This window comes from Zobellia uliginosa (assembly GCF_018860745.1).
Classification (GTDB): domain Bacteria; phylum Bacteroidota; class Bacteroidia; order Flavobacteriales; family Flavobacteriaceae; genus Zobellia; species Zobellia uliginosa_B.
This window is the reverse complement of sequence record NZ_JAHKPY010000014.1, coordinates 173,014-288,356: the sequence shown is the minus strand read 5'-3', so window position 1 is coordinate 288,356 and position 115,343 is coordinate 173,014. Positions and strand designations below refer to the sequence as shown.

General features: G+C 36.9%; 109 protein-coding genes (2 of these 109 only partly in view). 84 read left to right on the top strand and 25 right to left on the bottom strand.

The window, feature by feature from the left end:
* From KO521_RS16235 to purD, 23 genes are all read left to right on the top strand, one after another.
* Nucleotides 1–717: the 3' portion of a hypothetical protein gene (locus KO521_RS16235; RefSeq protein ID WP_215940963.1), read on the top strand. 291 nt of this gene lie to the left of the window's left edge; 717 of the gene's 1,008 nt are visible here — the last part of the coding sequence; its start codon lies beyond the left edge, outside the window; its stop codon occupies nt 715–717.
* Between the two features lie 10 nt (nt 718–727).
* Nucleotides 728–1,750: a dTDP-glucose 4,6-dehydratase gene (gene rfbB / locus KO521_RS16230; protein ID WP_215940962.1), complete on the top strand. Its 1,023-nt coding sequence runs from the start codon at nt 728–730 to the stop codon at nt 1,748–1,750.
* A 4-nt stretch (nt 1,751–1,754) separates the two neighbouring features.
* Entirely contained in the window at nt 1,755–2,609 is an 855-nt protein-coding gene (rfbA, locus tag KO521_RS16225) for a glucose-1-phosphate thymidylyltransferase RfbA (RefSeq protein ID WP_215940961.1), read from the top strand.
* A gap of 19 nt (nt 2,610–2,628) precedes the next feature.
* Complete coding sequence (gene rfbC / locus KO521_RS16220; protein WP_215940960.1) at nt 2,629–3,174, top strand: dTDP-4-dehydrorhamnose 3,5-epimerase; 546 nt, start codon at nt 2,629–2,631, stop codon at nt 3,172–3,174.
* Nucleotides 3,171–3,947, top strand: a complete 777-nt coding sequence (gene rfbD, locus KO521_RS16215) for a dTDP-4-dehydrorhamnose reductase (RefSeq protein ID WP_215940959.1) — start codon at nt 3,171–3,173, stop codon at nt 3,945–3,947. The genes rfbC and rfbD overlap by 4 nt, the downstream gene beginning before the upstream one ends.
* 18 nt (nt 3,948–3,965) lie before the next feature.
* Nucleotides 3,966–4,547 (top strand): acyltransferase, encoded by a 582-nt coding sequence (locus tag KO521_RS16210; protein WP_215940958.1) that lies wholly within the window; start codon nt 3,966–3,968, stop codon nt 4,545–4,547.
* 16 nt (nt 4,548–4,563) lie between these two features.
* Nucleotides 4,564–5,658 carry a DegT/DnrJ/EryC1/StrS family aminotransferase gene (locus KO521_RS16205; protein ID WP_215940957.1) on the top strand — a complete coding sequence of 365 codons (1,095 nt, stop codon included), beginning with the start codon at nt 4,564–4,566 and terminating at the stop codon, nt 5,656–5,658.
* Nucleotides 5,659–6,600, top strand: coding sequence for a Gfo/Idh/MocA family protein (locus KO521_RS16200; protein ID WP_215940956.1), 942 nt, complete (start codon nt 5,659–5,661; stop codon nt 6,598–6,600). It abuts the gene before it with no gap.
* A gap of 255 nt (nt 6,601–6,855) precedes the next feature.
* Complete coding sequence (locus tag KO521_RS16195) at nt 6,856–8,043, top strand: UDP-N-acetylglucosamine 4,6-dehydratase (RefSeq protein WP_215940955.1); 1,188 nt, start codon at nt 6,856–6,858, stop codon at nt 8,041–8,043.
* A gap of 6 nt (nt 8,044–8,049) precedes the next feature.
* The gene (locus KO521_RS16190; protein ID WP_215940954.1) at nt 8,050–9,189 is read left to right on the top strand and encodes a LegC family aminotransferase; all 1,140 of its coding nucleotides are present in this window, start codon (nt 8,050–8,052) and stop codon (nt 9,187–9,189) included.
* The gene (locus KO521_RS16185; RefSeq protein WP_215940953.1) at nt 9,176–9,805 is read left to right on the top strand and encodes an acetyltransferase; all 630 of its coding nucleotides are present in this window, start codon (nt 9,176–9,178) and stop codon (nt 9,803–9,805) included. Before KO521_RS16190 ends, KO521_RS16185 begins: the two co-directional genes overlap by 14 nt.
* Nucleotide 9,806: 1 nt before the next feature.
* Nucleotides 9,807–10,811: an N-acetylneuraminate synthase gene (neuB, locus tag KO521_RS16180; protein ID WP_215940952.1), complete on the top strand. Its 1,005-nt coding sequence runs from the start codon at nt 9,807–9,809 to the stop codon at nt 10,809–10,811.
* Nucleotides 10,808–11,983 (top strand): UDP-N-acetylglucosamine 2-epimerase, encoded by a 1,176-nt coding sequence (gene neuC / locus KO521_RS16175; RefSeq protein ID WP_215940951.1) that lies wholly within the window; start codon nt 10,808–10,810, stop codon nt 11,981–11,983. The genes neuB and neuC overlap by 4 nt, the downstream gene beginning before the upstream one ends.
* Nucleotides 11,970–13,016 (top strand): nucleotidyltransferase family protein, encoded by a 1,047-nt coding sequence (locus tag KO521_RS16170; protein ID WP_215940950.1) that lies wholly within the window; start codon nt 11,970–11,972, stop codon nt 13,014–13,016. Before neuC ends, KO521_RS16170 begins: the two co-directional genes overlap by 14 nt.
* The gene (locus KO521_RS16165) at nt 13,016–13,723 is read left to right on the top strand and encodes a cytidylyltransferase domain-containing protein (RefSeq protein WP_215940949.1); all 708 of its coding nucleotides are present in this window, start codon (nt 13,016–13,018) and stop codon (nt 13,721–13,723) included. The genes KO521_RS16170 and KO521_RS16165 overlap by 1 nt, the downstream gene beginning before the upstream one ends.
* 20 nt (nt 13,724–13,743) lie before the next feature.
* A complete protein-coding gene (locus KO521_RS16160) occupies nt 13,744–15,108 on the top strand; it encodes a hypothetical protein (RefSeq protein ID WP_215940948.1) in 1,365 nt (454 codons plus the stop codon).
* Between the two features lie 523 nt (nt 15,109–15,631).
* On the top strand, nt 15,632–16,177 hold the full coding sequence (locus KO521_RS16155; protein WP_215940947.1) for a hypothetical protein: 546 nt from the start codon (nt 15,632–15,634) through the stop codon (nt 16,175–16,177).
* 51 nt (nt 16,178–16,228) lie between these two features.
* Nucleotides 16,229–17,434, top strand: coding sequence for a hypothetical protein (locus tag KO521_RS16150; protein WP_215940946.1), 1,206 nt, complete (start codon nt 16,229–16,231; stop codon nt 17,432–17,434).
* Nucleotides 17,421–18,716 (top strand): O-antigen ligase family protein, encoded by a 1,296-nt coding sequence (locus KO521_RS20645; RefSeq protein WP_354668229.1) that lies wholly within the window; start codon nt 17,421–17,423, stop codon nt 18,714–18,716. The genes KO521_RS16150 and KO521_RS20645 overlap by 14 nt, the downstream gene beginning before the upstream one ends.
* Before the next feature lie 186 nt (nt 18,717–18,902).
* A complete protein-coding gene (locus KO521_RS16140) occupies nt 18,903–20,168 on the top strand; it encodes a lipopolysaccharide biosynthesis protein (RefSeq protein WP_215940944.1) in 1,266 nt (421 codons plus the stop codon).
* 179 nt (nt 20,169–20,347) lie between these two features.
* Nucleotides 20,348–21,586, top strand: a complete 1,239-nt coding sequence (locus KO521_RS16135) for a glycosyltransferase family 4 protein (protein ID WP_215940943.1) — start codon at nt 20,348–20,350, stop codon at nt 21,584–21,586.
* A gap of 99 nt (nt 21,587–21,685) precedes the next feature.
* Nucleotides 21,686–22,876 carry a glycosyltransferase family 4 protein gene (locus KO521_RS16130; RefSeq protein WP_215940942.1) on the top strand — a complete coding sequence of 397 codons (1,191 nt, stop codon included), beginning with the start codon at nt 21,686–21,688 and terminating at the stop codon, nt 22,874–22,876.
* A gap of 145 nt (nt 22,877–23,021) precedes the next feature.
* On the top strand, nt 23,022–24,293 hold the full coding sequence (purD, locus tag KO521_RS16125) for a phosphoribosylamine--glycine ligase (RefSeq protein WP_215940941.1): 1,272 nt from the start codon (nt 23,022–23,024) through the stop codon (nt 24,291–24,293).
* A gap of 46 nt (nt 24,294–24,339) precedes the next feature.
* On the opposite strand, the gene KO521_RS16120 is transcribed toward purD, so the two are convergent.
* Nucleotides 24,340–24,561, bottom strand: coding sequence for a DUF6341 family protein (locus KO521_RS16120; RefSeq protein ID WP_215940940.1), 222 nt, complete (start codon nt 24,559–24,561; stop codon nt 24,340–24,342).
* 389 nt (nt 24,562–24,950) lie between these two features.
* On the opposite strand from KO521_RS16120, the gene KO521_RS16115 reads away from it, so the two are divergent.
* From KO521_RS16115 to KO521_RS16105, 3 genes are read left to right on the top strand one after another with little or no spacing between them, the layout of a single operon-like run.
* Complete coding sequence (locus tag KO521_RS16115) at nt 24,951–25,703, top strand: hypothetical protein (RefSeq protein ID WP_354668217.1); 753 nt, start codon at nt 24,951–24,953, stop codon at nt 25,701–25,703.
* A 33-nt stretch (nt 25,704–25,736) separates the two neighbouring features.
* Entirely contained in the window at nt 25,737–26,339 is a 603-nt protein-coding gene (locus KO521_RS16110; RefSeq protein WP_215940938.1) for a DUF4254 domain-containing protein, read from the top strand.
* A 34-nt stretch (nt 26,340–26,373) separates the two neighbouring features.
* On the top strand, nt 26,374–27,375 hold the full coding sequence (locus KO521_RS16105; protein ID WP_215941562.1) for a glycosyltransferase family 9 protein: 1,002 nt from the start codon (nt 26,374–26,376) through the stop codon (nt 27,373–27,375).
* A gap of 7 nt (nt 27,376–27,382) precedes the next feature.
* Here KO521_RS16105 and KO521_RS16100 read toward each other — a convergent pair whose 3' ends face one another.
* Nucleotides 27,383–28,000 carry a TetR/AcrR family transcriptional regulator gene (locus KO521_RS16100; RefSeq protein WP_215940937.1) on the bottom strand — a complete coding sequence of 206 codons (618 nt, stop codon included), beginning with the start codon at nt 27,998–28,000 and terminating at the stop codon, nt 27,383–27,385.
* 364 nt (nt 28,001–28,364) lie between these two features.
* Here KO521_RS16100 and KO521_RS16095 point away from each other — a divergent pair, with 364 nt between their 5' ends.
* The 9 genes from KO521_RS16095 (at nt 28,365) to KO521_RS16055 (ending at nt 39,254) form a co-directional block, all read left to right on the top strand.
* Complete coding sequence (locus tag KO521_RS16095) at nt 28,365–29,075, top strand: TIGR04282 family arsenosugar biosynthesis glycosyltransferase (protein ID WP_215940936.1); 711 nt, start codon at nt 28,365–28,367, stop codon at nt 29,073–29,075.
* Between the two features lie 84 nt (nt 29,076–29,159).
* Nucleotides 29,160–32,378: a SusC/RagA family TonB-linked outer membrane protein gene (locus KO521_RS16090; protein ID WP_215940935.1), complete on the top strand. Its 3,219-nt coding sequence runs from the start codon at nt 29,160–29,162 to the stop codon at nt 32,376–32,378.
* 38 nt (nt 32,379–32,416) lie between these two features.
* A complete protein-coding gene (locus KO521_RS16085; protein ID WP_215940934.1) occupies nt 32,417–33,859 on the top strand; it encodes a SusD/RagB family nutrient-binding outer membrane lipoprotein in 1,443 nt (480 codons plus the stop codon).
* 81 nt (nt 33,860–33,940) lie between these two features.
* Nucleotides 33,941–35,164 carry an ABC transporter substrate-binding protein gene (locus KO521_RS16080; RefSeq protein ID WP_215940933.1) on the top strand — a complete coding sequence of 408 codons (1,224 nt, stop codon included), beginning with the start codon at nt 33,941–33,943 and terminating at the stop codon, nt 35,162–35,164.
* Nucleotides 35,154–36,008: an ABC transporter permease gene (locus KO521_RS16075; protein ID WP_215940932.1), complete on the top strand. Its 855-nt coding sequence runs from the start codon at nt 35,154–35,156 to the stop codon at nt 36,006–36,008. The genes KO521_RS16080 and KO521_RS16075 overlap by 11 nt, the downstream gene beginning before the upstream one ends.
* Entirely contained in the window at nt 35,998–36,771 is a 774-nt protein-coding gene (locus tag KO521_RS16070) for an ABC transporter permease (RefSeq protein ID WP_215940931.1), read from the top strand. Before KO521_RS16075 ends, KO521_RS16070 begins: the two co-directional genes overlap by 11 nt.
* On the top strand, nt 36,771–37,490 hold the full coding sequence (locus tag KO521_RS16065; protein ID WP_215940930.1) for an ABC transporter ATP-binding protein: 720 nt from the start codon (nt 36,771–36,773) through the stop codon (nt 37,488–37,490). Before KO521_RS16070 ends, KO521_RS16065 begins: the two co-directional genes overlap by 1 nt.
* Nucleotides 37,491–37,514: 24 nt before the next feature.
* Nucleotides 37,515–38,435, top strand: a complete 921-nt coding sequence (locus KO521_RS16060) for a nucleoside hydrolase (RefSeq protein WP_215940929.1) — start codon at nt 37,515–37,517, stop codon at nt 38,433–38,435.
* A gap of 33 nt (nt 38,436–38,468) precedes the next feature.
* Complete coding sequence (locus KO521_RS16055; RefSeq protein ID WP_215940928.1) at nt 38,469–39,254, top strand: patatin-like phospholipase family protein; 786 nt, start codon at nt 38,469–38,471, stop codon at nt 39,252–39,254.
* Nucleotides 39,255–39,292: 38 nt separating this feature from the next.
* Here KO521_RS16055 and KO521_RS16050 read toward each other — a convergent pair whose 3' ends face one another.
* The gene (locus tag KO521_RS16050; RefSeq protein WP_215940927.1) at nt 39,293–40,342 is read right to left on the bottom strand and encodes a ferredoxin--NADP reductase; all 1,050 of its coding nucleotides are present in this window, start codon (nt 40,340–40,342) and stop codon (nt 39,293–39,295) included.
* A 269-nt stretch (nt 40,343–40,611) separates the two neighbouring features.
* Between KO521_RS16050 and KO521_RS16045 the strand changes: the two genes are divergently transcribed.
* The 20 genes from KO521_RS16045 to KO521_RS15950 all read left to right on the top strand — a co-directional run bounded on the left by KO521_RS16045 (nt 40,612) and on the right by KO521_RS15950 (nt 60,678).
* Nucleotides 40,612–42,081, top strand: a complete 1,470-nt coding sequence (locus tag KO521_RS16045) for a DUF5687 family protein (protein WP_215940926.1) — start codon at nt 40,612–40,614, stop codon at nt 42,079–42,081.
* 36 nt (nt 42,082–42,117) lie between these two features.
* On the top strand, nt 42,118–42,846 hold the full coding sequence (locus tag KO521_RS16040; protein ID WP_215940925.1) for an ABC transporter ATP-binding protein: 729 nt from the start codon (nt 42,118–42,120) through the stop codon (nt 42,844–42,846).
* Between the two features lie 410 nt (nt 42,847–43,256).
* Complete coding sequence (locus KO521_RS16035) at nt 43,257–45,812, top strand: tetratricopeptide repeat protein (protein ID WP_215940924.1); 2,556 nt, start codon at nt 43,257–43,259, stop codon at nt 45,810–45,812.
* 3 nt (nt 45,813–45,815) lie between these two features.
* Nucleotides 45,816–46,265: a bactofilin family protein gene (locus KO521_RS16030; protein WP_215940923.1), complete on the top strand. Its 450-nt coding sequence runs from the start codon at nt 45,816–45,818 to the stop codon at nt 46,263–46,265.
* Nucleotides 46,243–46,467 carry an AtpZ/AtpI family protein gene (locus KO521_RS16025; RefSeq protein ID WP_215940922.1) on the top strand — a complete coding sequence of 75 codons (225 nt, stop codon included), beginning with the start codon at nt 46,243–46,245 and terminating at the stop codon, nt 46,465–46,467. The genes KO521_RS16030 and KO521_RS16025 overlap by 23 nt, the downstream gene beginning before the upstream one ends.
* Before the next feature lie 2 nt (nt 46,468–46,469).
* The gene (locus KO521_RS16020; protein ID WP_215940921.1) at nt 46,470–46,856 is read left to right on the top strand and encodes a DUF6168 family protein; all 387 of its coding nucleotides are present in this window, start codon (nt 46,470–46,472) and stop codon (nt 46,854–46,856) included.
* A gap of 95 nt (nt 46,857–46,951) precedes the next feature.
* Nucleotides 46,952–48,130 (top strand): F0F1 ATP synthase subunit A, encoded by a 1,179-nt coding sequence (atpB, locus tag KO521_RS16015; RefSeq protein ID WP_215940920.1) that lies wholly within the window; start codon nt 46,952–46,954, stop codon nt 48,128–48,130.
* A gap of 38 nt (nt 48,131–48,168) precedes the next feature.
* Complete coding sequence (atpE, locus tag KO521_RS16010) at nt 48,169–48,360, top strand: ATP synthase F0 subunit C (RefSeq protein WP_076453121.1); 192 nt, start codon at nt 48,169–48,171, stop codon at nt 48,358–48,360.
* 88 nt (nt 48,361–48,448) lie between these two features.
* Nucleotides 48,449–48,949 carry a F0F1 ATP synthase subunit B gene (locus KO521_RS16005; RefSeq protein ID WP_215940919.1) on the top strand — a complete coding sequence of 167 codons (501 nt, stop codon included), beginning with the start codon at nt 48,449–48,451 and terminating at the stop codon, nt 48,947–48,949.
* 66 nt (nt 48,950–49,015) lie between these two features.
* Entirely contained in the window at nt 49,016–49,555 is a 540-nt protein-coding gene (gene atpH / locus KO521_RS16000; RefSeq protein ID WP_215940918.1) for an ATP synthase F1 subunit delta, read from the top strand.
* Nucleotides 49,556–49,610: 55 nt separating this feature from the next.
* Nucleotides 49,611–51,191, top strand: coding sequence for a F0F1 ATP synthase subunit alpha (gene atpA / locus KO521_RS15995; RefSeq protein ID WP_215940917.1), 1,581 nt, complete (start codon nt 49,611–49,613; stop codon nt 51,189–51,191).
* A gap of 93 nt (nt 51,192–51,284) precedes the next feature.
* Nucleotides 51,285–52,145 (top strand): ATP synthase F1 subunit gamma, encoded by an 861-nt coding sequence (gene atpG, locus KO521_RS15990; RefSeq protein WP_215940916.1) that lies wholly within the window; start codon nt 51,285–51,287, stop codon nt 52,143–52,145.
* A 133-nt stretch (nt 52,146–52,278) separates the two neighbouring features.
* A complete protein-coding gene (locus KO521_RS15985) occupies nt 52,279–54,180 on the top strand; it encodes a hypothetical protein (RefSeq protein ID WP_215940915.1) in 1,902 nt (633 codons plus the stop codon).
* A 137-nt stretch (nt 54,181–54,317) separates the two neighbouring features.
* A complete protein-coding gene (locus KO521_RS15980) occupies nt 54,318–54,764 on the top strand; it encodes a hypothetical protein (RefSeq protein ID WP_215940914.1) in 447 nt (148 codons plus the stop codon).
* A gap of 80 nt (nt 54,765–54,844) precedes the next feature.
* Entirely contained in the window at nt 54,845–56,311 is a 1,467-nt protein-coding gene (locus KO521_RS15975; protein ID WP_215941561.1) for a lipopolysaccharide biosynthesis protein, read from the top strand.
* A 77-nt stretch (nt 56,312–56,388) separates the two neighbouring features.
* A complete protein-coding gene (gene dut, locus KO521_RS15970; protein ID WP_215940913.1) occupies nt 56,389–56,823 on the top strand; it encodes a dUTP diphosphatase in 435 nt (144 codons plus the stop codon).
* Nucleotides 56,824–56,858: 35 nt separating this feature from the next.
* Nucleotides 56,859–57,800: a tetratricopeptide repeat protein gene (locus KO521_RS15965; RefSeq protein ID WP_215940912.1), complete on the top strand. Its 942-nt coding sequence runs from the start codon at nt 56,859–56,861 to the stop codon at nt 57,798–57,800.
* A 14-nt stretch (nt 57,801–57,814) separates the two neighbouring features.
* Nucleotides 57,815–58,609, top strand: a complete 795-nt coding sequence (locus KO521_RS15960) for a DUF4292 domain-containing protein (protein WP_215940911.1) — start codon at nt 57,815–57,817, stop codon at nt 58,607–58,609.
* A complete protein-coding gene (locus KO521_RS15955; RefSeq protein ID WP_215940910.1) occupies nt 58,599–59,828 on the top strand; it encodes a murein hydrolase activator EnvC family protein in 1,230 nt (409 codons plus the stop codon). The genes KO521_RS15960 and KO521_RS15955 overlap by 11 nt, the downstream gene beginning before the upstream one ends.
* A 7-nt stretch (nt 59,829–59,835) precedes the next feature.
* Nucleotides 59,836–60,678 carry an aldo/keto reductase gene (locus KO521_RS15950; protein ID WP_215940909.1) on the top strand — a complete coding sequence of 281 codons (843 nt, stop codon included), beginning with the start codon at nt 59,836–59,838 and terminating at the stop codon, nt 60,676–60,678.
* 7 nt (nt 60,679–60,685) lie between these two features.
* Here KO521_RS15950 and KO521_RS15945 read toward each other — a convergent pair whose 3' ends face one another.
* Together KO521_RS15945 and KO521_RS15940 are read right to left on the bottom strand one after the other, a co-directional pair.
* Nucleotides 60,686–61,198 carry an acyl-CoA thioesterase gene (locus KO521_RS15945; protein ID WP_215940908.1) on the bottom strand — a complete coding sequence of 171 codons (513 nt, stop codon included), beginning with the start codon at nt 61,196–61,198 and terminating at the stop codon, nt 60,686–60,688.
* Between the two features lie 129 nt (nt 61,199–61,327).
* A complete protein-coding gene (locus tag KO521_RS15940; RefSeq protein WP_215940907.1) occupies nt 61,328–62,287 on the bottom strand; it encodes an SPOR domain-containing protein in 960 nt (319 codons plus the stop codon).
* A 105-nt stretch (nt 62,288–62,392) separates the two neighbouring features.
* On the opposite strand from KO521_RS15940, the gene dprA reads away from it, so the two are divergent.
* Nucleotides 62,393–63,496: a DNA-processing protein DprA gene (gene dprA / locus KO521_RS15935; protein WP_215940906.1), complete on the top strand. Its 1,104-nt coding sequence runs from the start codon at nt 62,393–62,395 to the stop codon at nt 63,494–63,496.
* 182 nt (nt 63,497–63,678) lie between these two features.
* Here dprA and trpS read toward each other — a convergent pair whose 3' ends face one another.
* On the bottom strand, nt 63,679–64,647 hold the full coding sequence (gene trpS, locus KO521_RS15930; RefSeq protein ID WP_215940905.1) for a tryptophan--tRNA ligase: 969 nt from the start codon (nt 64,645–64,647) through the stop codon (nt 63,679–63,681).
* A 72-nt stretch (nt 64,648–64,719) separates the two neighbouring features.
* On the opposite strand from trpS, the gene KO521_RS15925 reads away from it, so the two are divergent.
* On the top strand, nt 64,720–65,460 hold the full coding sequence (locus tag KO521_RS15925) for a lysophospholipid acyltransferase family protein (RefSeq protein ID WP_215940904.1): 741 nt from the start codon (nt 64,720–64,722) through the stop codon (nt 65,458–65,460).
* On the opposite strand, the gene KO521_RS15920 is transcribed toward KO521_RS15925, so the two are convergent.
* From KO521_RS15920 to recA, 6 genes are all read right to left on the bottom strand, one after another.
* A complete protein-coding gene (locus tag KO521_RS15920; RefSeq protein WP_215940903.1) occupies nt 65,457–66,377 on the bottom strand; it encodes a YeiH family protein in 921 nt (306 codons plus the stop codon). The two genes, KO521_RS15925 and KO521_RS15920, sit on opposite strands and share 4 nt — an antisense overlap.
* Before the next feature lie 75 nt (nt 66,378–66,452).
* A complete protein-coding gene (locus tag KO521_RS15915) occupies nt 66,453–67,337 on the bottom strand; it encodes a LysR family transcriptional regulator (protein WP_215940902.1) in 885 nt (294 codons plus the stop codon).
* Nucleotides 67,338–67,450: 113 nt separating this feature from the next.
* Nucleotides 67,451–69,055, bottom strand: a complete 1,605-nt coding sequence (locus KO521_RS15910; protein WP_215940901.1) for an outer membrane beta-barrel protein — start codon at nt 69,053–69,055, stop codon at nt 67,451–67,453.
* Between the two features lie 55 nt (nt 69,056–69,110).
* Complete coding sequence (locus KO521_RS15905; protein ID WP_215940900.1) at nt 69,111–69,683, bottom strand: RNA polymerase sigma factor; 573 nt, start codon at nt 69,681–69,683, stop codon at nt 69,111–69,113.
* An 85-nt stretch (nt 69,684–69,768) separates the two neighbouring features.
* Nucleotides 69,769–70,197, bottom strand: coding sequence for a hypothetical protein (locus KO521_RS15900; protein ID WP_215940899.1), 429 nt, complete (start codon nt 70,195–70,197; stop codon nt 69,769–69,771).
* A 144-nt stretch (nt 70,198–70,341) separates the two neighbouring features.
* Nucleotides 70,342–71,349 (bottom strand): recombinase RecA, encoded by a 1,008-nt coding sequence (recA, locus tag KO521_RS15895; RefSeq protein ID WP_215940898.1) that lies wholly within the window; start codon nt 71,347–71,349, stop codon nt 70,342–70,344.
* A gap of 522 nt (nt 71,350–71,871) precedes the next feature.
* Here recA and trhO point away from each other — a divergent pair.
* Nucleotides 71,872–72,903 (top strand): oxygen-dependent tRNA uridine(34) hydroxylase TrhO, encoded by a 1,032-nt coding sequence (trhO, locus tag KO521_RS15890; RefSeq protein WP_215940897.1) that lies wholly within the window; start codon nt 71,872–71,874, stop codon nt 72,901–72,903.
* A gap of 3 nt (nt 72,904–72,906) precedes the next feature.
* Here the strand turns inward: trhO and KO521_RS15885 are convergent, their stop codons facing one another.
* Complete coding sequence (locus tag KO521_RS15885; protein ID WP_215940896.1) at nt 72,907–74,076, bottom strand: MFS transporter; 1,170 nt, start codon at nt 74,074–74,076, stop codon at nt 72,907–72,909.
* 175 nt (nt 74,077–74,251) lie between these two features.
* Between KO521_RS15885 and KO521_RS15880 the strand changes: the two genes are divergently transcribed.
* The 5 genes from KO521_RS15880 (at nt 74,252) to KO521_RS15860 (ending at nt 79,862) form a co-directional block, all read left to right on the top strand.
* Nucleotides 74,252–75,514 carry a PSP1 domain-containing protein gene (locus KO521_RS15880; protein WP_215940895.1) on the top strand — a complete coding sequence of 421 codons (1,263 nt, stop codon included), beginning with the start codon at nt 74,252–74,254 and terminating at the stop codon, nt 75,512–75,514.
* A complete protein-coding gene (locus KO521_RS15875) occupies nt 75,507–75,992 on the top strand; it encodes a gliding motility lipoprotein GldH (protein ID WP_215940894.1) in 486 nt (161 codons plus the stop codon). The genes KO521_RS15880 and KO521_RS15875 overlap by 8 nt, the downstream gene beginning before the upstream one ends.
* A 3-nt stretch (nt 75,993–75,995) precedes the next feature.
* Nucleotides 75,996–78,338, top strand: a complete 2,343-nt coding sequence (locus tag KO521_RS15870) for a penicillin-binding protein 1A (RefSeq protein WP_215940893.1) — start codon at nt 75,996–75,998, stop codon at nt 78,336–78,338.
* Between the two features lie 117 nt (nt 78,339–78,455).
* Complete coding sequence (locus KO521_RS15865) at nt 78,456–79,160, top strand: CoA transferase subunit A (RefSeq protein WP_215940892.1); 705 nt, start codon at nt 78,456–78,458, stop codon at nt 79,158–79,160.
* A 48-nt stretch (nt 79,161–79,208) separates the two neighbouring features.
* Entirely contained in the window at nt 79,209–79,862 is a 654-nt protein-coding gene (locus tag KO521_RS15860) for a CoA transferase subunit B (RefSeq protein WP_215940891.1), read from the top strand.
* A gap of 366 nt (nt 79,863–80,228) precedes the next feature.
* Here the strand turns inward: KO521_RS15860 and KO521_RS15855 are convergent, their stop codons facing one another.
* Nucleotides 80,229–81,386, bottom strand: coding sequence for a methionine aminotransferase (locus KO521_RS15855; RefSeq protein WP_215940890.1), 1,158 nt, complete (start codon nt 81,384–81,386; stop codon nt 80,229–80,231).
* A 112-nt stretch (nt 81,387–81,498) separates the two neighbouring features.
* Between KO521_RS15855 and KO521_RS15850 the strand changes: the two genes are divergently transcribed.
* Both KO521_RS15850 and KO521_RS15845 read left to right on the top strand, forming a co-directional pair.
* Complete coding sequence (locus KO521_RS15850; RefSeq protein WP_215940889.1) at nt 81,499–82,473, top strand: ThuA domain-containing protein; 975 nt, start codon at nt 81,499–81,501, stop codon at nt 82,471–82,473.
* Nucleotides 82,474–82,475: 2 nt separating this feature from the next.
* Nucleotides 82,476–82,865: a DUF2721 domain-containing protein gene (locus KO521_RS15845; protein ID WP_215940888.1), complete on the top strand. Its 390-nt coding sequence runs from the start codon at nt 82,476–82,478 to the stop codon at nt 82,863–82,865.
* A 251-nt stretch (nt 82,866–83,116) separates the two neighbouring features.
* Here KO521_RS15845 and KO521_RS15840 read toward each other — a convergent pair whose 3' ends face one another.
* Both KO521_RS15840 and KO521_RS15835 read right to left on the bottom strand, forming a co-directional pair.
* Complete coding sequence (locus KO521_RS15840) at nt 83,117–84,106, bottom strand: succinylglutamate desuccinylase/aspartoacylase family protein (RefSeq protein ID WP_215940887.1); 990 nt, start codon at nt 84,104–84,106, stop codon at nt 83,117–83,119.
* Between the two features lie 37 nt (nt 84,107–84,143).
* Nucleotides 84,144–85,034: a RimK family alpha-L-glutamate ligase gene (locus KO521_RS15835; protein WP_215940886.1), complete on the bottom strand. Its 891-nt coding sequence runs from the start codon at nt 85,032–85,034 to the stop codon at nt 84,144–84,146.
* Between the two features lie 258 nt (nt 85,035–85,292).
* On the opposite strand from KO521_RS15835, the gene KO521_RS15830 reads away from it, so the two are divergent.
* The 5 genes from KO521_RS15830 (at nt 85,293) to KO521_RS15810 (ending at nt 89,923) form a co-directional block, all read left to right on the top strand.
* Complete coding sequence (locus tag KO521_RS15830; protein WP_215940885.1) at nt 85,293–85,961, top strand: succinate dehydrogenase cytochrome b subunit; 669 nt, start codon at nt 85,293–85,295, stop codon at nt 85,959–85,961.
* A gap of 2 nt (nt 85,962–85,963) precedes the next feature.
* Complete coding sequence (locus tag KO521_RS15825) at nt 85,964–87,967, top strand: fumarate reductase/succinate dehydrogenase flavoprotein subunit (RefSeq protein ID WP_215940884.1); 2,004 nt, start codon at nt 85,964–85,966, stop codon at nt 87,965–87,967.
* A gap of 6 nt (nt 87,968–87,973) precedes the next feature.
* A complete protein-coding gene (locus tag KO521_RS15820; RefSeq protein WP_215940883.1) occupies nt 87,974–88,720 on the top strand; it encodes a succinate dehydrogenase/fumarate reductase iron-sulfur subunit in 747 nt (248 codons plus the stop codon).
* An 89-nt stretch (nt 88,721–88,809) separates the two neighbouring features.
* The gene (locus tag KO521_RS15815) at nt 88,810–89,283 is read left to right on the top strand and encodes a very short patch repair endonuclease (RefSeq protein WP_215940882.1); all 474 of its coding nucleotides are present in this window, start codon (nt 88,810–88,812) and stop codon (nt 89,281–89,283) included.
* Nucleotides 89,284–89,377: 94 nt separating this feature from the next.
* A complete protein-coding gene (locus KO521_RS15810) occupies nt 89,378–89,923 on the top strand; it encodes a type 1 glutamine amidotransferase domain-containing protein (protein WP_215940881.1) in 546 nt (181 codons plus the stop codon).
* Between the two features lie 461 nt (nt 89,924–90,384).
* On the opposite strand, the gene KO521_RS15805 is transcribed toward KO521_RS15810, so the two are convergent.
* Both KO521_RS15805 and KO521_RS15800 read right to left on the bottom strand, forming a co-directional pair.
* Nucleotides 90,385–91,482, bottom strand: a complete 1,098-nt coding sequence (locus tag KO521_RS15805) for a hypothetical protein (RefSeq protein ID WP_215940880.1) — start codon at nt 91,480–91,482, stop codon at nt 90,385–90,387.
* A gap of 421 nt (nt 91,483–91,903) precedes the next feature.
* Entirely contained in the window at nt 91,904–94,792 is a 2,889-nt protein-coding gene (locus KO521_RS15800; RefSeq protein WP_215940879.1) for a VPS10 domain-containing protein, read from the bottom strand.
* A 384-nt stretch (nt 94,793–95,176) separates the two neighbouring features.
* Here KO521_RS15800 and KO521_RS15795 point away from each other — a divergent pair, with 384 nt between their 5' ends.
* Nucleotides 95,177–96,469: an aminopeptidase P family protein gene (locus KO521_RS15795; RefSeq protein ID WP_215941560.1), complete on the top strand. Its 1,293-nt coding sequence runs from the start codon at nt 95,177–95,179 to the stop codon at nt 96,467–96,469.
* Nucleotides 96,470–96,550: 81 nt separating this feature from the next.
* Nucleotides 96,551–97,240: an aquaporin Z gene (gene aqpZ / locus KO521_RS15790; protein ID WP_215940878.1), complete on the top strand. Its 690-nt coding sequence runs from the start codon at nt 96,551–96,553 to the stop codon at nt 97,238–97,240.
* Nucleotides 97,241–97,285: 45 nt separating this feature from the next.
* On the opposite strand, the gene brnQ is transcribed toward aqpZ, so the two are convergent.
* Nucleotides 97,286–98,572: a branched-chain amino acid transport system II carrier protein gene (gene brnQ, locus KO521_RS15785; protein WP_215940877.1), complete on the bottom strand. Its 1,287-nt coding sequence runs from the start codon at nt 98,570–98,572 to the stop codon at nt 97,286–97,288.
* A gap of 381 nt (nt 98,573–98,953) precedes the next feature.
* Here brnQ and KO521_RS15780 point away from each other — a divergent pair, with 381 nt between their 5' ends.
* The gene (locus tag KO521_RS15780) at nt 98,954–99,172 is read left to right on the top strand and encodes a hypothetical protein (protein ID WP_215940876.1); all 219 of its coding nucleotides are present in this window, start codon (nt 98,954–98,956) and stop codon (nt 99,170–99,172) included.
* A gap of 192 nt (nt 99,173–99,364) precedes the next feature.
* Here the strand turns inward: KO521_RS15780 and KO521_RS15775 are convergent, their stop codons facing one another.
* From KO521_RS15775 to KO521_RS15765, 3 genes are all read right to left on the bottom strand, one after another.
* On the bottom strand, nt 99,365–100,405 hold the full coding sequence (locus tag KO521_RS15775) for an alpha/beta fold hydrolase (RefSeq protein ID WP_215940875.1): 1,041 nt from the start codon (nt 100,403–100,405) through the stop codon (nt 99,365–99,367).
* A gap of 9 nt (nt 100,406–100,414) precedes the next feature.
* Entirely contained in the window at nt 100,415–101,464 is a 1,050-nt protein-coding gene (gene thiL / locus KO521_RS15770; protein ID WP_215940874.1) for a thiamine-phosphate kinase, read from the bottom strand.
* An 89-nt stretch (nt 101,465–101,553) separates the two neighbouring features.
* Complete coding sequence (locus tag KO521_RS15765; protein ID WP_215940873.1) at nt 101,554–102,432, bottom strand: glycosyltransferase family 2 protein; 879 nt, start codon at nt 102,430–102,432, stop codon at nt 101,554–101,556.
* Between the two features lie 298 nt (nt 102,433–102,730).
* On the opposite strand from KO521_RS15765, the gene KO521_RS15760 reads away from it, so the two are divergent.
* The 10 genes from KO521_RS15760 (at nt 102,731) to KO521_RS15715 (ending at nt 111,241) form a co-directional block, all read left to right on the top strand.
* Nucleotides 102,731–103,060: a HesB/IscA family protein gene (locus KO521_RS15760; protein ID WP_215940872.1), complete on the top strand. Its 330-nt coding sequence runs from the start codon at nt 102,731–102,733 to the stop codon at nt 103,058–103,060.
* 63 nt (nt 103,061–103,123) lie between these two features.
* A complete protein-coding gene (gene sufB / locus KO521_RS15755; RefSeq protein WP_215940871.1) occupies nt 103,124–104,569 on the top strand; it encodes a Fe-S cluster assembly protein SufB in 1,446 nt (481 codons plus the stop codon).
* 48 nt (nt 104,570–104,617) lie between these two features.
* On the top strand, nt 104,618–105,370 hold the full coding sequence (gene sufC / locus KO521_RS15750; protein ID WP_215940870.1) for a Fe-S cluster assembly ATPase SufC: 753 nt from the start codon (nt 104,618–104,620) through the stop codon (nt 105,368–105,370).
* A 72-nt stretch (nt 105,371–105,442) separates the two neighbouring features.
* Nucleotides 105,443–106,759 carry a Fe-S cluster assembly protein SufD gene (sufD, locus tag KO521_RS15745; RefSeq protein ID WP_215940869.1) on the top strand — a complete coding sequence of 439 codons (1,317 nt, stop codon included), beginning with the start codon at nt 105,443–105,445 and terminating at the stop codon, nt 106,757–106,759.
* A 142-nt stretch (nt 106,760–106,901) separates the two neighbouring features.
* On the top strand, nt 106,902–107,492 hold the full coding sequence (locus KO521_RS15740) for an outer membrane beta-barrel protein (protein ID WP_215940868.1): 591 nt from the start codon (nt 106,902–106,904) through the stop codon (nt 107,490–107,492).
* 141 nt (nt 107,493–107,633) lie between these two features.
* Nucleotides 107,634–108,848, top strand: coding sequence for an aminotransferase class V-fold PLP-dependent enzyme (locus tag KO521_RS15735; RefSeq protein WP_252730087.1), 1,215 nt, complete (start codon nt 107,634–107,636; stop codon nt 108,846–108,848).
* A 74-nt stretch (nt 108,849–108,922) separates the two neighbouring features.
* Nucleotides 108,923–109,345 carry a SufE family protein gene (locus tag KO521_RS15730; RefSeq protein WP_215940867.1) on the top strand — a complete coding sequence of 141 codons (423 nt, stop codon included), beginning with the start codon at nt 108,923–108,925 and terminating at the stop codon, nt 109,343–109,345.
* A gap of 51 nt (nt 109,346–109,396) precedes the next feature.
* Nucleotides 109,397–109,726 carry an SUF system Fe-S cluster assembly protein gene (locus tag KO521_RS15725; RefSeq protein WP_215940866.1) on the top strand — a complete coding sequence of 110 codons (330 nt, stop codon included), beginning with the start codon at nt 109,397–109,399 and terminating at the stop codon, nt 109,724–109,726.
* A 9-nt stretch (nt 109,727–109,735) separates the two neighbouring features.
* Nucleotides 109,736–110,242, top strand: coding sequence for a DUF2480 family protein (locus tag KO521_RS15720; RefSeq protein ID WP_215940865.1), 507 nt, complete (start codon nt 109,736–109,738; stop codon nt 110,240–110,242).
* A gap of 66 nt (nt 110,243–110,308) precedes the next feature.
* A complete protein-coding gene (locus KO521_RS15715; RefSeq protein WP_215940864.1) occupies nt 110,309–111,241 on the top strand; it encodes a DUF3078 domain-containing protein in 933 nt (310 codons plus the stop codon).
* Nucleotides 111,242–112,135: 894 nt separating this feature from the next.
* Here the strand turns inward: KO521_RS15715 and hflX are convergent.
* Complete coding sequence (gene hflX / locus KO521_RS15710) at nt 112,136–113,347, bottom strand: GTPase HflX (protein ID WP_215940863.1); 1,212 nt, start codon at nt 113,345–113,347, stop codon at nt 112,136–112,138.
* A gap of 76 nt (nt 113,348–113,423) precedes the next feature.
* On the opposite strand from hflX, the gene KO521_RS15705 reads away from it, so the two are divergent.
* A complete protein-coding gene (locus KO521_RS15705) occupies nt 113,424–114,398 on the top strand; it encodes an endonuclease (RefSeq protein ID WP_215940862.1) in 975 nt (324 codons plus the stop codon).
* Nucleotides 114,399–114,401: 3 nt separating this feature from the next.
* Here the strand turns inward: KO521_RS15705 and KO521_RS15700 are convergent, their stop codons facing one another.
* Together KO521_RS15700 and KO521_RS15695 are read right to left on the bottom strand one after the other, a co-directional pair.
* Nucleotides 114,402–115,115, bottom strand: a complete 714-nt coding sequence (locus KO521_RS15700) for a 3'-5' exonuclease (protein WP_215940861.1) — start codon at nt 115,113–115,115, stop codon at nt 114,402–114,404.
* Nucleotides 115,116–115,268: 153 nt separating this feature from the next.
* Nucleotides 115,269–115,343, bottom strand: partial view of a hypothetical protein gene (locus tag KO521_RS15695; RefSeq protein ID WP_215940860.1) — the 3' portion only. The gene runs 111 nt beyond the window's last position; the window shows 75 of its 186 coding nt (coding positions 112–186); the start codon falls outside the window, past its right edge — the gene reads right to left on this strand; it ends in the stop codon at nt 115,269–115,271.

Below are 115,343 nucleotides of genomic sequence, written 5' to 3'. Positions count from 1 at the left end.
ATCTCTAGTAAGGATACCAGTTTTTTTAAGCGCGTTGGTATTTCAATAGAAGACTTAAAAGGTTTTCGAATTGAAATTCAACCAATTACAGATTCAGAGGAAACAGAAGAAGAGACAGAGCAGGAATTACAATATTTAAAATTGTTGGAAAATTTTAAAGAGGAAAGCTTTGTTGTGGATATTGTGAGATCGGAACTTACCAAGAAAAGCATAATAGCGCACCGAATAACATTTACATATATTGATGCCAATAAGGGGAATATTATAGCTAAAAAACTACTCAACTACATTAACAACAATGAGTATTTTGATAGGATTATTAAGACCACAAGGGAAAACGCCCAAATGCGAATAGATAAAAATACCTTGCTTATATCTCAAATAGACAAACTTATTGATAATTATACAAAAACTCTTGCAAACCACACCGCAGAGAGAGCTCCGGGTTCAGTTTATATGGAGAATGAAAGCGCTCTTAATATCGGAAGTTTATTATCACTAAAGAACAGATTTCTGAAAGAAATCGAAGAAAAGAAATCAGAACTTACAGACCAAACTGAAATTCTTAGTGTGATTAATATGGGAAAAACCCAAGTGTACAAGAAGCCATTTTTCAATAATAAGTTTTTCTTGATACCCATGTCTCTAGTGGTCTTGTTCTTTATAGTGTCGTTTATACGCTATCTAAATAGAAAAGCTAAAGAATTACAATTATAGCTCAATAATAATGCCCAAGAGAAATATTTTAATTACTGGTGGAGCTGGTTTCATAGGGAGTAATTTTATACCCTTTTTCTTGGAGCAACATCAAGATATTTTTATTATAAACCTTGACAAACTCACGTATGCCGGTAATCTCCAGCATTTAGAAGATGTTAAAAATAATGAACGGTATAAATTTGTGCAAGGAGATATTTGCGACGTAGATTTAGTAAAATCTATTTTTATTGAATATCAGATTTCAGATGTAATACACTTCGCCGCCGAATCTCATGTAGATAATTCAATCGAAGGCCCAGAGGCATTTATAAAAACCAATATTAACGGAACGTTTACGTTAATTGAAGCAGCAAGAAAACATTGGCTTATTGAAGCAAATAGTCCAAAACAAGGATTTGAGATGTCTCGTTTCCATCATATTTCAACTGATGAGGTTTATGGTAGTCTTGGTGAATCGGGTTTTTTTGATGAAAATACGCCATACGCACCTAATAGTCCTTACAGTGCTTCAAAAGCTTCATCTGATTTTTTGGTGAGAAGTTATTTTCACACCTATGGATTGAATGTAGTTACTAGCAATTGCTCCAATAATTACGGTCCTAAGCAACATGATGAGAAGCTTATTCCCACTATTATTAGGAAGGCACTCGCAGGTGAAGATATTCCTATTTATGGTGATGGAAAGAATGTTAGGGATTGGTTATATGTCCTGGACCATTGCATGGGCATTGATGTTGCTTTTACCAAGGGTAAAGCCGGTGAAACCTATGTTATAGGTGGGGACAACGAGCATAACAATATTTCAATTGCTAAAACAATTTGTACCATTCTGGATCAGGTCCACCCTAAAGAAAATGGTAGTTATACTGAACAAATTACGTTTGTTAAAGATCGTTTAGGACATGATTTTAGATATGCCATAGATGCACATAAGATAAAAACTGAATTGGGGTGGAAACCACAGTTCAATTTTGATGCGGGATTGAAAAAAACAGTTTCATGGTATCTTAGTAAATATCAGAAGAGTTAAAAAAATGAAAGGAATCATCTTAGCTGGAGGGTCGGGAACTCGCTTACATCCACTTACTTTAGCTGTGAGCAAGCAGCTAATGCCTATTTATGATAAACCGATGATTTACTACCCGTTGGCTACGCTTCTATCCGCTGGTATCCAAGAAATACTGATTATTACCACACCGCAAGATATCCCTCTTTTTCAAAAATTATTAGGCAATGGCATTCAATTAGGTTGTAATTTTCAATATGCTGTACAAGAGAACCCGAATGGGTTAGCAGAAGCCTTTATTATTGGAGAAGATTTTATAGGAAAAGATAAAGTTGCTTTAGTTTTAGGTGATAACATATTTTACGGTTCTGGTCTAGCAAAATTACTTCAAGCGAATAATGACCCTGACGGTGGAATCATTTATGGCTATCATGTGCAGGACCCAAAACGTTATGGCGTAGTGGAGTTTGATGAAGTAGGAAAAGCTATTTCTATAGAGGAAAAACCAGAGAATCCGAAGTCTAATTATGCCGTTCCTGGAATTTATTTTTATGATAACCAAGTTGTAGAAATTGCCAAAGGTATTAAGCCCAGTCCACGAGGAGAACTTGAAATAACAGATGTGAACAAGGTATATCTAGAGAATAATAAATTAACGGTAAGTATTCTAGACCGTGGAACTGCCTGGTTGGATACGGGTACATTCAGTTCCTTAATGCAAGCATCACAATTTGTTGAGGTTATTGAAGAGCGGCAAGGTCTGAAAGTGGGTGCCATTGAAGAGGTTGCGTATACCATGGGATACATTTCTCGCGGACAATTACATAACCTTGCCAAGCCACTGGTAAAAAGTGGTTATGGCAACTATTTATTAGAGCTGTAAAATAGCTGAAAACAATAGCATGAAAATAACGGAAACCGGTTTAAAAGGTTGTTTTATAATACAACCGAGACTATTTGAAGATGATAGGGGAGTTTTCTTTGAATCATATCAGCAGGAAAAATTTGAAGAAGCCATAGGTGTACAGGTAAATTTTGTTCAAGATAACATCTCGGTATCCAAAAAAGGAGTACTTAGGGGGCTTCACCTTCAAACTGGCATTCATGCTCAAGCTAAATTGGTGCAAGTTGTTCATGGTGAGGTTTTGGATGTAATAGTAGATTTAAGAAAAGAAAGCACCACTTTTGGTAAACATTACAAGCTTAAACTCTCTAGCGCAAATAGAACCGCTATTTTCATACCAAAAGGTATGGCTCACGGTTTTGTTACTTTGAGTGATGAGGCTACGTTTATGTACAAATGTGATGCATTTTATAATTCGGCTTCGGAAAGCGGTGTAATCTATAACGATTTGGATTTAAATATTGATTGGCAATGCCCAATTACTACCCCAATTATTTCCGAAAAGGATTATCAACTTCCTACTTTTAAAGAATTTTTCAAATGAAATCTGTACTCGTAACCGGAGCTAACGGTCAGTTGGGGCAAAGCATTCAGAAATTGACTTCTGATTATCCTCAACTGAATTTTGTTTTTTTGAGTTCAATAGATTTAGATATCACAGATATTAACTCAATTGAAAAAAGGCTTTCAAACAGAGCGTTTAATTACTGCATTAATTGCGCAGCCTATACAAATGTAGAAAACTCGGAAAAAGAACCTGAAAAGGCCTTTAAAGTTAATTCGGAAGGCGTCAATAATTTGGCGTTAGTTTGTAAGGAGCAACAAACAGTCCTGATTCATATTTCTACAGATTACGTTTTTGATGGAGAAAAAGAAACTCCGTATGTAGTTAGTGACCCCACTAATCCAATTAACGTTTACGGAGCATCTAAGTTGATGGGAGAGAAGCATATTCAAGAATCGATGGATGCATATTTCATTATAAGAACTTCTTGGTTGTATTCGGAATTTGGAAAAAACTTTTATAAAACCATTCTTCAAAAGGCCAGAGAAGGTGCCAACCTTAATGTGACGGATGATCAGATTGGTTGTCCGACTTATGCAGGAAATTTAGCTAAATATGTGTTGGATTTAGTAGCAAGAGAAAGTAAGGGCTATGGAATCCGTCATTTTACCGATGAAGAAAGTCTAAGCTGGTATGGTTTTGCTGAAAAAATACTTCGGGAAAATAACCTGTCGGATAAGGTGCGACTTGAGAAAGCGAAGAATTATTGTACTTTTGCTAGAAGGCCTAAATATAGTGTCTTAAAAAGCTAATAACTCATATAACTCAATATGTCTTCTAATACTTTTTTTGCACATGAAACTGCCGTTATTGATGATGGTTGTGATATAAGGGAGGGAACTAAAATATGGCATTTTTCACATATTATGTCCGATTGTAAAATTGGTGAAAGATGTAATATTGGTCAGAACGTAGTTGTCTCTCCGCAAGTGGTTTTGGGCAACAATGTAAAGGTTCAGAATAATGTCTCAATATATACTGGTGTTGTTTGTGAAGACGATGTTTTTCTGGGCCCTTCAATGGTATTTACTAATATTATGAATCCAAGAAGTGCCATTATTCGTCGTGACAGCTATCAAGAGACGCTTGTTAAACAGGGTGCTTCAGTAGGCGCTAATGCAACCATTGTTTGTGGCAATGCCCTAGGTAAATTCTGCTTAATCGGTGCAGGGTCTGTGATAATCAAAGAAGTTCCTAATTATGCGCTTGTTGTAGGTAATCCTGGTAGGCAAATAGGTTGGGTTGGTGAATACGGACATCGTCTTGAATTTAATAAAAATAATCTTGCCATATGTCCTGAAAGTGGTCAAGAATATAAATTGGAGGACCATGAGGTTATCCGTGTGAAATAAAAAACATCCACAATTAATGAGAATCGATTTTGCAAACTTGACCAAGGCGTATCAAGAACATAGTTCTGAATTTGAAAAAGTAGCTTTGGACGTTATGTCTTCTGCTCGCTACATTTTGGGTAAAGAAACGGATGAATTTGAGGCTTCTTTGCAAAATTATGTCAAAAGCAATTATGCTCTAGGGGTATCTTCAGGTACTGATGCCCTACTGTTGGCCTTGATGGCTTTAGGTATTCGCGCAGGAGATGAAATTATAACGACACCTTTCACCTTTATAGCAACAGCAGAAACAATAGCCTGTTTAGGAGCTAAGCCTGTTTTTGTTGATATTGAAGAGGAAACTTTCAATATTGATGCGTCTCGTATTGAAAATGCAATAACCGAGAAAACGAAGGCTATAATGCCGGTTTCATTGTATGGACAAATGCCGGATATGGATGCGATTAACACTATTGCGGCCAAACATAATTTAGTGGTAATAGAGGATGCAGCTCAAAGCTTTGGAGCCTTATATAAGGGAAAACGGAGCTGTTCGGTATCAACCATTGGTTGTACTAGTTTCTTTCCTGCAAAACCAATGGGTTGTTTTGGCGATGGAGGAGCTGTCTTTACTCAAGACGCAGAACTTTATGATAAAATGAAGGCTATGCGTGTCCACGGGCAGGTAGAACGTTACACGCATAAATATATTGGAATGGGAGGTAGACTTGACAACCTTCAAGCTGCCATCCTAAACATTAAACTTCGGCATTATGAAAGAGATATTGAGCGAAGACAGAATGTAGCAATAAAGTACACCCAATTGTTAAAAAATCATGTTCCTACACCTCTTACGAAAGAAGATAGAACATCGGTCTGGGCACAATATACCATCAGGATTAAAAATAGGCAGCAGGTTCAATCACATCTAAAAGAAGCTGGTGTTCCTACGGCAGTTCATTATCCTATACCTATGCACTTACAGGAGTGTTTTGCTTATTTGGGACATAAAAAAGGTGATTTTCCAGTGAGTGAAACTTGTGCCGCAGAGGTAATGAGCCTTCCCATGAATCCATATTTAACGAACGACGAAATAGAATATATAACTTCAAATTTGATAAAACACTTATAGATGAAAAATTTCGCATTAATTGGTGCAGCAGGCTATATAGCGCCTAGGCATATGAAGGCCATTAAAGATACAGGAAACAATTTATTGACCGCTTTTGATAAAGGTGATAGCGTAGGTGTGATTGATTCCTATTTTCCGGATGCAGATTTTTTTGTTGAATTTGAACGTTTTGATCGTCATATAGAAAAACTGAAATACGAGACAGATACGTATCTAGATTTTGTAAGTATCTGTTCGCCAAATTACTTGCACGATGCACATATTAGATTTGCGTTGCGGAGTGGAGCTGATGCTATTTGCGAAAAACCTTTGGTTCTTAACCCATGGAACGTTGATAAATTGCAACATGTTGAGGAAAAGACAGGTAAGAAAATATATAATATTTTACAACTAAGGGTACACCCAAGTATTATTGCGCTTAGGGAAAAGGTAAAGAACGCTAAGAAAGATACGAAGTTTGAAGTAGATCTTACTTATCTAACCTCAAGAGGGCATTGGTACCATACTTCATGGAAAGGAGATAAAACAAAGTCTGGAGGGATTGCCACTAATATAGGAGTGCATTTCTACGATATGTTGTCCTGGATTTTTGGCGATGTACAAGAAAATATAGTTCACCTTCACGAAGACGATCGTGCAGCGGGCTACTTAGAGTTCGAGAATGCAAGAGTTAGATGGTTTCTTTCTATTAGTTCTAAATACCTGCCACAAGAGATTAGAGACAAAGGTCAGACTACTTTTAGGTCTATAACTATTGACGGAGAGGAGTTGGAATTTAGTGGAGGTTTTAAAGATTTACACACGATGGTTTATAAAGATATTCTGGATGGAAAAGGTTATGGAGTTGATGCTGCAAGAACAGCAATTCAAATCGTTCATGATATCCGTAATTCGAAGCCTGTTGGGTTAAAAGGGGATTATCATCAATTTTTGAATGGTTGAGTTTAGTTTTTAAAACAACTAATGCGATAAGGAGAATATTCCTTCGACTATTCAAGACAATCTTATGAAAACAGCAGCTGGTGGAACACAAAATATTTTGCGAAAGTAGCTCAGGTTATATGCTTTTCATAACAGAATATTTATACTAGAATTTTAGATTGGCCAATGGTCGTAGGTAATTTTATTGTAGTTTTGTTTAAGTCCGAAAAAACCTTCTAAATTAATAAGGATTGAGTTCATGGAATATATTTCATTATGGATATACTTAGCCTAATAGGTAGGAATAAAGAGTTGTTTTTAGAAGATGTACGTAATTATAAAACGGAGCTAAAGGAAATTGTTTCCAATTCTTCTTTTTTAGTTATTGGCGGAGCTGGTTCAATAGGCCAGGCCGTTACTAAAGAAATTTTTAAAAGAGAACCGTTAAAACTTCATGTTGTTGACATAAGTGAAAACAATTTGGTTGAGCTTGTTAGGGATGTTAGAAGTTCTTTTGGGTATATAACTGGTGATTTCAGAACTTTTGCATTAGATATAGGATCGGTAGAATATGACGCATTTATCGAAAGTGATGGGCAATATGATTATATACTTAACCTGTCTGCTTTAAAACATGTTAGAAGCGAGAAAGACCCTTTCACCCTAATGCGGATGATTCAAGTGAATATTTTGAATACAAACAAAACCTTAGGGCATGCTATAAAAAAGGGTACAAAGAAATATTTCTGCGTATCTACCGATAAGGCCGCTAATCCTGTGAATATGATGGGGGCTTCTAAGCGTATTATGGAAATGTTTTTGATGCGTTATAGTTCTCAAATAAAGATTTCTACAGCACGATTTGCTAATGTGGCTTTCTCTGATGGCTCCCTGCTTCATGGGTTTGATAAAAGAATTCAAAAGATGCAGCCCATAGTAGCCCCAAACGATATAAAACGCTACTTTGTCATTCCAAAGGAATCTGGGCAACTTTGCCTCATGTCATGTATTTTTGGTGAGAACAGAGATATTTTTTTCCCTAAACTTAGTGAGGATTTACATCTTATCTCTTTTGCTGATATAGCAACGCAGTATTTGAATAATCTAGGCTATGAGCCCTACCTCTGTAAAACTGAGGATGAAGCGCGGGAACTCACTAAAACTTTGCCTAAAGAAAAAAAATGGCCATGTCTATTTACCCCAAGCGACACTACGGGAGAAAAGGATTTTGAGGAATTCTTTATGGAAGATGAAAAATTGGACATGCAGAAGTTCAAAAACTTGGGGATTATTAAGAATGATCCCGTTTATGATAATGATAAGCTTCTAATGTTTGAAACATTAATACGTGAACTACTAGAAAGAGGGCAATGGTCCAAAGACGAAATTCTGCATCTATTTTTTAAAATGATTCCGGATTTCGGACATAAAGAGACCGGAAAATATTTGGATGCAAAGATGTAAATAGCAATGATTAATGAATCCATTGAATTTATTAGGAATCACTTTCAAACAGAGGATTTTATTCCTTTGCACGAACCTTGTTTTACAGGAAACGAAAAAAAATATCTTAATCAATGTATAGATACAACTTTCGTATCCAGCGTTGGTAAGTTTGTGGACAGCTTTGAGGTAGCGGTTGCCAAATTTACGGGTGCTAAGCATGCCGTGGCTACCGTTAACGGGACATCCGCATTACATATTGCTTTGCTACTTGCAGGAGTTGAACCAGATACAGAAGTTATAACCCAGGCCTTGACTTTCGTTGCCACATGTAATGCGATAAGCTATATTGGGGCAAATCCCGTCTTTGTTGATGTCGATAAGGAAAACATGGGGCTTTCTCCGGAAAAACTGGAATCTTTTTTGTCCAAGGAAACAAAGATGGTTAATGGGGAGTGCATTAATAAACGTAGCAATAGAAAGATCAAGGCTGTAGTTCCTATGCATACCTTTGGATTACCAATTAAAATGGATGAAATTTACAATGTATGTAATAAGTTCAATATAACAGTTGTTGAGGATTCCGCTGAATCTTTGGGCAGCTATTATAATGGCAAACATACAGGAACATTTGGAAGTTTAGGGGTTTTAAGTTTTAACGGGAACAAGACAATTACTACCGGTGGTGGAGGTATGATAATTACTAACAATGATTTGATAGCCCAAAAAGCGAAACATCTCACCACTACTGCAAAGCTTGCGCACAGATGGAATTTTGAGCATGATGAAATTGCCTATAATTATAGGATGCCAAATATTAATGCGGCGTTAGGGTGTGCCCAAATGGAAGTTTTGCACAAAATTCTTTCTTCAAAAAAAATATTAGCAAAAAAATATGAAGATTTTTTTAGGAATAAGGAGCTAAAATTTGTGACTGAACCCAAGAATTCTAGAGCCAATTATTGGCTAAATGCCATTATTTTAAAAGATTTAGAAAGCAGGAATAAGTTTTTAAAGGAAACTAATGATAATGGAATAATGACAAGGCCAATTTGGACCTTAATGAGTAATCTTGATATATATAAGAATGCACAGAAGGCTAATCTCGAAAATTCTCTTTGGCTGGAGGAAAGGGTCGTAAATATACCAAGCAGTGCAAAAATTTAAAAGCCTCTATATATTAGGTTACTCAGGTCATGCCTATGTGGTTTTAGATATTGCTTTAGGCAATGGGTTTGTTCCAAAAGGTTATTTTGATTTTCAGAAAGCACAAAGTAATCCATATCAAATTTCTTATCTAGGAGATGAAAACAAGCTTGATCTCACCTCAATTGTAGGTAATGGTGTTGCATTTCCAGCTATAGGATCAAACCAAATTCGAAAAAGAGTGTATCAGTTGCTTACAGAACAGGCCATTGAGCAGACTGTTCTCATTGACAAAAGTGCCTCCGTATCTATAATGGCTTCTATTGGTAATTCGTCATTGGTGGCTCCCAAAGCTGTAGTTAATAGTAAATCGATAATAGGTGATGCCTGTATTATCAATACTGGGGCCATTATTGAGCATGAATGTACAATTGGTGATTTTTCGCACATTGCTCCTGGTAGTGTGCTAACCGGCAATGTGTCCATAGGAAAGAATGTTTTGGTAGGTGCCGGATCTGTTGTGAGACCCGGTATTACGGTTTGTGACGATGTTATAATTGGCGTAGGCTCTGTTGTTGTCCGCGATATTTTGGAAGAAGGAATTTATGTAGGAAACCCAGCAAAAAGATTGAGATAGAATGGAAAACAAAGTTATAATTATTGCGGAAGCGGGAGTAAACCACAATGGGAATATGACCTTGGCCAAAAAACTGATTGATGTGGCGGCAGATGCAAAAGTTGATTATGTAAAGTTCCAAACTTTTAAGGCCAAGAAATTAGTGGTAAAATCAGCACAAAAGGCAGATTACCAAAAAGAAAATACAAAAAACAATACGGATTCTCAATTTCAAATGCTCCAAAAATTGGAACTTTCCAAAAAAATGCATCTTGAATTATTGGAGTATTGTAAGGATATGGGTGTCAAGTTTTTGTCTACAGGTTTTGACCTGGACAGTCTGGATTTTTTAAATGAGCTAGGAATAGAGTGTTTTAAAGTCCCTTCCGGAGAATTAACCAACCTCCCATATTTAAGAAAAATAGCTTCATTCCAAAAACCTATTATAATTTCTACCGGCATGGCCGATATGAAGGAGGTAGATGATGCCTTAAACGTATTAAATATGGAAGGAGTGACCCAAAATAATATTACGGTGTTACATTGCAATACAGAGTATCCAACACCCATAGAGGATGTTAATCTTAACGCGATGAATACTATGGGCGAAAGGTTTTCGGTAAACTATGGATATTCGGACCACACTTTAGGAATAGAGGTCTCTATTGCCGCTGTGGCGAAGGGTGCCAACGTAATTGAGAAACATTTTACACTGGACAATAATATGGAAGGCCCGGACCATAAGGCCTCTTTAGAACCCAAGGAATTAAAAGACATGGTTACTGCTATTCGCAATATAGAAAAGGCCTTGGGACATGGCCGAAAGGAACCTAGTCCTAGCGAAATCAAGAACAAAGCGATAGCAAGAAAAAGCATAGTTGCTAAAACGCGAATAGAAAAGGGTTGCTTATTTACTGAAAGCAACCTAACGGTTAAACGTCCAGGAACGGGTATATCACCTATGAAATGGGATGCGATAGTGGGTACAAAAGCCACTAAAATGTACGAGGAAGACGACCTAATATGAGAAAAATAGCCATAGTAACGGGAACAAGGGCAGAATATGGCTTGTTAAAACCATTGATTCAGGCCATTAATGAGGATAAGGAACTGAAATTACAGTTGTTGGTCACTGGAACCCACCTAATGCCCGAATTTGGTAACACCTTCGAAGAAATTGAAGCAGATGGTTTCGTGATTCATGCAAAGGTGGAAGACTTTCTAACAAATGATACCCCTAAGGCAATTACGGAAGCCATGGGAAATACAATTAAGGGTTTTGGTAACGTTTTTGTAAATCTACAACCAGATATAGTAGTTGTTCTTGGGGATCGTAGTGAGATTTTAGCCGTGGTTACAGCTGCTATAATTGCAACTATACCGGTAGCCCATATTCATGGAGGTGAGACCACAGAAGGGGCCTATGATGAATATATTAGGCATGCCATTACCAAAATGAGCAGATTGCACTTTGCTTCTACCGAAGCCTATAGAAGACGAATCATTCAAATGGGAGAGCATCCAAACAAAGTGTTCAATGTGGGTGCACTGGGTATAGATAGTATCCGCCAACTGCAGCTTTTGGGTAAAACGAAGTTTGAGGAATCCATTTCAAAAAAGTTGGATCAATATTCGGTTTTGATTACCTTTCATCCAGTTACCTTGGAAAATGCTTCGGCCGAAAGACAATTTGAGCAACTGCTTATATCCTTGGATGCACTTGAGAACACAACCCTTATCTTTACAAGGCCCAATTCGGATAAGGATGGCCGTATTATTGTAAAAATGATTGATGAATATGTTGGCAGGAATACTGAAAGAGCGGTCGTGTTTTCCTCCTTGGGTCAATTACGTTATCTTTCTGCATTGCAATTTGTAGACTTTGTTATAGGAAACTCTTCCAGTGGTATATTGGAAGTACCTTATTTTAATATACCAACTATCAACATAGGAGACAGGCAAAAAGGACGGCTCATGCCTGAAAGTGTAATAAATTGCCCACCCAATTCCGAAGCCATTAGTTCCGCAATATGCAAAGCAAAAGAGAGTGAATTTAAAACTAAGATTCAGGAGCAGAAGCATATTTATGGTGATGGCCATGCTACGCAGAAAATAATTGGCCCATTAAAGAATTTTAATCTTACAAACAAGAAAAAACCATTTTACGACCTAACAAATTTTAATTTTGAGAAGCTATAAAGACCATATTATTTTATCTGGGAGCAGTGTCAAGCAGGCGCTCATACGATTGAACGAATTGGGGCAGGATGCCATATTGTTTGTTGCTGACAAAAACGACGTGCTTATAGGTTCATTGACCGATGGCGATATCAGAAGAGGCCTTATTCGGGGCATAACCGTAAATAGCTTAGTAGATGAGGTAATTCAGGAAGACCCCAAATACGTTAGAAAAGGAGGGCGCAATATTGAAAAAATTATAGAATATAGAGAGGGTCACTTTAGGATTCTACCAGTAATTGATCAGAGCGATAAAATTGTCAACATTATAAACTTCAGATCAATGAGGTCATATTTGCCTGTTGATGCGGTAATTATGGCCGGTGGCAAAGGATCTCGGCTAAGGCCTTTGACTGAAAAAACTCCCAAGCCATTACTCAAAGTAGGAGATAAACCTATTATGGAGCATAATTTGGACAGGCTCACTCTCTATGGAATAGACGATTTTTGGGTCTCCGTTAAATATCTTGGTAACCAGATTGAGGATTATTTTGGTAACGGAGATATAAAGAACGTACATATTTCCTATGTCTGGGAAGACGAACCGTTGGGCACTATAGGAGCGGTCTCTAAGATAAAGGACTTCCGGCATGACTATGTGCTTCTTACTAATTCTGACGTGCTCACAAATTTGGACTATGAACATTTTTTTCTGGATTTTATTAAACAAGAAGCAGATTTGTCCGTAGTTACTATCCCTTATAAGGTTGATATTCCCTACGCAGTTTTAGAGACCAACAATGGGCATGTTCTTAATTTACGGGAAAAGCCAACTTACACATATTATTCCAATGGAGGGATCTACCTTATAAAGCGATCAGCATTGAAATATCTGCCTGAAGAAGGCTTTTTCAATGCAACTGATTTTATGGAAAAGTTAATAACAGAAAAGAAAAAAGTAATTTCATATCCACTGTCCGGGTATTGGTTGGATGTGGGGAAACACGAAGATTACAATAAAGCACAACAAGACATCAAACAAATTAAGTTCTAATGAAACCAATGGTCGTAATTCCCGCAAGAGGGGGTTCTAAGGGAATCCCCGGTAAAAACATAAAGAAATTAGGGGGGAAACCGTTAATTGAATATACCATTAAGGCGGCTAGGGAAGTGTTTCAAGATAATGAGATTATAGTTTCTACCGATGACCCTAAAATCATAACGGTCGTAAATACTATTGGTCTTAATGTGCCGTTCATAAGGCCCTCCAACTTGGCGTCAGACTCTGCTGGCACCTATGAGGTCTTGCTACATGCGTTGGAACATGTAGAGAGTACTGGGTATAATCCAGATGTTCTTATCCTTTTACAACCTACATCTCCCTTTAGATCTTCCCAGCATATTAAAGAAGCTATGAAACTATACGAAACCAGTAGTGAACTGGAAATGGTGGTTTCGGTTTCCGAGAGTAAAGCGAACCCCTACTTTGTACTTTTTGAAGAGAACGAACAAGGGTATTTGCAGAACTCCAAAAAAGGAAGCTTTTCACGAAGGCAAGATTGCCCCCAAGTATGGGAGTTCAACGGAGCAATTTATATTATGAATGTAAGGGCGTTAAAAAGCAAAAGATTATCTGAATTTACAAAACGAGCCAAGTATGTAATGGATGAAATATCCTCGCATGATTTGGACACTCCTTTAGATTGGTTGGTTGCTAAAGCAATAATAGAGGAAAAACACGAAAAGGCTACAAAAAACTAGCATGTTGTACATTTGGCATTATGAATTTAAAAAAGATTGAAACCGAAGTTGCTGTAGATAAAATTGCGCATAAAGGTGTTTCCATTTGGCCCATATTAAAAAGCTATCTTGTAGGTATCGTAGGCGAAAATAATATTATAAAAGAAGCCAATTTACCCTATTTAAGACTTTTTCTAAAAACTCTTCCCAGCGATTTGCTATCCATCAGAAACATGGGTAAGTCTAAATATTGGGTGTTCTCATCCTCACAAACAAGATTTCATATAAATGAGGATTCTTTTGATAGAGTAAGTACTGGACTTTTAAAATATTTAAAAGGTTATGTGCTCTTGGAAAACCCAATACCAAAAGGGAAAACGGAGTCAAAAAAATTACAAAAGGGAGAATACTATGTTGGAATGTCTTGGATATACCTTATTCAGTTCATTATTTTGAAATTATCCAAGAGCCCTGAAATTGAAAATCTTGATTTGCTTGAGACTTATTTAAAAAAAGATTTATCTAAGATTAAATATATCTATCACAGAATTCACGCAGGAAAAAGACTTTATAACATGCTGTTCAAGTTATATAAGCCTAAAGCAATTTTCGTAGTGTGTTATTATTCTAATTTTGAACTTATTCTGGCTGCCAAAAAAAACAACATTCCTGTAATTGAATTACAGCATGGTTTGGTTACGGATAGTCATAGGGCATATCATTTTGAAGAAAAGCAACCTAACAACTTGATGCCAGATTATTTTCTAAGCTATGGAAAGTATGCTAGTGACACTGTAATAAAAGGAAATCTCTTTGAAAAGGGATGGGTACTTGACTATGGCTACACTTTCATTGAAGAAGTGCAGGAAAGACTTAGTGTTTCCTACGAATTGCAAGAAATAAAGAAGTCATTCAAGAAAACCGTATGTATTACAGGGCAGCTAAAAACAACAGATGAGCCCTTATTAGAGATTATTTCAAGTATTTCCTTAAAGTTCCCCGAAATCTGTTTTATATTTAAACCTAGGCACTATGTAGATAGGGAATCTTTTATTTCTTCAACCAACTTGGTACGACTGGGAGAGATAAATACATACGAACTTTTGAAATATTGTGATTATCACCTTACGGTATACTCAACATGTGCCCTAGAAGCATTGGCATTGGGCACTCCTACAATATCCTTGAATATAAAGGGATATTATAATCGATTTCTAAAAAGATTACTAGGAGAAAATCCGTACAATTTTGTAGCGGAAACGGAGGAACAACTAGTTGATGTACTCAATGAAATAGAAGGTAGGACATTCGTAAAGTCTAAAATTAAAGAATCTATTTCCCATGTTTTTTCCCCTCAAGTGGATACTGAAGGATTTAATGATTTTTTTAGTAAGATAGTGAATTAGAAATATCACCTTAATATGATAGGTATTTTATTCTTTTCTGCATTTTTAGAGTATATGAACTACGTACAACATTCTCATACAAACACAATTTTAAGAGCTCATATCAAAGTGTAATCGCGTTTTTACTGGATTTTGATTTAAACCAAACTTACTTTAAATTTTACGCGAGAATTACCAACAACAGTAGAAATTCTGTTTATCAAGCTAGGCCATGAATAGTATATTCTTTATACAAATTCTAGGTTTTAAATAAGTTTTTAACAGATTAAAATAAAGGTTTTAATGGTGTAAAAGTACCGCCAGTCCACCCAATACAGATATGAGCAAACCACCTGTATGATTTACGTTCCATACTTAAAAAAATGACCAAAAATACAGAGTTAGAGTATGAAAGAACTATTTTCGTTCCTGCAAGTAATGGAAACGAAAAAACTTTACTTAATTTCACTTAAATATCAATTACAGATTCTGACATTTAGCTATTGATCTTGGCAAAAAACAATTGTGTTGCAATTCATTTTCTATGTGGAAAAATAAATTTTTGGGTTTAATCGTTTTTGCATGTATTATAGGAGTTTCATGCAATAGGTCAAAACCTGTAAAAGAGGTTCAGGAAGTAAACAGGGTGGATTCAATTCAAATGGCGGGAAAGCAATTTGATATTCTTAAATATAAAATTAAAAAAGAGCAACATCAAAAAGATAGTTTAGAACTGCATTTTGAAAGAATTGTTCTTGAACCAATGCATGAATCAGAATACAAGCTTAGGATTGATTTGAAAACTAAGCCGGGTAAAATTCAATTTTATAAAGATTATTATGTTATTTTTTCAATTTATCCGAATGATGATGAACTTCAATTAGTATCCCCTGAAAGAAAAAAATATGGGTTTGAATCTTTTTCCGCAAAATTTGAATTGACTCAAAATAATGAATTAAGGGTAAAACGTGAAATAAGAACAAATATTGAGCAAGCTAGAGCAATAACAATTTCAATAATGGAATATAAGAATAATCAAAAAAGCTTAGTTCTTATTTTGCAAAATGTGCCTCTTTTACAAAGGGTATAATGGACAATAGGTATAAAATCTTTTTTTTATTTGCCTAAGATGTGGTTTTAGATGGAATCAAGTATTCGTATAGATAAAAGTAGATTGGTTGAGATGGTACACTTTACCATAATAACCATAGCGGGTATGAGTACAGTTCTAAGACCCTCCATGGAAAGTAAATTAACCTTATTCCGGGTTTTGCTTCCATTTATTTTCTTGTGGTTGTTTGTGGCCAACCGCAGAAGAGCCTTTAAATTACTTGGTATAGTTACGGTTTTGGTATGCTACTCGACCATAGTATCTTTTTTATCTCGGTTTCATAATTTTAGTATTGTTTTCAATCTTTATTATTTGGCGGTATTTGTTTATTATTTCTACTATAAGGAAATACTAAGAATCTGTGGGCCAGAGAGAATATACTCTTATCTCTCATTTCTCTTTAAGAGCCTATTAGTATTGGGGCTTATACAGTACTTTTTTGGGGGTGTATACTTTAATACCATAAGTAGATTGCCCGCCGTTCATATCTTTTTCTGGACTGAAAACGAGTACTCCTCCGTATTGGCCATTTTTGTTCCCTTGTTTTTCTTAAAGGAAAAAGGGTTTTTTAAATACCTATGGATTCTTGCTGCAGTTTACCTAATAGCATTTGATGATGCTAAATTGGCGGTTCTGTCCATAATCGTTTTTTTTGGTGGATATTTCTTAATAAAGTTTAAACTTTTTAAAATAAGGTATTTAGGTTTTCTTGTCTTGGGTACGTTGGGTGTGGCCACTTTGTTTTTTTTAAGAGAGTATAGTATTCAAGGAAAATATACTATTGGGTATTTTGTTTCTAGACTTGTTGGAAACACCATATTATTAGAGCCGCTGGAACATATTGGAACCTTCAATTCTAGGTCCAATGCGGTAATTCTTGGAGTAAAAGAGTTTTTACATTCATACATGTTAGGTATAGGCCCTGGAAACTCACTTATTATGATGGATGAAATTGTGGTCCCCGGTACAGAGGAGTATACGGCTTTGAGTATGCATAATTTTATTATGCAACTCATAACCGAAATGGGTATATTCGGTATTGGAATGTTGGCGATATTCTATATAAAAGTAAAACAAGCGGGAGTTAGAAGTGAATACCCAATGAATTTGGTGCTTGTGTTCTACATTAGTGCGGTTATTTCCATAACATTATTATCAGGTCCATGGTCCAACTACTTTTATCTTTTTATCTTAATCTATTCAATTGATTTTTTTGGAAAAAATGTTGGAAAGTAATTCGCAAATAAAAGTTCGCCTTTATCTTGAAAAAGTAAGGTTTGAAATTTTGCCATTTATTTTTTTGTCCTTACCCTTGGTGCCAAAGATATCCAGTATTCTTATTATAATTTATGCAGCCGCATCCCTATTGTTGCTAAACAGACAACACTTCAAAAATGTGTTTGCTAAAAAGGATTTCATTGCATATATGCTACTGCATGTTATGTTGGTTTTTGGACTTTTGTATTCTATTGATAGCGAATCTGGTTTATCTAAAATTCAGACTCAGATTTCACTTCTTATTTTGCCCCTATTTTTTGGAGGAAGTAACTTGATGTTTAAATATAGACAAAAGTGTTTGACCTATTTTTTAATAGGAGTGGTAATTGCAGTCCTTTTATGTTTGGGACATGGGCTTTATAGGGTCATTACTCAAGAAAGTGTTTATGTTATTGATCAATTTGACCAGAAAAACAATGTTTTTTTTTATCAACAGTTTTCATCAATATTAGATTTGCATCCCACGTATTTTTCACTCTATTTGGGAATTTGTCTATTTTGTCTAATGGAGCGGTCTTTTTTAAAAGTCAATAGGAACCTATTATTAAGAATTTGCGTAATATTTCTTCTTTTTACAGCATTATTTCTTACCTCCAGTAAGGCGGGAATATTTTCATTTATAGCTGTAACCGCAGGATTTTTTGTTTACAAAGCGCTGATAAAGAGGTCCAGAATTCATTTAGGTCTTCTGGTAATATTGGTGTCGGGTTTTTTAGTTATGTACACCGTTAACCCTGTATTTCAAAAGCGAAGTATACAAGGCATTACAGGTTTCAAGAAAGTTTTTTTTGAGAATGAATTTATAAATGAGTCTACTAGTATACGTTTTCACTTGTGGATTTTGTCATACAACATATCCAAGGAATCTCCATTTTTAGGGTATGGAACTGGGAGTACTAAAGAAGCGTTGAATCAAAAATGTCTTAAGTTTTATGCTTTCTCAACTTGTGAAAGGTTGCGGAATAAGAATAGCCATAATCAATTTTTAGAATTTTTGGTCGCCAACGGAAGCATTTTTGTTTTGGTGTTTATTTTCTCTTTAGTTTTGGGACTAGCAAGAGCATTTCGCAATAAGGACCAGTTGCTAGGACTATTTTTAGCATTTATGACTCTAAATTTTCTATTTGAAAGTATATTGCAAAGAGAGAGAGGAATAGTATTATTTATGCTATTTATTGTAATTCTATCGGTTTCCCAAGGGCCAAGTTTAAAGAAAGAAAATTTAACGCCACCTCAATAGGTGAAACCTTAGAGCAGACTTTTAGTATAAGGTCAGTGTAAAAATGCTATTTTATTCATAGCATTATAAATCTTTTTTGTACTAATGGTTTTAATTACGATAATAACAATAAAGCCTTACTTTTGCACTTAAATGAGTTTTCTGAGCAACCGAATGTTTTTGCAAGAGCAATCTTAGAAGGAGGAAATGAATAATAAAAGTCTTTTTAAGAATCTTTCTCTTTTTACATTCTTCAATGTGCTTAATTCGGTAATTCCATTTTTGTTGTTGCCTTTTCTTACGGTAAACTTAAGTCCGGAGGAGTATGGCATAGTTGATATTTTTTATAATATCACTTTAATAGCAACACCCATAATTGGTCTTAGTATTGTACAATCGATAGGTCGTTACTATTTTGAGGATGTAGACTTGCCTAAGTTTATAACTACTGTATTTGTGGTGTTATTACGAATTGGCGCACTTATAGTTTTGGTCTTCTTCTTGTTCTCTTTTTTGGCTTATGATTTTTTGTTGTCTTATGGCTTTCCGCCTTTTCTTCTCACTTTTGCACTAATTTATACTTTTTTCTCCCAGATAGCCGAGATTTTACTTTTGTTGTGGAGAGTTTCATATAATACGGTAAGATTTGGTGTTTTTAAAGTGATGAAAACGGTAATAGATCTTGGACTTTCTATTTTCCTCATAGCTATTTTGGAAATGGGTTGGGAGGGAAGAGTAATACCTCAGGTTTTAGTTGCGATAGTATTTGGTGCCTTAGCTATATATTTTCTTTATAGGAATGGAAATATTCAAAAACTTCAAGTAGATAAAGGGTATAAGAAATCGGCTCTTGCATTTAGCGTCCCACTCGTTTTTCACTCTTTGGGATCTAGCCTTTTAAGTTTTTCAGATAGATTTTTTATTCTTTTTATGTTAGGATTGGATAACGTTGGTGTCTATTCGGTGGGTTACCAAATAGGAATGGTAATAGCGCTGCTTCAAAATTCTTTTAACCAGGCTTGGGTTCCTTTCTTTTTTAAAAAGTTGAAAGAAAATGAATATAGGGTGAAATTAAAAATAGTGAAATTGTCTTATTTCTATTTCATCTTCCTTTTCTTGGTTGTACTGGTGTTTTATTTTGCTACTCCAATTATCTATAGGTATTTCGTAGGTAAGGATTTTGAAAGCGGATCTGACATTGTTTTGTGGGTGTTACTAGGATATGCTTTTTTAGGAATGTATAAAATGGTAGTAAACTATTTATTTTACTTGAAGAAAACCAAAATAATTGCTTATTGTACTTTTTTTACGGTATTGATTAATTTAGTTTTAAATTACGTTTTCATTAAATTAAATGGTATGGTGGGAGCGGCTCAAGCAACTTTAATATCCTTTGTTATTCTATTTATTGTTGTATTCGTGTATTCCAACAAAAACTTTCCTATGCCTTGGGGCCTTCGAAAAAACAATTGAAATGTATCGCGGCAAAATTATTAGTTGTTTCAAAAACTAGGTATGGAATAAAAGTAAAGCTGCTTTTGTAATACTTTAAATTATTTTACTAGTTTTTATGAATGCATAGCGGTTAAGGTAAAATAATTTGAACGGGGGAATTAAACTTTAGGATTCCGTTATATAGAGTTTCTTAAAAAATGAAAAAAAATATTTGGATAATTAATGAACACTTAAGCTCACCAGACCTTAGTGAAAATGGTCATAGTAGGCATTTTACCCTTGGTCAAGAGTTTGTTAAACAAGGGTATGATGTTACCCTCATTACCTCCTCTTATTCCCATAACCCAAAACGAGAAGTACCGCTTAAGGGATTAATGAAAATAGTAAAGGGAAATATTAGAACTTTAGTAATAAAAGGGTTTTCCCATGAATCCTCCAGCAGTCTTATAAGAATTGTCAATTGGGTGCTTTTCTCTATTTTTCTTTTTGTCGCCCCATTAATGAAACTGCCAAAACCAGATATAATTATTCTGTCTTCAACCCCCATGATTCCAGTCTACAATGTGCTTTTTTTTAAAATCTTTTCAAGAAAAACTAAATTTATTTTTGAAACAAGGGATTTATGGCCTCTTACGCCAAAGAGTATTGGAAACTATTCGGAAGAGAGTATTTTCATAAGGATACTTACACACCTAGAGTACAAGTGTTATTCGAAGGCAGACTATATCGTTTCGGTCCTTCGAAACTCCGATAAGCATATTAAATCTATTTTGGGCAGTAAGGAATTTAAATTTAAATGGATCTCCAATGGTATAGACCTAAAGGGTTTCGTAAGTAACCAAAAAGAGAAAGTATGGAGTTTTGATGGGGCTAGCCTAAAGGATAATGCCTTTGTTATTGGATATGCGGGTACTTTGGGAAAAGCCAACGCCATGGAATATGTTATTGAAACTTTCAATGAATTTTATAAAGACTCAAATTGTTATTTGGTCATGGTAGGTGATGGAGGAGAAAAACAGCATTTAATGGAGTTGGCCAAAAGTAATGCTAATATATTGTTCTTAGACTCGGTAAAACGGGAATACCTAATGTCATTCTACCAACAGTGTGATTTACTGTATTTAAGCTGGAGAGATTTGGAACTTTATAGGTATGGGGTATCAGCGAATAAACTATTTGAGTATATGTACTCGAAAACACCCATTTTAATGTCCTGTAACATTCCAGGAAACATTATAGAGGAAGCAAATTGCGGATTAATTTCAGAAGCTGAGGATGCTAGGGATATTAAGATAAAAATAGAAGAATTTAAAAGAATGCAAATCTCTGATAGATTGCAATTGGGCATTAATGGTCGGGAGTTCGTAGTTGAAAATCTTACCTACACCAAGTTAGCGAGAGATTATATTAGGGTTTTTGATGAGTTCTCTGGCTAGAGGTTGTGTTTTTTAAGAGTACGAGCCTTTGGTTAGATACTACGCCCTTAATGTAAATGAAGTGTTTACTTTTACTATTTTTGACTAAAATATAAACTCTTGTTTTTCTTAGAAACCGCCATATCATTATTTATAGGAGCATTTCTCCTTACCTATTTAACTATTCCAAAAATTATAAAGGTAGTAGAGCACAAGCGGCTGATGGATGATCCCAATCAACGAAGTTCCCATTCTTTAAGAACACCAACTTTGGGAGGCGTTTCTTTTTTTTATGTACTTATACTGGCTCTTTTCTTTATAAGAGACCGAGATTTATTTGACGAAGCCATGTATATGATACCGGCTTTAACAGTACTTTTTATAATTGGGTTGAAAGATGATTTGGTCGTAATCTCTCCTGGGGCCAAGCTTTTGGCACAGGTTTTCGCAATAATTTTCATTCTAATAAACCCAAGCTTTACCATCCATTCTCTAAATGGATTTTTGAATATAAACGAAATACCGTACTACCTGTATCTTATTATTGCTGGGTTTATGATGTTAACGATTATTAACTCATATAATCTAATAGATGGTATAGATGGACTGGCATCCGTAGTGGGTATAGTTATAATGGTAATATATACAACGATCTTCTACATGACGGGGGAGTATTTTTTCGCTTTAATAAGCATAACCATGAATGCAAGTCTCATGGCATTCTTGGGTTTCAATCTATCTTCCGATAAAAAGATTTTTATGGGAGATACTGGTTCCTTAATCGTTGGGTTGATTATCAGTATACTCACCCTAAAATTTTTGGCACTAAGACCAACCGCATATACAGAACTTCCGTTTCTTCTTGAAAACGCTCCGTTAATTGCTATTAGTATTTTAATAGTACCACTTTTTGATACGGCAAGAGTATTTACAATTCGTATCGCTAATAAGAAAGGACCATTTTCGCCTGACCGTAATCATACACATCATGTATTAATTGATTATTGGGGACTTACACATAAACAGGCAAGTTTTATTATTGGTTGTTTCAATTTACTTTTCGTAATGCTGTTCATTGTTCTAGGGAGTACGGCCAAAAACTTGGGAATGGTAATCATGTTAGTGTCAGTTGTCATCGCTTTGGGCTATATATTTTTCAAATACAACTATAGTTTTGCTACTCTAAAACAAAAAATACTGCTTAAAAGAAAAGTTGATCGAATAAAATCTAAGGTAGAAGAGTCCAATCTTGCTAAAAGGAAAAAAGAACGTATAAAATCCGAAGATAAGGAAGGTGTTACTAAAGAATAGGCTAGGACGGTTTATTATATATTATCCAACATTTTTATTTTCAGTTTCATTGGCTATTGGTTATAGATTAATTTTTCTCTTAATATTATATCCACAGGTGCCTTAAATTCCCCTCCAAAACGTATTTTTGCGCAAACCTTAGAACATGAATATTCTTATTTTAGGTGCTGGCGGTCGCGAGCATACTTTAGCCTGGAAGCTTAAACAAAGCTCAAAACTTACCAACCTATATGTAGCACCTGGAAATGCAGGTACTGCAATAATCGCAAAAAATATACCAATTGGTGTAAATGATTTTGAAAGCATAAAGAAAGCCGTTCTTGAGAATGAGGTTAATATTGTTGTAGTTGGCCCAGAAGACCCGTTGGTAAACGGAGTTCATGATTACTTTTTAAGTGATGCGGAATTAAAGAACATTCCAGTAATTGGACCTCAAAAAGCCGGTGCGGAACTAGAAGGCAGTAAGGAATTTGCCAAGGAGTTCATGATTAGGCATAACATTCCTACTGCAGCTTATAAAAGTTTTACTGCAGATACACTTCAAAAAGGCTTCGCTTTTCTTGAAACGTTACAACCTCCCTATGTCTTAAAGGCAGACGGACTGGCAGCGGGGAAAGGGGTTGTTATTTTAGATGATATAAATCAAGCCAAAGAAGAGTTGAAAACCATGTTGGTAGACGCTAAGTTTGGTGATGCCAGTGCTACCGTTGTTATTGAGGAGTTTTTAGCTGGTATTGAATTAAGTGTTTTTGTATTGACAGACGGTAGTGGTTATAAGGTTTTACCAACCGCAAAAGATTACAAACGTATAGGTGAAGGTGACGCTGGGTTGAATACTGGCGGTATGGGTGCTATTTCACCGGTTCCTTTTGCTGACGAGGTTTTAATGGATAAAATACACCAGCAAATTGTCAAACCTACCGTAGAGGGGCTTAAAAAGGATAACCTACCTTATAAGGGCTTTATCTTTATCGGTCTTATAAAGGTTGGCGATGAACCTAAAGTTATTGAGTACAACGTACGTATGGGTGATCCGGAGACGGAAGTGGTTATACCTAGAATAAAGAATGATTTAGTTGAAGTTTTTGAGGCAGTAGCCAACGGAACTCTAGACAGTATAGATTTAGAGCTAGACCCAAGAACGGCATCTACAGTTATGTTGGTTTCCGGAGGGTATCCTGAAGCATATGAAAAAGGTAAGGAAATCACCGGTTTTGAGTCCGTTGAAGATTCTTTGGTGTTTCACGCTGGCACGAATTTAAAAGAAGGTAAAGTTGTAACTAGCGGGGGCAGGGTAATGGCAGTTACTTCGTTTGGAGTCGACTTTAAAGAGGCATTAGCCACTTCTTATAAGAATATTGAGAAAATCAAGTTCGAGAATATGAACTATAGAAAAGATATAGGATTCGATCTTTAGAAGAAGAATCCTATATCAATACCTTGTTAAAAGACCTTAAATAGGTTTATAGGTAAGAGTGAGAAGAGATAGATTTATCTTCTTCGTCATTGTCACTATACTGTTTAAGTTGCAGCATCCAATAGATAAAAGCAACAAAACCAATTGCAGCAAGAATCCAGTTTATAAAATTGGCACCCCACCAGCTATGCATAAAACGTAACTGATCCAATGGCCAAAACAAATGGTTTACGAACAAATCCGCTATTCCTTCAAAAAATGATGTCATGTTAGCTATATTTACACTTGCAAAAGTATAAAAAGCCCGGGAACTTTCTAAATTTTAATTTTTATGATTTAGTTCGTTAATTTATAGGCAAGACTAAAGTTAGGTTTTAGGTAGAAGATTGAAAGATTTTTTCCAAATTAACACCTCTCTTTTTACGAATAAAAAACAATGCCGACGGGTGAAAATTTAGATAATTTTTTCAAATGATATCAATCATTTTTGGCAAGACAAAGCCAATTAACTACATAATAGTTCTTTCGTTTTTATTTGTTTTCTACTGGTTCGTGCATTTCTCTATGTTCGATAGAATTTATTCTCTTGTACAGATATTCTGGCAATTTTTTATTCAGGCAGTGTTGTTTTTTAGTGTGTTCATTGTCAACTTTATAGTGAAACGGAACAAAGTAACTGGTGTTAACTCTTTTGCTATTCTATTTTATGGGCTTTTAATGGTGGTATTTCCAGAAACACTTCTAGATTCAAATGCCATTTTTTGTAGTTTTTTTCTACTTCTTGCCACTAGGAGACTAATTAGTATTAGATCTTTAAAAAATATTAAGTTCAAAATTTTTGATGCTACTATTTGGGTCCTGGTTTCTAGTCTATTCTATGACTGGGCATTGCTATTCTTAATTTTAGTCTTAGCGGCAATATATTTTTACGAACCAAAGAATATTAGAAACTGGCTCGTGCCGCTTGCGGCAATTTTTACGGTGCTGATGATTACGGAATGTGTGCTTATTTTATACGGTACACCAAACTTTTTTTCAGAACATTATAAGTTTTCGGTTTCACTCAGCATTTCCTATTTTTCCTATTGGGGACATAGCACTAAGTTGGTTCTATTTGCTTTGGGCACATTTGTAGCAGGGCTATTGGCATTTTTAAAATTAGGAAAATCAGGTTTTGGTAAGGTAATTACCATGCGCCTCATCGCCCTTTCTTTTATCATCGGGCTAATTCTAAATATACTTTTATTAGCAGATAATGTCTACCCTATAATGGTAACTTTTTTTCCATCTGTAGTTTTTATGACAAAATATATTGAATCATTAAGGAAAGCCAACATTAGAGAGATTATGCTTATGGCGGCCGTTATTATTCCCTTTTTGGTATTGATGACCAGTATTGCGATAAAATAATTATGAATAACTTTGCGTCTAAAGCAATAAAGAATGTTTAGTAAGTTCGCATTTACCATTTTTGAGGAAAGTATTCAGAAGTATCATATAAAGGATGATGTTCATCAATCTTTTGAAAACCCATATCCTAAAGATGATATTGCTCATTTGCTTTATCGAAAAAACTGGATAGACACCGTGCAGTGGCATTATGAAGATATTATTCGTGATCCGGCCATAGTTCCTTCTGATGCTTTAGTTCTTAAACGAAAAATTGATGCAAGTAACCAAGACCGTACAGACTTAGTAGAATATATTGACAGTTATTTCCTTGAGAAATATAATGCCGTAGAGGTAAAAGATGATGCAACTATAAATACGGAAAGTCCTGCATGGGCTATAGATAGACTTTCTATTTTGGCATTGAAAATATATCATATGCAGGAGGAAGCCAGTAGAACGGATGCTTCTGCTGAGCATATAAAAAAGTGTACTCAAAAACTAAATGTATTACTTGAACAACGAAAGGACCTTTCTACTGCTATAGACCAATTATTGGCGGATATAGAATCCGGCGATAAGTATATGAAAGTATACAAGCAGATGAAGATGTATAATGACGATGAGATGAATCCTGTTCTCCGTGGCCAGAAATAAACCCGAACACATATTGGTAATCAGGCTTTCCGCTATGGGCGATGTCGCAATGACAGTTCCTGTACTTATTGCTTTGACCAAACAATATCCTAATCTGAAAATTACGTTGCTTACACGTAAATTTTTCGGTCCTATGTTTGCTTCATTACCCAATGTTAGTGTTTTTGAAGCTGATGTTAAAGGAAGGCACAAGGGTGTTTTTGGTCTGTATAGACTTTACAAAGAGCTTCTTAAATTAAATATTGATGCTGTAGCAGATTTACATAATGTTCTTAGAAGTAAGGTGCTCAAGAGGTACTTTAAATTTGGTGGTATTCCCGTTGTACAAATAGACAAAGGTCGTGCAGAAAAAAAAGCATTGACGTCTAGTACCTCCAGAATTTTCAAGCCTTTAAAATCTACGCATAAAAGGTATGTAGATGTTTTTCAGAACTTGGGTTTCCCAATCGATTTATCTAAAAATCCAATATTGCCCAAAGTAGGATTATCGCAGGAAACCGTGAAAATAATCGGTTCAGATTCAAAAAGATGGATTGGCATTGCCCCTTTTGCTGCATTTGAAGGAAAAACATATCCATTGGAATTAATGGAAGAAGTAATTGAAAAGCTTAATACAAAAGGTGAGTATAAAATCTTTCTTTTTGGAGGTGGGCCCGTTCAAGAAAAAAAGTTAGAAAAAATCAGTGACAAGTTCAAAAGCTGTATAAGTATGGTGGGTAAACTTTCCTTTAAAGAGGAATTGGCGCTCATTTCAAATCTGGATGTAATGCTATCTATGGATAGTGGCAATGCTCACTTGGCTGCTATGTATGGTATTCCCGTAGTTTCAATTTGGGGAGTTACCCATCCACATGCCGGATTTTATCCCTTTGGTCAAGATATCAATAACGCCCTTTGTGCTGATCGGGATAAATTTCCGCTTATTCCAACATCGGTCTATGGTAATAAAATGCCCAAGGGTTATGAGCTGGCAATGAATACTATTCTACCGGAACAGGTAATAGCTAAAATTGAAAGCGTGCTTCACAGCTCTTAGGGCTACATTATACCGTTTCTCTTTTAGGTTCCAAGGATTTAAAGTATTGACGCAGTTGAGACATAAAACGATATTTACGTGCACTTGGTGCGGTTTCAACCATTAAAGTTCGCACTCCTATGTAAGAGCTCATAAGATATACGGCAACACCTTCGCTATCTATATGTCTATCAATATGACCGTTAAATTTACCGCGTTGTACTGCAGATACTAAATTCACTTCCCAAATGCGAAGAATATCGTTAAGATGCTTCATTATTGTCTCGTTCTTACCATTAAACTCGTTAATGAAGTTACTAAGTACGAAGCCAAAATCAAACTCATTATGAACAGCTGTCTCTAAAGCCTCTTCAAAACATTGAGTAATCAGATCTAATGTATTGTCATGACCTTCAATAGGCTCGATAAGCTGACTATACATTTTACGCACCAACAAGTTTTCTATAATTTGAATAAAGAAGTCCTCCTTAGATTCAAAATGATAATAGAAGGCTCCTTTAGATAAGGATAACTCTTTTAATATATCATCAATACTAGTATTATAATATCCGTTCTTATAAAAAAGCTCTAGTCCTGTTACTTGCATTCTTTGCATGGTTGCCATGCGTTTTAAGCTCTTGGTCATAATTTTAAAATTTGGGTTAAACAGACCGTTGGGTCTCATACAAAGAACCGCTGCGGTCCATGCTATGTTCCAAATAAGGGGTTATCCGACCATTTTTTTCGTTAAAAGGACAAAATGGATGAATATACGGTCATTCAACGAGTAACCAACAAACCACGTAGTCGGTAAATAGATGTAGATAATCGATTGACAATTCGTTGTAAAACAGTCATTGGCAATGTTCTCTATCCGAATAAACCTTTGTAGGCGTATTATTTGTGTGTAAGAAATTATTTATAAGCCGATGAACTGAATATAACTTCTTTAGTATCTTGCACCCAAAAAAGAAGTAAGGTTCAAAAACAATTACGACCTAAATTTATAAATGGGGCAAAAAAACAAGGATACCGCGATTTTAATATTCTCGCTTTCGGCACAGCTGGAAGCAGAACGTAAGTCGCTTTTTGGTAAACGCAATAAAAATGCATCCAAGGGTTTCTTTGACATTCTTATAAATAGAACCCATAAAATTGCATCCTCAACCTATGCCGATGTTGTGGTAATAGACGAGAATCTTCAAAAGGGAAAAACATTTGGGGAGCGTTACGCCAATGCATTTCAGGAAGTTTTTGATTTAGGCTACACCAAAGTGATTTCTATTGGTAATGACACACCGGATTTAACTTCTGAAGTACTGCAACAATCCGTTGAGCGGATTCAACAGGACGATATGGTGGTTGGTCCTTCAACAGATGGAGGAATCTATCTGTTAGGGATGCGTAAAAATTTTTTTAACGCAAATGAATTTAAAGCACTCCCATGGTTGCAGTCTACGCTGTTCCGCACTTTGGTAAACGGGGTTTACTGGAAGAAAGCAAAGACACATTATTTTAATGAGCTATCGGATATTGATACCGCTCATGCGCTGCATCAATTTTTGTATTCTTCTGATGACGTTGTTTTAGTTGAGTTCATTCTAAACCATTTATCGGCCAATACAAATCGTACTTATCACTTAAAATCACTTTCTTATTCAAACGAATTTTCATTTTCTTCTCAATTAAGAGGTCCTCCTGCGTTCTTCATTGCAGCTTAGTTTAAACCTGAAAAGGTTAGATAAGGTAGCAGGTTAGTGCTTGCCCTTTTTCGTAAAACAAATAACAACCCTTATTGAAATTTAATGAAAACAGCTATAATAGCGCTTATGCAGCTATGCGTGGTAATGGCGTATGGCCAGTCCAACACCTACACTGCAAAATTAGTAGATACAGATAATAATCCTGTGCCCTACGCTACGGTAAACGAGGTAGGAACCAATAATTATGTGATTTCAGATGAATTGGGTTTCTTTAGCTTAGAAACGGAAGCAACTTTTTTTACTGTCAGTATTGCATCCATAGGATATGTAACCAAGGACATTGAAACGGTTAATGGAACCTTACCAGAGGTCATAACACTAGAACTCTCTTCAGAACAATTAGACGAAATCGTAGTGACGGCGCTGGGTATTGAGCGCGAGAAACAATCTTTGGTTTCTGCAGTTACAACAGTAAAAGCGGAACAGTTAACAGAAGTACCGTTAACGAACATGGTAAACAGTCTTGCAGGTCGTGTGGCGGGTGTTCAGATTACAAATGGCTCTTCTGGTGTTGGTTCTTCTTCGCGAATTGTAATTCGGGGAGAAAACTCTTTGGGCGGTAGCAACCAACCCTTGTTTGTTGTTGATGGTGTGCCTATCAGTAATGAGCAGATTACTAGTAACCTGGTAAATGACGGAGCACTCCAAGAAGTGGATTTCGGTAATGGCGGTGCAGATATTAGTCCAGATGATATTGCATCAATCTCCATTTTAAAGGGCGCTGGTTCTGCAGCCTTGTACGGAGCACGTGCCGCAAACGGAGTTGTAGTCATTACTACTAAAAGAGGCCGAAAGAAAAAGGGATTGGGTATAAGCATCAATAGCACTTTGACGGTGGAAAGCCTATTGACCTTGCCCGATTATCAAAACGAGCATGGCGGAGGTTCCAATGGGGAATATGCCTTTCAAAATGGAATTGGAGCAGGTCTCAACGATGGAGGTATCAGCAGTTATGGCCCACGTTTAGACCAAGGTCAGCTCATTGCTCAGTTCGATAGTCCTTCCACAGATATCAACGGTAATCCTGTAAGGGCAGGAGATGTGATTTCCAGAACCCGTCCAGATGGTTCGTTTACGGAGATAACCCCTACACCGTGGGTGTCAAGACCGGACAACGTTCGTAATTTCTTTGAAACAGGGGTAACATATCAAAATAACATTTCCATTAGTACGGGCGGAGAAAAGGGAAGCGCGCGGTTATCGTATAGTAACCTAAAAAATGACGGAATTGTGCCGAATACGGATTTAAAAAGAAATGGTCTCGCCGTTAGTGTAGATCAAAATGTGCATGAAAAACTAGAATTTAAGGCCTTTGTAAACTATATCAATACCCGAAGTGGTAATAGACCTAATTTGGGTTATGGCTATGAAAATCCGCTGTACGGATTTAACTGGACGGGTAGAAATACCAATGTAGAGTCGCTACGGAACTATTGGCAGGCAGGCCAAGAAGGCATCCAGCATTATGATTTTAACTATTTATGGTTGACCAACCCCTATTTAACGGTCTATGAAAACACAAACAGCTTTAATAAAAACCGAATTTTAGGAAACGCATCTGCTACCTACGATATTACGGATAAGCTAAGTCTTAGTGTTCGTGCTGGTATTGATACGTATGATGATAAAAGGGAATTCCGTCGTGCGGTGAGTACCAATCAAAATCCGTTAGGAACCTATCGTGAAGATGATGTTCGTTTTCGCGAGTTGAATACAGATGTGCTTCTTTCTTATTCAGATAAGATTAATGACGATTGGAAATATAATGTATCAGGAGGAGCAAACCGTTTTGACCAAGACATTCAATATAAATTTTCGGAAGCCTCTCAATTGGCTATTCCTGGCATTTATACCTTGGCAAACTCAAGAACACCACTTGTGGGTGATAGTCAGAAATTCAATAAACGCATTAATAGCGTATATGCAAGTGGGAATCTCTCCTATAAAAATTCACTGTATTTTGACGTCACTTATAGAAATGATTGGAGTAGTACGTTACCAAGCGATAATAATTCTTTCGGATACTATTCAGCGGGACTTAGTTATGTGGTGAGTAACATGTTTACTTTGCCGGACGCCATCTCTTATTTGAACCTTAGGTTTAGTGCGGCTAGTGTGGGTAACGATACGGACCCGTATCAAAACGTTCAGAACTTTGTTTTCAACCAAAATTATGGGTCTAGTTTTCGGGTCACCAATGAAACCGTGTTGAAGAATGCCAATCTAAGACCTGAACGTCTAAATGCATTAGAGGCTGGTTTAGAAGCCTGGTTTTTAGATGGAAGGTTTCAATTGGATTTAGCAGGGTATCAGAATACGAGTATTGACCAGATTATTTCCAGACCTATTTCGCAGACCAGTGGTTTTTCGAACTTTAATGTAAATGGAGGCGAAGTTAGAACCAGAGGATTTGAAGCTTTGGTAAGTGCAGAAATTATTCGTTCAGAAGATTTTAATTGGCAGTCATCGGTCAATTATTCAACCTATAGAAGTGAAGTTACTAAGTTACCTGAAGGCGTAGACCAGTTTGTGACTGGCACAGCAGATATTTTCTCCGGTGGTGGCGGTTCTAACACCGTTTTCTATATTGCTCGTGAGAACGGTCGTGTAGGTGACATGTATGGTACTGGGTTCCTTGAGGTAGATGGAAAAACTGTTTATGGCGATAATGGCTTGCCCATACAAGATGGTAATCTTAGGCTTTTAGGAAATTATAATCCTGATTTTACGGTAGGCTTCAATAACAAGTTTTCCTATAAAAATATAGATATGACCATACTTTTCGATTGGAGAAAAGGAGGCACGATCGTTTCCAGAATAAAAGCATTGGGTAGTACTTCGGGTGTTTTGCAAGAAACTTTAGTGGGTCGGGAAGATGGTGTCGTTGGCGATGGGGTCGTAAATGTAGGAACTGCAGAAAGCCCGGAATACGTACCAAATACTACATCGGTGCCTGCAAGTCAATTTTATAACAACTTTTTTGATCGCGGTAATGAAGACAGCGCGCTTTATAGTGCGTCTTATGTAAAATTACGTCAGTTGGGTCTGTATTATAATCTACCAGGAAAAGTGTCAAAATCCATCGGCTTTCAGAATATTAAATTAGGCTTAGTGGGTAGCAATTTATTGTTATTTACAGAGAATCCACATTTTGACCCCGAACTCAATGCGCTGCAGGAACAACAAATTGTTTATGGTGTAGAAGACTTTTCATATCCATCCACTCGAAGTTTTGGCTTCAGTGTTAAAACGGATTTTTAAGAGGAGGAATTATGAAAGAAAAACAAAAAAATAATACGATGAACAAACTATATATATTAGGTCTATTCAGTTTTGTCTTGCTTCTTGGCGGTTGCACAGATGAGTTTGAGGAACTGAACGAAAACCCGAACGCTCCGGAATCGGTTGATCCGCAGTTTTTGCTTGCTAATGTTATTTCGGTGGAAGCTAACCAAAACGCCTATAATCAAGGCTTTCGTTTGGCCAATTACATTCAGCAATTTGCTGCAAGTGTAGAATTTGAGCGTATTGATCGTTATGAAATGGGAACGAATAGCGAATACTGGAACACTATTTTTCAGTTGTTGAGTGATATCAAGTCTATGCGAGAGCTACAAGGCTCTAATGAGTCTTATAATGCCATTGGGGATATCATGCAGAGTTTCTTGTTCTCACAATTAACGGATATGTGGGGAGATGTTCCCTATACCGATGCCGTTAATGCCTTGGAAGGTCAGTTTACTCCCGCTTACGATACTCAAGAAAGTATTTATACAGATCCAGAAACGGGCATCTTGGTAGTTCTGGAACGTGCAGCAACGACTTTAGAAAATTCCAGTGCAACTATTAATGGCGATGTTATGTTCAATGGGGATTTGGATAAATGGATGCGTTTTGCCAACTCACTAAGGTTGCGATACCTCATGCGAATCAGTAAACGATTGACAGATTATTCGGAAATTCAAACTTTGGCATCTTCAGGCAAGTTGATGCGGTCTAATGCGGATAACGCGGTTTTACCATATTTGACTTCTGCACCCAATCAGTACCCCATGACTTTGGCGGCTTTAGGGTTGTATCAAGAACATCGTATGACGGCAACCGTTGATTCGGTTTTAACTTTGTGGAACGACCCCAGGGTTGAGGTTTTGTACAAACCAACCCAGGTAAGCATTAATACAGGAAATCCTGAATTCAAGGGATTGGTCAATGGTCAAGATCGAGAAACTATTGCAGAAAAGGGAATAGATTTAAATGACGTTTCTTTGTTCGGTGCTATTTTTAGGGATGTTCCTGATGGAGTAGATGCGCAATTTATGCAATATTCAGAAGTGCAGTTCGCTTTAGCAGAAGCGGCGGAACGGGGTTATATTTCGGGAGATGTTCAAGCCTATTACGAAGCCGCAGTAACAGCTAGTTTTGAATATTATGGGGTTGAGGTACCTGCCGGATATTTAACCCAGGAGTCAGTTTTACTTAATGGTGCGGATAATCTAAACAAGATTTTGACACAAAAATGGTTTAGTTTAATTTCTAATGGACATGAAGCTTGGTTTAATGTGCGTAGAACGGGTGTTCCTAAATTAAAACCAGGGCCGGATAATTTGAACAACAATAAATATCCCGTTCGGTATTTGTATCCGGAATCTGAGCAAGCTACTAATAGTGCAAATTATAAAGCTGCCGCAGAAAGCATTGGAGGGGATAATATTAACAGTAAAGGTTGGTGGGAAAAAGACTAGCTTAAAAATAAGTTGAACATTTTTAAAAGGATTCACCCATTAAGCGACTAAGTGATTTATAAATAAACAGAGGTAATTTTAATGAGAAGAGTTAATCATATACTATTTGGTATTTTAATAGGTGTTTCAGTGCTCTCTTGTGGGGAAAAAACAACGCAGGATAATGAGAAACTTAAAAGCGCATCATGGGAAGAGATTCAAGATAATGCCGAGGGTACTATAGTTAATTTTATGATGTGGCAGGGTAGTACGGCTATTAATGACTACATCAATAATTATGTGGTGCCAAGTGTTAAGAAGAAATTCAACATCGACTTACAAATTAGCGGAGGTCAAGGACCTGAGATTGTGCAATTGGTTATGGGAGAAAAACAGGCCGATATCGAACAAGGACAAGTGGATATGGTTTGGATTAATGGAGAGACATTTTTTCAATTGAGAAAGATAGAAGGGCTATGGGGTCCGTTTGTAGGATTGCTTCCAAATGCATCTTTCATCAACTTTGAAGATTCCTTTATCAGTACGGATTTTCAGCAAGCTGTAAATGGCATGGAAGCCCCATGGAGCATAAATCAATTTGCAATCGTATACGATTCGGAGAAGTTGCCAAGTCCACCTAAAAGCATTCCTGAGTTGGAAAAGTTCATTAGGGAGCATCCAGGAACATTTACCATATCCAATGACTTTACGGGAATGACACTCTTAAAAAGTTTTATGGCAGAGTTAGGTGGGGGCCCCAATGCATTGAATGGTTCATTTGATGAAGATAAGTACAATCAGTTATCGGAAAAGTTATGGGATTTCATTAATAATAACAAACAGTATTTTTGGAAGGAAGGAAGTACATTTCCCAAAGAACAATCCAAAATGAATCAGTTATATGCCAATGGAGAATTACTCATAGCATATGGTTTTAGCGAAGGAGGTATTGAAGACAAAGTACTAACCGGTCTTTATCCTAAATCAACCAAAGGGTATGCTTGGGAAAACGGAACCATTAGAAATTCTAATTACCTAGGTATCTTACACAATGCACCTCAAAAAGCAGGAGCGATGCAGGTCATTAATTTTCTGCTTTCTCCCGAAGCCCAGTTAAAGAAAGCAGATGCTAACGGCATGGATTCTAACACGGTTTTGTCCATGGAGAAATTAGAACCGGAGTGGAAAGAAAAATTCCTGGATGCTAGAAAAAGGCAATATGGCCCTACTTTAAAGCAATTAGAAGTAAATGCTATTGCGGAACCGGCCCCTGAATATATGATTCGATTATATGAAGATTTTAGGAAAAAAGTAATTGAAAATTAAGAAATCAAACGTAAGTATTCTATTATTTGTGCTGATTGGTGTAGTGCCTTTTGCAGCAGCATTCATTTATGCACTGCTTTATAGTTTTGGTGTCATTGGAGTTGCTAATAATGGCTTTACGCTACAATTTTGGGAGTCCGTTTTGGCATCGGGTATTTTTTTTAAATCATTTTTGTACAGTTTTATAATAGCGCTCACTGCCGTAACTATTTCAGTAGGTGGAGCACTATGGATTACCTTGAAATTTAAAAAACAGCTTGAAAAGCGATTCTTGTCTTTTATAATTTATCTACCATTAGCGATACCGGGTGTTGTAACTGGTTTTTTCACGTTGCAACTTTTTTCTAAAGGAGGCTTTTTTGCCCGTATCAGTCACAAATTTGGGTTGATAACCAAAGCTTCGGAGTTTCCGGATTTGGTAAATGACGGGCTGGCTTTTGGGATTCTCCTATCGTTTGTAACTATGGTTATGCCCTTTTTCGTTTTACTTTTCTTGAACGTTTACAAAAATGAAAGGGTAGAAGAACTTTCTGTATTGGCACAGTCCCTTGGTGCAAATCCCAATCAGATTGCACTACGTGTGTTTTTACCTATTTTGATTAAAAAGACCTGGGTCCTTATCGTGCTCTACTTTATTTTCCTTTTAGGAGCTTATGAAGTGCCGTTAATTTTAGGTCAAGAATCGCCTCAAATGCTTTCCGTACTTATTATTCAGGAAATTAAACAATACGATTTAGATAAAATTTCAGAAGGATATGTGGTAGCTGTTTTATATACTTTAATTGTTTCTGCAGCTGCCATTGTACTGTTTCTGCCCAAAAGAAAATCAGCCTATGCGAATTAACTGGAAATCCTTTGTTTTGAGTTTAGCGGTGCTGTTGATACTGTTTCCGTTCATCTACCTCGTGTTTTTATCATTGGCTTCTGAATGGCGTTTTCCCGAGGTTTGGCCATCTTACTTGGGTTTTAAGAATTGGGTTACTGTTTTTGGTTCTGAAACGGGGCTTTTAGAAAGTTTTTTTTCGTCTCTATTAATATCACTTTCCGTAGCTGTATTTTCTACGGCATCCGGATTTTTGATTAGTAAAGCGGTGTTTTATCACCCTAAAAAAAGGATATTAACACTATTGGCCTATTTTCCATACATACTGGCACCCGTAGTTTTTGCGGCCTGTCTAAGTTTCTTCTTTTTGAAAATGGGATTGTTTGGAAATATGACCGGTGTTGTGGTGGCCCAATTTATTATCGCCTTCCCGTATGCCCTTCTCTTTTTTAGTAGTTTTTGGAACGCAAAGGTAAAAAGCTATGAAGACCTAGTGGCCACTTTAGGCGGAAATAAATGGCAGACCTATACCAAAGTGTTATTACCTCTGGCAAAAGGGCTAATCCTAATCTGCTTTTTTCAAACGTTTCTTATTTCTTGGTTCGAATATGGGCTGACCTCTATTATAGGTATTGGAAAAGTACAAACACTTACAATAAAGGTATTCTTGTTTATAAAAGAAGCCAACTATTATTATGGAGCGTTAAGCTGTTGCTTATTGATTTTTCCACCCGTAGTTTTATTGTATTTTAACAAGCGTTATGTATTTAAAAAATTGGTCTGATGTTTCTTGAAGTACAACATATCGTTAAAAGTTTTGGAGAAGAAAAGGTGGTTAAGGATCTTAATTTCTCTCTGGAAAGCAAGCAAACATTAAGCATTTTAGGAAAGTCTGGTTGTGGTAAAACTACGATGCTGAAGACCATTGGTGGACTTGTAGCATCAGATTCAGGCAAAATTTTGTTGAACGGAGAGGACATTACAGAAACCAAACCTGAGAAGCGAAACATAGTATATTTATATCAAGAAGATTTACTGTTTCCCCATTTGAACGCTTTTGAGAATATAGCTTTCGGACTGCGATTAAAAAAAATACCGGAAGGTTTAATAAAGGAGGAGGTTAACCACATGCTTCAAAGCTTAGAACTAGAAGGCCAAGCGGATAAAATGCCTACAGAGCTTTCTGGAGGGCAGCGGCAACGAGTTTCATTTGGCCGAGCGATCAGCACTAACCCTTCACTTTTGTTGTTAGATGAGCCTTTTGGTAGTTTGGATACCGGAACCCGGCAACGTATGCAAGAACTGTTTAAGAAGTTAACTGCAGAATATAAAATCACCTCACTCTTTGTAACCCATGATTTAAAAGAAGCTGTATTAATGGGGGACCAAATCGGTTTTATGCACGATGGAATTTTAAAGGTGTATGAAGACAAGAAAGATTTTATTCAAGATCCGGAAACAGGAGTTCAAAATGAAATCGATTTTTGGGGCGGATTGATATAGGAGAAAAAATATAATTCAGTTAGAATGACGAAAAAAAAAGTATGGATAGACACAGACCTTTCTGTGGGTATGACAAGGGAGAAGCGAGAAGGTTATTGTGATGTTGATGATGGGTATGCCGTTTTGCAACTGATAAAAGCTGATACTATTGAAGTTTGTGGCATCAGTGCGGTTTTTGGTAACACGGTTATTGAAAATTCATATCCGCTGAGCCAAAAAATGAGTACTGAGTTTGCTCTTGGCGAAATTCCTGTTTATAAAGGAGCTGGCGAAGCTATAAACCTCAAAGCGGTAGAAAGTAACGAAGCTGTTGATGCCTTGGCGGAAGCGCTCCGTAAACAGCCTATGATAATTATGGCTATTGGTCCCGCAACCAACGTTGGTCTTTTGCTTCTAAAATACCCAGAACTAAAAAGTCAGATTCTAGAAGTGGTTTTGGTTGCCGGTCGTAGAACGCCCAAAGACTATTTTAAGATTGGAAATCAGGGCAATCACGCCCAAGATCTTAATTTTGATTTGGATAATGATGCTTTTCGGTTGATGTTCGAAAATAGGGTTCCCGTTACGCTTTGTCCGTTTGAAATATCTAATAAGGTTTGGATTAAAGCAGAGGATTTAGATGCTTTGGCGGATAGCGATAAAGGCAATCAATGGTTGGCCCAGGCTTCCCGCGCATGGTTACAGCAATGGGTGGACCAAGGAGCTGATGGGTTCAATCCGTTTGATGTGTTGGCCAGTCATTATATTATTTCACCGGAAGATATTATTTCTGAAGAGCTAAATGCTCGACTAGAAATTTATGAAGACGATACGGTCAAAGAGAATGACAAGCAGGTGTTCAAACCCTATTTGCTGTGCGACAAGAAAGAGGGTTTTCCAGTAAAGTACTGTTATGATGTGGTGTTAGACTATCATAAAAAATTGATGGATAGTCTTTTGAAATAAATACCTTCGCAATCAAGTTTCAGATAATCTACAATGAGTGATATCCAAACAAAATCTATAGGCCTCGTGCTCTCTGGCGGTGGGGTTCGCGGTATGGCGCATATAGGCGTTATACAAGCTATGAATGAGTTTGGTCTTTCCGCAGATGTGATTGGCGGTAGTAGTGTGGGCGCACTGGTAGGCGCGTTATATGCAAACGGAAACTCTGTGGTGGATATGATGGCTTTTTTTAAGGAAACACCCTTATTCAAGTATAATTTCTTGACCATTGTAAAACCTGGTTTTATTGATACCGATAGGTATTTTGATGTCTTTAGGGCATATTTTCCCGATAATAGTTTTGAAGCACTTCATAAAAAATTACATATTGTAGCCACCAATCTACAGAAGGGAGATCTTAAATATTTTTCGCAAGGAGAGCTTATTCGCCCTTTGTTGGCTTCTGCTGCATTGCCTCCTGTATTCAGCCCTGTTGAGTTGGAAGGGCATTTATATGCTGATGGGGGTATAATGAATAATTTCCCCTTAGAACCCGTTGTGGGCAAAGCGGAGTATATTATTGGGAGCAATGTATCCGTTGTTGGGGAACTCAATAAAAATGCGCTCAAAAATTCGTTGCAGCTAACGGGAAGAGTAACGGGACTAATGATTTACGCCATAAATCGCACAAAATTGGAAGCGTGTGATTTGCTTATGGAATTTAAAGAGCTGGAAAATATTGGTGTTCTAGACCGAAAAGGTATTGAAAAAGCATACCTGGTTGGCTATGAAAATACATCACGAAAATTAGAAGAGCTACTAAAAAAGCCACAACTGTAATTTACAATCGTGGCTTTCTTTATTTTTAAATGGATGTTTTAAACATCATCGTAATCTACTTTTAAAGTAGGTGTTGTTGGGTGTGCTTGACAAGTAAGTATTAAACCATCTGCAATTTCACCATCCGTAAGAATCTGATTTTTTACCATTTCGGCTTTCCCTTCCGTTACTTTAGCAATGCAACTACTGCAAACCCCACCTTGGCAAGAGTAAGGAGCATCAATATTCTGTTTTAGTACGGCATCTAGAACAATTTCTTTCTTGTCCATAGTTAAAGTAAACTCTTCGTCATCAACTATAACAGTAACTTCCGTTTTACCATCGGCTTGTTCAGGTAGTTCATCCAAAATCTCTGTGGTGGTAAAAAGCTCAAAATGAATTTTGTCTTTTGGTATGTTGTTCTCCTGTAGCGTATCGGAAACTAAATGAATCATAGCTTCCGGTCCACAAAGGTAATACCCATCAAAATCTACATCTTTATGTTTGTTCTTTATGGCATAGTTAACCGTGGAAACATCAATACGGCCAAAAAGAGAATCATCTTCTTTGGTCTGGCTATTTATGAAATATGCACTGAAACGGCCTGCGTAATCCAATTCCAATTTTGCCAAATCCGTATAGAACATCGTTTCCTTTTGAGACTTGTTTCCATAAACAAGAACGAATTTATTATTTGGATTATCCGCTAGTACTGCCTTAGCAATGCTCAGAATGGGTGTAATACCGCTACCAGCAGCGAAAGCCGCTATGTTCTTAACTTTTCCAGTAGGTTTAAACGTAAATCTACCTTCTGGAGGCATGACTTCAAGTACATCACCGGTTTTGAGTTTGGTATGTGCGTAGTCTGAAAACCCGCCTTTATCAACTTTTTTTACGCCAATGGTAAAGCAATCACTCTTTGGGGAAGAACAAATTGAGTAAGCTCTTCTGATTTCTTTTCCTTTAAGCTCCATTTTAATGGTAATGTATTGCCCAGGAACAAAATCAAAAGTTTGTATAAGGTCTTTCGGTATCGTAAAGGTAATAGCAACCGAACTAGGAGTGAGCGGTTTGATGTGTTTTACGGTCAATTTATGAAAATGCACCATTTTATTATTTTTTGGTCTAATGTACCAGCAAAAATAAGCATTGATATAGCCATACGGAACGGAAATGATAAAAAAAGGAACTTAAATTCTATTTTTAATCTAGGGTGCTTTTTCTTGGCTATAAACTTAATAGTATAGCAGCAGACCATATTTATATTTTAACTGAAAAAACTTAGGTTACAAGTCATTTTGAAAATTAAATCTTCCTTTTTTTGTAACAAATCTTACCTTGGGAAACACTAACTTACCGCACAAGTAATATATTTCTTATGTTTAAAAGTTTTCTAAAGCTGCAGTGGAAATCTTTCTTTCGTTCTTCATCCATGGGCAAAAGCCTTGGGATTAAGATAGTAATGGGCTTTTTTGCACTATACTTTATAGGAATGATGGCCTTTATGGGGTCAACCGTGTTCTTTCTTTTGGAGAGGGCTATACCAAATTCAGACCCATTAGTTATTTTAAGTCAGTATTTAATGTACTGGGTGTTGGGAGAATTGCTCTTTAGGTATTTTTTACAAAAACTACCCGTTATGGACATTAAACCGTTTTTACTACTCCCAATTAAAAAAAGTAGTATAGCCCACTATATTTTAGGGCGTTCATCGGTTTCGTTTTATAATTTTTCGTCATTATTTTTCTTCTTGCCTTTTGGGATAGTTTTATTGATAGAAGGGTATGCTGCAATGCATGTCGTATTTTGGTTAATGGCAATTATTGGCATAGTTCTTACTATAAATTATATTAATTTTATAATAAACAAAAGCGAAAGAACTTTAGTTGGAATTGGCTTTTTGTTACTCGCTGTTTATGGATTGGAATATTTTAAAATTCTACCTGTAAAAGAGTATGCCGGCAAATTATTTTATGCGTTTTATGATAATCCATTGTTTGCTATTATCCCCTTGGTCACGGCAGGACTGTTTTATTATTTAAACTATTCTTTTATAAGAAACCGACTTTTTCTAGATGCTTCGCTGCAGAAAAAAACCGCTCAGGCAAATGCATCGGACTTATCATGGACCAAACGTTTTGGTGCTATTGCTCCATTTTTACAATTGGATTTGAAACTAATTTGGCGGAACAAGAGAACAAAGACACAGGTTTTCATGTCGTTGGCTTTTGTTTTCTACGGATTGTTGTTCTACGGTATGGAAGACATGGGCATGGGCTCTGGAATGCTGGTTTTTGTAGGGATTTTTATGACCGGTGTTTTTTTGATGAATTTTGGACAGTTCATTCCCGCTTGGGATAGTTCGTATTATAGTATGATGATGTCTCAGAACATTCCGCTCAGAAAGTATCTGGAATCTAAAGCAATGTTAATTTATGTTAGTATTGTCTTCATGTTTTTGCTTTCCATTCCCTATGTCTATTTTGGATGGGATGCTCTGGCTATAAATTTTAGTTGTGCTTTATACAATCTTGGAGTAAACGTTCCGGTAATTCTTTTTTTCGGCTCAAAGAATAAAAAACGTATCGATCTTAATAAGAGTGCTATGGGAAATATGCAAGGTATAAGTGCAACCCAGTTTGTGGTTGGTATTCCTTTATTTGGGTTGCCTATGATCATTTATGGCCTTTTTGCTTTTTTTGTCTCTTTTGAAGCCGCACTAATTGTATTATCGGTTCTAGGAGTGGTTGGATTTGTATTTAGAAATAAGATTCTAGACAGTATTACAAGGATATATCGCAAGAAAAAGTATGGAATGATCGCTGGTTTTAAAGAGCAGAATAGCTAGTGGCCTGAAATAGAAATAATAATAGAAGTATTAGTTATGATAATAGTAGAGAACCTTAAAAAAAAATACGTTGGTATAACCGTATTGGATATAGAACATCTGGATATACCAAAAGGACAAAGTTTTGGTCTTGTAGGCAATAACGGAGCAGGTAAGACTACCTTTTTTAGCCTTCTGTTAGATTTGATTCAGCCAACCACGGGCAAAATTATCAATAATCAGATACAAGTAGACCAAAGCGAAGTTTGGAAAAAGCATACTTCTTCTTTTATTGATGAAACCTTTTTAATCGGATACCTTACTCCTGAGGAATATTTCTATTTCATTGGGGAGTTACGTAATCAGAACAAAGCAGATGTTGATGCATTGCTCAATAATTTTGAGGACTTTTTTCATGGTGAGATTCTTAATCAAAGGAAATATTTGAGAGACCTTTCAAAAGGTAACCAGAAGAAGGTAGGTATCGTAGCTTCATTTATCGGTAATCCAGAAGTGGTTATTTTAGATGAGCCTTTTGCTAATTTGGACCCAACTACTCAGATACGTCTAAAGAGTATTATAAAGGATTTAGCTGCCAAAAAAGAGGTTACAGTTTTGGTCTCCAGTCATGACCTTATTCATGTAACGGAAGTATGTGAACGTATAGTAGTTTTAAATAAGGGTGAAATTGTAAAGGATATTGAAACTTCGGAAGCTACTTTAAAGGAATTAGAACTGTTTTTTAGTGGCGAAGAGGAGTTTCAGGAGAATATTTCAGCTTCCTAATACCACAACGCAAAACAGACTGTCCGGTCTTTTCTCCCTTTTTTGTTTTTCGATTTACAAAGAAGTGTAGTCGTTAATTGGTGGTTTATTTTATTTAAATGGTTGAAAAACTATAGTTTTAGATGTGGTTTAGGAAATTACAGACTGCTTAGTCGGTAAAAAATAGAAGTGCCAGTTTCACCTTCCAACAAACTTCACTTACTTTGCCATGTATTTTAGATGGTGTTTTAAACCAAGACTAACATTTGTTTAGTTTGTTAAAACGTTTTAACAAGAAAATAGGATTGGTAATCAGATCAAACCTACGTTTTTGTTTCTTTTGTAAACCCCGAACCTTAAACTTTTTATCGACCAACTGCATAATAATCCCGTTCTTTTTTAGTTAAAGTAAAGTACGTAGATATACAATTTTGAAGTCGCACTATAAACTTATCATATTTTCAATTCTTGGGGGCATCGTTTTAAATGCATGTTCAACCAAAAAAGACGCATTTATAAACCGTAACTGGCATGCGCTGAATACGAAGTACAACACCCTGTACAACGGAAATATTGCTTTTGAAGAAGGTCGTGAAGAACTCAATTTAAATTACAAAGATGATTATTGGGAAGTTCTGCCCATAGAACGGTTAGAAGTTACAGAAGACATCAAATTAGATTCTGAAGACAACAACCCCAATTTTATCATTGCCGAGGAAAAAGCAACTAAAGCTATTCAAAAGCATAGTATGGACATCAAAGATGAAGAACGTAATCCCCAAACGGATGAGGCTTTTCTTCTTTTGGGAAAAGCACGTTATTTTGATCAGCGTTACATACCCGCACTGGAAGCTTTTAACTATGTAATCAAAAAATATGATTACAGTGATAAGTTGAACGAAGCGCATATTTGGAGGGAAAAAGTAAATATTAGATTAGAAAATGATGAATTGGCCATAAAGAACCTTAAAAAACTTTTGAAGTTTGAGCGTTTGAGCGATCAAGAATATGCAGATGCTCGGGCCATGATTGCCCAGGCCTATATCAATGAAAAAGTTATTGATACTGCCGTACAACATCTAAAAGTAGCATCTCATTACACAAAGAAAAATAAAGAAAAGGGGCGCTATTTATACATTATTGGCCAATTATATAATCAAATGGGGCATAAGGACAGTGCAAATTACGCCTTTACCAAAGTAATTGAGCTAAACCGAAAATCACCTCGGGTATACATGATAAATGCTGAGATCCAGAAAATTCGCAATACAAAGATTACTTCTGAAAACAGTGAGGAAATGTTGGAGTTCTTAACCGATTTGGAAGAGAATAGAGAGAACCGTCCTTTTCTGGATAAAATTTATCGGCAAGTTGCAGAGTTTCATTTAGAGCAGAAAAACGATAGCATGGCTATTGTGTATTTCAACAAATCGCTCAGAGCCACTCAAAACGAGCCTAAATTAAATGCCCTTAATTATGAGAATTTGGCCGTCTATAATTTTGACCACAACGAGTATAAACTTTCTGGAGCGTATTATGACAGTGTAATAACCAATCTAGAAGAAAATACCAAGAAATTTAGGTCTACAAAGAAGAAATTAGACAATCTTGAAGATGTTATCAAATACGAGGATATTGCCCATCAGACAGATAGTGTTATTACAATTTATAACCTTCCGTTAGCTGAGCGTACCGCTTTCTTTGAAGATTATATAGCAGAATTACAAGCGGCAAAAGAAGCTGCTGCTAAAAAAGAAGAAAGAAGAATTACCAGTGGTTTTGCAGAATTTGCCAAGAGCAAAGGAGGCAAGGAGAACAAAGGCAAATTCTATTTTTATAACCTAACGAGCTTAGGATATGGTAAGAATGATTTTGTACAGAGGTGGGGAAAAAGAGTGCTAGAGGATGATTGGAGATGGAGCAATAAAAAAAGAGCTTTACCAAAGGAAAATTCGGATGATGCCCTTGCTGCAAATGATAGTATTTCTGGAGAAGTAGGTGAAGAAGAAAAATTCTCAATAGACTATTATCTAGATAGAGTACCAACGGATGTAGCGGTTATTGACAGTTTGAAAAACGAAAGAAATTTCGCGAATTATCAATTGGGATTGATTTACAAAGAGAAGTTTAAGGAGAACCTTTTAGCAGCGGCCAAGTTGGAAAACGTTTTAGATTCAGAGCCCGAAGAGCGATTGATTCTTCCTTCCAAATACAACCTTTATAAGATTTATGAAGAAGAGAACAGTCCGCTTTTAGCCGCTATGAAGGATAATATTTTAAGTAATCATGGTGATTCTCGCTATGCGGAAATTATTTTGAACCCTAGAGCGGTCTTGGAAGATGATGCAGACAGTCCGGATGCGCGTTATGCGGCCTTGTACCGGAAGTATAAGCAGCAAGAATACTTGGCGACGATTACAGGGTCTGAGGAGAATATAGAAAAGTACACGGGCGATCCGATTGTTCCCAAGTTTGAAATGCTAAAGGCCAATGCTATTGGAAGATTAAATGGGTTTGTACCATTTGAAGAAGCTTTGAACTACGTGGCACTGACCTATCCTAACAATCCGGAAGGGAAAAAGGCGGAGCAAATGGTTGCCGAGCAGCTTCCCAAACTGGCGGTAAAAGATTTTTCTACGGAACTTGGTTCATCCGGTACTGGAAATTGGAAAGTGGTTTTTCCGTTTAGAAGAAGTAACGATGAAATTGCCAAACGTGTAAAGAAAGCATTAGAAGATGCAATTATAGATTTAAGATACAAGAATGTGGTTTCAAAAGATATCTATACCTTAGAAGACCAATTTGTGGTAGTGCACGGATTTAAGTCTAAGGATTATGCGTTGGGCTTTGCCGAGCTTATAAAGTTTAATAAGGATTACCGCATTGAGAATGAGAATTTTGTAATTTTATCTACCAACTATAAAATAATCCAGGTACATAAAAACCTACAATCTTATAAAAATCAAATTTTAACCCCAAAACCTTAACAAATGTTTTCTGACAACAAAAAACCTAGAACTATGAACGAAATTGGCGCACAACCTAACAGAATTTCCAAGCACACAAAAATTAAAGGTGACATAGAATCTGAAGCTGACTTTAGAATCGACGGAAAATTAGACGGTAACGTAAAAACTACAGGTAAGGTAGTGATTGGTAAAGACGGCTATATTCATGGTAAAGTAGAATGTGTAAATGCGGATATAGAAGGCAGCTTTAATGGCGAGCTTTTAGTATCGGATTTACTTTCCCTTAAATCATCGGCAGTAATTGAAGGTACGGTTTCCGTAACCAAATTGGCTGTAGAGCCAGGTGCTACGTTTAATGCGTCATGTACCATGAAAGGTAAAGGTGGATCTTTAAATAGCGGGTCTAGTAGTTTTAAATCATCCCTAAGTAACAGTTCTAGTACGAGCAATGAAACAGCAAAAGCCTCGTGATAATTCAAATTTAATACGTACTGCGGCCAGTTTTTCGGGCATTGCCATACAAATGGGTGTTACCATCTATTTGGGCAATCTTTTGGGGGCCTGGCTAGATGTAAAGTTTGAAAAAACGTTTCTTGAGGATACATTTACCTTACTTGCCGTATTTTTGTCAATGTATATCGTCATCAAAAAAGTGATGACATTAAATAAATAGCATTGATCAAACAAATAGTACATTTTATGGTCGTGTTCATTTTGGTGGGCACGACCTCTTTTATTCTACATCAATTTTTATTGGGAGATACTGAACCGAGCTTCAATTCTCTACTCCAAAAAGCTTATATTTTTCACTTCGTTTTCTCTTTATCGGTAATTACTGCTTTTCAACTGCTTTCTAAGAAGGAAAGTTTTTTTGATCAGCTTGGTTTTATTTATATGGGGCTTTTGGTGTTCAAAATTGCCGCTTATACTGCTATGTGCTACCCCCAACTTATGGGAGATCAGTATTTACCGAGATTTTATAGGGCTTCTCTTTTAATTCCTGTGTTTGTTTTTTTAGTCCTTGAAGTATTTTTTGTTTCAAAAATTATGCAACGCAGATAGTTTCAAAAAATTATGGAATAAAAATACTTTGTATTACACTAAGATTACCTACTTTTGCGCAAAATTTCAGGAGCATAATTTTTTGATAAAAAATAATGAAGGAAGTTTCAAAAATGATCAGAACACTAGTATTGCTTTGTATATTCTGTATTTCTTTTCAAGGTTTTGCCCTTTCTGAGGGTGGCGATGAAGGAGCTGTAGACACAAAAGAAGAGGTGGACGCATACATTCAGCATCACATTAAAGATGCTCATGATTTTCATTTGTTTTCATACACGGGTGATAATGGAGAGCGTAAGCACGTAGGTTTTCCATTACCGGTTATTCTTTGGTCTAGTAATGGGTTGGTAACTTTTATGTCTTCTGAATTTCATCATGATGATGCCGGAAAGGTTGTTGTTGAAAAAGGTGGGTCTAAGTTCGTAAAGCTACATAGTAAAATATACGAGTTGAATGCGGGTGCTACCGAAGTTCAGTTTGATGAGCATCACCATGCAGAAAATGCGGCTAAGGTTTTAGACTTTTCAATCACCAAAAGTGTTTTTGGAATATTGTTGATCGGTCTTTTTATGCTTTGGGCTTTCTCTTCATTGGCTAAACAATACGCCAAGAAAAAAGTACCTACCGGTTTTGGTAGAGTATTGGAGCCTTTGGTAATCTACGTTAGGGATGAAATTGCTAAACCGAATATCGGTGAGAAAAAATACCGCAAATTTACAGGCTATTTATTGACTGTGTTTTTCTTTATTTGGATTTTGAACCTTTTGGGTTTAACGCCATTTGGTTTCAACGTAACAGGTCAGTTGGCCGTTACCGCTGCTTTGGCAATTTTCACATTGGTAATTTATACGTTTAGTGGAAACAAAGATTACTGGATGCACATGTTGTGGATGCCGGGTGTGCCTTTTTTGATTAGACCTATTTTGGCTATTATCGAATTGGCGGGTGCATTTGTAATCAAGCCATTTTCGTTATTGGTGCGTTTGTTCGCTAACATATCTGCAGGCCACATTGTGGTAATGAGTTTAATTGCCATTATGTTCACACTTAAGAAAAGCTTGGGTGTAGTTGGTGCAACAGGCCTATCATTGGTATTATCATTTTTTATCACGCTTATTGAAGTATTGGTTGCCTTTTTACAGGCGTATATCTTCACTATGCTATCAGCATTGTTTATTGGTATGGCCGTTGCAGAGCACGACCATGATCATGAGCACGATGCCAAAGGACATGAAGTTCCAGACGCGGAAGACGTTAGAGGGGATTTTATCTAAAAGAGAGTTTTTTAATTTAATTATATAAATCAATTACTATGTACAACTTAATTGGAGCTGGTTTAATCGTAATCGGAGCAGGTATCGGTCTTGGTCAAATTGGTGGTAAAGCAATGGAAGGTATTGCTCGTCAGCCAGAAGCAACAGGAAAAATCCAAACTGCGATGATTATCATTGCTGCACTTTTAGAAGGTTTGGCATTTGGTGCCTTGTTCTTAGGGAAAGCTTAAGAACTTAAAACCTAAAGGCATTTTCCTGCAACGGTTGGTTGCAGGAAATGTTTTTAATCAAGTTTAGAATTTTAAAGTAATATTATATATGGAAACTTTATTAAACGATTTTTCACCAGGCCTTTTCGTAGTTCAGACGATATTGTTATTAGGTTTAATTTTTCTATTGGTGAAATTTGCATGGAAACCGATCTTAACTTCATTGAACGAACGTGAGTCAGGTATTCATGATGCATTGGAAGCAGCTGAAAAAGCACGTGCAGAAATGCAGAACTTACAAGCAGATAACGATAAATTATTGAAAGAAGCTCGTGCGGAACGTGAAGCTATGTTAAAAGAAGCTCGTGAAATTAAAGATAAGATGATCACGGATTCTAAAGAGCAAGCTAAAATTGAAGGCGATAAAATGTTGAAGCAAGCTCAAGTTGCTATCGAAAGCGAAAAGAAAGCCGCCGTAGCGGATATTAAAAACCAAGTAGCTGAACTTTCTGTGGAGATTGCTGAGAAGGTTTTAAAAGAGCAACTATCCAACAAAGACCAACAGTTAAAATTGGTCGAAAGTATGTTGGGTGATGTTAAATTGAATTAAGTAGCTATATTGCTTTTTGTTAGACCGATGAATTTCGGATGGCAAAACAATAAAACAAGATAAAAAATGAGCGATTCTAGAGCAGCAATACGTTACGCAAAAGCGGTTTTGGACCTAGCGGTGCAGAACAAAGCTACGAGTGCAGTTGAAAAAGACATGCGTTCTGTTGTGGCAACTATTGCCGATAGTAAAGAGTTGAGGGCCATGTTGGCTAGCCCTGTAATAAACGGGGAGACCAAAAAGAAAGCTTTGTCTACCGTATTTAAGGGTAGCAATCAGGTTACTTTAGGTATGATCAACACACTTGTTTCAAACAAAAGAATATCTATTTTAAATGAAGTTGCTTTAAAATATATCATTCTTAATGAAGATTTAAAAGGAGAAGGAGTAGCCTACGTTACTACTGCTGTGCCGTTAAGTGCGGACCTTGAGAAAAAAGTACTGAAACAAGTAGCTCAGATAACAGGTAATGCGGTCACTATTAAGAATAATATAGATGAAAGCATTATTGGAGGATTTGTTTTACGAGTTGGTGATTTACAATATGACGCCAGCATTTCAAACAAATTGAATACGATTAAAAGAGAGTTTACAAGTAGTTTATAATAATAACAAGGGCTTAAGATATTTTTCTTGAGTTTTATGTCTTATATCTATAAAAATGGCAGGAGTAAAAGCCGCTGAGGTATCAGCAATTTTAAAGGAGCAATTATCAGGATTTGAAGCCACCGCTACATTAGACGAGGTGGGAACAGTACTGCAGGTTGGTGATGGTATCGCCAGAGTCTACGGTTTATCAAATGTCCAATACGGAGAATTGGTAGAATTCGAAGGAGGCCTGGAGGGTATCGTTCTTAACCTTGAAGATGATAACGTTGGTGTGGTTCTTTTAGGACATTCCAAAACTATTGTAGAAGGTGCTACAGTAAAACGTTCAGAACGAATTGCTTCCATAAAAGTTGGTGAAGGCATCGTTGGTCGTGTTGTAGATACCTTGGGTAATCCAATAGATGGTAAAGGACCTATTTCCGGTGATACATATGAAATGCCATTAGAGCGTAAAGCGCCAGGTGTTATCTTTAGAGAGCCTGTTACCGAGCCAATGCAATCTGGTATTAAGGCAATTGATGCAATGATCCCTGTGGGCCGTGGGCAAAGGGAGCTTGTAATTGGTGACCGTCAAACTGGTAAGACTACCGTTTGTATCGATACCATTTTGAACCAAAAAGAATTTTACGATGCTGGTGAGCCAGTATATTGTATATATGTTGCTATTGGCCAGAAAGCTTCTACCGTTGCTGCAATTGCGCAGACTTTAGAAGATAAAGGTGCTATGGCGTATACGACTATTGTTGCTGCTAATGCTTCCGATCCTGCTGCAATGCAGGTGTATGCTCCATTTACCGGTGCATCTATTGGCGAGTATTTCAGAGATACAGGTCGTCCAGCTTTGATTATCTATGATGATTTATCAAAACAAGCGGTTGCGTATCGTGAGGTATCTCTTCTTTTGAGAAGACCACCGGGACGTGAGGCTTACCCTGGGGATGTTTTCTTCTTGCACTCTAGATTGTTGGAGCGTGCGGCAAAGGTTATCAACGATGATAGTATTGCAAAGAACATGAACGATTTACCGGACGTGTTGAAACCAATGGTAAAAGGTGGTGGTTCTTTAACTGCACTTCCCATAATCGAAACGCAAGCGGGTGATGTTTCTGCATATATACCTACTAACGTAATTTCTATTACTGACGGACAGATTTTCTTGGAGCAGGATTTATTCAACCAAGGTGTAAGACCAGCTATTAACGTAGGTATTTCTGTATCTCGTGTGGGTGGTAATGCTCAGATTAAATCCATGAAAAAAGTAGCAGGTACTTTAAAATTGGATCAAGCACAGTTCCGTGAATTGGAAGCTTTTGCTAAGTTCGGTTCTGATTTAGATGCCGCTACATTAAACGTTATTGAAAAAGGACGTCGTAACGTAGAGATTCTAAAGCAGGCTCAAAACGATCCTTACACGGTAGAAGATCAGGTAGCCATTATCTATGCTGGTTCTAAGAACTTGTTAAAAGATGTACCTGTTGAGAAAGTAAAAGAATTCGAAAGAGACTACTTAGAGTTCTTGAACGCTAAGCACAGAGGTGTATTGGATACATTAAAGTCAGGTAAACTTACCGATGAGGTAACGGATGTTTTGACTGCTGTAGCAAAAGACCTTTCAGGTAAATATAGAAACTAGTAAGAAGTATTAAGTACCGAGTATTAAGTGCAAAGTAATTAGTACAAGAGGGTACGAACTGCGGACTGCTAAATGCTAAATACTATTTAAAGAATGGCGAACTTAAAGGAAATACGAAACAGAATAGCATCGGTATCATCAACCATGCAGATTACCAGTGCTATGAAAATGGTGTCTGCTGCAAAGTTGAAGAAAGCACAAGATGCTATTACTGCAATGCGACCTTATGCCGATAAGCTTACTGAGTTGTTACAGGGGCTAAGTGCAAGCTTGGATTCTGATTCTGGTAGTGTATATGCCAACAATAGAGAGGTGAACAAAGTTTTGGTTGTTGCTGTAACTTCTAACAGAGGTCTGGCCGGAGCTTTTAACTCTAACATCTTAAAGCAGTGTACCGTTTTAATTAATGAAAAGTACGCTGGTAAGCAGGTAGATTTTATTGCAGTTGGTAAGAAAGCCAATGATTTCTTGATTAAAAAGTCTAATGTTATTGCAAACCACAGTAGCATTTATGATGACCTGACTTTTGAAAACGTTGCTATTATTGCTGAAGATTTAATGGAGCAATTCACTTCAGGTAATTATGATCGTATTGAAATTGTTTATAACAAGTTCAAAAATGCGGCAACACAGATTATAATGACTGAACAGTTTCTACCTATTGTTCCAATTGAAGGAGCGGAAAACCTGAGCGCTGATTATGTTTTTGAGCCATCTAAGGTTGAAATCATTGAGCAGTTGATTCCTAAGTCATTAAAGACGCAATTGTACAAAGGTATCCGTGATTCTTTTGCCAGTGAGCACGGTGCACGTATGACCGCTATGCATAAAGCAACGGATAACGCAACAGATTTGAGAGATCAATTGAAGTTGTCTTACAACCAAGCAAGACAGGCTGCTATTACCAACGAAATCCTAGAAATTGTTGGTGGTGCGGAAGCCCTAAATAATTAAGAAATAGTTTTAAAGAATTATTTCAATAGTATTAAAAGCCTTGCATTATGCAAGGCTTTTCTTATTTGTAAAAAGAATACGAATTGTTAAGAGTCTTCGTTTATTAATAATACTAACCTCAAACAAAATCCACATGAAAAATGTATTTACCATTTTAGTCACTCTATTTTGTATTTCCACTTTACTTGCTCAAAAAGTAAAAGTGAAAAAGGATAAAATTTTAGTAGATGGCACAGAGGTAGGAATTATTGAGGCTATTGATAAAAAAGAAATTAAATATGCCATTAAAGACCTAGCTGGCGCAGAACTTTTTGAAGTTGATGTCGATATAGCGCCAGGTTCTACTAGGCCGTTTGAATATAATTGGATGACCATTAGTTCTAAAGATTATGAGCAGGTCAATGTCGTTGATTATAGTATGATTTCTATGTCCTTGAGTCACGCCAAGATAATCGCTGAAATTCTGACTAAGACCTACTTTATTTTCAGTGCTGAAGGCATAAATAAAGAAATGATTGCAGATTTTTTTGCTGAGCAACGAACAAGTAAATATAAAGAAGATGCCACAGGTGCTGGAGGCTTAGATATGGCTAATCAGGGCGAAGGTTTTAATGGAAAAGTTAAAGTTAAGAAGGGAGAAATACTCTTTGATAAAAACGCGGTAGCCCAGCTCAAAAATGTGGGAGATGGCTTATATGTGTTTTCAGCACTTGATGGTAGCGAAAAACTCAATGTGAAATATTTCTCACTTTATATAGATCAAGTGTTTGATAAAAAGTGGTTAGAAATTACGGATAGTAAAAATCGTATGGCAGAAGTTAAGATGGAGTATGTGTCCACTTGGAGCGGTTTAAACTTAGAGAAAGGAATAACCGAATTGCTTGCTAAGAAGTACAATTTAATTACTGAATCTGGCATTGAAAATCTAGATGTATTTTACGCTGTTGACAGAATAAAACTATCAGATGGTTTTCTAGAAGAGTATAACACTATTCAGGCTGAAAGAATGGAGAGAGTCAAAAATGTTGAGGCTAGGTTAGCACAATTTAGGGTGAATGAAGCAGGAAAAATAAGTATGAGTAATGATGGCAGTAACGCTGGATATTTCACCACGAATGGAAAGCCAATTCAGGCAACAGGGGGCATACGCAATTTAATGGCATTGGCCGATGTGAACGATAAAGTAATTGCGAAATTCGAAGGGGTAGATGCAAGTAACTATAAGGTAACTACTTTTGATAAAAAGCAATATGAATTCAATTCAAAAACGTTCAGACCTGACGGCAATGAAAAGGAATTTTTTGAAGAAGCGCTACTATTTATTATAATCGCTGGATATGATGATGCCTTAGAATATAGTATTCAGGGCTCTTTGAATAATCAGAGAGAGATAGCAGCAGATAAATACGAAGAAGACAAAGCTAATTCCTCAAATATTTATAACAATAAGGGTTATGTTATTGATAAAGACGGAAAGAAATGGGAGGGGACTTTAACCATAGAGTTTGAAAAATTTGAAAATCCGAATGCTGCTTCACAAGGGGGCAATATAGTCAATATTGATGGTGGTGAAACGAAGTATGGTAAAGAAGTAGTAGTACGTTACTTAAATGAAAAAGGCAAAACGCGTTCAAGGAAATTCAACTCTAAAAATCAGGAAGTAGTGGTTATCTACAATGAAGACGGTTCTGAGACGAAGTATGAGGGAATAAAAATTTCGCCTGATGATGCCTTAGATGTAATTGGAACCTCGGGGAATTTATCATTTAATTATTCTGGGTTTTATGAGATTTTAAGTGAAGATGAAACAGCCAAAATCTTAAGAAACCCAAAGTATGATGAATTGGGAATTAAATTAAAGAAAGAGGAAAAAGGATATTTTTTCAAAGGAAAACTACAAACAAAAAGAGCAGAAAAATTGTTAAAATATCTATCTGCTTGCTCTGATTTGCCTATCGAGATTAAAAAGTTAGAGTTTTCAAAAATTTCTGAAGTTGAAGAGCTTCTTAAATATTATAAAACCTCTTGTAACTAATTGACTAAGTTAACAGCTCAGCAAAGCTGAATTACAATACAAAGAAACCCCACAGAAATGTGGGGTTTCTTTTTTATAGAGTAGTCCCATTTTCCACTTTTTGCGTATGTACTGCAGAATACGAAAAGATAACTATCATGAAAAAATATATCTCCAGTTTAGGATTAAGTTTATTCATTTTTACGGCTTGTGGATCTACAAAGAGACTGGAAACTGTGGCGCCTTTTAGTTTAGGCGAAGCTTATGCGCAAAAATGGTCCATAGATGCGCCATCTGTGGCTGAAGGCTTCGAGTTAGTGGTTTCCGTGCTAAGTTTGGAGAATGCTAATGCCGATTTACAGAATGTATATTACAATGGAAAAATGGCTCCTATTTCTATTGAACTAACGGACAAAGGCATCATAGCGGTTGCGGAGTTTGGTAATTTAGTGAAAATTACAGAAGAGTTTCCTTTTGAGCTGACCGAAACCCAAGCGGTCATAAGTTATATGCAAAAGGATAAAGTCAGGTATTACCAAATCAATGGTATTCAAAAGAACCTTCCTATTTCGTATTCTGATTTGGACGAAAAAAATAGCCGCTAAAAAAAAGAAAAGCGTAGGGGTTCAACTTCCCTTTGCTACATCCCTTTAAATAGGTACTTTTGGATTTAAATACTTCGCTATTGAATCCGCTTAAAAAATTGTTCAAACAAACGGCTATCTACGGTCTTGCCACTGTATTGCCTAGAATGATTTCTTTCTTCTTGGTGAGGGTGCATACAGATGCTATGCCTCCAGAAATTTATGGCGAGTTGGCAGTTATATTTGCCTATTTTGCTATGTTCAATGTGGTCTTAGCCTATGGTATGGAAACTGCATTTTTTAGATTTTATAGTAAGTCAGAAAACAAGGAAACTGTAATATCAACTTCCTTAATGTCCATTTTGGGGTCTACCATGGTTTTTATGGTGTTTTCATTATTATTTCAGGATGGAATGGCAAGCCTTCTGAACATTGACCCTAAGTATATTAAATACGTCATTTTCATTCTTTCGTTAGATGCCCTTGTCATTATACCATTTGCATGGTTACGTGCCAATGAAAGACCGCTTAAGTATGCGGTGGTCAAGATTTTGAATGTGATAATCAATTTTGGATTGAATATATTTTTCCTTTTGGTATTGCCAAGTTTGGCAGCGGACAACCCTGATGGGCTATTTGCTTCGCTATACAAGCCTAATTTTCAAATTTCATACATAATCATAGCCAACCTTGCGGCGAGCGGCGTAACGCTCTTGTTGATGTTGAAGCCTTATTTGATCAGTCGCTATACTTTTGATAAGAAGCTTTGGGAGCAAATGATGAAATATGCGATTCCCGTATTAGTTGCAGGAGTGGCATTTACCATAAATGAGGTTTTTGATAGAGTTATGTTAGAGGCTCTTTTGCCAGAGGATATAGCCAATAAGGAAGTGGGTATGTACAACGCCTGCGTAAAACTGGCACTTTTTATGACTTTGTTTTCCACGGCGTTCCGTATGGGTATTGAACCATTCTTTTTTAGCCATGCAGGTACGGAGAATCCGCAAAAGGCCTATGCGCAGATAACTAATTATTTTGTGGTTCTAGGGAGTGTTATTTTATTGGGAGTCGTTGTTTTCGCTGATGTTTTAAAAATTTTATTTGTTAAAAATCCTGCGTATTGGGAAGCCATGTCCGTAGTGCCGATAATTCTACTGGCAAGTTTCTTTTTAGGGATCTACCATAACCTTTCGGTATGGTATAAGGTGACTGATAAAACGCGCTATGGAGCTTTTATATCGGTATTCGGAGCATTTATAACCATCGGTATAAATTATTTCTTTATTCCTCATATAGGATATATGGCAAGTGCTATTGCAACGGTAATGGCGTATGGTAGTATGATGGTGCTTTCGTATTATTTAGGAAAATCTCGTTATCCGGTTCCGTATAATTTTAGAAAAATTTTGTTCTACCTAGGTTTTTCAATTCTGTTCTCCGCTCTTTCGTTTTATGTTTTCGATAGGAATTTAATTATAGGTAGTATCTTACTTTTGTTATTCCTGGGGTTAGTTTACAAGTTAGAAAATGATAAGCTGAAAGAGATTTTCTTGAAACGTAAAAGTTAAGTCGGTCTTCAGGAAAACAACCGTATGGTCTCATATAAAAAACAACTAATTAGAGAATTCACTTTCAAATAAATAACATGCAAATAAAAATCATCAACAAATCGCAACATATTCTTCCGCATTATGAAACGGGAGCTTCAGCAGGAATGGATCTTAGGGCCAATATAACGGAAACGGTAACGTTACAACCACTGGAACGGGCCATTATCAAAACAGGCTTGTTTATTGAGCTTCCTGTGGGGTTTGAAGCACAAGTAAGACCAAGAAGTGGTCTGGCTGCTAAAAAAGGAATAACGGTTCTAAATGCACCTGGTACGATAGATGCTGATTATCGTGGGGAAATTGGGGTGATATTAGTTAACCTATCCAATGAAAGTTTCGCTATAGAAAATGGGGAGCGTATTGCTCAATTGGTAATTGCCAAACATGAACGTGCAGAATGGATGGAAGTGGAGGAGTTATCTGAGACCGCAAGAGGAGAAGGGGGTTTTGGGAGTACGGGCGTAAAATAACTTCGGGTTAAAAAAAAGTAAAAGCATAGGTGAGTATGAAAATAAGTTCAATATTACTGACTTTTTTTGGGGGATATTTATTTGTCTCTGCCTCCGCTTATGCTCAAGAATCACCCCAAATAGGAGAAAATCAAAGTGCAGAGGTTTTTTTAGAGGACTATTCAGATGATTTTCAAGAGAAATTTTTTGAGGCCATAAAACAAAAAGGTATAGAGAATTATGATCGAGCCATTAACCTCATGTTGGCCTGTAAACAGTTAGATGCAGAAAACTACGTGGTAGATCATGAACTTGCGCAATTGTACCTCAAAGAAAAACAATATGCGGTTGCTGAAGAACATGCGCTTACGGCGTTGTTGGCGGAACCGCATAATCTCTGGTATACCAATACCTATGTAGATATTTTGCAAAAACAACAGAAATCCATTGAAGGCTATAGGGCAAAATTACCTTTTAATAATGCTAAATTCAAAGAGAATTTGGCCTTGGTCTATTATAGAAAAGGAAGAGCCAAAGCTGCAAAGGCTATTTTGACGGAAACCCCAAAGTCTAATTTTACACAAATACTATCTGTTAAAATAGATGATTTAATTGAAGCACAAGAAGCTACAATTACTAGAAGTTCGTTCTCTGTTACAAACAATAATAGTTCTGAATCGGGTTCTTTTAAGCAGTATAAGGCACGTATTCAAGGTATGCTAAGGACTAACAACTACTTGGCTTTAGATCAAGTTGCAGAGGAAGCTTTGGAAAATTATCCCTCTCAGCCTTACTTTTATTATGCTCAGGGTTATGCATTCAATAAAAAGTCCAAACCTCGTGATGCTATTGAATCGTTGGAAGCAGGTTTGGATTATTTGGTTGGTGATATTGCATTGGCAAACAAATTTTATCAAGAGCTAGCAGATGCTTATAATTCCATTAACAATTCAGTCAAGGCAAATATGTATCTTCGTAAGATAAAACCTGGGTTTTAAATTTTACATAGATTATGGCGTTACCCTTACGAATTGCCTTGCGCTTTATGGTGCTGGTCTCAATTTCTTTTTTTATTTCTTGTAAAGCCAACAAAGTATTGGCCGATGGAAAAGTGGATGGTAATCTTACGGCAAAGGCCATTGTTAAAAGCCATTATGCAAATACCACCAATTTTAATACATTAAGCGGTAAAATGCGAATCGATTACTCTGATGGAGAATCATCTCAGGGAGTTTCCGTAAGCTTACGTATGGAAAAGGACAAAGCCATTTGGATGAGTGCACCGTTGGGCATGGTAAAAGCCTACATCACTCCAGGTAGAGTTACTTTTTATAACAAACTTCAGAATGAATATTTTGATGGGGATTTTGCCTATTTAAGTAAGTTCTTAGGAACAGAATTGGATTTTGAGCAAGTTCAAAACCTATTAATGGGTCAGGCACTTTTTAATTTGAGAGACGCAAAATATGATGCATCGGTAGTTAATGGAGATTATCAATTAAAACCTAAAAAAGCGATGGAGCTGTTTAAGGTGATGTTTCAAATAGAGCCCAAGAATTTCAAGATGGCTTCGCAACAACTTTCTCAGCCTTTAAAGAAAAGATTACTGCAGGTAAACTATACGGATTACCAGAAAATAGGAAAGTACATTCTTCCACAACGTATTGCAGTGGCTGCAATTGAGGGCGATGATAGAAATACGGTAGATATTGAATATAAGAATATAGAATTTGACCAACCCATGAACTTTCCGTATAAAATACCGAAAGGTTTTAAAGAAATTACACTAAAGGGAGATGCACGATAACAAGCATTATATCTTTGTTTTTCTTTTACTCTGTTTATTTGGAACGGGCTCTCTATTTGGCCAAAACGAAGAGCAGGAAGCGTTGGAGGCGAAGCGTGAAAAATTACAACAAGAAATTGAGCAGATTAATTACCTTCTTTTTGATCAGAAAAAAAAGAAAGGAAATGTAATTGACCAAATGGAAGCCTTGGATAACAAAATTAAGGTTCGTCAAGAGCTCATCAATATTACCAATAGACAATCCAATCTTCTCAATAGAAAAATAAATGCCAACATAAAGGTCATTTCCGGTTTAAGGAAGGAATTGGATGAGCTTAAGGATGATTATGCTATGATGATCCAAAAGGGCTATCAAAGCAAAATTCAGCAGAGTAAACTAATGTTCCTGCTGTCATCCGATGATTTCTACCAAGCTTTCAAACGTATCCAATATATTAAACAATACACTGAGTTTAGACGAAAACAAGGAGAGACAATTGTGGTTAAAACCGAAGAGCTCAGCAAACTTAATATAGGCCTTAGTGCTCAACAAAAAGAGAAAGACCGACTAGTGGCGGAAAACCTGAAAGCCAAAAAAGCCATGACTCAAGAAAAAGAGGACCATCAGGCTCTTTTAGGAACTATTCGTAAGAGTGAAACTAAATTTGCGGCACAGATCAGGGATAAGCAAAACCAGGCCAAGGAAATTGATCGTCAGATTGAGCGATTGATTCGTGAGGCCATTGCCGCAGCCAATAAGGATGCAGGTAAGAAGAGCAATGATCCTAGTAAATTTTTACTAACGCCCGAGGCTGCAATTGTAGCCAATAGTTTTACCGCTAACAAAGGCAGATTAATTTGGCCTGTGGAAAAAGGTTTTAAAAGTCAAGGTTTTGGTGTTTATGCAGATGCCATATATCCGGGTATAAAGCACCAGAGCAACGGTGTGGTCATCACTACGGACCAAGGCGCTAAAGCGCGCGCTATTTTTAGAGGTGAAGTTATTGCGATTCTATCTATTCCCGGGGGTAATAAAGCCGTTCAATTAAAACATGGCAATTTTATAAGCACCTACTATAACCTGGCAGTTTTATATGTTAAAAAAGGGGATCAAGTTGAAGCAAAGACAGAACTTGGTGAAATTTATACCAACCGATCTAATGGACAGACTAAATTGAAGTTTTACTTACACCAGAACACTTCAAAGTTGAACCCTGAAGAGTGGGTGTACCAATTATAAGATTATTATGAAGAAAATAACGGATTTACAGGGTACTTTTAAGCTTAGTAATAAAGTAGAGATGCCCTACCTAGGCTTGGGTACATATCAAGCGGATAACGAACAGGAGGTAGTTGACGCAGTAAAAAATGCACTTAATTTAGGGTATAGACATATTGATACGGCCTCAGCTTATAAGAACGAAGAAGGAGTAGGTAAGGGTATTCGGGAGAGTAATGTAGCAAGAAAGGATGTGTTTTTAGTTTCAAAACTTTGGAATGCGGATCAGGGTTATGAAAGTACATTACAAGCGTTTGAAGAGACTTTAGAACGCTTAGGGGTTGAATACCTGGATTTATACTTAATACATTGGCCTGTTGTTGGAAAATACAAGGATACATGGCGTGCTATGGAAAAATTATATCGTGAAAAGCGTATTAGGGCTATTGGAGTAAGCAACTTTTTACAGCATCACTTGGAAGACTTATTGGAGTATGCAGAAATTATTCCCATGGTCAACCAAATGGAGTTTCACCCTTATTTAGTACAGCAGGATTTAATTGATTTTTGTAATGTTAAAGGTATTCAGTATGAATCTTGGTCTCCTTTTATGCAAGGAAAACTATTTAGCCTAAAAAATGATATTTTCAGAGAGTTAACGGAAAAATACAAAAAGTCTATTGCGCAGATTGTTTTACGTTACAACTTGCAGAAAGGTATTGTTGCCATACCAAAATCGGTTCATGAAAATAGGATCAAGTCAAATGCCGATATTTTCGACTTTGAACTTTCAAAAGAGGATATATCTTATCTAGACAGCCTTGACAAAGGAGAGCGCATTGGACCTGATCCTGATAACTTTGATTTTTAATCGAATGTTACTCCGTAAACAGTGCTTTTAGTTCTGTTGCGTCGTGTGGTTTCATTTTTCCCGCCAAGACAAGACTTAATTGTTTTCTACGTAAAGCACCTTCAAAACGTTCTTGTTCAAGTTCTGTTTCGGGTTGTAAAGGAGGAACAACGGTAGGTCTTCCGGTATCATCAACCGCTACAAACGTATATATAGCTTCGTTCGCTTTAGATTTTTCACCTGTAAAACGGTCTTCCATCCACACATCAATATAAACTTCCATAGAGGTTTTAAACGCGCGTGAAACCGCTGCCTCAACGGTAAGTACACTTCCTACGGGTACGGATTGATTAAAAGCTACGTGGTTTACTGATGCTGTAACTGTAATACGTCTGCTATGACGTCGTGCAGCAATACTGGCGGCACGATCCATCCGGGCCAATAGTTCACCACCAAATAGATTATTAAGGGGGTTGGTCTCACTTGGGAGTACCATATCGGTTAGTACGGTTCTAGAATCACGGGGATAATTAGCGTGCATAAATCAATTTTTTTGCAAAGATACCTTTTTTAATGAGCATCATCGTAGAACCTTTTGCCAGTCACAAAAGGAGGAATTAAAAATTTGAAAGTTAGTTTCTTTCGCGTGAAGGCGTAAAATTGTGAGGTACTAGTGGCCTGACTTTAACCAAGCATCTTTTTGCGTACGCTTAATGTCACGTAATGCTTCAAGAGCCTTGTTAGAATCAGTAAAACTGTCATAAGCAACCAAATACAGGCCAAAAGGATTCGTGCCAATATAAGAAGGGTTATAACCTTTAAGTTTCAGCTGCTCTATCTTCTTATCGGCATTGGTACGGTATCTAAAGGCACCTGCAATAATATGATGCATGCGTGCTTCTGCAATACTCGTAATAGCTTTTTTTGAAGTATTTAGTGTAATGGTAGGCAACTCTAACGGCTGTGCATCAAAAAATGTAGCCTCTTGAATACGTTTTGAAACTTGCTGTTCCGCATCTTGGCGAGCTAACTGTTGGGTATTCTCGTTAGATTTATAAAATTGATATCCGGTAACACCTATTGTTAAAGCAATAAGTGCAACTGCAGCGTACTTTAAATAAGGTCGTATTGTAAGTGTTTCACGTTTTTCGGGGGTGAAGGCAAATGGGGTTTTTTCTTCTAATTGTACTACTTCCTCTTTTAAGACCTCGCGAGTTACGGGAGCCGATACAAAAGAAGACAATCCAAAAGAAGACGTTAAGTAATTCACATTACCAGATGGTTGAAACTGAATTTTATCTTCTGAACTATACCAAAGTGTACCAATATCGGCCAATTGTAATTGGTTGCCTTTTTTAAGGTTTGCTTTCCATTCAGTAACGATTTCGCTTACCTCCTTTAGCATTTCCTCAAAAGACATATTTTCTGCCTCAGCAGCGTAAGAAACCAAAAGTCCGTCGTTTGACAACAGTTGTTGGTTGAACGAAACGGTCTTAACCGGTGGGTAAAAAGTATTGGTGCTCTCATGTATAACAGCAGATTTCTGCTCTGTTAAAAAAGCTCCAAAACCTGGTACAACCACACAGTTGTAGCGATACATTAACTCGGAAATATAGCGTTCTAGTCCCATAGTACGCAAATATGGAGAAAATTAAAGGGTGACACCAGAGTCCGCATAACTTTTTATTAACATTATAAAATGTGTATTTTGTGGATAACTTTGACGGATTTATAAATGACTACAGATGAATTGCTTGCGGTTTTACGACTTCAAGGTGCTCCAAAAATTGGTGACGTAACAGTCAAAAAACTAATTGCCCACTGCGGAAGTGCACAAGCTGTTTTTGAAGAAAAACGACAGAACCTCTTAAAAATAGATGGCATTGGCACCCATGCGCTAAAAGGTCTTTATGATGGAGAACATAAGGAATCCGCCATTGATGAGTTTGAATACATTAAGCGAAATGATATCGGGTTTTCATATTTTATGGATGCTGATTATCCTTCATATCTAAGACATTGTATAGATAGTCCTGTTTTACTTTACAAAAGAGGCAATATCAACCTCGAAGGGCGAAAGTTGATCAGTATTGTTGGCACACGTAAAATAACAAGCTATGGCACGGCCTTCTGCGAAAAATTCATAGAAGACATTGCACCTTTAAATCCAATAATTGTTAGTGGTTTTGCATATGGTGTTGATATTACAGCTCAAAAAGCAGCAGTAAAGCATGGTCTGCAAACAATAGGATGTTTAGCACATGGGCTTAATCAAATTTATCCAAAAGTACATAGTAAGTATCTTCAAGATGTAGAAAAGAATGGTGGTTTCTATACGGAGTTTAGAAGTTCGAGTAACCCGGATAGAGAGAATTTTTTAAAACGAAATCGGATTATTGCGGGTATGAGCGAAGCTACGGTGGTCATAGAATCTGCCGAAAAAGGAGGTAGTTTGGTAACGGCGGATATTGCCAATAGCTATAATAGAGATGTCTTTGCCGTACCTGGTAGAGCAGGAGATAAATATAGCTCAGGTTGTAATAATTTAATCAAACAACAAAAAGCGCACATGTTAACTTCGGCTGCAGATTTGATATATTTATTAGGATGGGATATAAATAAAAAGGAAACGCCAATAATTCAAAAACAACTCTTTGTTGAACTGGAACCGGCGGAGCAATCCATTTATGATTACTTACAGCAAAACGGAAAGCAATTATTGGATAGTATTGCCTTAGAATGTAAGCTTCCTATCTTTAAGGTTTCATCTACCCTTTTGAATATGGAAATGAAAGGAGTCATACGCCCATTGCCCGGAAAGTTGTTTGAATCAATTTAGCAATAACCGATATTTTAGTATGTAAACAACCGACCGCTCAGTCTGTAAAATAGTTGCTTTACATTTAGAGGTAGATAAAAAGGGTCCTTATCGACGAAATACAACCGAAAATCGGTTCTTATTTTTACTTAACCGCTTGAAATAAAAAACAAAACCGACCATAGGGTCGGTTTTGTTAAATTCTAATATCCTAGCTTTTCTCGTACTCGGTGGAGCACACCGTTCGCAACTTTACGTGCTTTTTCAGCACCAATTGCCAAAGCTTCTTCCACTTCATGGGTGTTGTTCATATAGTAATCATATTTCTCTCTAGCATCACCAAACTTATCTACAATAACTTCGTAAAGGGCTTGTTTGGCATGACCATAACCATAGTTTCCTGCAAGGTAGTTGGCACTCATTTCTTCAATTTGTTCTTGCGTAGCTAGAATTTTATAGAGGGCAAAAACATTATCGTTAGTTGGATCTTTCGGTTCTTCCATAGGCGTACTGTCCGTCTGTATACCCATGATTTGTTTTCGGAGTTTTTTATCCGTCTGAAAAAGATTGATCAGGTTGCCCCTACTCTTACTCATTTTCTCACCGTCTGTTCCAGGTATATACATGGTACTCTCTTGCACCTTTCCTTCTGGCATAACAAAAGTTTCTCCTAATTGCGCATGAAAACGAGAAGCTACATCACGCGTAATTTCAAGATGCTGCATTTGATCTTTACCCACGGGAACGATATTGGCATCATATAAAAGAATGTCCGCGGCCATTAACATGGGGTAGGTAAAGAGGCCTGCATTTACATCTTCTAAACGGTCTGCTTTATCTTTAAAAGAGTGCGCTAAAGTCAATCTCTGAAAAGGAAAAAAACAGCTTAGGTACCAAGAAAGTTCTGTAGTCTGTGGTACATCGCTTTGACGATAAAAAACGGTTTTTTCAATATCTAAGCCAAATGCCAGCCAAGTTGAAGCAATGGCATAGGTGTTTCGGCGCAGTTCCTCGGCATTTTTAATCTGGGTTAGCGAATGCATATCCGCAATGAACAAAAAAGATTCGTTCTTGGGGTTTTGCGCCATTTCTATTGCGGGCATTATTGCTCCTAGGATGTTTCCTAGGTGTGGAGTGCCGGTACTTTGTATTCCTGTTAAAATTCTTGCCATTTGCTTATTTTCAAAGAAGCCCAAAGATAAAAGAAATGGATTATACCTCATAAAATTGTTACTTTTGATTTTATGCCCCAACCACTTAAAAAAATAGGTTACACCTTGTACCGCATTTGGTTCTATATTCTGGTTGCTTTGCCTATCCTATTGTTTTTTCCGTTTTTACTTTTAAGTACTTTGTCCGAGAAATGGTATCCACAATTTTTCTGGATGGCTAGAAACCTTTGGGCCACGCCTATTTTGTATGGAATGGGGTGTCCGCCAAAAGTATCTTGGGAGCAGAAAATAATAATGGGAAAGAGTTATATGCTCGTTGCAAACCATACCAGCATGTTAGACATAATGCTTATGCTTTATATCAGCAAAAATCCTTTTGTATTTGTGGGTAAAAAGGAATTGCAGAAGATACCGCTTTTTGGATTTTTCTTCAAACGGGTGTGTATTATGGTAGACCGTGGCGACGCTAAAAGCAGAACGGCTGTTTACAGGCGTGCTCAAAAACGATTAAGCCAAGGGCTCAGCATCTGTATTTTCCCAGAAGGCGGTGTGCCGGATGATGAGAGTATTCTTTTAGATGATTTTAAGGACGGAGCCTTTAGAATGGCTATTGCCCATAAAATACCGATTGTTCCAATGACATTTTATGATAATAAAAAACGATTTTCTTTTTCTTTTTTTAGCGGAGGTCCTGGTAGAGTTCGTGCTAAAGTGCACAAGTTTTTTAAGACAAAAAGTCTGTCTGAATCCGATAAAGCGAATTTAAGGGAAAACGTGAGAACGATTATCTTAAAAGAACTTAAAGAGAGTTAGTACAGAATATATGCCAATGAAAGTATAGATATAAATACCCAAAGTAATACTGCCAATGTTAAAGGCTTTACGCCGGTTTTTTTTAAATCTCCGATAGAAATTGTAGAACCTACAAGAAATAATGTGAGAATCAACAGGTGTTTAGAACCGGTGACTATAAAACTCGTTGCCGGCGCTGGTACAAGGTGGTAACTGTTTATGAGTATGGCACCAATAAAAAGAAGAATGAAGTAGGGCCACTTTACCTTTTCTCCTTTGGTTCTAAAAATGAACATAGAGAGAATAGACAGCGGTATAATCCATAGCATACGAGATAATTTTACCGTTGTGGCAATCCTCAGGGCTTCATCACCGTACCCCATTGCTGTACCAACTACCGAACTAGTATCATGAATGGCCACCGCACACCAGAGACCAAATTGATGTTGAGTTAAGTTTAAATAGTGTCCAATAGCAGGGAAAGCGAATAAAGCAACAGAGTTCAATAAGAATACTACCCCCAGAGCAATACTAATACTTTTGCTCTTGGCGTTGATTACGGGAGAAATTGCCGCAATGGCACTACCACCACAAACTGAAGTTCCAGAGGTAATCAAATGCCCTAATTTGGTGTCTAATTTTAGAAGTCTTGTGAGGAGAAAGCCTAAGCTTACCGTCAAAATAATGGATAAAAAAGTTAGGGTAAAACCTTCTTTACTGGTCTCCAAAGTTTCGTTTATAAACATTCCAAAACCAAGACCTACTACAGATATTTTAAGAAAGGAGTGAATGGCTTTATGGCAATACGCCTTAAAGGGATTATTTAAAAATAAGGTAAAACCAAAGCCGAGAAGAAGTGCTGTGGGACTATTCACCACTCCGCTAACCACTAATAATGCTAGTCCTATAAACAGAGCTTTTGCCATTCTATCTTTCATATCAACATCATTTATTAATACAAAAATAGATGCGTTAAATTACTTTTAAGCAATTTAATATACTATATGAAATAACTAAAAGTTATAGTTGTTTTGAGCAAATTTTTCAAAATAGTCCATTACATTAGATTGGTAGCCTGTTCTGGATACAAAGTAGAACCACCGTTCAATAGTTATGTTCTTAATGTCCACAATTTTTAACTTGTTGGCAATAAGGTCCTCGTTTATAGCATGTATGGACAGCAGAGCAAAAGTATCCGAGTGGTAGAGGTAGTGTTTAATGGCTTCGGTACTGTTTAGGGTAACAATATTGTTCAGTTTTTTAATCTGATGTTTTTTTAGCAACTCATAGATGATTTCTTTAGTTCCTGAGCCCATTTCCCTTTCTATCATTGGAAGCTTTTCAAGGGTTTTAGTGGATATCGTATTTTGTTTGAAAGCCGAATTTTTGACGCTGGTAACCAGTACAATCTCGTCTTTTATAAATTTTTTATAGTGTAGTTTGCGGTTAGTATTGCTGCCTTCGGTAATACCAAAATTTAATTGTTGGTTAAGAATGGATTCTTCTATTTCTTCTGAATTTCCGCTTTTAATATCAAAATTAGTATGCGGATGCTGGGTTCTGAATTTGGCAATTATCTTGGGAACAATATGATTGACTAAAGTCGTACTCGCCCCAAATTGTATTGAATCAGGAATAAGTTCTTTCTGATGCAGAAACTGATTTTCTATTTCGGAATGTATTTCTAGAATTCTATTGGCATAGACTAGAAAGGCCTTGCCGTCTTCCGTAAGCTCAATAGAATTCCGTTTTCTGAGAAAAAAAGTGGTTTTGTATTCGTCTTCAATGTTACGGATGGCTTTGGATACGGCCGGCTGTGATATAAAAAGTTGCTCTGCCGCTTTTGTGAAACTAGAGTGAAATGCTACTGCCTTAAAAATCTGAAGTTTCTGTTTCATCAGCTTAAATCAATCAACCTACAGTCTTAATTTAAAAAATTATTGGACAATAAACCTATGCATAAATAAGGGTAATAACTAAATCATTACATTTTGAACGCGTAAAAAGAAGCTTAGAATTTAAAATTAAGGCCACTATACACTCCAATGGAAAACGGTCTAAAATCTCCGGATACATCCGAAAATGTATGCAGTTGATATTTAAAAACGGGCTCCAGATTGAAACGTATCTTTGGGGTAAATTTGTAGTTTACCCCAAAACCGATATTTGTACTAAAGTTAACGGAATTTACATTATTGGCTTCGCCTATTTCCGTAATAAGTTCTCCGGAAGTGAGGGTCACGGAATTGTCTATTAAGAATAATGAACTTATTCCTCCAAGGATGTTCACCCCAAATTTACCGTCTATCAAAGCATAATCTAGCTCTAAAGGAACTTCTAAGTACCCAAATTGCTGAGCCATGGTACCGTTGCGTTCCGGAGAACTAGAATTATTAGAAACCTCAAAAGCGAACATGGCATCAGATGAGGTTGATAAGCTATTAAAATTGCTGTTTTGGCCTGTAACCACTATGTTTTTAGCCGTGCCCGCATAATCTATATTTGTTAATTTTTCTGTTGAAGCTTCTTGTAGTGTAGATGAGAAACCAACGCCATTGGTGTCATAACCGTAATCTACTTTGTTCACTCCGGACCTTATACTCAGTTTGTTATTGATAGCAAAAGCAACGCTCAGGCCATAGCTAAGATTGGTGTTACCCGATTTTGAATTTTCGTTGAAGATGGAATTTATTGGGGATCCTTCACCTAATCCGTTGTAATACACCGGAGCAATAGTGGGTCCTGCGGACCACCTTCCACTTTTTTCTACATCAACAATCTCTTCTTCGGCTTTAATCTCATCAAAAATGGATTTCTTTTCGGTTTCTTGCGCTTCCTTTTGCTCTTCTTCAGGAATTATTAGGTTTTCAGCTACCTCTGTTTTGGATATCGAATTTTCATTTATTCCTTCATCAACATTAGAATTTTTGATATTAGATTCATTACCATGTTTAGCAATACTTGTGGTAAGAAGCGGCGTACTTTTGGAAGATAAATTGTCATTATTTGAGTCAGAGGTATTTGATCTCGAAGCAATTTCTGAATCTATTTGATTAATAGAAGTGCTCTTGATTTTGTTAGATGCTCTGGAATAGGTTTGGGTGTGTACCGCATCTTCTTTTTTTCTAGTTTGAACAAGTTGAGTGTCTAAATCGGGCTTAAGACCATTAGTGTGGCCATTGTCTTTTCTGGATGCCTCTAACCTTTCGTTTAGTTTTTTAGTTTCTGTATTTGAGTTTGATTTTTTATCCACAAAAATCTCGGAAGCTCCTTTTTTAATAGGCTTTAGATTGGATTCGCCTGCAACCACTTGCTCGTCATTGTCTAAAATAAACTCATTGGTATTTTTTCCCTTACTCTCAGGGCCACCATCAACTTTTTCTACATCCGTTATTATGTTAGAAGTTGATGTATTTTGCGTAAAAGGGTAAAACATGATGAGGACAATAATGGCAGCTGCGGCTGCCCCACCTAATGTCCACCAGATAGGGAAAACTCTTTTCTTTTTCTTTTTGTCCAAAGAAGCGGCAATGGCATTCCAGACTTTTTCATCGGGAACCTCCTCAAAGTCGCGAAACTTTTCTTGGAACAAATTATCTATATTTTTCTTACTCATTCTTCAATGCTTAGGTACTTGGTATTTTGTTTTTTTGATGTACTTTTTTCAAGGGTTAAACGCAAAATCCCAGTAAAAGGAAGATGAGTAGACCAATGATGGCTTTATTCTTTGTAATCTCTATTTTTTCTCTTAAAAGTTTTCGGGCCCGCGCAAGGTTACTTTTTGATGTCCCCTGCGTTGTTCCTAAAAGCTCACTTATTTCTTTGTGGGTATACCCATCAAGAACATATAGGTTGAATGTTAATCTATATTTGTCCGGTAGCTCTTGTATTTGTTTCAGTAAAGTTTCTAGGCTTATATTCTCAAAATCCCCAACTACTTCCTGTTCCGCCTCTTCAGTATTTTCTGTCACTAAACTTAGGTGTTCTTCTTTACGATATTTTTGGAGCACCGTATTAACGGTTATACGTTTTAACCATCCCTCAAACGACCCTTTAAATTTAAACTGTCCTATTTTTTCGTAAATAACCATAAAACTGTCGTGCAAATTATCTTCGGCCTCCGTACGGTTGCGCGAATACTTTAGGCAGATGCCAAACAAGGTGCGGGAATAATCCCGGTACAATTGTTCTTGCGCCTTTCTGTTGCCGTCTTTACAGTTATTTATGAGTTCTTCTAGACCCAAAGTGGTATGGTGTTTTTATAGAACGTATATTGTACACGTTCGGAACAAATTTTTAGAAACTCTTACTGGTTTAGGTTAAAGGTAATTATTCTTTTACTGGCACTTCTATTTCTAAAAATTCAGGCTCACCTTCAGTATTATCTCCCGTATAGAATCTAAAAATATAAGGTTTGGTATAAAGAACTTCAAATTGAAAATTGTCTTGTAAGCTATCGTTTACCGCGGTACATTTATCTTTTTCGAGGGTTATACCTAATGCGGATACGGTTCTAATCTGGGAGCTGTCCGTAAACGAACGTTGTACATCAAACTGCTCCAGAAGCGTACAGTCATCGGGCCTAAGAAAATTAACATCCACGTTATAAATCTGGCCTAGCTCAAAGGTGTCCGGTAACATGGCATTCGTGATATTCAGCGTTGTGTATTTAAAGTTTACACGATCGTCATCTAAACTACAAGATGCAACGGTCAGCGCAAAGGCCAAACCAAAAAGCGTAAAGTATATTTTCCTCATTGTACTTCAATTTTCTTAATAGATGAAAAATTAGTACAAGGGTTGCGTGATGCAGTCTAAAGCTATGGTTAAAGAAAACGCCGTTACTAAATGACAGTCTATTATCATTTAGTAACGGCGTAATAGTATAAAAATATGTGTTTACTATTCCTTAAGGGCTTTTATGGCAGCTCTTATTTTTCCGTCTAATTCTTCGAACAGTTCTGGGTTATCCAATAATAATGATTTAACCGCGTCACGACCTTGTCCCAATTTAGTATCACCATAGCTAAACCATGACCCACTTTTCTTAACAATTTCGTACTCTACACCAAGATCGATTATCTCACCAACTTTAGAGATTCCTTCACCATACATAATATCAAACTCAGTAGTCCTAAATGGTGGGGCTACTTTGTTTTTCACCACCTTTATTCTCGTCTTGTTTCCTTGAACATTTCCATCTGTATCTTTAATCTGTGTTGATCTACGAATATCAAGTCTTACAGATGCGTAAAATTTAAGTGCATTACCACCTGTGGTAGTCTCAGGATTGCCGAACATAACGCCTATTTTCTCACGTAACTGGTTAATAAATATAACCGTACAATTGGTTTTACTAATGGATCCTGTAAGTTTTCTTAGCGCTTGAGACATTAATCTTGCATGAAGTCCCATTTTAGAATCACCCATTTCCCCTTCAATCTCACTTTTTGGAGTCAATGCGGCAACGGAGTCAATTATAACGATATCAATAGCACCGGAACGAATTAGGTTATCGGCTATTTCCAAAGCTTGTTCACCATTATCAGGTTGAGAAATAATTAGGTTGTCAATATCAACACCAAGCTTTTGTGCATAAAAACGGTCAAAAGCATGCTCTGCATCAATAAATGCTGCAATACCTCCGTTTTTTTGTGCTTCGGCCATAGCGTGTAGCGTTAAGGTGGTCTTACCAGAGGATTCTGGACCGTATATTTCAATGACCCTACCTCGTGGGTAGCCGCCAACGCCCAACGCGATATCAAGACCTAATGAACCGGAAGGAATGACTTCAACATCTTGAACCACACTATCTCCCATTTTCATTACGGCACCTTTTCCGTAAGTCTTGTCCAATTTATCCAAGGTTAACTTAAGGGCCTTGAGTTTTGCATCTTTTTCCGAGCTCATATTTTCTTTTTTTTAAGGGTTGCTAAATTACCATTTCTTTTATCATAATGCCAGTTCTATGATTCATTTTCTTAAAATGAGGCAATACTTTTTCACTTATTCTCAACACGTTAATTTTTTCGAAAATAAATGTTTTGGATGTAAGGCCTACTTTTCTTATGCGTCTAAGAGAGAAGTGTTTATTAAATATTGTTTCCCTAGCGCAACCCATTTAAAGGTAGTGTTTCTTATTTAAAATATTGTTCTGATTTTATTATCGGAAACAAACTCGAATAAGCTCTCTTTTTAGTGATAGGGGGCAATAGTGACCAGTTCCTTTTTTATGTGTTTTTTAAAGATGCTATGAAAAAGAAAAATCGGAACGGTCAACAAGAGCCTCGGTAATTTACCAAGGCTCTTTTTTGTCTTCCACTTTTTTTGGTAGTCTATGTATAGGAATTCTACCTGTAGAAAAGAATTATCAATATTTCTTATCTTTGCAAGCTTAGAAAATTCTTTATAAACTTAAAACATTGGTATAGCATGCAACTGTACAATAACTTAAGTGCAAAGGAAAGAGCGGCTCTTATTGAAGAAGCCGGCCAAGAACGTTTGACTATCTCTTTCTATAAATATGCACAGATCGGCAATCCTGAACTTTTCAGAAACCACCTTTTTATTAATTGGAACGAACTAGATGTTCTTGGTCGTATTTATGTGGCCAACGAAGGTATAAATGCCCAATTATCTGTTCCTGCGGAAAATTTTGAACTTTTTAAAACGCATTTGGACAGCATTTCTTTTTTAGAGAATGTACGATTGAATGTTGCTATTGAACAAGACAATCTTTCCTTCTTAAAATTAAAAGTTAAGGTGAGAAGGAAGATTGTTGCAGACGGCCTTAACGATACCACTTTTGATGTTACGAATAAGGGTATTCATGTTGGAGCGGAAAAATTCAATGAGCTTATTGAAGATCCGGATACGGTCCTAGTGGATATGCGTAACCATTATGAAAGCGAAATAGGCCATTTTAAGAATGCAATTACTCCTGATGTAGATACGTTTAGAGATTCTTTGGATATCATTGAAAAGGATTTAGCAGATCACAAAGAGGATAAAAAACTGGTTATGTATTGCACCGGAGGCATCCGCTGCGAAAAAGCCAGTGCATATTACAAGCATAAAGGCTTTAAACAAGTATATCAATTAGAGGGTGGTATTATTGATTATACCCGCCAGGTGGAAAACAAAAAATTAGAAAATAAATTTCTGGGCAAAAATTTTGTATTTGATCACCGCCGTAGTGAGCGTATAACGGATGACGTTATTGCCAATTGCCACCAATGTGGTAATCCTTGCGATAATCATGTAAACTGTGCTAATGAAGCGTGTCACCTCTTGTTTATTCAATGTGAAGAATGTGCGAAAAAGATGAACGATTGCTGTTCGGATTCGTGCAAAGAGGTTCATGAATTACCGTATGAGGAGCAGAAAAAATTACGCAAAGGCAAAGGCGCAAGCAATAAAATCTTTAAAAAGGGACGGTCTGAAGTGCTAAAGTTTAAAAATTAGCTTTTACTCATTTTTGTTACCATAGGCCAGATGGGCCACTAGCGCTGCAAGAGAGAGTGCCAGCCCTAGCATAGATACGCCCATCCATTGGTAGTGTTGCCATGCTATTGCTCCTAAGACCGTACCGAGGGCACCGCCGAGGAAAAAGATAACCATGTAAACGGTATTTACGCGGTTTCGGGCATTTTCATTTCTAGAGAAAATTATATTCTGATTGGCAATGTGCAAGGATTGTTGTCCAAGGTCTACTAAAATGACGCCAATTATAATACCAATGATGGAGTGATGGGAAAACAAGAAGACCAGCCACGAAAGAATCAAAATAAAAGTGGAAACAATGATTATCCGATTTTTGCTCATGCGGTCGCTTAATTTACCAACTACTGTAGCTGCAAGGGCACCTACGACTCCAATGAGGCCAAACATACCGGTAATGCTACTTCCATATCCAAAATTATCCTGCATTAAAAAAACCAAAGTAGTCCAGAAAACACTTAGGCCGGCAAATGAAAGACCACCTCTAAACGCAGCTAGGCGCAGAGGTTTCTCAGTCCTGAACAAATGAATCAATGATTTCATTAAATCATTATAACTACCCTTATACGCTGGTTTTATCTGTGGCAATTTTAGATTTAGAACAATGAACAAAGCAAGCATCATAGCAGTAGCCACAAAATACATAGTGCGCCATCCAAATTGTTCACCAACAAAACCACTAATAGCACGACTAGCAAGAATGCCGATCAGTAGGCCACTCATAACTATTCCAATAGCACGGCCCCTATTTTCCGGGTTAGATAATTGGGCAGCCATGGGAACGAATAATTGGGGCAAAGCTGAGGTGCAGCCAATAAAGAAACTAGCACTAACCAATAGCCATAAAGAAGTTGAAAACCCTGCTGCCAGTAGTGATAAAAGCATGAGGATAAAATCAATTTTTAATATTTTATGATTGGATATCATATCTCCCAAAGGAATTACAAAGAGTAAACCAAATGCGTAGCCTAATTGAGTAGAAAGGGCAACATTGCTAACTGCAGATTCCGATACCCCAAAACTTACGGAAATCATGTGCAGCAAAGGTTGGTTGTAGTATAGGTTAGCTACAATAAGGCCCGCGGAAATACTCATAAGATATAGAACGGTATTGCTTAGCTTTTTTTGTTTTCCCATCTAATGCGGCATCAATCTTTTAGAACAGAGTCAAATTTGGCACAAAGGAACGAAGAACCCGCGTAAGTTGAGATAACTTTCTATCACATTAAAAAATTAGTACCTTTACATATAAATTTAGTAAGAACCCTATTTGGCCAAAAACCCCCGTTTAGGTCAAACCAACATATAAAATATGGGCTGTAGTAGTTGTTCGACCGGTAAGGACGGACAACCTTCTGGCTGCAAGAATAATGGAACTTGTGGTACCGATGGTTGTAATAAATTAACCGTCTTTGATTGGCTTTCAAACATGTCTCTTCCTAACGGTGAAAAGCCGTTTGACTGCGTAGAAGTTAGATTTAAGAACAGTAGAAAAGAATTCTTCAGAAATACTGAAAATCTATCTATTTCAATAGGTGATATTGTGGCAACACAAGCACAGTCAGGTCATGACGTAGGTATGGTTACCCTTGTTGGGGAACTTGTAAAAGTGCAGATGAAGCGCAAGAAGGTGGATTATAAAGATAAAAACCTTCCAAAAATCCATAGAAAAGCATCGCAGAACGATATTGATAAATGGCAAAAATGCCGTGACCGAGAGGAAGAAATCAAGAAGCGTGCAAGAGAAATCGCTATTATTTTGAAGCTTCAAATGAAAATTTCGGATGTGGAATTTCAGGGTGATGGTTCAAAAGCCACGTTTTTTTATACGGCTGAGGACCGTGTGGATTTTAGGCAGCTAATAAAGGATATGGCTAAGGCTTTTGGCATTCGCATCGAGATGCGCCAAATCGGTTATCGGCAAGAAGCTCAGCGTTTAGGAGGAATTGGGTCTTGTGGACGAGAATTATGTTGCTCTACTTGGTTAACGGATTTTAGATCTGTAAGTACATCTGCCGCACGTTATCAACAACTTTCATTGAATCCACAAAAGCTAGCGGGCCAATGTGGTAAGCTAAAATGTTGCTTGAACTATGAGTTGGATATGTACTTGGATGCATTGAAAGATTTTCCGTCTCAGGACACTAAGCTCTTTACCGAAAAAGGCCTCGCTTTCTGTCAAAAGACAGATATATTTAAAGGTCTGTTGTGGTTTTCATATAAAAATGAACCCGCAAATTGGCATACGCTTACGAAGGAGCAGGTTCAGGAAATTTTAGAAAAAAATAAAAAGAAAGAAAAAGTTGCTAGTCTAGAGGAATATACGGTAGATAATTTCGTTAAGGAAGAAAAGGTGTTTGAGAATGTTGTGGGGCAGGATAGCCTTACACGGTTTGATAGACCTAAGCGATCTTCAAGAAATAGAAACCGCAAAAGAAACAAGGCGAAAACTAACAGTGGCAACGGTAATAGGAACAACAACAATAATAGGGGCAATAAGAGCGGGAATGCAAATACCTCTAAAAACAAAAAGAGGAGAAACAATAACCCCAAAAGGCAGCAAAAAAATGATTAGATTTTTGCTGATTTTTGCTGTGATTGCCCTGTGTTTTTCATGTAACGAAAATTTAGTGAAATCTGAATTTCAGGCTACAAAAGGAGGAATGTGGAACAAGACGGATAATATTCTCTTTTCATTCTTAGAAATAGATACTACCCAACGCCATAATATATTTATCACGGTTCGTAATGACGCTACTTTCCCGTATAATAACCTGTTTTTGATAGCAGAATTGGAATATCCATCAGGTGAAACGGTAAAAGATACGCTGGAATATGAGATGGCTTTGCCAGATGGCACTTGGTTGGGAAAAGGGTACGGGAGTATCAAAGAAAACAAATTATGGTATAAGGAAAACATCGTTTTTCCGTCTTCGGGCGTATATAATTTACGTATTTGGCACGCCATGCGAAAAAATGGAAGTGTAAACGGAGTTGAAAATTTACAGGGCGTAACAGACGTCGGTTTTGAAATAGAAAAAAGTAACGAGTAACGTATGGCCAAGGTTGTTAAAGAGAAAAAAACCAATGGGTATTTTAAATACATCAAATGGTTTTGGATCCTGTTTGTTTCAGGAATTCTATTATTTGTATTGCTGTTTTTATCTGCATCTTGGGGTCTTTTAGGTGAAATGCCCGAATATGAGTATTTGGAGAATCCGCAGACTAATTTGGCTACCGAAATTATTTCATCGGACGGAAAAACACTGGGTAAATTCTACTTAGACGATAATCGTACTCCAGTGCCTTATGATAGTCTCCCACAGAATTTGGTTAATGCCCTCATTGCAACTGAAGATGTGCGTTTTTACGAACATTCCGGAATTGACGCTTATGGTGTTCTAAGAGCAGTAGCAAAACTAGGAAAAAACGGGGGAGCCAGTACTATTACACAACAGTTGGCAAGACAACTGTTTGTTGGGGTGCGTTCTAAAAATAAATTTGAGACCATCAAACAAAAAGCAATGGAATGGGTGCTCGCTACACGATTGGAAAGGCAATATACAAAGCAAGAAATTATTGCTATGTATTTCAACCAATACGATTTTCTTAATAACGCAGATGGTATACGCTCCGCAGCTAAAATTTACTTTGGTAAAGAACCACAACAACTAAAAACCGAGGAGTCTGCTGTATTGGTTGGTATGCTTAAGAACTCATCTTACTTCAATCCCATTAGAAGAGCGGAATTAGTGACCAACAGAAGAAATACGGTATTGGGGCAGATGGCCAAATATGAATTTATTACAGAACACGAAAAGGATTCTTTGCAGGCATTAAGGATGGATATTAATTTTAATCCGGAATCCCATAAGGAAGGTTTGGCAACATATTTTAGAATGTATTTGCAAGGATTCATGAACGACTGGATATCCAAAAATCCAAAACCAGCTCTTGAAGGCGCTAGGGACAAATGGAATCTTTACTTAGATGGACTTAAAATTTATACAACTGTAGACTCTCGTATGCAGGCCAATGCGGAAGATGCCGTACGTAAGCATATGGCAAATCTTCAAGCAGAATTCTTTCATCAGAATACAAAAAAAAGAAATCCTACAGCACCATTTTTAGATTTGGAAAAATCTGAAATCAATAGAATTATGGAGCGCGCCATGAAGAATTCTTCCAGATGGCGAAAAATGTCCGATGAAGGTAAATCTGAAAAGGTAATACGTGAATCCTTCAATAAGAAAAGGGACATGACCGTTTTTGATTGGAACAGTGAAGGTCATGAGAGGGACACCATCATGACTCCAATGGATTCTATTAGGTATTACAAAACATTTTTGAGAGCGGCTATGATGTCTATGGAACCGCAGACGGGTCATGTAAAAGCATGGGTTGGTGGAATAGATTACAGACATTTTCAATATGATAATGTTATACAAGGTTCACGCCAAGCCGGCTCAACGTTTAAGCCTTTTGTTTATGCTGCCGCTATTGATCAGTTAAGATTATCACCATGTGATTCTTTACCTGATACTCAATATTGTATCGAAGCCGGAAAACATGGGAATATAGAGGCATGGTGTCCTAAAAATGCAGTTGGGCAGTATTCAGGCAAAATGTATACGCTTAAAGATGCTCTGGCTAATTCTGTAAACACGGTTACCGCACAACTAATTGATAGGGTTGGGCCACGATCAGTTGTTTCTATCGTGAAAAATCTAGGAATTAAAGGAGAAGTGCTAGAAGTACCATCTATTGCCTTGGGCACACCGGATTCGAATGTCTACGAAATGGTAGGAGCCTATGGTACATTTGCCAATCAAGGCGTGTATGTTAAACCGGTCATGGTGACTCGTATAGAAGATAAAAATGGTACGGTCCTTTATGAATATGTGCCTGAAACAAAGGATGTATTGAGCAAAGATGTTGCCTATGCCATGGTAAACCTAATGGAAGGTGTTACTCATGGTGGTTCGGGTACACGTTTGCGTCATACCTATAAAAGAAATGCCACCGAATACAAAGAAGTAATAACGGGTTACCCTTACGGATTTAAAAACGCTATTGCCGGGAAAACAGGAACCACGCAAAACCAGAGTGATGGTTGGTTTATGGGTATGGTTCCTAATTTGGTAACCGGAGTTTGGGTTGGCGGTGAAGATAGAGCAACTCATTTTGAATCTATTACCTATGGTCAGGGAGCATCAATGGCATTACCTATCTGGGGATTATATATGAAAAAAAATTACGAGAATAAAGATTTAGGTATATCGGATAAAGAGTTTGATAAACCTGCAAATCTGTCCATTAATGTAGACTGCACTAGGGTGGTTGAAAATAGTAAGGATGATAGTGATCTGGATGATGATATAGATGACCTAAATTTTTAGTGAATCATAAGCTTTTTAAGCTTGTCAAATTGCCCGTGACTTTCACTTAAAGTCACGGGCAATTTCGTTTTAAAATTGTAACTTGACTGCAACAGAAATCTTTAATTCTTTTAATATATGATCTCTAAGAAAGTAACTGATGTAAAAGAAGCCTTGAAAGGTATTAAAGACGGAATGACCTTTATGTTAGGTGGTTTTGGTCTATGCGGAATTCCAGAAAATGCCATTGCGGAGTTAGTGGAATCCAACATCAAAGATATAACTTGTATTTCCAATAATGCGGGTGTAGATGATTTTGGACTGGGACTTTTACTTCACAAACATCAAATTAAAAAAATGATATCCTCTTATGTTGGAGAGAATGAAGAATTTGAACGTCAGATGTTAAGCGGAGAGCTTGAGGTAGAATTGACCCCTCAAGGGACTTTAGCTGAAAAATGTCGTGCTGCTCAAGGTGGTTTCCCGGCCTTTTATACACCTGCCGGATACGGAACAGAAGTTGCGGAAGGAAAAGAAACTAGGGAGTTCAATGGAAAAATGTATGTTTTGGAAGAAGCGTTCAATGCCGATTTTGCTTTCGTAAAAGCATGGAAAGGAGATGAAGCGGGTAATCTGATTTTTAAAGGTACGGCCCGAAATTTTAATCCATGTATGTGTGGAGCTGCAAAGATTACAGTTGCGGAAGTTGAAGAGCTTGTGCCGGCTGGTGAGCTGGACCCAAATCAAATTCATATACCCGGCATATTCGTGCAGCGTATTTTTCAAGGAAAGGACTATGAAAAACGAATTGAACAGCTAACCGTTCGGAAGAAGCAATACTAAATCATAATTACCTAATCTTCAAATCAAAGCATTTTCAAATCAATCATTATGTTAGATAAAAATGGAATCGCAAAGCGAATTGCAAAAGAAGTCAAAGATGGCTACTATGTAAACTTGGGTATTGGTATTCCCACCTTGGTCGCCAACTTTGTAAGAGATGATATAAATGTAGAATTTCAAAGCGAAAACGGAGTTTTGGGCATGGGTCCATTTCCGTTTGAAGGAGAAGAAGATGCTGATATTATAAATGCAGGAAAGCAAACTATTACAACACTTAACGGAGCTTCTTTTTTTGACTCTGCCACAAGTTTTGCGATGATACGCGGTAAACACGTAGACCTTACCATTTTGGGAGCCATGGAGGTTTCAGAAACCGGAGATATAGCCAATTGGAAAATTCCTGGCAAAATGGTTAAAGGTATGGGTGGTGCTATGGATTTAGTGGCCTCTGCCGAAAATATAATTGTCGCCATGATGCATACCAACCGCGCTGGAGAATCCAAGCTCTTAAAAAGGTGTAGCTTACCGCTTACTGGAGTGGGTTGTGTAACCAAAATTGTTACCAACTTGGCGGTAATAGAGGTTACTCAAGATGGATTTAAATTGCTAGAGCGTGCCCCGAGGGTTTCTGTAGATGAAATTAAAGCGGCCACTGAGGGAACTTTGATTATAGGTGAAGAGGTGCCAGAAATGACGTTGTAAGTAAAATCTTTAATGATTTTTGCCGTTTTTTTGTGAGAAACCTATCAAATTGATTGTTCACAACAGATTAATACTGCTTCACAACAAGATTTTTTTTAGTTGAGGGTTAGGTACTATTTTTATGGTATTATTAATTGAAAGTCGCGTCCCAAATCCGATTTTACACAAAACTAAAAACCTATGGAAGCCCAAATCAATCAATCACCCGAAGAGATACAAGTGTATAAGAATGACTTTTTTAGTGGAATTGTAATGCTAACAAGAAAGTTGTTTATGCTGTAAAGCTCTTTGAAGAAAAAATTTAAAAAAGTGGCTCACCCAAAGGCCGCTTTTTTTGTACCCTATTTTTTGGTCCCATACTTATGTTTAAAGTGTTCGAAGAATATCAAGGGCCTCTTCTAAAGTCTCATTTTTCTTTGCAAAACAAAATCGCAGGACACCGTCTTGCCTATTACCAACGTTAAAAGAAGATATGGGTATACTTGCCAATTTATAATCAACGATTAGGCGCTTCGCAAAATCCTCATCTGTTTCTTCGGTTATATCGGTATAATCCAACAGTTGAAAATAGGTCCCATCAGAGGGTTTTAGTTTAAATCTAGTGTCTTTTAGCCCCTCAATAAATAAATCTCTCTTTTTCTGATAAAATAAAGGCAAGCCAAAATAGTTTTCTTCATTAACAAGATATGCTGCCATAGAACGTTGTACGGGATGGTCTACGCAGAATACGGCAAACTGGTGTGTCTTTCTAAATTCTTGCATCAAATCTGCGGGTGCGGCGCAATACCCTATTTTCCATCCGGTAACATGAAAGGTTTTTCCAAAAGAGGCACATACAAAACTACGTTGTGACAAGTCCTCAAAACGAGAGGCACTATAATGTTCGTTTTCATCAAAAATAATATGCTCGTACACTTCATCACTAATAATAATGCAATTGGTAGGCCTTAGAATTTCCTGTAAACGCAACATATCATCTTTAGAGAATATACGTCCACTTGGGTTATGGGGTGTATTTATAATCACCATTCTAGTTTTTTTAGTAATCTTGTTTTTAAAAACTTTCCAATCCACTTTATAGCCATTGGCATCTAGTTGCACACAAATAGGAGTTCCTCCATTAAGTTCAATTGCAGGTTCATAACAGTCATACGCTGGTTTAAAAACAATTACTTCATCGCCTATATTAACAAAAGCGGTTATGGCGGTAAATATGGCCTGTGTTGCGCCCACCGTAACGGTTATTTCCGTTTCGGGATTATAAAGTTTGTTGTGAATGGCCTCGATTTTTTCTGATATTACTTCTCTCAGACCATAATACCCTTGCATAGAAGCATATTGGTTATGGCCATTTTCCATGGCATCCGTAACAAGTTCTCTTAATTTTTGATCTACCTCAAAATTTGGAAATCCCTGTGATAAATCTACTGCATTGTTTTTACGGGCCAAATTACCAACAGTGGTGAAAATGGTAGTTTTCGCATTTGGAAGTTTAGATGTAAATGTTAATTTAGAGGAAGCCATTTTCTTATGTTCGATTTAGATTTCAATTTAAGGCTTTATGAAGTATATACTTTTTCTTTTTGTTATAAAATTAACTACAATCCCTTATATTTAGTCATCCAAAATTTCCAATATGTATAATTATCGAACCTTGGTTTTAGTGCTTTGCGTTGCTTTTGTTTCAAATGGGCTCTTATCTCAAAAATCTACTTCAAAAAAAATCAAAACATTGATAGTTGATGGCCAAAATAATCATGATCAGTGGCCAAAGATTACATATTTTCTAAAGATGGAAATGGAAAATAGTGATTTGTTCACTGTTGAGGTGGCTCGTTCCGCATTCACTTGGAAAGGAGATGATTTTATTAAGGAATATCCAATACCAGACCTTCCTAAAACTGAAGCAAAAGAAAAACCAGAAATAGATCCGAATTATAATCCAGATTTTTCAAAATATGATTTAGTGATTTGTAATTTTGGATGGAATGCTGCTCCATGGCCTGAGGAAACACAAAAGAAATTTGAGAAATACATCAAAAAAGGAGGTGGACTAGTTGTTTTTCACGCGGCCGATAATTCCTTCCCTAAATGGGAAGCTTATAACGAAATGATCGGTTTAGGAGGTTGGGGAGACCGAACCGAAAAAGATGGTCCGTATGTGTATTACAATAATGACGGCGAACTTATTCGTGATGATAGTCCTGGTAGTGCCGGAGCCCATGGTCCACAAAGTGAATATCAGATTCAAATTAGAAAAGAACACCCAATTACCAAAGGAATGCCAGAAGTATGGCTACATACAAAAGATGAACTTTATAATAGCTTGCGCGGCCCTGCGGAAAACATGGTTGTTTTGGCAACTGCATACTCAGACCCCCAAAACAAAGGTACTGGGAGACATGAACCAGCGCTTATGGCATTAAACTATGGTAAAGGCCGTATTTTTCACAATATTATGGGACATGTAGATTATTCAGTTCAATGTGTGGGCTTTTTAACCAGCATGTTAAGAGGTGCCGAATGGGCAGCAACTGGTGAGGTGACCCAGACAATTCCAAATAATTTTCCAACAGCTGATAAAACGAGTTCCATAAAGTTTGATAAATAGTTATGGAACTTACCTTAAGTATACCGGCGCTACTTTTTCCTGCTATATCATTAACTATGCTGGCTTATAATGCTAGATACCTAGCTATCGCCGCTCTAATTAGGCAGCTTCACCAAAAATATGAAGAGACCTCCTCTCCCGCGATTGCTTTGCAAGTTAAGAAACTAAGAAAACGATTATCCATTATTAAGAACATGCAGGCAACAGCAATATTTAGTTTCCTGTTAGCCGTTATAACTATGACCTTGATTTATGTAGAGCTGCGCTTTTGGGCCAATCTTGTTTTTGGCATCAGTCTTTTCGCGCTCATGGTTTCTTTAGTGCTATCTCTAATTGAAGTCCAACTATCTACTAAAGCACTTGAAATTCAGTTAGAGGATATGGAAAACTAAAATATTCAGTAAAAATACCCGATTTAGTAAAACCGACTAGGTAGTCTGTCTAGTGTGTTTGATGGTTGATTCTTTGCTTGATAAACTTCTGTTGTAAAGTTGTGCTTAATCGATGAACTACTGAATTACGTGGTGTTGACCAAAGTGGTAGTTACTTTACAAACTATACAGTCGGTTTTTTTATAGCGTGCGTACTAGGTCATAAGATTTTAGCTTTCTCTTTTGTACTATAAAACACATATTAGCGGCTGTTATATATCTGCTTCTTTAACATCTTCGTTGTTGGGTTTGCCCATATGGAAAAGAGCATCACCTCTATTGACCACCGCTTGGTGATTAATGCAAAAAACCAATCCATCAAAAGGGGCTTTTACTACTTTACTCCGTTTGGCATACGGCCCGGAAACGATACCTAGTACCTCTCCCTTTTCAATTTTACTGCCATTTAATATTTTAGGAATGAACATGCCTGCGGTGGGAGCGCGCAGCCACTTTCTGTTCTCTAGGTGAACCGTATTGTTTCGTTCACTGTATTTTGGCTCCAAGCAGGCAATCATCTTAAAATGCCTCATAACATTTAAAATACCTTTTATGCCCTCTATGATTGAGTAATCATCAAAACGCATACTTTCTCCAGCTTCAAACACAACCGTAGGTATTTTTAATTGATGAGCGGCATTTCTAAAAGAACCTTTGATCAGTTTAGAAGAAAAAGTAATTGGTGCGTTAAAGACCTTGGCAAGTTGTTGGCTTTGAATATCATTGTCCGTGTACCTAATTTGTGGAAAGTTATGCCGCTGTCCTCCACCGGTATGGAGGTCTATTCCGTAATCTACCTGAGAAAGAACTGCTGATGTATAGTGGTAGGCTATACGGCCGGCCATGGAACCTGTTTTTGAACCGGGAAAGCTTCGGTTTACATCTTTTCCGTCGGGGACATCCCTAGAATAGTGAATAAATCCAAAAATGTTCAAAATAGGAACGGCAATTACTGCACCGCTGGTAATGTTGAATCGTTTTTCGGTCAACATGCGGCGAACGATTTCAATTCCGTTAATTTCATCTCCATGCAGGCCAGCTTGTATTAAAAGTGTAGGCCCAGGATTTTTGGAATTGAATACGTAAATGGGAATATCGATCAATGTTCCTGTTGGAAGTCGGTCTATACTTATATTCAACAGTTTGGATTCTCCGGGCTTTACACTTTCACCTTCTATAATGATGGTCTTATTACTTTCCATATGTTTTTTAGATGTTCTCCCAACCTGATTAAATGAGTTATTTTCTTTTTTTACGACAACTTTGTTCTACATAATGTATAATTTCCTTAGCAATATTTATACCTGTTGCAGCCTCAATACCCTGTAGTCCTGGAGAAGCATTTACCTCAATTAACAAAGGACCTTTCTTTGAACGGATCAAATCTACGCCTGCTACCCCCAATCCAATGTGTTTTGCGGCATTTAATGCTATTGATTTTTCTTTTGGGGTCAATATTACGGCTGACGTACTTCCGCCGCGATGCACATTGGAACGAAATTCATCGTTGTCGCTGGTACGTTTCATGCTGGCCACTACCTTGTCTCCAACTACAAAAGCCCTAATATCTTCGCCATTACTTTCTTTGATGAACTCCTGCATAAGAATATTGGTGTCCATTTTGTAAAAAGTATCAATAATGGATTTAGCGGATTTTTTGGTTTCAGCCAGAATTACACCCAATCCGTGCGTGCCTTCCTGAATCTTAATAATCAGCGGTGCGCCACCTAGAATATCTATTTGTTGATCAATATCATCCGGGTCAATAGAGAATAGGGTTTTTGGTATTGGGATACCTCTATTTGATAGTAGTTGAAGGGTTTTGGCCTTGTTTCTGGCTTTAGATATATTAGCAGAATGTGCTGTACTAAACACCTTGTTCATTTCAAATTGTTTAACAACCGAAGCGCCATGGTGGGTAACTTTTGTTCCAATACGCGGAATGATAGCGTCAAAGGCATCCAAAATATTATCGTTTTTAAAAAGAACTTGAGGTTTATTGCCGCCTATTTTTATTGAACATTTGGTGTGGTCAATACACTCTATATGATGTCCTAGGTTTTTAGCTTCATTAGCTATTCTTTGGGTAGAATAGACATTCATACTAACGGAAAGAAGGGCAATATCCATAATTTAACCGAGTTTTGAAGGCATTTAGAGCCTGAATATCGGGCAAAAAACGGAGGTACAGAAACGAGATGTTAAAAAAAACCCTGAGATTATCTTTTTGTGTTGAAACTTTAAATTAGACGTCATTTAGGATAAATTTCTAAGGCCTTGCTTAAAACGTTTCTAAATACTTTACTAAACGGCCACAAAGTTTGTTAAAGCCAAGCTTATGCCCTAATTTCGTAGAAGTCTTTTAAACTAACTCCAACGTAATATAAAATGAGCGGATTGATAAAATCTTCGATAGCCCGAAAAGTGGTCATGGCCCTATCGGGTCTTTTTTTGGTCTTTTTTCTTGGGCAACACTTTGTGATTAACATTACATCTGTAATTGCACCTGATACTTTTAATGAGTGGTCGCATTTTATGGGCTATAATGGTTTGGTGCAATTTATTCTGCAGCCTGTCCTAATAGCTGGTGTAATAGTTCACTTTGCAATGGGTATTGCACTAGAATTAAAGAACAATAAAGCACGAGCAGTAAAGTACAAGCAGTATAATGGCGGAGCCAATGCTTCTTGGATGTCTAGAAATATGATTATTACCGGTCTGGTAGTGCTTGCCTTTCTTGGTTTGCACATGTACGATTTCTGGGTACAGGAAATTTCCTATAAGTACATTGCAATGAGTCCTGAGGAACCAACACGTTATCTTGAGGAAACAGTTCACAAATTTGAGCCGTTCTGGAGAACTATAATTTATGTGATTTCCTTTGTATTGTTAGCATTGCATTTATGGCATGGTTTTGCTTCTTCATTTCAGACTATGGGTCTGAACAATAAGTATTCTGCAGGAATTCAAACTTTTACAAAAATATATTCGATAGCAATCCCATTAGGATTTATATTTATCGCTCTTTACCATCATTTTAACCCAATAACACATTAATTATGGGCATATTGGATTCTAAAGTTCCAAAAGGGCCATTGGCCGATAAATGGACTAAACATAAAAACGATATTAACCTTGTAAACCCGGCCAACAAACGTAATATAGACGTTATCGTTGTAGGTACGGGTCTTGCGGGTGGTTCTGCCGCTGCTACTTTAGCAGAATTAGGCTATAACGTAAAAACATTTTGCTATCAAGATTCACCTCGTAGAGCACATTCTATTGCTGCTCAGGGTGGTATTAACGCAGCAAAAAATTACCAAGGTGATGGCGATAGCGCTTATCGTCTTTTCTATGATACTATAAAAGGGGGCGATTATCGCTCCAGAGAAGCAAACGTGTATCGTTTGGCAGAAGAATCTGCTAACATTATTGACCAGTGTGTTGCACAAGGGGTTCCTTTTGCTCGAGAATACGGTGGGCTGTTAGATAACCGTTCTTTTGGTGGTGTATTGGTATCACGTACTTTTTACGCTAAAGGACAAACAGGGCAGCAACTATTATTAGGCGCTTATTCTGCTATGAACAGACAGATTAATCGTGGTAAAATTCAATCGTATAACCGTCATGAAATGATGGATATGGTATTGGTTGACGGAAAAGCTAGAGGAATCATTGCCCGTAACTTGGTTACTGGTGAGATAGAACGGCATTCTGCTCATGCCGTGGTCTTGGCTACCGGAGGTTACGGAAACGTATTCTTTTTGTCTACCAACGCTATGGGTAGTAACGTAATGGCAGCTTGGAGAGCACACCGTAGAGGGGCTTTCTTTGCCAATCCATGTTTTACACAAATTCACCCCACTTGTATTCCTGTTTCGGGTGAACACCAATCTAAGCTGACGTTAATGTCAGAATCGCTTCGTAATGACGGACGTATTTGGGTGCCAAAACGGAAGGATGACGCAATTGCCATTAGAGAAGGTAAGTTAAAACCTATTCAACTTAAAGAAGAAGATCGCGATTACTATTTGGAAAGAAGATATCCTGCATTTGGTAACCTAGTGCCTCGTGATGTTGCATCTCGTGCGGCAAAAGAACGATGTGATGCTGGCTTTGGTGTTAATAAAACTGGTGAAGCTGTGTATTTGGATTTTGCCGCGGCAATACAGCGCTACGGAGAAGAAGAAGCTTTAACTAACGGGATAAAAAATGCTGATGATAAGGAAATAACACGTTTAGGTAAAGCGGTTATAGAAGCAAAATACGGAAACCTTTTTCAGATGTACGAGAAAATCGTAGATGAAAATCCGTATGAAACGCCAATGATGATATATCCCGCGGTTCACTATACAATGGGTGGTCTTTGGGTAGATTATAACCTACAGACAACTATAGAAGGGTGTTACTGTGCAGGAGAAGCTAACTTTAGTGATCATGGCGCTAACCGTTTAGGTGCTTCGGCGTTAATGCAAGGTTTGGCAGATGGTTATTTTGTTCTTCCATATACCATAGGGGATTATCTTTCTAAGGACATCAGAACAGGAGCTATTCCAACAGATACTCCAGAGTTTGATGCAGCAGAAAATGCCGTTCAAGAAAGGCTAAATAAGTTAATGGCTGGTAGCGGCCAGCATTCAGTTGATTTTTACCATAAAAAATTAGGTAAAATCATGTGGGACAAATGTGGTATGGCTAGAAATGCAGAGCACTTGCAAGAGGCTATTGATGAGATTTCCGCCCTACGTGCAGATTTCTGGGCAAATGTAAAGATTCCTGGAAAGGCCGAAGGTATGAACCAGGAGTTGGAAAAAGCGGGTCGTGTGGCCGATTTTCTAGAGCTTGGGGAATTGTTCGCTAAAGATGCCCTTACAAGAAACGAATCTTGTGGAGGACACTTCCGTGAAGAGTATCAAACCCCAGAAGGAGAGGCTTTGCGTGATGATGAGAACTTTAAGTTTGTTTCCGCTTGGGAATATAAAGGTGAGCCTAAAGATGCAGTTTTGCATAAAGAAGAGTTGAAGTACGAGAATATTGAGTTGAAGACAAGAAGTTATAAATAAGTAACTATGAAGCTTAATTTAAAAATATGGCGTCAAAAAGATGCCAAGTCCAAAGGTGAGATTGTAGATTATCCTATTAAAGGTATAGAAGGTGATATGTCTTTTCTTGAGATGTTAGATATTCTAAATGAAGAATTGATAAACAAAGGAGAGGAACCCGTACAGTTTGATCATGATTGCCGTGAAGGTATCTGTGGAGCATGTTCATTGCAAATTAACGGTGAGCCCCATGGGCCGGACCGTTTGGTAACTACGTGCCAATTGCATATGAGGAAGTTTAACGATGGAGATACTATAGTTATTGAACCTTTCCGCGCAACGGCATTCCCGGTAGTAACGGATTTGGTTATAGATAGAAGTTCTTTTGATAGAATACAACAGGCTGGTGGGTATATATCAGTAAATACCTCTGGTAATACGGTAGATGCAAATGCTATTCCTATTAATAAACATGCTGCAGATGAGGCTATGGACGCCGCCACTTGTATTGGTTGCGGAGCGTGTGTAGCTGCTTGCAAAAATGCAAGTGCAATGTTGTTTACTTCTGCAAAAGTATCTCAATTTGCTTTATTGCCACAAGGAGAGGTAGAAGCTGTGGACCGTGTTCAAAACATGGTACGCCAAATGGATTTGGAAGGATTCGGAAACTGCACCAACACAGGAGCTTGTGAAATTGAATGTCCTAAAGGAATTTCTTTAGAGAACATTGCTCGCATGAACCGCGAATACATGAGTGCTACTTCAAAAGGATAAAATGTAAAGAGTTCATAACGGACTATTTTGAATATCAAAAATCCCGAACACCTATTTACGGAGTTTGGGATTTTTTGTTATTTTAAGGTATGTCAAAAGACTATTCTAAAGAGCGAATTAAAGTACCACGATTCAATGAAGAATCGGGATTCTACACTACCCCTAAACGCTCTAAGATCATGAGCAAGATAAGAGGGAAGAATACCAAGCCTGAACTTGCTTTTCGCAAAGCGCTCTACGCAGCTGGCTATCGGTATAGAATCGATTATAAAAAACTGATCGGTAAACCTGATATCGCATTAAAAAAGTATAAGACCGTCATATTTATAGATGGCGAATATTGGCACGGCCATAATTGGGAAGAACGAAAACCCAAAGTAAAGACCAACCGTGAATTCTGGATTGCGAAAATAGAACGGAACATGCAGCGTGATGAAGAAGTCAATGCAGAGTTAGAACGCTTGGGGTATAAAGTGTTTCGTTTTTGGGAAACTGAGGTAAAGAAAGAATTAGATAGATGCTTGGCAGAAGTGATTGCCCATTTACTACAAGCACAGGGATAGAGCAAAAATCATCAGGTTTACCGTCAAAGAGTTCCGTATGTTGAGGTTATATTGCAAGTGAAATAAATTAATAATCATTTAAAATATAAGATATATGAAGAGGATAGCAATTTTAGCTACAAATGGATTTGAAGAAAGCGAATTAAAATCTCCTAAGGAAGCAATGGAAAAAGAAGGCTTTCAAGTAGATATCGTAAGTTTGGAATCAGGAGAAATTAAAGGATGGGCAGATGGTAATTGGTCCAACTCCTATAAAGTAGATAAAACTATTAACGAGGTAACTGCCGAAGATTATAATGCATTGATGTTACCAGGTGGAGTAATTAATCCTGATAAGCTAAGAAGAGAAGAAAAAGTATTAACTTTTGTTAGAGATTTCTTTAAACAAGAGAAGCCCGTAGCGGCCATATGTCATGCGGCTTGGACGCTAATTAGCGCAGACGTTGTTAAAGGGCGTAAAATGACCAGTTTTAACTCTATTAAAGATGACTTAGTCAACGCCGGAGCCAACTGGGTAAATGAAGAAGTAGTAGTAGACCAAGGTTTCGTAACAAGTAGAAACCCGAATGACTTACCTGCCTTTAATTCTAAATTGATTGAAGAAATAAAAGAAGGTAAGCACGAAGAGCAGCACGCATAAGATACATTGCGAAATATATAGAGATTAATTTGAAGCCCTTGCAGTTTGCGAGGGCTTTTTTTATTTCGAAACATCGCATTTTGTCGATGAAATTAACCACTCGTATTTTTCACAACAGAGGGGAGCAGGTTCACAACAATATTTTAGATAGAAGAGTAAACAGCCGTAAGTTTACAGTGTAATTAAGTGATAGTAACGACCCCAAATCTATTCTAGTACTTAACCGAAACAAGTAACGATTCCCAAGTCCGCTACTTAACCTACTGAAGCTTATAAAAACACACCGGTCCCCACCGGAAAATCAAAAAAACCTACTTAAAAAAAGAGCCCCGATTCGGGGCTCTTTTTTTATTATATACTTGTTAGGCATTTATCCTTGAGAGAAGTTAATTCGGCAAATTTTACAAATAAAGAACCCTCTAATCTATATAGAGGGTTGTTTTTATGAATTTTGGTAGATTTTATTTTTCTAAGAAAATTTTATATTTATCCATGCTACCAATAAGACTATTTCCATTAAGTATTGCTCCATCGTCAAAAAGCCTATCGGTATATCCTTCTTCATATATTTCCAATTCCTCCTCTCCCTCTGAATATTCAAACTCTATAAAAACCAAACTGTTATCTTCGGTCCTCGTTGCCCATTTACCTTTGCTAATAAGATTCAAAGAGTTTTCACTAAAAACAGCTTCACAGTTAGCTGCAGAATCATTGGAAATTAAATATTTATAATCATCATCATATTCATAGACATAAGTTCCATCTGCATTTATCGTTAGGTTTTCTTTGTTTATGGTAATACAATTTCTAGAACTTTGAAATGTATTACCATCGTCACATGATATAGAATCTACTTGATCACAGCTTTCCTCCTCTGGCAAAGCCGTTCTAACACTGCCATCATCTTCACTAATTTCTTCTTTTACCAAAGTCCATTCGCCAATAGCTTCACTAGAACCTCCCCAACTTTCTACTGTTAGGCAAACTTCAGTAGGAGCACTTATATTTCCTACGGCATCATAGATACAAATTTCATAACAGAATGTACCTGGTTCTATTTCCGTATTGAAACTTATATCAATTATTTTGTCAACCTCTGATTTGAAAGTATTAGAAAACAAGGACTTCTTTTTAGCTTTGCTAATTTTCTTTCCGCTAATATCATTCTCATTAATGTCTATATCATAATAACCATCGGCACGTGTTCCATCGGAGTTTTTAAATTGAATATAAGCGCCCACAATTTCGGCTTCTGAATTTAGAGAAATGTTAAATCCTTCGCCTAAAAAAGCAGATTTGGATGTTTCGGACAAATCAACCGCTATGGCTTCATTGGGCACAGGAGGCATCCCGTCATTTTTTGTTCCGCCTTCAATGATAACATTGGCAAAAACCATATCGGCATCCAAAGGTGTTTGCTCAGCTTGTTGTAATTCTTCCTGTTCTTGCTCCAGCTGCTCTTGTTCTATTTGTTCAACAGAATTTTCTACGGAATCTTTTCCGCAAGAAGCTGCTATTAATAATGCTGCGAACAAAGCATTTCTAAAAATAACTTTCATGGTGGTTGGTTTATGGTTTAGAAATATTTGAACGCGTTAAAAATGTTAAAATTGTATTTAAGATTGATTTAGAAGAACTGTATAGTAAATCTATATCGTAGAAGAAATCAAGCAAATTAATTTCTGTATAGCATTTTATCGATAAAATGAACCATTCATATTTTTCACAACAGACTCGCTTTGGTTCACAACAATAATTTAGGTAAGAGACTAAACAGCCGTAAGTTTACCGTGTAATTAAGTGATAGTAACGACCCCAAATCTACTCTAGGACTTAACCGAAACAAGTAACGAACCCCAAGTCCGCTACTTAACCTACAGAGCTTACAAAAACATACCGGTCCCCACCGGAAAATCAAAAAAACCTACTTAAAAAGAAAGCCCTAAATCGGGGCTCTCTTTTTGTTTAATATTGTCTTAATTATTCAATAGTGAAAGATACTTCAGATTGGTTTCCTTTCCCTTTTAAGTGAACTGTATAAGTGCCTTTTGTTAAATAAGTCTTTCCGTCTTTTGCTGATTTTAAATCAGTTTTATTCTTTTTTTCATAAGCTGCTTTTCCACTATCTGTAAAGGACAAATCGTATGAAAGTACGTTTAATCCTTTGTCAGCTTTGAGTTCGGTTTCACTTACTATAATACCTTCATCCGATTTAATGACGGCCTCATAAGAATTTGGTTGGGCACTATAAAAAGTGATATCAAGGCCAGGTGTATTGGCTTTTGTCCAAGCACTAGCAGGATTTCCCCAGTTTTCGGAGTGTTTTATATCATCCAATTTAAAAATATGAATAGCTTTAGCAAGCAGTTTTGATGTCATTTTTTGTAATGCTGAAATATCGGCTTTGTAGATACTGCGCCCATGGGTGCCTATTAAAAGGTGTTTCGCTTCTGGTTGAATAACCAAATCGTGAACTGCCACATTAGGCATTCCGTTTTGAAAGCTTTCCCAAGTAGCACCTTGATCAAAAGAGGTATAAAGGCCATTGTCCGTGCCAACAAAAATAAGATTCTCGTTTTCAGGGTCCTCAATAATTACATTAACAGGCGATGCAGGAATGCCTGCAGATATAGTGGTCCAGGTTTTACCGTAATCATCGCTTTTAAAAATATAGGGTGTAAAATCATCCCAACGATACCCGTTTAGAGCAATATAAACGCGTTCTTTTTTGTGTTTGGAAGCTACAATTCTGCTCACCCAAAGATTCGCCTTTTTTTGAATATTCTTAAGGGCTACGAATTCAGAAAAGTCAATATTATTAGAAATATTTTCCCAATGAGCTCCGCCATCCTTGCTAATATTTACGAGGCCATCATCACTTCCTGTATATAATAAACCAAAGGTAAAAGGAGATTCTGATAGGGTTGTAAGCGTACCGTAAGCTACGTTGCCTTTTTGTCCGCCATGTGTCAAGTCTGGAGAAATGACTTCCCAATCATCACCTTGGTTCATGGATCGGTGTAATTTATTACCGCCTAAATACAGAATGTCTTGGTTATGTGACGAAAGCAAAATAGGGGTTTGCCAATTAAATCTATATGGAGCTTCTCCTAGTTCGTGTTTGGGTTGGATGTAGTGTCTTTTCCCCGTGTTTTTATCAATACGATAATAGTTGCCAAATTGATATCCTGTATAAACCGTATTATGATTGCGATTATCAATTTCAATTTGCATGCCGTCACCACCCATAAGCATTTTCCAAGGGTAGTTTCCTGTTTGATGCCATTTGCTATTTTCTTCGGCATTATGAGGTCCTTCCCAAACGCCATTGTCCTGTAAGCCTCCATATACATGATACGGTTCTTGGTTATCTACATTTATGGCATAAAACTGACCAACGGTAGGCGAGTTGTTTTTAATCCAATGGGTACCATCGTCATAGGAGATGTTGATTCCACCGTCATTGCCATTAATTAAATGACCTGGTTTTTTTGGGTTTATCCATAGTGCATGATGATCGGCATGAACATTTTTGCCATTAATAGATACGTATGTTTTACCTCCATCCGCAGATTTTATAATGGGCACGCCGCCTAAATATATTTTATCTACATCACTAGGGTCCACGCGTATTTCACCAAAGTAATAACCGTAACTATAATAAAGTCCGTCTATATAATTTTCATTCTGTTTTTGCCATGTTTTGCCGCCATCGTTACTTCGGTAAACTTCGGCTCCAATAACCGGCGTGTTGAATAACGAGGTATTTGCATTTTCTAGATATTTGGTAAGATCAATGGGTTTTGCCACACCACTGCGTATCATTTGCTTTATGTTTTCTGCACGATATTTTTCTTGAAAATTATTGGTTTTGAGAAAAGCATTGAGCTTCTTGTCATCAAGTTTAAGAAAATCAGCTTCTGACATCGCTTTAAAATCTTCTTTGGTCAATTCATTGGACTTCTCTTCTGAATCTTCAGATTTTTCACGGTGGTCTTGATTATCAAGAAGAGCGTAAACGGTATTCTCATCAAAGACCGTTAAACCAATTCTGCCTACACCATAACTGGTAGGGAAACCACTTGAATCATTGGATATTTTTTTCCAGGAACTTCCTCCATCCACACTCTTATAGATACCAGAATCATTGCCGTTACCTAAAAAATCCCATGCTTTTCTGTTTTTTTCCCATGCAGTGGCATAAAGGATTTTAAAGTTACCAGGTGCTTGAGAAACATCAATTATTCCGGCAGTGTCACTAATAAATAAAGTTTGTTTCCAAGTTTTACCGCCATCTATTGTTCTGTAGACACCCCGTTCCGTATTCGCAGAATATAGATGTCCTGTGACACCAATTACCAATTCATTAGGATTATCATTGTTTATAAGAATACGACCAATATGCTGTGAATCCCGTAATCCCATATTTTGCCAAGTTTTACCCTGGTCGGTAGATTTTAAAATACCAATGCCTGCATAGGAAGACCTAGAGGAATTATTCTCTCCTGTACCTACCCAAAGCGTTCTTGTTTTCCAGTGCACCGCAATATCGCCAATGTTTTGCGTTTCCGAAGAGTCCATAATTGGAGAGAATGAAGTACCATTGTTGTTGGTATACCATAACCCACCACTGGCATAGGCTACATAAAATTCTATAGGATTGTCTGGATTTACATCTAAATCTACAACTCTCCCACTCATTACTGATGGGCCAATATTTTTCAATTTTATATTCTTCACTAAAGATTCGGAGGTCATTTGCTGTTTGAGCTGAAGTGCGTTTTGAATACGTTCTGCGGATGTAGATTGTATCTGACCGAAACTAATGGCACAAAAAAGGAGAAGGCTAGGAAGACTGATAAATTTCATGAAAATTCGGTTTTCTTTAACACGAAAGTTAGTAAAACGGCACTATATATAGATTGTGGTAGAGCGGAAATTACCAATTATACTACGGTTTGTAGTTGATATGTCATCAGTTGACATCAAAAAAGGTAATAATGACAGATTATATTGCGCCTTAACTTAATATTTTGTTAATTTATTCAAATTAAAAACTGTACCACATCTTTAGAAACCAGGATATTGTACTGAACAAGATATTGTTTGTTGCCAATTTAAAAAAGGCGCTAACACTTTACAAGTAATATAACCAACTTTAATTAGGGACCCCAACGGTTTTAACAAACCTTTGGGGTCTTACCATTTGTGGATTGTCGTAAATCACTAATTTTGATGAAATTCAAGATTGATATGAAGTACGAGCAAATCAAGAACAGTCTATTTACAAAAAATAGAAAGAAATTTATGGCAGCAATGCAGCCAAAAAGCATTGCAGTATTCAATTCTAATGATATTTATCCTATAGGGGCAGACAGCACATTGCCTTTTGAACAACATAGAGATCTCTTTTATTTAAGTGGTGCCGATCAAGAAGAAACGATTTTGGTATTATTTCCCGATGCGTTAGCAGAAAAGCATCGCGAAGTATTATTTGTAAGGGAAACCAATGACCATATTGCTGTTTGGGAAGGAGAGAAACTTACCAAAGAGAAAGCAACTGAAGTATCCGGTATTGAAACTATTTACTGGCTACAGGACTTTGACAAGGTGTTTTTTGATTTAATGACGGAAGCCGAAACCATTTACTTTAATACAAATGAACATTACAGGCAATCGGTAGAAACTCAAACACGTGAGGACCGTTTTATTATTGATTGTAAGCATAAATTCCCTGCACATAAAGTGGCTAAGAGCAATCCTATTTTGCAAAAAATACGAGGAGTTAAGGAACCAGAGGAAATAGAACTGATGCAGGAAGCCTGTAACATCACGGACAAAGGTTTCCGTCGTGTACTGAGTTTCACTAAACCCGGGGTGTGGGAATATGAAATAGAGGCAGAATTGTTGCATGAATTTATTCGTAACCGCTCTAAAGGTTTTGCATATTCACCAATAATAGCGTCCGGTAATAATGCCAATGTTCTGCATTATGTAGAAAACAACCAGCAGTGTAAAAGTGGTGATTTAATTTTGATGGATACCGCTGCGGAATACGCGAACTACTCGTCTGATCTAACAAGGACTATTCCCGTAAACGGAAAATTTACACCACGACAAAAGGAGGTTTATGAAGCAGTTCTTCGCGTAAAAAACGAAGCGACTAAAATGCTAGTACCGGGAACAATTTGGGCGGACTATCATGTAGAATGTGGAAAGCTAATGACTTCGGAACTTTTAGGTTTGGGTCTATTGGATAAGGCCGATGTTCAAAACGAAAATAAAGAATGGCCAGCTTATAAAAAATACTTTATGCATGGTACGAGTCACCATATTGGATTAAATACTCACGATTACGGAGAATTAAAAAAACCAATGAAGGCGAATATGGTGTTCACCGTAGAACCGGGAATCTATATTCCAGAAGAAAAAATGGGTATACGTATAGAAGATGATGTGGTTATTCAAAAAAAGGGTGAGCCCTTTAATTTAATGGCCAATATCCCAATTGAAGTGGATGAAATAGAAGAATTAATGAATAAGTAAGTGGTTACTTACAAAATAAACCTTAAAATTTTGTTACCTTCCTGACATATTTTTTTATAACCATTAACTAAATATTTCAAAATGAAGAAATTAGTAGCAGAATTTATCGGTACCCTTTGGCTAGTTCTAGGGGGATGTGGAAGTGCAGTACTGGCTGCAGGTTTTCCTGAACTAGGTATTGGCTTTGTAGGTGTAGCACTTGCATTTGGTCTAACCGTCGTTACCATGGCTTATGCCATAGGTCATATTTCAGGTTGTCACTTGAACCCGGCAGTATCCATTGGTCTTTGGGTTGGCGGCCGTTTTGATGGCAAGGAATTAGTTCCTTACATAATAGCTCAAGTATTGGGCGGTATAGCCGGTGCAGGTATTTTATATGTCATTGCTTCTGGGCAACCTGGATTTGAATTAGGTGGATTTGCAGCCAACGGATATGGAGAACATTCGCCGGGCGGTTACAGTATGATGGCAGCTTTGGTCTGTGAGGTTGTAATGACCTTTATCTTTTTGTTCGTAATTCTTGGATCAACATATACAAAGGCTCCGGGAGGTTTTGCCGGTTTGGCCATTGGTCTGTGTCTAACTCTGATACATTTAATCAGTATACCGGTTACCAATACATCTGTAAACCCTGCTCGTAGTACAAGTCAGGCTTTATTTGTTGGCGATTGGGCATTGGGCGAACTTTGGTTGTTTTGGGTAGCGCCAATTGTTGGTGCTGCATTGGCAGGACTTGTTTACAAAGCACTATCTCCGGAAATAGTAGAATAGTTTTTTTGATTTTAATTTGAAAAGGGATAACTGGCAGTGGTAGTTTTAGGATTGCTTTTTATGAAGTAAATTCATGATTACAAAAACCACCCCTGCCGGTAATACCCACCCCAAGCTGTAACTGCTTAATGGAATATAGCCTTGAACTTCAGATAAGGCCTCGGTAAAACCGATACTTCCTAAAAAATCTGGGACACTAAAAATTATGGTAGTAATGACCACCGCTCTAAACACCTTCTCAGAAGCAAATTTATCTGGAACTATATTTAAAAGAATAAGTGCAATCGTAATAGGATAAATAAACATAAGCGCCGGCAAAGCTACTGCAATAATATACCCTACATTGAATTGCCCCATCACTATCCCTAGAATACAACCCAATATGGCTGTTGTTAAATATACTGGTTGGGAATCGTGAAATCTATATTTTATAAAATCCGCCGTTCCGGTAACTATACCCACAGCAGTCGTAAAGCAAGCTAGACTTACTAATATACTTAAGAATAGATTGGCCGTTCCTCCCAAGGTTTTTGTGCTAATACCACTAAGTAAGGCTGTTCTTGAAATATCTGCACTAAATTCACCGTGCATAATTGCGCCGGTAACTATAAGTCCTGCATAAATAAGAAAGAGGCTCAAGCCTGCCAACCAACCTGCACGTTTTATCAAAATCTTTTTTTCTTTGTAGGTAGCTTCCTTTTTCTTCAGGTTAATCGAAATAATTATTACTCCACCTACCACAACAGCACCTATGGCATCAAAAGTCTGATAGCCTTCAAGGATACCTTCGGACAATGGATTGTGAAATGCGGTTTCGCTAAAGGTAAAATCATAAGAAAATAATGCCGTACCTATTATAAGGAACAAAATAAGAATAATGGCGGGGGTCAAAAGTTTTCCAAGAATATTCAAAATCTGAGACCGGTTAATGACGAATACGAAGACCAACGCAAAATATATAATACTGGTTAAAAGAGGCGGCGAGTCAAAAAAAGGCTGAATAGCCATTTCGTGTGTAACCGCTGCCGTTCGTGGAGAAGGCAGACTGATGGAGATGGCGTAAATGAGTAAGGAGTAGATAAGGCTAAAAGTGGGAGACACTTTCTTTCCAAAATCAAATATTGTTCCTTGTAGTTTGGCATGGGCCATTATACCCATTATGGGAATAAGTACAGCAGAGGAACAGAAACCCAGTGCCACAAGCCACCATAAGTCACCGGACTTATTACCTAGCAATGGGGGTAGTATAAGATTGCCCGCACCAAAGAATAATGAGAACAGGGCGAATGCTGTAACTAAAACTTCTCTGGTTTCCTTATTTAGGATGAACATGAATTGAAATTATTGGCGGAAAATGATTACTACCTATTATATAGGATTTAGTATTTCATCGAAAATATGAGAGGTTGTTCATCGAAATCGATAAACTACACCCCAAATGTCCCGAAATTGTTTTTATACTGATAAAATCACGGAAAGATACCGCAAATTCATATGATAACAAATGCAAGAATGACCGATTTTAAAGTGTTATTCATCGAATAAAATGTAGTTCATCGAAAAAACGATACAATGACGGGACGGCATCCAATAAAAAAAGATAGGATGGCGTTCAAGTAAAAGAATGCCTAAAAAACATTCTTAAGATTAGACCCAAATTTTTTGCAGTAAGCAGTTTCCCAAAGACTGATGATGCGTATTAAACCTACAACCATGAAGAGATTTTTTTGCAGTTTATTCGGACATCACTACACAGTGTCAAAAAAAGTAACCCACCACATCAAAGAGTATAAATGTATTCATTGTCAAAAGCAAGTGACAACAGATGTTAGTGGAAATCTTTCAACGCTTACTCCAGAACTGCAGGATATTAACAAAACACTAGAAAATATATTTCAGAAAAGACATAGGGCAGCAGAGCATGCCGCCTAACTATGCTTTGGCACCGAAATTTTAAGCCCTTAACGGTCTTGGAATTTTAAACTTATTTCCGGAAATTTAGGAAACAGCCTCGTTCTCCACTGTCGTTCGCCCCACAACAGTATAAGTTAGGTATGTCCTTTTTTTTCGGGAATTTTTTGTTTTTTACTTCTGGAAAACACCTGCAAATAGTATAGTATCGGTCTATTGCAAATTATTCCCATCTATAATATCTAGTATTTTTGTGCTAATAGCATCAATTTGTGCATTGGGTAGATCGTGCCCCATGTTATCTACCCACAAACTATCTACATTCTTGATTACAGATGCCATTTTCATGCCATGTTCAAAAGGAATGACAGGGTCTTGCTTGCCATGAATTACAAGCACAGGTACTTTTAGTTTTGAAAGCGCGTCATATCTTGCCTTTGCAGATTCCATTGCTTTTTGATGTTGCCTTCCGGCAATGAAATGATAACCATCTCTCTTTTTTAAATTGTACAGAGAGGCTTCAGCAAGAGGTTTGCTAGTTATATTTCCGGTAGCCTCACCCATTAGAATCCGCTTATGCACAAATTGAAGTTTAATTTGACTTTTCTTGCCTCCAAAAATGCCATATTTTAATACGGCACTGATCATTTGCGGTAAAACATCCGGTGAAGGGTTTGGCAAGGAAGTATCGAAAATATCTCCGGAAGACATTATTGAAGTAAGACTTTCAAATCTATTTTCATTAGTAATAGTAGCGATCTGAGAAATCATACCGCCCATGGAAACTCCAATAATGTGTGCCTTTTTAATGTTTAGACTGTCAAGAATAGCAATAGGATCTTCCGCCATATCCTCAAGTGCATATTCTTTATCTGTCTTTTTTAGACGTTCGGTCAGTCCTGTACCTCTATGGTCATAACGTATAACTTCATAGCCAGCATCCGTAAATTTTGAAATAAAACTAGGAGGCCAGCTCAAAGCATCATTTGCTGCTCCCATAACTAAGATAATAGTCCCTTTTTTAGTAATCATTGGCGGAATACTTTCGTACCAAATCTTCCAGCCATTAGAAATGGCGTAGCCTGTTCTGCCTGTAATCATTTCAGGAATAGGTTCTCGCATAACCTGGTTGATCATACTTTTTGTTTCATCGGAAAGTTTGGGCACCGAGGCACACGCATAAAAGAATAGAAAAACTACGGCAAATACGGAAAGCCTTAAAATCAGTTTTTTAGTTCTTCTATGTTTTCTCATATGACAACCTTAGTCGTTATTTTTGAAAGAATTCCAACCTTGAGCGGTCAATTCTATTTTGGTATTTCCCCTTGTAACCAAATGTGCGCCTTCGCTTTCATCGGCCATATGACCAATTACGGTTAAGCTGGGGTTGCCTTTAATTTTATCGAAATCGTTTTGGGTAATGGTAAAAAGTAACTCATAATCCTCGCCACCGCTAAGGGCTACCATAGTACTGTCTACATTGAACTCCTCACAAGAAGAAATTACAGTCGGGTCTAAGGGAATTTTCTCCTCAAATAGATTACAACCAACCTTACTGTTTTTACAGAGATGAAGAATTTCAGAAGAAAGTCCGTCGCTAATATCGATCATAGCTGTAGGTTGAACCTCTAGGTCTTTCAACAGTTCAACGATGTCTTTTCGCGCTTCGGGCTTCAATTGTCTTTCAACTATATAAGAGTATGGCGAGAGGTCGGGCTGGTTATTGGGATTCACTTTAAAAACCTCTTTTTCACGTTCTAGAACTTGCAAGCCCATGTATGCAGCACCTAGGTCGCCACTTACAACTAAAAGATCATTAGGTTTAGCTCCATCTCTATAGGTAATTTTCTTTTCCTTTGCCTCGCCTATTGCTGTGATGCTAATTAGCATTCCGGAGGTAGAAGAGGTTGTGTCCCCGCCAATAAGATCAACGTTAAAAACTTTTGCGGCAAGTGCAATACCTGCATAAAGTTCTTCTAAAGCTTCTAAAGGAAAACGATTTGAAACGGCCAATGACACCGTAATTTGGGTAGCCGTGGCATTCATGGCGTACACATCGGAAAGGTTGACCATTACTGCTTTGTAACCCAAATGTTTTAGGGGCATATAGCTAAGGTCAAAATGCACTCCCTCTATTAGTAAATCTGTGGTTAGAACCGTTTTGTCCGAATGGTTGAATACGGCAGCATCGTCTCCAATACCTTTTACGGTAGACTTATGTTTTATTTCGAAATTTTTGGTCAAATGGTCTATGAGTCCAAACTCACCTAATTTTTCCAAAGACGTACGTTCTTGATTTTTATCTTTTAGCATTTTGCAAAAGTAAGAATGATAATTATGATATAATAACAATTAATATTGAAGACCTTTTTTATAAGGGAATACCTTTCTTCTGGTGTTAGTTACTTCTTTACGATCTTGTAGTTTTTATAATAGGTGTCTATACCAAAATAATTCTTCAGGATTTTTTTAAAGCGATCTTTGAAGTCTATTTGGCTCATAGAAATTTCGTAGTCAAATGTCCAGTTTTTCTTTTTTATCCGTGGTATGATAATTTTAGGATGACTGCCTTTGAAAGGAGCTATTTTATGTATGCTATCTTCGTAGATATATTTTTTTGGTACTGTTTTGGCTTTCTCTAGCTCCTCTTTACCTCTATAGAGCGAACCAAAATTTGATTGTTTTCTTTGCATGGCCTCTGGTTCTCTAACCCAGCCATAATGGTATACAAAAGCATCTATAGATTTTACGTTAAGCTTTTCGTTGTCATTTTTTCTAAATCCTTGCGCATCCTTATAGGAATATATATTAGCGTTATTTTTAATAACCCTTATTTCGTGCGAATACCAATTTGACGAGGCTCCTATATAATCAAAAGAACCATAAAAATGTAAATATTTGAATAGAAGCCCATCTACTTGCTCGTCATCCTTATACGTTAACATAGCATTTTTAATAGTTTCTAAATCTTTTTCATGAATAACTTCATCAGCCTGAATGTAAAAGGCCCAATCTGTATCATCCGATATGTGTTCTAATGCTTTATTTGTTTCAGCAGCTAAGACTTTTCCTCCTTCTCTTAAATTATCGTCCCATTCCGTTTCAATAATTTTTATTTTTTTATCATCGATACTCTGAATCAATTCTAATGTGCCATCATCGCATTTGCCAATTGCAATTACAAACTCGTTACAGAGAGGTAAAATAGACTGAATGGATTCTATCACGGGATATTCAAAACAAACGGCATTTTTAACGAAAGAAAAACCGGTTACCTTCATAAGAAATCAACTTTGATTTATTTTCAAAACTATTAAAATTTTGGTCTATGGCTGCAACTTAGTAATTTTTAAAATTATCACTTTCATTAAAACAAATCATTTCTAAAAACACATAGGGACAGTACTCAAACAGTCATATTGCTATTGGTTTATATGCTATTGCTTTGACGAAGTAGAATATACCGTATGGTCATAGAAAATGCTTATTTCAATATACGTTATAATAATGTTAGTTCTTATGGTAAAACCCTACTAATGCTATATATTTGTAAACTATTTAGAATAAATCCAAATGCTTATGATTCAAGTATCTGAGACAGCGAAAAAGAAAGTGATTGACTTAATGACCGAGGGAGGTTTCGACGCTTCTACGGACTATGTTCGTGTAGGTGTCAAGAGTGGTGGCTGTAGCGGCCTATCTTACGAGCTAGATTTTGATAAAAAAATGGATGAAACCGATAAGGTTTTTGAAGATAACGATGTGCGTATTATTGTAGATAAAAAGAGTTTCCTTTATTTAGTGGGAACAACTTTGGAATACTCTGGCGGACTTAATGGAAAGGGTTTTGTTTTTAATAACCCAAATGCACAACGCACCTGTGGGTGCGGAGAGAGTTTTTCGTTATAAGCGAAAACTAGTAAAACAACTAATTATTCAATTGCCTTAGTGTAATTGGTATAAAAGGAAAAAATGGCATACACAGAAGAAGAACTAAAAAAGGAACTCGAAACCAAGGAGTATGAGTACGGTTTCTATACGGATATTGAATCTGAGACTTTTCCAATAGGATTAAGTGAAGAAATCGTCATCGCCATTTCTAAAAAGAAAGAAGAGCCGGAATGGATGACACTTTGGCGTCTAGAGGCTTTTAAGCATTGGAAAGAGATGGTAGAGCCAGAATGGGCAAATGTTCATTACGAGAAACCTGATTTTCAGGCAATAAGTTATTATTCGGCACCGAAAAAAGCGAACCCTAATAAATCATTGGATGATGTAGATCCCGAGTTATTAGAGATGTACAAGAAATTGGGTATTTCTGTAGATGAGCAGAAGAAGTTACAAAACGTTGCTGTTGATATTGTAATGGATTCGGTTTCGGTTGCAACCACTTTTAAAAAGACATTAGCTGAAAAAGGAATCATTTTTTGCTCTATATCTGAAGCAATTAAAGAGCATCCGGAATTAGTTAAAAAATACTTGGGTTCTGTGGTTCCTCAGAAAGATAATTTTTATGCAGCTTTAAACTCAGCAGTATTTTCTGATGGTAGTTTCTGTTATATTCCAAAAGGTGTTCGTTGCCCTATGGAGCTTTCTACTTATTTTAGGATTAACCAAGCAGGTACAGGTCAGTTTGAAAGAACATTGGTAATTGCCGATGAAGGTAGCTATGTGAGTTATCTAGAAGGTTGTACTGCACCGTCAAGAGATGAGAATCAACTACATGCAGCTGTTGTAGAGTTGATTGCTTTAGATGATGCCGAAATAAAATACTCAACGGTACAAAACTGGTTTCCTGGTAATAAAGAGGGTAAAGGAGGGGTTTATAACTTCGTTACGAAAAGAGGTTTGTGCGAGAAAAACGCAAAAATTTCTTGGACACAAGTAGAAACAGGTTCTGCAGTAACTTGGAAGTATCCTTCTTGTATTTTAAAAGGAGATAATTCAATAGGTGAGTTTTATTCTATTGCTGTAACGAATAACTATCAGCAAGCGGATACAGGTACCAAAATGGTGCATTTAGGTAAAAATACACGTAGTACTATCATATCCAAAGGTATTTCGGCCGGTAAATCACAAAATAGTTATAGAGGTCTTGTGCAGGTGAATAGTCGTGCGGAGAATGCACGTAACTTTTCGCAGTGTGATTCCCTATTAATGGGCAATGAATGTGGTGCACATACCTTTCCGTATATTGAGGTAAAGAACAAAGGTGCTCAAATAGAACATGAGGCAACCACCAGTAAAATTGGTGAAGACCAAATTTTTTATTGTAACCAAAGAGGTATTGATACAGAAAAGGCAATCGCCTTGATCGTAAACGGTTTCAGTAAAGAAGTTCTGAATAAACTACCTATGGAATTTGCCGTAGAAGCACAAAAATTATTGGAAATTAGTTTAGAAGGCTCGGTAGGTTAATCTTACCAAATGCAGTTTATAGTTTGATTAATAAATAAGATTCGCAAAATGCTTAAAATAGAAAATTTACACGCTAGTGTAGAGGACAAAGAAATATTAAGAGGTATTAACTTAGAGGTAAAAGCTGGTGAGGTTCATGCAATAATGGGTCCTAACGGTTCCGGTAAAAGTACCTTGGCATCTGTAATTGCCGGTAAAGAAGAGTTTGAAGTAACCGAAGGTAGTGTTTCCTTAGAAGGGGAAGATTTAGAAGATGCTTCTCCTGAAGAACGTGCTCATAAAGGGGTGTTCTTATCTTTTCAGTACCCTGTTGAGATTCCTGGAGTATCGGTAACGAACTTTATGAAAACCGCTATTAACGAATCTAGAAAGGCTAAGGGTCTTGAAGATATGCCTGCTAAAGACATGTTGAAATTAATTCGTGAAAAGTCTGAGTTATTAGAGATCGATCGCAAATTCTTGTCTCGTTCTTTAAACCAAGGTTTTTCCGGTGGAGAAAAGAAAAGAAACGAGATTTTCCAAATGGCAATGTTAGAACCTAAATTGGCCATCTTAGATGAGACCGATTCTGGTCTGGATATTGATGCCCTACGTATAGTTGCAAACGGGGTTAATAAATTGAAAAGCAAAGACAACGCGGTAATCGTTATTACACACTACCAACGTTTGTTGGATTATATCGTTCCTGATTTTGTTCACGTATTGCACAATGGTAAAATTGTGAAGTCGGGAGGAAAAGAATTGGCCTTAGAGCTAGAAGAAAAAGGATACGATTGGTTAAAGCAGGAAACTGCAGTTTAGGAAGTAAAAAGTAAAAGTGATCGGTACAAAGTACTCATTACTTAATACTCATTACTTAATACTTATTAAAATATGGATTTAAAAGATAAATTGATTTCTTCATTTATGGCGTTCGAGAACAACGTTGATGTAGAGCATTCCGTGCACGATGTTCGAACAGAGGCCATAAAGAACTTTGAACTGAAAGGTTTTCCTAGTAAAAAAGAGGAAGCATGGAAGTATACTTCTTTGAATAGCCTTCAAAAGATAGATTTCAGCATTTTTCCACGTGAAGAAAATACTCTTGAGTATAAAGATGTAAAGAAGTATTTTTTACATGAAATAGACTCGTATAAAATTGTTTTTGTAGATGGTATTTATAGCTCATATCTTTCGGAAACTACCCATGATGGTGTAGATATCTGTTTGATGAGCGCAGCGCTTACAAAACCAATGTACAAGCCTGTTATAGATGTGTATTTCAATAAAGTTGCTTCTAAAGATGAGTCTCTAACCACATTGAATACGGCATTTAGTAGAGAAGGAGCGTATATTTATATTCCTAAAAACAAGATGCCTAAAAAGCCAATTGAAATTATTCATTTCGCTACAGGTAATGAGGCTTCACTTTTATTGCAACCACGGAATTTGGTTATTGTAGAGGAAAATGCAGAAGTTCAGATTATAGAGCGTCACCAGAGTTTGACGTCAAATGAGATTTTGACTAACGCCGTGACTGAAATTTTCGCAGCAAAAAGTGCTATTGTAGATTACTATAAGATACAGAATGATGCTGCCACGGCTTCATTAATAGACAATACCTATATAGATCAGAAAGATAAGAGCCTAGTTAAAATACATACTTTTTCTTTTGGTGGTAAGTTGACGCGTAACAACCTTAATTTTTATCAAAACGGGGAGTATATAGACTCTACTATGAAAGGGGTTACCATTCTAGGAGATAAGCAACATGTGGATCACCATACCTTGGTACATCATATAGAACCTAATTGTGAAAGTCACCAAGATTATAAAGGTATTTATGGTGATGGTTCTACCGGTGTTTTTAATGGTAAAATCATCGTAGAAAAACTTGCACAAAAGACTAATGCTTTCCAGCAGAATAATAATATTTTGGTAAGCGATAAGGCCACCATTAACACAAAACCACAGCTAGAGATTTTTGCGGATGATGTAAAATGTTCTCACGGTTGTACCATTGGTCAGTTAGATGAAGATGCTTTATTTTACCTACAATCTCGTGGTATTCCTAAAAAGGAAGCTCGTGCTTTGTTAATGTATGCTTTTGCTAATAACGTTTTAGAAAGTGTACGTATACCTGAATTAAAAACACGTATTAATAAGTTGATTGCTAAAAAGTTAGGGGTTAATCTTGGATTTGATTTATAAGTGATTGTAAGCTCTTTTTTAACTAGAGATTATCTTAAAATATAGAATTTATTTAACGGCACTTTAATAGTGCCGTTATTTTTTTGCCCGAATTTTCTTATGGATTTACGGACTAATTATAAACCATTAATTATTAGTTCTTATGAAAAAAATCTACTTTTTATCAATTTCAGTATTTTTCTTAAGTGTGGGCTTGTTCGCCCAAGACCAGAAATGGAGTGTGGAAGCAAATTACCCGATTTCCGTTGGAGATGAACTGGGAAATGATACACCAGCAATTTTAGACCTAGGATTAAAATACAGGTTTTTAAATTTGAATAAAGTAAAAATAGGAGCAAGTATAAATACAGGATATTTTCGACAAAATCATAATTACTCTGTTAATGAGGAATCGTTTGATTTCACGGAAACCCATTGGTTAATTCAGCCAAAGTTATTTGCTGAGTTCACTATTCCATCAATTCAAAAACTTCACCCTAGCGTAGGATTGGGATATACTTTTACAGAATCTAAAAACAAGGGAATTGCCTTTAATGAACCTGCTGAATTGAAACGTTCACCAGGAGGGGTAAGTTTTAATATAGGGCTTTCTTATGATGTAACTAAGCGATTTTTTTTACAAGTGCAATGTGATTATACTAGAAGTATTGATAGAATAGAGGGAGAAGAATTCAATTATAAGAATAAAGATAATTTAGGTTTTGTAAAAGTGGGAGTCGGTTTTCGATTCTAAATCAAACTATTAAGCCTAAAAAACCTCCAAGAAGTTTTCTTGGAGGTTTTTCCTTTATAAGAATACTTCTAAATTAGAAAGCTTCTTGTTTTCTCTATAATTTAAGGCATAGTCGGTATCTTTGTGCTCAATTTAATTACTATGATAGACGTTACTAAAATTCGCAAAGATTTCCCTATTCTTAAAAGAGAAGTTAATGGAAAACCCTTAGTATACTTAGACAATGCTGCTACATCGCAAACACCACAACAGGTTATAGATGTTATAGTAGATTACTATCAAAATTACAATGCCAATATACACCGTGGAGTGCATGCGCTTTCACAAGAGGCAACGGATAAGTATGAAGTAGCACGGCAAACAATTCAGAAGCATTTTAATGCGAAAGAATCCTACGAAATCATATTTACTTCGGGAACTACCCACAGCATAAATATTGTTGCGAACGGATTTACTACGCTTCTTGAAAAAGGAGATGAAATTTTGGTTTCTGCTATGGAACATCATTCCAACATAGTGCCGTGGCAAATGTTGGCCGAAAGAACGGGTGCCGTTTTAAAGGTAATTCCTATGAATCTTGATGGTGAGTTGCGAATGGATGTCTACGATGATTTACTTTCCAATAAAACCAAACTGGTATTCTGTAATCATATTTCAAATGCATTGGGAACTATAAATCCTATCAAGGAAATTATAGATAAAGCACATGCGGTTGGCGCTGCTGTCTTGATTGATGGTGCACAAGCTGCCCCACACATTAAAGCAGATATGCAAAAACTAGATGTAGATTTTTACACTGCTTCTGCACATAAAATATGTGGACCAACAGGAGTTGGTATGTTGTACGGAAAAGAAGAGTGGCTCAATAAATTACCTCCTTATCAAGGAGGTGGCGAAATGATTGCAGAGGTGACTTTCGAAAAAACTACTTACGCAGACTTGCCACATAAATTTGAAGCAGGAACGCCCAATATCTGCGGAGGCATCGCCTTTGGAGCTGCACTAGATTATATGAACAGTATTGGTTTTGAAGCTATTGCCGAATACGAACATGAACTGCTTGAATACGCTACAAAAGAATTGCTAAAAATAGAAGGTTTAAAAATTTACGGGACGGCAAAAAACAAGACTTCCGTTATTTCTTTTAATATAGAAGGGCTACATCCTTACGACATAGGTTCTATTCTGGACAAATTGGGCGTTGCCGTAAGAACTGGTCACCATTGTGCACAACCTATTATGGATTTCTACAAAATCCCGGGAACGGTTAGAGCAAGTTTTAGTTTCTATAATACTATGGATGAAGTAGATGTGTTGGTTGCGGCGGTTATTAGAGCCAAAGGTATGTTAGAATAACGGTAGACGTTATCATTCTCTTAAAGTGTTGAAATCCATAGATACTTATTGTATTTTTGCTCAAAATAGCGACAATGCAGATAAAGAAAATACAGGAAGAAATAGTTGACGAATTTTCAATGTTCGATGATTGGATGCAGCGCTACGAATACATGATAGATTTAGGGAAAAGCTTACCACTTATCAATGAAAATTATAAAACCGATGATAATATTATCAAAGGTTGCCAGAGTAAAGTTTGGGTTCATGCAGAATTAGAAGAAGATAAATTGGTTTTTACAGCAGATAGCGATGCAATTATAACAAAAGGTATAATCGCTATTCTAATACGTGCTTTTAGTAATCAAAAACCACAGGATATTATTGATGCAGACACTGATTTTATTGATGAAATTGGTCTGAAGGAACATCTTTCCCCTACGCGGGCAAATGGTTTGGTAAGTATGATCAAACAACTAAAGTTGTACGCAATAGCATATCAAACACAATTAAATTAAGGAAATCATTAAAAAGGTTTTCGGTATTCTTAAAGAAATAATCTCAAGAAAATGAGTGAAGAAACAACAATAGATGGTCAAGAATTAGGAGAAAAAATAGTAGTCGTACTCAAGACTATTTATGACCCTGAAATTCCTGTTGATATATATGAACTGGGTTTGATTTATGATGTATTCGTAAATGAAGATAACGAGGTTAAAATTTTAATGACGCTTACTTCTCCCAATTGCCCTGTTGCAGAATCTCTACCGGCTGAAGTAGAAGAGAAGGTGAAATCTTTAGACGTGGTAAAAGACGCAGAGGTTGAAATTACCTTTGATCCACCATGGACGCAAGATTTAATGAGTGAGGAGGCAAAATTGGAATTAGGGTTGCTTTAAGAATTAACTATGTCTGAAGAAATAGTAAATAGAGTTGCGGAGAGCAAACTTATCACCTTTAACTTAGAGGATTATTATCTTCCGGGGAAAAGGGTGCTTTTTGATATTTCTGATTGGCTTTTGGAAGGGTTTCTACTTAAAGAAAAAGAATTTAGGGCCCAGGCGGCAGAACATGATTGGTCTGGATACCAAGATGCTTTTGTTGCCTTACACTGTTCTACAGATGCTATTGTTCCGGGTTGGGCGTATATGTTATTGGCTACAAAGCTTCAACCTTATGCCAAGAAGTTCATTCAAGGCTCATTAGAGGATTTAGAGACCCTTTTATACACAGAAACCCTAAAAGATTTAGATGTTTCAGAATTTAAAGATAAAATGGTTATTGTTAAAGGGTGTAGCAATAAACCGGTTCCTCCTAATGCTTATGTATTGATAATAGGAAAGTTACAACCTGTGGTAAAATCTCTTATGTATGGTGAGGCATGTTCTTCTGTTCCCTTATATAAAAGAAAGTAGACTTTTATTCTCAAAATAAGTGACAATTAGTACTTTTGTGGTTCTAATTAATAAACACACATAACCATGAGAAAATTACTGCTTACATCTTTGTCGATACTTACTTTTTCAGTGAGTTTTGGACAGACAATAGATGACTTAAAAGCTGAACAAGCTTCAAAGAAAGATTCTATTAGTGCTATTCAGGGAAGAGTTGATGCCCTGCAAGGTCAAATCGATGCTTTTCCAGGCTGGAAAAAAGGTGCTTTTGGTACAATTGGCGCCAACGTTTCTAAATTTAACAACTGGTATTCACAGGGAACACCAGATAACTCTGCAGGAAACATAGGTGTTACATTAAATGCTTTTGCAAATTTGGACAGGGAGAAATTTTTCTGGAAAAATTCTGCAAACGTAAATTTACAGTGGGTTAAATTGGATGACAAAAACAACCCGGCAGATGAGGAAGGTTTCAGCGGAACTACTGATGTTTTCAACATTACGTCCCTATACGGTTACAAACTGAACAAGAATTTCGCGATTTCGGCTTTGGGAGAATATCGTTCTTCTATTATAAACAACTTTAATGACCCTGGTTATTTAGACATAGGTATTGGTGCAACTTGGACTCCTATTCCTGATATGGTAGTCGTAATTCACCCATTAAACTACAACTTTGTATTTGCTAAAGATGACGCTGCTTACGAATCATCAACAGGTGCCAAAATAGTTGTGGATTATACCAAGCAATTGGGAGCCATCAGCTTTAAAACTAATTTCTCTACTTTTCAGAGTTACAAGAGCAGCGATTTATCTAACTGGACGTGGACTAATTCTTTTGGGTACACACTTTGGAAAAGTATTGGTGTAGGTTTTGAATTTGGATTGAGAAACAACAACCAAGAAACTTTAGCTAATGCCTTGGCAACAGTTCCTGCAATAACTCCAACTCCTACGTTTGACAGTATTGACAATAGCTTACAGAGTTTTTACCTTTTTGGTCTGAACTACGCTTTCTAAGAAAAAAATTAAGTTATATATAATGGAAAACGCCCCGATCTATATCGGGGCGTTTTTTAGTTAAGTAGGATACGTTAAGCTTGGTTATACAGTCAAATAATAAATCAAACCTTTGATTAAGTAATTTTTTGGGACATACACTAAATTTCAAATACAAGACGAATGTAGATGGCAAGACTATAATTGGTAAACTTTTGTTGTGAACCTATCTTAATTTGTGGTGTAACTCGTTAAAATGAATATGTCTCGGATGAAACGCACTTTAAATTGTAAATCTTTATAAAATGTTAGATTTTAGAAAACAAAAAAGCCCGTCTAGACGGGCTTTTTTGTTAAGTAAGTTTACGCGAAAAATTTGAATTTCCAATTGAATTGAAATGCTAAGCTTTTCGTAGGTCAAGTTTGGATTTGGTATTCGTACTTGTTTCGGTTAAGTTCAAGATTCGATTTGGGGTCATTACTATCACTTAATTACACTGTAAACTTATGTCAGTTTGTACGCTTCCCTAAATTAATGTTGTGAACTATCTTAGAGTTGTTGTGAAAAATATAAGTTATCCATTATCTTCGATGAACAGTATCTCTGTCTGCATTTCACTGAGATTTTGGAAATTATGAGATATAAAAAAACCCTCTGTAAAGAGGGTTTTTTTATCAAGTAGGTTTGGTCAATTTGGTATTATTTTTTTGTCAAGTAATGGGTTTGGGTTCATTACTTGTTTCGGTTAAGCTCAAGATGCGATTTGGGGTCAATACTATCACTTAATTACACCGTAAACTTACGGCGGTTTAAGCAACCACCTAAATTATTGTTGTGAATCAATGCAGGTTTGTTGTGAAAAATACATGCTGTTGGGTATGTCCGATGAACGGTAAGGTTACCTTGTGTATCATCTAATATTCGTCTAAATGTTCTGGGTATAGAAAGTTATTATAGGGGAACCGGGTGACATGAATGTCTCGCACCTCGTCATAAACTCTTTTACGGAATTCGTCTAGATTCTCTTTATTAAGGGCGGAAATAAACAATGCCTTGTCCCCAACACGTCGCATCCAGGTTTTTCTCCACTCTTCAATGGTAAAATGTCTTTCCGTTCGTTGCGTGATCAAATCATCTTCGTCTATTTCGGCATGTTTGTATTGGTCTATTTTATTGAATACCATAATAGTATTCTTATCGGCGCTATCTATTTCACCTAAAATTTTATTAACGGATTCTATATGTTCTTCAAACTGCGGATGAGAAATATCAACCACATGAAGTAGCAAATCGGCTTCCCGAACCTCATCTAATGTACTTTTAAAACTTTCCACTAGTTGAGTAGGTAACTTGCGAATGAACCCTACCGTATCACTTAGCAGAAAAGGTAAATTGCCTAAAACCACTTTACGTACCGTTGTATCTAAGGTTGCAAAAAGTTTATTCTCTGCAAAGACCTCACTTTTACTGATCACATTCATTAAAGTAGACTTTCCAACGTTGGTATATCCTACCAAGGCCACTCGTACTAGAGCACCACGGTTACCGCGTTGGGTCTCCATTTGGCGGTCTATCTTCAATAGTTTTTTCTTTAACAGGGAAATACGGTCACGAACAATACGTCTATCCGTTTCAATTTCAGTTTCACCAGGTCCGCGCATACCAATACCACCTCTTTGGCGTTCAAGGTGAGTCCAAAGTCCGGTTAAGCGGGGCAGTAAATATTCATATTGCGCCAGTTCTACTTGTGTTCTGGCGTAACTAGTCTGCGCACGCTGGGCAAAAATGTCAAGAATTAGGCTAGTACGGTCTACAATTTTGCAACGTAAGAGTTTTTCAATATTCCTTTGTTGTGCAGGCGTGAGCTCATCATCAAAAATAACGGAACCTATATCGTGTTTTTTTACGAATGACTCCACTTCTTCCATCTTACCAGAACCGATAAGGGTCTTTGGATTGGGAACATCCATGCGCTGTACAAAACGTTTCACAACCTCACCACCTGCGGTGAAAGTTAAAAACTCAAGCTCATCAAGATACTCGTTAACTTTATTTTCATTCTGTTCACGATTCATAATGCCAATTAATATGGCCTTTTCGTGATCTATGGTCTTCTTTTCTAACATATCTAAACTAAAATGCAAATTTAAGCAATACTGACCGAGCTATTTTCGTAATTTTAAGATCCCAATCGAGAAATTTATGATTTTTTCATTTTTCAGAAAGAAAAAAAGAAGCCAATTAAATACAATTAGCTTCTATAACTTAGAAAATCTATTCGATACCATAGACGACCCTGATACTATGGATGATGATTTTACTCCTAAAGGACGTAAAAAGTGGTCCTTAAGAAGGTACAAAAAAAAGTTGTATAAGCTGGGTAAGACCATATCTGAAATAGGGAATTCCGAAACACAAAGTCCACCTGTATTAGTAGGTGTAGCAGAAATCGAAAATGAGCAGGTAATGAGAGACCTTCTTGCTACCGAACCTCTTGAAAATATAAAGTATGATTATGTGCACTATGATTCTCCGGATGAAAGAGGAATAGACTGCGGACTTATTTATCATAAAGACCATTTTGAGGTTTTATACTCGGAGCCCATAGCTCTATTGCTTTATGAAGAGGATGGAAGAAGGGATACTACACGAGATATTTTATATGTAAAGGGAAAACTCAATAGGGAGGAGATTCACATTTTTGTAAATCACTGGCCTTCTAGAAGGAGCGGAAATGCTACTACAGAACATAAGCGCATTATTGCGGCCAATACTATAATTGACTTCATGGCTAAGATTGAAGAAAAGGATGCTAACCCCAACTACATTATAATGGGCGATTTTAATGATGGTCCACAATCTGAAAGTGTAAAATCACTTATAGAGACTAAAACGCTGTACAACCCCATGGAAAAATTGCTTACACCAGAACGGGGTAGTGCCAATTACAAAAGGTCTTGGATGCTTTTTGACCAGATTATGGTGTCTCATAGTTTTCTTAATTTTGAAAAAGGAACACATAGTTTTGCGCATGCCAATATTTTTGACGAGCACTTTTTGACCGAATTTAAAGGCAAATACATGGGCTCGCCTTTTCGTACTTATGTGGGTAATAAATATATGGGGGGCTATAGTGATCATTTCCCTGTATATATTCAATTAAAGTACAATGCCTGATTTTTAGATACTTTTTATATGGTCATCTTCAATTAACTCATCTCCGCGAAGACGTAAAAATACTTGAGCCGTGGTAACTACATCCAGTTCGCAATAGGTAACTATGCGGTCTAAGTCATTTTCTTCATAATATACCTCACGAACCATACTACCGTCAATATCCTGTTTAGGCGAAGGGATACCCAAAATATTAGCAAGTAATTTAAGGGAAGTGAAATTCTTGTAGTCACCAAACTTCCATAGTTCCATAGTATCCAAATGTGGAATTTCCCATGGTTTTTTACCAAAGAGATTAAGTTTATAGGGTAATTCAATACCATGGATTATCATTCTTCGTGCGATATAAGGAAAATCGAATTCCTTCGCATTATGTCCGCAAAGTAAATGTTTTGGTGAACTGAAATGACCGTTCAACAAGTTTTTGAACTCTTTAAGAAGTTTTACTTCATCGCCATGAAAAGAAGTGGTTCTAAAGGTTTTGGTATCTCCATTAACTCGGAAGTATCCCACGGAAATACAAATAATCTTACCAAACTCTGCCCAAATTCCCGCACGTTCATAAAATTCTTCTGCTGTATATTCATCTTTGCGCTGATACCTTGATTTTTGCTCCCACAGGTCTTTTTTTTCATCGTTTAAAGCTTCAAAGTTGGGCTCCTCCGGAACGGTTTCAATATCTAAAAAAAGAATATATTCAAGATTGATTTTTTGTAACATGTTGTTTCTGTTTTCCTTCCATTTGTGTGATAAAACGATATTTTTACGCTGGGTACTTCAAAAATGATTCTTTGCCTATGATGAAAATGGAATTAGGAAAATAAGAAAAATCTTTAAAACTTACCGAGTGATTTTTGTTTCATCGCTGTAATGCTAAATATTAGGTTTACCTACTTTAGATTCCAAACTTTGATATTTACAGTGGTACAAGAAAAGTAGTAAATGAGC

Bases quoted from the DNA above. Each gene is read 5' to 3' on its own strand.
- KO521_RS15960 (WP_215940911.1), top strand. From the start codon at position 57,815: ATGGCGTTACCCTTACGAATTGCCTTGCGCTTTATGGTGCTGGTCTCA.
- KO521_RS15795 (WP_215941560.1), top strand. From the start codon at position 95,177: ATGAAGTACGAGCAAATCAAGAACAGTCTATTTACAAAAAATAGAAAG.
- KO521_RS16135 (WP_215940943.1), top strand. From the start codon at position 20,348: ATGAAAAAAAATATTTGGATAATTAATGAACACTTAAGCTCACCAGAC.
- dut (WP_215940913.1), top strand. From the start codon at position 56,389: ATGCAAATAAAAATCATCAACAAATCGCAACATATTCTTCCGCATTAT.
- KO521_RS15920 (WP_215940903.1), bottom strand. From the start codon at position 66,377: ATGAAAGATAGAATGGCAAAAGCTCTGTTTATAGGACTAGCATTATTA.
- atpG (WP_215940916.1), top strand. From the start codon at position 51,285: ATGGCGAACTTAAAGGAAATACGAAACAGAATAGCATCGGTATCATCA.
- KO521_RS15875 (WP_215940894.1), top strand. From the start codon at position 75,507: ATGATTAGATTTTTGCTGATTTTTGCTGTGATTGCCCTGTGTTTTTCA.
- KO521_RS16085 (WP_215940934.1), top strand. From the start codon at position 32,417: ATGAACAAACTATATATATTAGGTCTATTCAGTTTTGTCTTGCTTCTT.
- KO521_RS16025 (WP_215940922.1), top strand. From the start codon at position 46,243: ATGAAACAGCAAAAGCCTCGTGATAATTCAAATTTAATACGTACTGCG.
- KO521_RS15870 (WP_215940893.1), top strand. From the start codon at position 75,996: ATGGCCAAGGTTGTTAAAGAGAAAAAAACCAATGGGTATTTTAAATAC.
- KO521_RS16065 (WP_215940930.1), top strand. From the start codon at position 36,771: ATGTTTCTTGAAGTACAACATATCGTTAAAAGTTTTGGAGAAGAAAAG.
- atpB (WP_215940920.1), top strand. From the start codon at position 46,952: ATGAAGGAAGTTTCAAAAATGATCAGAACACTAGTATTGCTTTGTATA.
- KO521_RS16005 (WP_215940919.1), top strand. From the start codon at position 48,449: ATGGAAACTTTATTAAACGATTTTTCACCAGGCCTTTTCGTAGTTCAG.
- KO521_RS16060 (WP_215940929.1), top strand. From the start codon at position 37,515: ATGACGAAAAAAAAAGTATGGATAGACACAGACCTTTCTGTGGGTATG.
- recA (WP_215940898.1), bottom strand. From the start codon at position 71,349: ATGAGCTCGGAAAAAGATGCAAAACTCAAGGCCCTTAAGTTAACCTTG.
- KO521_RS15810 (WP_215940881.1), top strand. From the start codon at position 89,378: ATGAAGAGGATAGCAATTTTAGCTACAAATGGATTTGAAGAAAGCGAA.
- neuB (WP_215940952.1), top strand. From the start codon at position 9,807: ATGGAAAACAAAGTTATAATTATTGCGGAAGCGGGAGTAAACCACAAT.
- sufC (WP_215940870.1), top strand. From the start codon at position 104,618: ATGCTTAAAATAGAAAATTTACACGCTAGTGTAGAGGACAAAGAAATA.
- KO521_RS16120 (WP_215940940.1), bottom strand. From the start codon at position 24,561: ATGACATCATTTTTTGAAGGAATAGCGGATTTGTTCGTAAACCATTTG.
- atpH (WP_215940918.1), top strand. From the start codon at position 49,016: ATGAGCGATTCTAGAGCAGCAATACGTTACGCAAAAGCGGTTTTGGAC.
- KO521_RS16045 (WP_215940926.1), top strand. From the start codon at position 40,612: ATGTTTAAAAGTTTTCTAAAGCTGCAGTGGAAATCTTTCTTTCGTTCT.
- KO521_RS15820 (WP_215940883.1), top strand. From the start codon at position 87,974: ATGAAGCTTAATTTAAAAATATGGCGTCAAAAAGATGCCAAGTCCAAA.
- atpA (WP_215940917.1), top strand. From the start codon at position 49,611: ATGGCAGGAGTAAAAGCCGCTGAGGTATCAGCAATTTTAAAGGAGCAA.
- rfbA (WP_215940961.1), top strand. From the start codon at position 1,755: ATGAAAGGAATCATCTTAGCTGGAGGGTCGGGAACTCGCTTACATCCA.
- brnQ (WP_215940877.1), bottom strand. From the start codon at position 98,572: ATGTTCATCCTAAATAAGGAAACCAGAGAAGTTTTAGTTACAGCATTC.
- KO521_RS16100 (WP_215940937.1), bottom strand. From the start codon at position 28,000: ATGACCAAGAGCTTAAAACGCATGGCAACCATGCAAAGAATGCAAGTA.
- KO521_RS15865 (WP_215940892.1), top strand. From the start codon at position 78,456: ATGATCTCTAAGAAAGTAACTGATGTAAAAGAAGCCTTGAAAGGTATT.
- KO521_RS16110 (WP_215940938.1), top strand. From the start codon at position 25,737: ATGTTTAGTAAGTTCGCATTTACCATTTTTGAGGAAAGTATTCAGAAG.
- KO521_RS15760 (WP_215940872.1), top strand. From the start codon at position 102,731: ATGATTCAAGTATCTGAGACAGCGAAAAAGAAAGTGATTGACTTAATG.
- neuC (WP_215940951.1), top strand. From the start codon at position 10,808: ATGAGAAAAATAGCCATAGTAACGGGAACAAGGGCAGAATATGGCTTG.
- KO521_RS16105 (WP_215941562.1), top strand. From the start codon at position 26,374: ATGGGCGATGTCGCAATGACAGTTCCTGTACTTATTGCTTTGACCAAA.
- KO521_RS20645 (WP_354668229.1), top strand. From the start codon at position 17,421: ATGTTGGAAAGTAATTCGCAAATAAAAGTTCGCCTTTATCTTGAAAAA.
- KO521_RS15925 (WP_215940904.1), top strand. From the start codon at position 64,720: ATGCCCCAACCACTTAAAAAAATAGGTTACACCTTGTACCGCATTTGG.
- dprA (WP_215940906.1), top strand. From the start codon at position 62,393: ATGACTACAGATGAATTGCTTGCGGTTTTACGACTTCAAGGTGCTCCA.
- aqpZ (WP_215940878.1), top strand. From the start codon at position 96,551: ATGAAGAAATTAGTAGCAGAATTTATCGGTACCCTTTGGCTAGTTCTA.
- KO521_RS15985 (WP_215940915.1), top strand. From the start codon at position 52,279: ATGAAAAATGTATTTACCATTTTAGTCACTCTATTTTGTATTTCCACT.
- KO521_RS16090 (WP_215940935.1), top strand. From the start codon at position 29,160: ATGAAAACAGCTATAATAGCGCTTATGCAGCTATGCGTGGTAATGGCG.
- hflX (WP_215940863.1), bottom strand. From the start codon at position 113,347: ATGTTAGAAAAGAAGACCATAGATCACGAAAAGGCCATATTAATTGGC.
- KO521_RS15965 (WP_215940912.1), top strand. From the start codon at position 56,859: ATGAAAATAAGTTCAATATTACTGACTTTTTTTGGGGGATATTTATTT.
- KO521_RS15885 (WP_215940896.1), bottom strand. From the start codon at position 74,076: ATGGGAAAACAAAAAAAGCTAAGCAATACCGTTCTATATCTTATGAGT.
- KO521_RS16140 (WP_215940944.1), top strand. From the start codon at position 18,903: ATGAATAATAAAAGTCTTTTTAAGAATCTTTCTCTTTTTACATTCTTC.
- KO521_RS15805 (WP_215940880.1), bottom strand. From the start codon at position 91,482: ATGAAAGTTATTTTTAGAAATGCTTTGTTCGCAGCATTATTAATAGCA.
- KO521_RS15740 (WP_215940868.1), top strand. From the start codon at position 106,902: ATGAAAAAAATCTACTTTTTATCAATTTCAGTATTTTTCTTAAGTGTG.
- KO521_RS15915 (WP_215940902.1), bottom strand. From the start codon at position 67,337: ATGAAACAGAAACTTCAGATTTTTAAGGCAGTAGCATTTCACTCTAGT.
- rfbD (WP_215940959.1), top strand. From the start codon at position 3,171: ATGAAATCTGTACTCGTAACCGGAGCTAACGGTCAGTTGGGGCAAAGC.
- KO521_RS15880 (WP_215940895.1), top strand. From the start codon at position 74,252: ATGGGCTGTAGTAGTTGTTCGACCGGTAAGGACGGACAACCTTCTGGC.
- KO521_RS15765 (WP_215940873.1), bottom strand. From the start codon at position 102,432: ATGAAGGTAACCGGTTTTTCTTTCGTTAAAAATGCCGTTTGTTTTGAA.
- KO521_RS16040 (WP_215940925.1), top strand. From the start codon at position 42,118: ATGATAATAGTAGAGAACCTTAAAAAAAAATACGTTGGTATAACCGTA.
- KO521_RS16190 (WP_215940954.1), top strand. From the start codon at position 8,050: ATGATTAATGAATCCATTGAATTTATTAGGAATCACTTTCAAACAGAG.
- KO521_RS16070 (WP_215940931.1), top strand. From the start codon at position 35,998: ATGCGAATTAACTGGAAATCCTTTGTTTTGAGTTTAGCGGTGCTGTTG.
- purD (WP_215940941.1), top strand. From the start codon at position 23,022: ATGAATATTCTTATTTTAGGTGCTGGCGGTCGCGAGCATACTTTAGCC.
- KO521_RS16195 (WP_215940955.1), top strand. From the start codon at position 6,856: ATGGATATACTTAGCCTAATAGGTAGGAATAAAGAGTTGTTTTTAGAA.
- KO521_RS16150 (WP_215940946.1), top strand. From the start codon at position 16,229: ATGGAATCAAGTATTCGTATAGATAAAAGTAGATTGGTTGAGATGGTA.
- KO521_RS16200 (WP_215940956.1), top strand. From the start codon at position 5,659: ATGAAAAATTTCGCATTAATTGGTGCAGCAGGCTATATAGCGCCTAGG.
- KO521_RS16155 (WP_215940947.1), top strand. From the start codon at position 15,632: ATGTGGAAAAATAAATTTTTGGGTTTAATCGTTTTTGCATGTATTATA.
- KO521_RS15815 (WP_215940882.1), top strand. From the start codon at position 88,810: ATGTCAAAAGACTATTCTAAAGAGCGAATTAAAGTACCACGATTCAAT.
- KO521_RS15705 (WP_215940862.1), top strand. From the start codon at position 113,424: ATGATTTTTTCATTTTTCAGAAAGAAAAAAAGAAGCCAATTAAATACA.
- rfbC (WP_215940960.1), top strand. From the start codon at position 2,629: ATGAAAATAACGGAAACCGGTTTAAAAGGTTGTTTTATAATACAACCG.
- KO521_RS15830 (WP_215940885.1), top strand. From the start codon at position 85,293: ATGAGCGGATTGATAAAATCTTCGATAGCCCGAAAAGTGGTCATGGCC.
- KO521_RS16030 (WP_215940923.1), top strand. From the start codon at position 45,816: ATGTTTTCTGACAACAAAAAACCTAGAACTATGAACGAAATTGGCGCA.
- KO521_RS16205 (WP_215940957.1), top strand. From the start codon at position 4,564: ATGAGAATCGATTTTGCAAACTTGACCAAGGCGTATCAAGAACATAGT.
- KO521_RS15720 (WP_215940865.1), top strand. From the start codon at position 109,736: ATGTCTGAAGAAATAGTAAATAGAGTTGCGGAGAGCAAACTTATCACC.
- trpS (WP_215940905.1), bottom strand. From the start codon at position 64,647: ATGGCAAGAATTTTAACAGGAATACAAAGTACCGGCACTCCACACCTA.
- KO521_RS15780 (WP_215940876.1), top strand. From the start codon at position 98,954: ATGAAGAGATTTTTTTGCAGTTTATTCGGACATCACTACACAGTGTCA.
- sufB (WP_215940871.1), top strand. From the start codon at position 103,124: ATGGCATACACAGAAGAAGAACTAAAAAAGGAACTCGAAACCAAGGAG.
- atpE (WP_076453121.1), top strand. From the start codon at position 48,169: ATGTACAACTTAATTGGAGCTGGTTTAATCGTAATCGGAGCAGGTATC.
- KO521_RS16080 (WP_215940933.1), top strand. From the start codon at position 33,941: ATGAGAAGAGTTAATCATATACTATTTGGTATTTTAATAGGTGTTTCA.
- sufD (WP_215940869.1), top strand. From the start codon at position 105,443: ATGGATTTAAAAGATAAATTGATTTCTTCATTTATGGCGTTCGAGAAC.
- KO521_RS15700 (WP_215940861.1), bottom strand. From the start codon at position 115,115: ATGTTACAAAAAATCAATCTTGAATATATTCTTTTTTTAGATATTGAA.
- KO521_RS15825 (WP_215940884.1), top strand. From the start codon at position 85,964: ATGGGCATATTGGATTCTAAAGTTCCAAAAGGGCCATTGGCCGATAAA.
- KO521_RS15950 (WP_215940909.1), top strand. From the start codon at position 59,836: ATGAAGAAAATAACGGATTTACAGGGTACTTTTAAGCTTAGTAATAAA.
- KO521_RS16160 (WP_215940948.1), top strand. From the start codon at position 13,744: ATGAATTTAAAAAAGATTGAAACCGAAGTTGCTGTAGATAAAATTGCG.
- KO521_RS16055 (WP_215940928.1), top strand. From the start codon at position 38,469: ATGAGTGATATCCAAACAAAATCTATAGGCCTCGTGCTCTCTGGCGGT.
- KO521_RS15910 (WP_215940901.1), bottom strand. From the start codon at position 69,055: ATGAGTAAGAAAAATATAGATAATTTGTTCCAAGAAAAGTTTCGCGAC.
- rfbB (WP_215940962.1), top strand. From the start codon at position 728: ATGCCCAAGAGAAATATTTTAATTACTGGTGGAGCTGGTTTCATAGGG.
- trhO (WP_215940897.1), top strand. From the start codon at position 71,872: ATGCAACTGTACAATAACTTAAGTGCAAAGGAAAGAGCGGCTCTTATT.
- KO521_RS15800 (WP_215940879.1), bottom strand. From the start codon at position 94,792: ATGAAATTTATCAGTCTTCCTAGCCTTCTCCTTTTTTGTGCCATTAGT.
- KO521_RS15980 (WP_215940914.1), top strand. From the start codon at position 54,318: ATGAAAAAATATATCTCCAGTTTAGGATTAAGTTTATTCATTTTTACG.
- KO521_RS15725 (WP_215940866.1), top strand. From the start codon at position 109,397: ATGAGTGAAGAAACAACAATAGATGGTCAAGAATTAGGAGAAAAAATA.
- KO521_RS15835 (WP_215940886.1), bottom strand. From the start codon at position 85,034: ATGGATATTGCCCTTCTTTCCGTTAGTATGAATGTCTATTCTACCCAA.
- KO521_RS15775 (WP_215940875.1), bottom strand. From the start codon at position 100,405: ATGAGAAAACATAGAAGAACTAAAAAACTGATTTTAAGGCTTTCCGTA.
- KO521_RS15855 (WP_215940890.1), bottom strand. From the start codon at position 81,386: ATGGCTTCCTCTAAATTAACATTTACATCTAAACTTCCAAATGCGAAA.
- KO521_RS15715 (WP_215940864.1), top strand. From the start codon at position 110,309: ATGAGAAAATTACTGCTTACATCTTTGTCGATACTTACTTTTTCAGTG.
- KO521_RS15840 (WP_215940887.1), bottom strand. From the start codon at position 84,106: ATGGAAAGTAATAAGACCATCATTATAGAAGGTGAAAGTGTAAAGCCC.
- KO521_RS15735 (WP_252730087.1), top strand. From the start codon at position 107,634: ATGATAGACGTTACTAAAATTCGCAAAGATTTCCCTATTCTTAAAAGA.
- thiL (WP_215940874.1), bottom strand. From the start codon at position 101,464: ATGCTAAAAGATAAAAATCAAGAACGTACGTCTTTGGAAAAATTAGGT.
- KO521_RS15945 (WP_215940908.1), bottom strand. From the start codon at position 61,198: ATGCACGCTAATTATCCCCGTGATTCTAGAACCGTACTAACCGATATG.
- KO521_RS16165 (WP_215940949.1), top strand. From the start codon at position 13,016: ATGAAACCAATGGTCGTAATTCCCGCAAGAGGGGGTTCTAAGGGAATC.
- KO521_RS15845 (WP_215940888.1), top strand. From the start codon at position 82,476: ATGGAACTTACCTTAAGTATACCGGCGCTACTTTTTCCTGCTATATCA.
- KO521_RS15860 (WP_215940891.1), top strand. From the start codon at position 79,209: ATGTTAGATAAAAATGGAATCGCAAAGCGAATTGCAAAAGAAGTCAAA.
- KO521_RS16050 (WP_215940927.1), bottom strand. From the start codon at position 40,342: ATGGTGCATTTTCATAAATTGACCGTAAAACACATCAAACCGCTCACT.
- KO521_RS16210 (WP_215940958.1), top strand. From the start codon at position 3,966: ATGTCTTCTAATACTTTTTTTGCACATGAAACTGCCGTTATTGATGAT.
- KO521_RS15900 (WP_215940899.1), bottom strand. From the start codon at position 70,197: ATGAGGAAAATATACTTTACGCTTTTTGGTTTGGCCTTTGCGCTGACC.
- KO521_RS15730 (WP_215940867.1), top strand. From the start codon at position 108,923: ATGCAGATAAAGAAAATACAGGAAGAAATAGTTGACGAATTTTCAATG.
- KO521_RS15955 (WP_215940910.1), top strand. From the start codon at position 58,599: ATGCACGATAACAAGCATTATATCTTTGTTTTTCTTTTACTCTGTTTA.
- KO521_RS15850 (WP_215940889.1), top strand. From the start codon at position 81,499: ATGTATAATTATCGAACCTTGGTTTTAGTGCTTTGCGTTGCTTTTGTT.
- KO521_RS16095 (WP_215940936.1), top strand. From the start codon at position 28,365: ATGGGGCAAAAAAACAAGGATACCGCGATTTTAATATTCTCGCTTTCG.
- KO521_RS15940 (WP_215940907.1), bottom strand. From the start codon at position 62,287: ATGGGACTAGAACGCTATATTTCCGAGTTAATGTATCGCTACAACTGT.